This is a genomic window from Fibrobacter sp. UWB4 (assembly GCF_002210345.1).
In the GTDB taxonomy this organism is placed as follows: domain Bacteria; phylum Fibrobacterota; class Fibrobacteria; order Fibrobacterales; family Fibrobacteraceae; genus Fibrobacter.
In genome coordinates this window covers 57672-173014 of record NZ_MWQI01000005.1, presented here as the reverse complement: position 1 = coordinate 173014, position 115343 = coordinate 57672, and the positions used below count along the sequence as shown (strand labels likewise).

Here is a 115343-nt window from a genome sequence, read left to right as displayed (position 1 = left end):
GAGTGTCATAATCTACAGCACTCACCTGTTCCGTCTGAGCCGGACGAGATTCCTGCTTGAAGGAACTTGCATAGTTGCCATTGGAAAGCGGATCTGCTTCTGCAACACCCGGCATTTCTTCTGTTTCACGAACAGTCTTTGTAGCAACAGCTTCTTCTGCATAACCGGCCTTAACGTCAAAGCTCGGAGAAGCGAAAGAAGAAGCCGGAGCAAACATGGCGGCAGCCGTGTTCACCGGAGCGGCCTGGCGAGCTGCGCTAGCATAAGTGTTCTGCGGAGCCATGTAAGACGGAGCAGCAGGAGCTGTAGCCGGAACAACGCGCTGAGTGACAGCCGGAGCGGCAACCGTCGGGGCAGCAGCCATCGGAGCGGTCGGCATGGCAGCCGTAGCACGGCCTGCGAGAGCCACAAAGTTAGTGGTCGGACGCGGAGTTGCAGCCTGTACCGGAGCGGCTGCAGCCTGATAAGTCTGAGCCTGCTGATAAGCAGCAGAACCGATGCCTGCATAGTTCACAGCAGCAGCATTGTTCGTGCCACCGCAACCCGTTGCGATGATGGTGATGCAAACCTTGTCGCCAAGTTCCGGAAGAGTGATATCGCCGACGATGATATTCGGGTTGCCTTCTTCGCCCACAGCGTCGTAAATGTGTTCCATTGCTTCGTTGTGTTCGAGCAAGGAGTAGTTTTCGCCATGAGAAACATTGATGAGCACACCAGAAGCGCCCTGGATATCGATGTCTTCGAGAAGCGGAGAAGAGAGGGCTGCATCGGCAGCGGCAACACCGCGGCCTTCGCCTTCTGCAGTACCCGTACCCATGAGAGCAGAACCGCCCTTGAGCATGACCTTGCGGATATCGGCAAAGTCAACGTGAACAAGACCATGACGGAACATGATGCTGCAGATGCTCTGCACGGCATTACCGAGGATTTCGTCGGCCATCTTGAAAGCTTCATCAACAGTAGCGTTCTTGTTCGTATTCTGGATGAGGTTCAAGAGCTTCTTGTTTTCGATAACGATGATCGTATCAGCAGCTTCGCGGAGAGCGCGAACGCCATTCTGAGCCAAGGAATTACGGACATTGCCTTCGAAGCGGAACGGCTTCGTGACAACGGCAACCGTAAGGATGCCAAGTTCACGGGCAACAGTTGCAACGATCGGAGCGGCACCCGTACCGGTACCACCACCCATGCCCGCCGTAACGAACACGAGGTCAGCGCCCATCATAGACTTTTTCAAGTCATCGATGTTTTCTTCGACAGCCTTGCGGCCCATTTCCGGATCCATGCCAGCACCGAGATTTCTCGTGCTCTTTTCACCGATAAGGATCTTGTGGTCGGCGAGACTCTGATCCAAAGCCATAGCATCAGTATTGATAGCGTAGTATTCTACACCTTCAATATTCATCTGCTTCATACGGTTCACAGTATTGCCGCCGGCACCGCCGACGCCAAACACCTTGACCTTAGCATTTCTGGATGGAGCGTCATCGCCCGTGATACGAGACTTAGCCTCGAAGTTGATGTTTTCAAAGTCACTCATAGTTTATCTCCCTGATTTGAGTGGTTTAACGGTTAAAAGTAAGTCTTAAAGATGTCGCGAATACGCTGCATACCCTTCTTTACTGTAACAAGCAGCTGGGTATCTGTATCACGTTGTTTCTTTTCGCGATGCTTCTTGTTCGCGTAGTACAAGAGGCCAATGCCGGTTGCATAAGACGGATTCTGGAAAGCTTCCTGAATGCCGCTCATGCCTCTCGGCTTGCCGATATGCACAGGCTTCTTGAATACTTTAGCTGCAATTTCTTCAATGCCAGCAAGGTTGCAGCAGCCACCCGTAAGGACGATACCGCCATCAATGACGGTGTCGAGGTGGTGCTTTTCCAAGTCCTTCGCCAAAAGCTTGAAGATTTCTGCAACACGCGCAGTAATAATTTGAGCCAAAAGCTTACGGGAACAAAGAACTTCTCCACGGTCGCCCACACCTGGAACCGGGAAAGTTTCATCTTCAATCAAATTGTTGAGCGAGCAGGTGCCATACTTCTTCTTGAGTTCTTCGGCCTTCGTGAGAGAAACCGGAACCTTGAGGCACTTGCTAATATCGCTTGTAATAATGTTGCCAGCAATGTCGAGCGATGCCGTATAGCGCACGGAATCCTTGACAAAGACGGCCACGTCTGCAGAGCCGGCACCAATATCAATCAGCGCCACTCCAAGTTCACGTTCGTCATCGGACAGAACAGCGGACGCAGCAGCGAGCGGTTCGAGGACAAAGCCCGCCACGTTGAGGCCCGCACGATTCACGCACTTGGCGATATCCTGGAGAGCATTCGGGCGTGAGGTAACCACCTGAACTTCAACTCCTAAGCGACGGCCAGAATAGCCTTTCGGATTGCGGATACCCGTTCTGTCGTCCAGCGTATATTCACCCGGGAAGATATGGATGATTTCGCCAGCCTTGTCCGGAAGCGTACTTGCCTGACGCTGAACATTGATAATGTCTTCATCGCGCACTTCGTTTGTCGGAAGCGTCACCAGGCCCTTGTAGCTGAACGAGGACACATGTTTTCCTGCGATGCCCACATAGACATCGCGCACATCGACACCCGCCGATGATTCAAGCACATGGACGGCCTTTTGCAGCGTTTCCACAACGGAATCGTATTCGTCAGACGATTCCAACGGAAAGTCACCACATTCCACAACTCGGACGGATTCACCTTCCGAGATGCCAACGAACAAATTCACTTTCGAGGCGCCAATATCCAGCCCGAAAATGTAGTCCTCTTTTTTGACTATTTGCTTATCGTCATCCATTGATACACCTCTTATCAAAGTTTTTTATATACGCAAATCCATGAAATCTCATATCAACCTCGCTAGCACAAAGGAGATCTTTTCTAAAGCCCTTTCCGATAGCATCATACAACATAAACAAGTCCTTATCCCAGTTCGATTCCGGAAACATTACGCGAAATCCGGCATCCTTAAAGAACACTTCAAAAGCCTTATCCTTCTCCGACCATCCCACTTGCGACACGCGGTCATAAAGAGGCTTGTCCTCCTTACGCATGGCAAACAGGAACTGGGCCACAAGCTTTACCTTCCCTACCGATTCATTTTCAAGAATCGGCAAATGCAAAGCCGTCATCATCGACATCGGGAGCGAAAGTCCACGTTCAGAATAGACTGTTCCCTTGCCACCTTCAAGGACAGACACGATTGGCGACGCTTCCTGCAACTTGATGTAAAGCGACGAAGGAAACTTGCTTTCCACTTCGGCAGAATGGATGAGCGGGATCTGCAAGAGAGACTTCTTGACAGAGTCGGCATCCAGTTCCGACATGAGCATGCCCGTTTCAACCTGCGCACTCTGCACCACATCTTCCCAAGAGAGCATACGATTGCCCTCGATTTCGATGTACTGCAAATGCCTGAGTTCAAGCGGATTGATCTGGTGTAGATAGAAACGACTCTGCCACAGCGCGACGGTAGCCACAATAAGGAGCAAGGTCAAGATCCAGCCCTTACGCTTGTACCAACGAACGACGCCAGCCACACGCATCCGTCTCATACGGGCGCGCTTACGCTTACGCTTGCGTTCGTTGTATCCGATCCGTCGACCGAACATTGTTGTTTCTTCTAAAGTCAAATGCTTTTCTCCAAAATCGTCTGTCCAAGCTTCCAGATATTGCCGGCACCCATCAGAACGATCACGTCGTTCGGCTTGAGCAAGTCCTTGCAAACCGGAATCAAGTTGTTCAAATCTCCGATAAAGCGGGCATCGCGATGACCACGGTCAGCGGCACTGTTAGCAACCATCGCACCGGTCACGCCTTCAATCGGCTTTTCGCGAGACGGATAGATATCGGTCACCAAGAGCACATCGCAGTTTGCAAAGGCGCTACCAAAAGCTTCGTGCTGGTCGCGGGTACGCGTAAACAAGTGCGGCTGGAAAGCGACAATGATGCGCTTGTCCGGGAACGCTTCGCGGAATCCGAGGAGTGTAGCAGTCGCTTCCGTCGGATGGTGCGCATAGTCATCAAAAACCATGACACCGTTCTTTTCGCCGATAAATTCAAAGCGGCGCTTCACGCCTTCGAATGCAGCCACGGCCTTGCGAGCAACTTCAATCGAAATGCCTTCTTCGACAGCGAGAGCCACAGCGGCAGTCGCATTCAACACATTGTGGCGGCCCGGAATCTGGAGCTTGAATTCGCCAAGGCTCTTGCCGTCATTCAAGATTTCAAACTGCGGATAGCCCTTCACGAACTTGAGATTTTCAATGCGGTACTTCGCCTGGCGAGTAAAGCCATACGTAATCACCGGCTTCTTCAAGTGCGACAAAATCTGCTGCACGTTCGGATCGTCGAGGCATACAATCACCTGACCGTAGAACGGGATCTTGTTTGCAAACTGAGTGAACGCATCCTTGATGGCATCAATGTTCTCGTAAGTATCGAGATGGTCGGCATCGATGTTCGTGATGATCGCCGAAGAGGGCATCATCGAAAGGAAACTACGGTCAAATTCGTCACTTTCGGCAATGAGGTAGTCGCCGTGGCCCACTTTTGCGCCACTGCACTTGCCCTTCACAATGCCACCGACGATAATCGTCGGGTCAAGACCAGCTTCTTCCCAGATGGCGCCAACGATAGACGTCGTCGTGGTCTTGCCATGCGTACCGGCAATAGAGAGCGTGTACTTGAGGCGCATCAGTTCACCGAGCATTTCGGCACGGCGAATCACCGGAATGCGGCGATTGCGGGCTTCGACAAGTTCCGGATTGTCAAACGGAATGGCAGAAGAATAAACGACCAAGTCCGCATCTACGACATTCTTTGCTTCGTGTTTCGAGTCAATACGGATGCCAAGGCCCTTCAAATAGTCAATGACAGCGCCTTCGCCCATATCGGAACCTGTCACCACGAAACCGTTTTCGTGAAGCACCTCAGCAATACCGGACATACCGGCACCACCGATACCCACAAAATGAAGGCGACGAACACGTTTACAATCATTAATCTGCATTACGATCTCTCCATATCCAGAATAATTTTCGCAATCTGGTCAGCGGCATCAGGCATGCCAAGCGTTGCAGCGGCTTCGCCCATCTGCTTCAAGCGCTCCGGATCATAAAGGAGTGCTTCTACTTTATTCCAAAGATCATTCGGTTCATCATCAAGTTCCACGAGAGCAGCGCCAGCCTTCTCGACCACGCGGGCATTGTGTTCCTGATGGTTTGCGGTAGCATGCGGGTACGGGAGCAGAATAGAAGGCTTGCCAAACGCAAGAATTTCTGCAAGTCCCGACGCCCCTGCACGGCTGATAATCAAGTCGGCATGCTTCATGTAAGCATAAATGTTGTCCAAGAAGCCACGCACAGCGACGTTCGGCAAAATGCCAAGGCGTTCGTTGATGCTATCGACATTCTTTACACCCACCTGCCAGACCACGCTAATATCTTCGTGGGCGGCAATGCGGCCAATGCTTTCTTCAATCTTGTTGTTGATGCCCACGGCACCCTGGGAACCACCAACGATAAACACAGCCTTGCGTCCTTCACGGAATTCCACCGGACGAGTCAAGGAATCCGCAGAAGGCAAATCACGAATCGGATTGCCGAGAATACGCGTCTTTTCAATCGGGAAGCCCTTCATCGCTTCTTCGGAAGTGACAAAGACAGTCTTTGCATAACGGGCACCAACCTTATTTGCAATACCGGCAACAGCATTCTGTTCCTGCAAATAAACAGGAATTCCCATAGAACCAGCGGCAAGGACAATCGGGAGCGAGACATAACCGCCAGTTGCAATCACGACATCCGGCGCCACTTTCTTTACGACGCTCTTTGCACGAATCAAGGACTTGGTCAAGTTGAACGGCAAAGCCAAATTCTTGAGGAACGGTCCACGATGCAGCGGAACGGCCGAAATGTATTCATACGGCCAGTTCTTTGCCACAAGGCGTTCTTCCATGGAATCCTTACGGCCAGCAAACGTAATCTGAGTAACACCCATCTTCTTCAAGCTTTCGGCAATAGCCACTGCCGGGAAAATATGGCCACCAGTGCCACCGCAAACAAAGAGGAACTTTTTCATATAGAACTCCTTCTTGTCCTAAAATTCATAAACCGACCCGTATCAAAAGAAAGCGTACTACTCATATAGGGTTCACGGATGCTCTTGCCACTTGTCGGGCGAGAAATATTCAACAAAATTCCAATAAAGGCAGCCGACAAGAGCAAGTTCGTTCCGCCAAAGCTAAGGAACGGAAGCGGCTGGCCTGTTGCCGGAATAAGCCTCACGCACACGCACACATGAATGACAAAATTCATGAAAAGCGATGTCGTAAGCGCTACAGCCATATACCTGCCAAAACGCGTCGTCGAAGACCTTGCAATATTGTAGCCCTGCGAGAAAAGAATCGCGAAAGCAATCAAAACGGCAAATGTACCGATAAAGCCAAATTCTTCGCCAATCGACGCGTAGACAACATCCTTATAAGCTTCGGGCAAATAGCCGAGTTTCTGTTCACCCATGCCAACGCCTCTTCCAAAGACTCCGCCATTTCCAAGAGCCTCGAGAGCATGATCCACCTGGTACTGCGAATTTTTCATGGCGCCTTCATCAGAGAAAAAGGCAAGAATACGCATACGGGTATGGGATTTTAGAAGCATTGCGATAATTCCCAAAGGAACACTCACAAGGACACTCAAACCTACATACTTATAGTTTGCACCCGCAATAAAGAGCAAAACGAGCAACAAGGTGCAGAACATGATCAGCATCGAGTAATTCGGCTGGCAAAGAAGCAAAATCGCGGCAATTCCGAGAGGTACTGCAGGCTGGATAATCGAGCACTTGAGCGACTTGATTTCATCACCTGCATCCGACAGCTTCGCACAAACCCAAGTGATAAAGCCAAACTTCATAATCTCGGAGGGCTGTATACCAAAGATCCAGCGAGAAGCTCCTTTCACCTCGCCCCCAGAAACAATAGCTGCAAGCGTAAGAACGGCGCCGACACCAAAAATCACACGAGACATCACCTTCCATAACGCATAGTCAATCTTATAGAACACGCCAATAATGACGACAGATGCCAAGACCTTGCTTAAATGAGCCAAGAGATAATGCTCTGCGGGCAAATTTTTCGACAAAGCCACAGGTGCCGATGCCGAATAGACAACAACACAGCCAAAGCACACTAACATTAGTGTGACAAACATCAACAGTTTGTTCATTCCTGTGGACTGTGCGTTAGACATCTTAACCTGTAAACCTTATCTTAAATCTTGAACACGGGCACCATGTGGAGGAGCGCATCGACCACTTGTTCCATGTGCATGCCGCGGCTCCCCTTCACCAAGAGGATATCGCCTTCCGCAACCGTTTCGCTCAAATGGCTGATGACTTCCGGGACAGTTTCGAAGTACTGGACATTTTTCATACCGCGAGACTTCGCCCCTTCAACATATTTCTTAGCTTCCTTACCAACGGCAAGGAGCACGTCAAAATTCATTTCAGGAACCAAAGTTCCTATCTGCTTGTGCAAATTGCCACTTTCCTTGCCAAGTTCAAGCATGTCGCCAAGCACTGCAATGCGCTTGCCTTCAACACGCATGTTGCCAAGCGTCTGGAGCGCCATCTTCGTCGAAGACGGGTTTGCATTGTAGCAGTCCGAAATCACCTTGAAGCCGTTTGCGGCCTTGATTTCCATGCGCATGCTTGTGGAGGTAAAGCCAGCCAAAGCCTTTGCAATATCACTCTTCGGGATGCGGAGAGCCTCACCCACGGCAATTGCAGCAAGAGCGTCATAAAGGTTATGGTCACCCGGGACATTCAACACAAAATGCGTACGGCCGATGTAGAAATCAGCGCAGAGGTTTTCAGTCCACTTGAGCTTTTCAGGCTTGAGGATACCACGGCGAACACCGAACGTCACGACCTTGTAATTCTTGGTCGCCTTCACCTTGCAGAGGCGCTCGTCATCGGCGTTCACAATCAACGTGCCGCCCTTCTTGAGACCTGCGACAATGTTGATCTTTTCGTTGAAAACGCCGTCCAGATCGCCAAGGCGTTCGAGGTGGCTTGCGCCAATGTTCGTAATCACGGCAATATCCGGTTCCGTAGCCAGGGAAAGTGGACGAATTTCATCCGGACCGCTTGTGCCCATTTCGACAACGGCAGCTTCATGGCTATGCTTCAGCTGGAAAAGCGTCATCGGGACACCGATATGGTTATTGAAGTTCCCCTTTGTCGCATGGGTATTGAACTTCATCGAAAGCACAGCCTTCGTCATTTCCTTTGTAGTGGTCTTGCCATTACTTCCGGTAATGGCGACCTTCTTCAACTTGAAAAGTCTTTGATAGCCCTTGGCAAGCTTCAAGAGGGCTTTCGTCGTATCATCGACTGGAGCGTACATCTTGAAATTCGGATCGATAGCAGTCTGGTTTACAACGCTCATCAAAGCTCCATCCTTTTCCATTTGAGATACAAACTGGTGGGCGTCAAAGCGAGCACCCTTAATCGGCCAAAAGACAACGCCCTTAGCACTTTCACGAGAATCCATGCAAAGATTCACCTTGCGCTTCAAGGTGCGGGCCGGAACACCGACAGCCTCGGTTTCCAGAATCTTGAGCATTTCTCCAATTGTCAAATCAAGCTTCAGCATCAGTCATCGCCTTCACCGCAATTTCGCGATCGTCAAAATGATGTTTGGTCTTACCAATAATCTGGTAATCCTCATGGCCCTTGCCCGCAATCACAAGCCAGTCGCCGCTCTTGAGTTCCGCACAGGCGCGAATGATGGCTTCTTCGCGGTTTTCGACCACTTCAAACTTGTCCGTCGTCATGCCGGCGCGAACGTCAGCGATGATGTCTGCAGGCTTTTCGGTACGCGGATTGTCCGACGTGAGCCAAGCCTTGTCCGCAATGCGTTCGGCAATGCCACCCATGATCGGACGCTTCGTCTTGTCGCGGTCGCCACCGCAGCCAAACACGGTCGAAAGTTTGCCGCGGCAGAGGCTACGGGCCACATTCAGCACACGTTCAAGAGCATCCGGCGTGTGGGCGTAGTCCACAATCACATGCTTGCCGTCCTTGCTCCAGACCTTTTCAAAGCGACCCGGAACGCGCACGGTCGCAATCGCCTTGCGCATCGCATCTTCCGGTACGCAAAGGGCGTGTGCCCATGCAAGCACGAGGAGCAAGTTGTCCACGTTAAAGTCGCCGCAGAGCGGAGTTTCAAACTTTTCCGTTGCAATCATCGGGAGCGTGAATTCAAGGCCGTCTTCGGTGCTCTTGATTTCGCCAAACGGCTTCACGTCAGCCTTAGCCTTGCCGAGTCTCGAAACAGCCACCTTGCGGCAGTCGAGAGAATTAAAGAGCTGTTCGCCGTGAGCATCGTCAATGTTGATGACAGCCACGCCATTTTCTGCAAGGTACTTCGTAAAGAGCAACTTTTTCGCTTCGAAGTAGGCATCCATCGTCTTGTGGTAATCAAGGTGATCCTGCGTCAAGTTGCTAAAGAGACCGCTTCTAAACTTGATTCCAGCAACACGCCCCTGGTGGAGCGAATGCGAAGACGCTTCCATCACGAGGTCGGTACAGCCTTCAGCCACAGCACGGGATGCAAATTCATAAAGGTCCAAAAGACCCGGAGTCGTAAGCGATGCCGGCACAGACTTGTCGCCAATCTTGTTCTTGATGGTACCGAGCAATGCCGTCTTGCGGCCTTCCGCTTCGAGCATCGCATTCATGAGGAACGCGCTAGTCGTCTTGCCGTTCGTACCCGTAATGGCATGGCAAGTGAGCTTGCTGAACGGATCCTTGTAAAAAATTCTTGCGGCTTCGAGGCGGGCAGCCTTCACGTCTGGCACCTGAATCCACTTGGACGTAAGTCCTTCGGGAGCCATCGTCTCGCCCACGACAGCAACGGCACCGGCAGCAATCGCACTGCGGGCAAAAGCCTCGTAGCCTTCTGCCGGAATGGAGAAGAATAAATTTCCCGGTTTCACACGGCGGGAATCATCACAAAGCCCCGTCACGGACAACTTTTCCATAAGTCCTTCCGAAATCATCAGCTTTTCTCCTTTAAGGTAAGCTTGCAAATAGCGCCCTTCCGCAAAGCTTCTTCGGCCTTCGGCTCCTGGGCTACAACGCGTCCCTTTCCTGTATATTCAACATTCATGCGGATGTTCCCCATCACTTCGAGAGCATCCTTTAACGAAAGTCCCTGCAAGTTGGGCATCCTGTGCGCAACAGCATCGCCAAGCACAAGCGTCTTTCCATTCACCAGACCCGCATCCATACGTTCCGAAATCACGCGGAGACCCTTGCCTTCGAAACGAACCGGACACTTGTTCTTTTTAGCATAATCCTTAGCCGACGTCGCCGTCATCCCGGCAAAATCCCTGTCACAAGGAGAACCGAGTTTCACCTGTTTCAAGTTATGAGCCAGCGGGGAGAGCGACGGATGGTAATAAATTCCTTCCATGATGCGGCGGAAAATCGGACCAGCAGTGAGGCCGCCCACATGTTTTCCCTGCGGGTCATCCACAAGCACCAGGCACACATAGCGCGTATCTTCGGACGGAGCAAGACCAATAAACGAAGCCACCTGGGAATTGCGGTCGTAAGAACGAGTCTCGCGGTTGTACTTTTCAGCCGTACCCGTTTTGCCGCCAAACAGCACATCGTTAAGCTTCTGCGACGCAACTTTCTTCGCAGTACCGCTATTCACCACGCGATTGAGCATCTTGCGAATCGATGCGGCTGTCTTTTCAGAAACAGCCCTGCGGATTTCCATCGGTTCAATCTTTTTGACAACATCACCATTAGAATTGCGCCATTCCTTCACAATCTGCGGGCGCATGAGCTTACCGCCATTAGCAATAGCGGCATACGCCATGACCATCTGGATCGGCGTTACAGAAACAGCGTGGCCAAAGCCCATCGTCTTTAAAGTTCTATCATCGCGAGTCAGTTCCGCAGGCGTTAAGAGTCTTCCGTTTTCTTCGCCAATGTAATTGTCAAAAGCCTTTTCCCCGATACCAAAAGCGCGAGCCATTTTCTGCATCCGCACGGCGCCCACTTCAGAGGCGATCTTCGCAAACACGATATTCGAAGACTGCACCATAGCTTCACTCATATCCATATCGCCATAGACGTGAGTATCGCAAATCTTTTCGGATCTCGGGTTCCATTGCCAGCAGCGGCCTTCATTTGCAAAGACCTTGTTCGGACTAACGACATGATTTTCAAGAGCTGCGGCAGCCGTAATCACCTTGAACGTAGACCCAGGTTCGTACGACATCGAGACAATTTCATTTTTACCAGCGCGATCGACACCCTGATTCTTGGAATTCGGGTCAAACGTCGGATAGCTTGCCATCGCAAGGATTTCGCCGGTGTACGGATCCACGACGACAGCACTTGCGCTCGTCGCCATGAACTCGGCAACGCCATCCTTCAAAGCTTTCTCGACAATTTCCTGCATATTGCGGTCAATCGTCAACACGAGATTCAAGCCAGACTTTGCTTCAACAACATTCTTCGAACGCGAATGAACTTCACGCCTTTTCACGTCCTGGATGCTCAGGCGAATGCCATCGTCACCGCGCAAGCTGTCATTGAAAATTTTTTCCATGCCCATGCTGCCGCTGCCATCGTAGCCCACCTTCCCCACAATCTGCGAGGCAAGCGAACCCTGCAAGAACAAGCGACTGTAACCCAGGTTATCGCTCGTATCGCGCATGCTTTCGGCAAAAACAATTCCGTTGCGGTCCATGATCGTGCCACGTTCTGCATACAAATTCTTCGTATGCGTTACCATAGACCGCGTATTCACCTGATAGACATTGCGATTCAAAACCTGAATATCAAAGGTCTGCAAAATCAGTACGCCAATCGTACAAAGCACAAGGCTCTTCAATATAAACAGAGGATCAGCACCGAACTTATTCATTCGTCCCCCCTGTTATCATGACTTTAACCGGAACGGCGTTAAGGCCAAGCCCTGCGCGTTCCGCAAACTTCGAAAGGTGATTTATCGACGAAAGCTTGTTGATCTCGTAATTCTTCAAAAGAATTTCGCGGTTGAGCAAGCTCGCCTTTTCCTTGAGGCCATAGAACGTACCGTAAAGACGATTGATACGATTCTGCATGTACACAGGAATCATACTGACCATTGATCCGACAAGAACAAACAGAAGCACTATACCCATAAGACCATGCTTCCCTGATTTAACGGATTCATTCTGCACATTATCGATCATACTCTTTCATAGATCCTAAGTTTTGCAGAACGAGCCCGACTGTTCCTGTTGATTTCATCGGCCGAGGGCAAAATCGGCTTACGATTCACTTTTTTCAAACGCTGGTGGTCGCCACCGCACATGCAGACCGGCAAGTTTTCCGGGCAAATGCACGCTTTTTCAAATTCTGCCGCCGTTTCCTTGACGCAGCGGTCTTCCACGGAATGGTAGCTCATCACCACGAGGCGACCGCCCACCTTGAGGCAATCGACAGCGGCGCGAAGACTATCCTCGATCTGCTTGAGTTCGCCGTTCACTTCCATGCGGATAGCCTGGAAGACACGGGCAAGCAAACTATTGGCGTCACGGCGCTTGTCCGGGAACACAGCCTCGACAACGGACTTGATATCGCTCGGAAGCACATCGCGACCCTGAGTGGCAATTTCTCCCACTTTTTCCTTGATGCGGGTCGCAAGCTTAAATGCACGGTCCATATCGGCATTCTTGCGGAGCGCAGCGGCAAAATCATCTTCGCTTACCGTGCGGAGCCATTCCTGGGCAGAAACATTTTCGCGACGGTCCATACGCAAATCAAGCGGATTATCGCCTACAAACGTAAAACCACGGCTAGAGTCATCCACCTGATGGCTGCTGATGCCGAGATCGTAAAGGATACCGTCAATAGTATTCGGTTCAATTTCGTTTCCGAGTTCAGCAAACGGAACCGGATGGACAATAAACTTGGGGAGAACACCGGCAAGCCGCTTCGTTGCAAACTGGACCGCTTCATCGTCGCGGTCAAAAGCATGGAGCGTTCCCGCCTCGTTCAGCTTTTGGGCTATAGCATAAGAGTGGCCGCCACCGCCAAGGGTGCAGTCCACATACACTCCGTCAGCCTTGATATTCAAACCTTCAAGGCATTCCTGGAGCATTACCGGATCGTGATAGAATTCTCTCCCTTGAACTCCAGCGACCGCGGCTTCGGAAATTTCATTTACATGTACTGACTTGCGGAGATCTTTATCTGCCATTATCCCCCTCCGTCAAGCCTTCACCATAGAACGCGGCATCGAAAGCGTCGATAGCTTCATTTGTTTGTAAGCCATACTTTTCGTTGTAACGTTCAGGATTCCATAATTCGAGAGTTTTACCGCTGGCCTGGACATAAAGAACTTCGTCTTTAAGGCCGGCATACTCCAGCAAAATCTTGGGGAGTAAAATGCGATTCTGGCCATCCATCTCCACGACTGTGGGGCAGAGGCCTCTCCGAACTAAATCGGCTTGACGGCGGTCGGACCTAGCATCCAAGTCCGCCATGAATTTCTCAAACTCAGGTAGGACAAACAACCGGAGGGTGCGGTCCGGGCCACGGGTGACCACGAACTCATTCCCTTCGGACGCCGAAAGCTGACGACGGAATTCCCTAGGGAAGGAGGTTCTTCCCTTTCCATCGATCGCCGTTTGGGCTTGTCCTATGAAAGAAGTGAAATTCATATTTGACACATTTTACCACAACACTTATCACACACCACAAATATACCCACTTTCTACCACCATGGCAATAGAAAACCAGGGTCGAACTTAAAAAAAACATATTTTTCGCACTTTTTATAAAAATTTTTACACAAATTTTTGCTCATTTGAGCAAGTTTTAAATGAACAAAGATAATATTTACGTAAGTTTTTTGTTAGAACGCATCATCGTCACCCAGAGGAGCATAGCGATGGTCAGGTTTATCAAAAGCATCTCCGTCACCCTGAGGAGCATAGCAAGCCTGTCCTGAGCTTGCCGAAGGAAAGGGTCTAGTCAAGTCTCGTAAAAGTAACACAAGAAATGACTGGATCCTTCCGCTTTTAGCGTCAGGATGACGGAATGCTTTCTATCTTTATTACATGCTTCTCCGTGTTCCTGATTTTTACGATTCATTCCAGTGCATCGCCGGTAAATGCACCGACACCTGCTGCATCGGCTGGGAAATAGACATCGACGAAAAAAGCGCAAAACGCTACAACGCCATCAAAGGCGACATCGGCGACATCCTTCGCCAAAACATCGTGGACGGACATTTCAAATTATTGCCCGGCGACCGCTGCCCATTTTTAAGACGGGACGGACTCTGCGACATGATTTGTCATCTTGGCGAAGACAGTCTTTGTGACATTTGCCGCGAACACCCGCGATTTGTCGAAGTCTACGGAGACATCATGGAAAAGGGGCTCGGTCTCTGCTGTGAAGAGGCCGCGCGACTGCTGTTCGAAAGCAAAGGAACAGCCACCTCGCCCATCGCATTTGTCGAGCACGAAATCGACGACATTCCGGACGAGATTCCCGAAGACGCGATCGAAGCCCGCGACGTCATTTTCAATGAAAGAAATAATTTATTCGCAATTCTCGCCAATCACGACCGTCCGCTGAATGAACGTCTCGTCGAGCTGCTTGATTACGCTGTAGAAACTAGCGGCTTCGACATCCCGGAAGCAGAAAGCCCCGCTTTCTCGATTACAAACAAAGGAATTTCAGACAACATCCACCGGTCGTGGATTGACCTTTTGGGCAAGGGAGATAGCTTCGGGCCAGCATGGAGCACCGCATACAAGCTCGTAAAGCAAAGCAGCTGGAGCAACACAGGCGCAAGCTTATACACAGAAACCGAAAGCGAAAAGATCATCGCCTATCTACTTTTCCGATATTACGGCAAAAGCCTTTTTGACGGGAACAATCTTACCAAAGTAAAATTCACATTATACTTCTGGATAATGCTCCAAAAATTCGGCAATATACTTGCAAACGCCACCGGCGCCACACCGTCCGCTAAAATTTCAGCCATCAAGCTGCTCAGCAAGCAAACCGAATATTCCGAAGAAATTATGGACATTTTTGAACAGGAATTCATGGAAAATCCGGCTTTTTCAACACATATTTTTAAGAGGATCCTGAAGGAATAGCGGCAAAGTGCAAAAATGATGTTTTTTTACAATATTTTTCCCTATTTTTGCGCAAAATCACAATTCAGGTCTCTATTTTTTGGTATTTTACAACATGTTTAAAGTGAGGTCCGTAGAACCTCAAAAAGACTTTAGGAGTATGTATATGCTTATCCGCATTTTCAGTTTGATTGCTTTCGCTGCAGCAATGAGTTTCGCGCAGCTTGCACCAGAGCCACAGGTCGCCGACATCAAATTGATGATGGATTCTACAACAAACAAACCGATGAAGATGGACTTTTCCAAGCATCTTTCAGGTATCAGCGATCCAGGCATTCTGTTCAGCCACTTCAGCAACCGCCCATTGCTCATTTACTATTTCAGCCCGAAGTGCCCACATTGCCAAAAGCACTTCCCTGAAATCCAGAACCTTATCAGGGAATATGAATCCAAGGGACTTACGGGCATTGCCATCGGCCTGAATGGCGGTATCAAGAAGAACGATATCCGCTTGTTCATCGACCAGTACCACGCCGTCATCCCGGTGTTCCAGGATACAGACAGCAAGTTCGGGCCGGCCTACGGCACGGGCTACATCCCGGTCGTCTACCTCGTGCAAAAAGACGGCACGTTCTACCGTTACGAGACGCTCAACGAAGCGAACATGAACCACTTGCGCGCAACACTGAACACCATTTTGAAGAAGTAATTGTTCTCCATTTTTAGACAGCCCCGGCACTAGAGCCGGGGTTTGTTGTTTTTAGGCTGGCGGCGGGAAGCACAAAGCACAGCGTACTTTGCAGCCTCTGCTATGGCTCGGCAAAGCTCGAGCAAGCTCAGGCGCTGCTCTCGCCTTACGCCGTAGTCACAAAGCACTCCGTGCTTTGTAGCATTTTCTTCGGCTCGGTCATGGGCAAGCGAGCTTGCCCGCGACGCTCGCCCTGCGAAGATGTCGAACTTGGCTTCTCCTGTGGCGTCAGACGGTATGAAAAAAGCCCCACAAGGGGGCTTTTTTCATACCGTCGGCGGGAGTCGAACCCACGACCCGTTGCTTAGAAGGCAACTGCTCTATCCAACTGAGCTACGACGGCGTTTGTGAGCACACAATATAGTAAATAATTTGATTTTTCGTCAATTTACGCAACAAGCTCAGCCAATCTCTCCAAAAATTTTACGCTATTCCCATTGCCATTGTCGGGAATTTTATTTACATTTATGCATGAATTTAAATATTTGCATAAACCAAAAGCGCAACACTAGGCATTGCCCCGCAAAACAATAGCACAAAGCCGACCGTTGCACGGAGATACAATGAAGATTATCGACATCCTGAAGCAAGACAAGATGAGCCTCTCCTTCGAGGTGTTCCCGCCAAAGAAAGAAACGAGTTTTGAAAACGTTAAAGCAGCTACCGAAGCGATTGCAAAGCTTAACCCCGCATTCATGAGCGTCACATACGGCGCAGGCGGCGGCGTGAGCCAGTACACGCTCGAGATTGCGAAAAACCTCAAGTACAATTTCAACATTCCGATGCTTGCGCACCTCACTTGCATTTCGAGCACTAAGGAAACCATCCACCAGCGCATCGAAGACATGAAGGCTGCCGGCATCAAGAACGTGATGGCCCTCCGTGGCGACCTCACGCCAGAACTCATTGCAAACGGTCGTGGCGACTGCGACTACCACCACGCCGTCGAGCTTATCCGCGAACTCAAAGCCGCTGATGCCGATTTTTGCATTGGCGCCGCATGCTACCCCGAAAAGCACCCGGAAAGCGCGAACCAGGCCGATGATATCAAGCACCTCAAGGAAAAGGTCGAAGCAGGCGCAGACTTCCTCACCACACAGATGGTCTTCGACAACAACCTTTTCTTCAGCTTCCTTTACAAGCTCCGCGACGCAGGCGTGAACTGCCCGGTGCTCCCCGGCATCATGCCCATCACGAACGCAAACCAGGTCGAACGCGCCATCAAGCTTTCGGGTTCGTTCATGCCGCAGCGCTTCAAATCGCTCGTGGACAAGTTCGGTAGCGATCCGGACGCCATGAAGCAGGCCGGCATCATCTACGCCACCGACCAGATCATCGACCTCTACGCCAACGGCATCACGAACGTCCACGTCTATTCCATGAACAAGCCGGACGTCGCCGAAGGAATCCTCAAGAACGTCTCTGCCATCCTCGGCAAGAACTTTGCAGGGTAAGAATTTGTATTGAAAGCGCCCAAACCTGCACTTTCAAAGCAAATTTTTGATTTTCGGGCTTTTTTACGTAAAAAAAGCAACTAGAACTGAGTTTTTGACGTAAATTTTTAGACAAAGTATCAAATTTTGCATTAAACAGGGCTAAAAATTCGCTTTTAGCCCTGTTTTTGTATCCCCAAAGCAGCATTTTTGCAGATTTTCGCTCACAAAAAGCTAAAAAAGGCCCTTTTTATTGCAGACAACATTAAAATTTTACGTCAAAAAGAATCAAAAGAGGCTAAAAATGACGTAAAAAACAAGTTTTTTTGAATTTTTCACTTCTTAACACGAAAAAGACCTGGCTCACGGCCAGGTCTTTTCACATTTTCTAGAGGGAGATGCCCGGTCAAGCCGGGCATAACATCGCCTTACGGAGTCGGCGCAGTCTCAGCGGCAGCCGGGGCCGGCGCACTTGCCTTTGCAGGTTCGGCAGCGACGGGCTTCTCGGCGGGAGTTTCAGCAGGCTTTTCAGCAGCCGGAGCGACCTTAGCCTTGATTTCTTCAACCTTCGTTTTCACTTCGGCTTTCAGCTCTTCGACGGCCTTCGCGGCTTTCGCCTCAATTTCCTTTTTGCGCTTGGAACCGGCCTTCGATGCAGACCTCACCTTCTTTGCCGGGTCAGCCTTGAGCCTCACCTTCACTTCGGGCTTGGTTTCCGGCTTCACCTCAGACTTCGTCGGAGGCGGCACGGCAGTGCTATCATTCAAAAGCGAATCTGACGGAGCAGCCACAGTGCTATCGCCTTCGGTGTAGTAACTGAACGGGATAAGTTCCACGCGGCGGTTCTTGGCACGGCCTTCGTCCGTTACGTTATCAGCAACCGGCACACGAGTACCAAAGCCGATCGCACGGAGGCGTTCGCCAGCAATGCCCTTCGACTCGAAGTAGTCCGTCACGGAGTGGGCGCGGTCTTCAGAAAGCTTCTGGTTGTAATCTTCGGTACCCACGATGTCCGTATGGCCCTGGACTTCAAGCTTCACTTCCGGAATCTTTTCCAAAAGCGCGATAATGTCGTCCAAAGTCGGGTAACTGGACTTCAAGAGCTTTGCCGAGTCGAATTCGAACTGGATGCCCTTCTTGAGGTAATCCAGGTCTTCCTTGCGGCGCAGCGGGCAACCACGCTTGTTCACCTTGATTCCCGGGAGCGTATTCGGGCACTTGTCACGGTAATCCGGCACACCATCCTTATCGGTATCAAGCGGGCAACCGTCAGCATCCACGGCGACACCTTCCGGCGTGTCCGGGCACTTGTCCGGCCCATCGAACACTCCGTCCTTGTCCGTGTCGAGCGGGCAACCGACAGAATCCACCTTGACACCCTTCGGCGTATTCGGGCACTGGTCCTTGTAATCCAGCACCCCGTCTTCGTCCGTATCGAACGGGCAGCCGACGCTATCTACAGGCACACCCTTCGGCGTATCCGGGCACATATCCTTGTAGTCCACGACACCGTCTTCGTCCGTATCGAACGGGCAGCCGACGCTATCCACAGGCACACCCTTCGGCGTATCCGGGCACTTGTCGAGGCCGTCAAAGACCTTGTCTTCGTCCGTATCGATGCCGCAGCCGTCTTCGTCCACGACGATCGGCGGGAACGTATCCGGGCACTTGTCCTTGCGGTTCTTTACACCATCGTTGTCGTCATCGCCGTCAAAGCCAAACGTCCAGGTGAGCTTGGCGATACCAGCAATAAGCGGCTGGGCCACATAGCAGTAACTAGCCCTGTAACCCGTTTCACCCTTGTACTTGATCTGGAAATCCTTGCAGTTGTCCATCGCGTCTTTGCGATCATAGCCATCTACGAGGTTTCCGATACCGATATCGATACCTGCGGCAAAGTCAATGTTGAGGAACGGAATCTTCACATTGATACCCGGCGTAAGCACCATCGGGTCGGTGATCGGACTGAACGGATACGCATCGTTTCCAAAGCGCATTTCGCCACTGAATTCGAGGAACGGCTGGAAATAATCGTTCACGAGCCAGTTCACGCCAGTGCTATACACGAGCGTATTCGAAGCATCGCCAAAGCCAATCATGAGTCCAAGAGAAGAATTCCAGACGAGCGGAACATTCTTCTTGGTGTAATCGACAGAGACAACACCCGTGAGACCAAGCATCACGCTGTTCGCCGTATAGGCATACGTCGGGCCGCCTTCGTTATCGAGGAACCAGGCGTGACGCGGACGGATACCCACGCCCCTCCAGCCAGTCGGGACCGTCAAATCCACAACAGCGGCAGTTGTCATGTAATCCGGGCCAAACCAGTGCGGTGTGCGGTACTTGGCATAGAACTGCAAGTCGCCGAGACCACCCTTGCCCATGTGAGCGCGGATAGCTTCGCCAGAGTAATCCTTCGCGTGGTCGTAGTAAATCGGGAGGCTCACGCCGATATCCAAGTCATCACGGAGGCCAAACGCAAAGTTGAAGTTACCGGCCAAAGCGCCGTCAATGCGGCCCTTTTCCATACGGGCGTCCCACACGTCGAGTTTCTGGGTACGACCATGTTGGTCCGTAAACAAGGCGCCACGGGTGTAGCCCCAGTTATCGATCGCAATTGTACCGCCCGTCCCTAAACGGAAGTGGAAAAATCCAAGCGTATTCGCATCTTGCTGGTGGAGGCCAGTTTTACCCCCCAGGAGGCCGGTCTGAGCAAAGACCGCCGCCTGCGCAAGAGCAAGTATAAGGGTAAGTTTTTTCATATTCTAGTACAATTTCTATCAGCGGGTCGGGCACCACCCAGCCCATTTACTTAAAACTTCGCAATAAATGTAAACTGCAAAATTAAATATGCAGGTCTCATTATGTTCCGGATTAAACGCTTCGCAATATTCTTCCACAGTTTCTGCTTTCTTATAAACTTGATTTGTCTTTACGTAGTATTCCGTTTGTTCGTAATACCTAAGAGTAGACTCAGTTATATCTTCACCTACATGATTGACAAATTCACAGGCGGAACCTGTAGAATGTCTATCGCAATATACTGCCACAGATTGCCACTCGCTATCCAATTTGACGAAAGACTCGGTACCGACATGGCAGATTTTCCTGTCGGTTTCCGTTTGACATTCAATATATTCACCACAGTGAGACATACTAGAAGAACTATGCGGATTGTTATGATACCCACCATATATCAAATTTTCACCATGAGTTTCGCAGTACTCATCAGAAGTAATCCACTGATACATGGATGATTCATCCTTGTACACACAGACATAGATTACGCTTTCTTTGGTAACAGTTGTATCTTCTTTATCTCTGTTGCAAATCTTGTCGAGAGCAATGTCTGTGGAGGCGTCAACCCACTTACCATAGTCATTTACGACGTCTTTAGCTATAGAGCACTTGAAACTGTGGCTTTCACCATCCTTGAGGGTTTCGCTCTTAATGTCTGCAATGTTTTTAGTATCACCTCTATCGGTATCGCAATAACCAAACTTGGCGTTAAGGTACTCATTTTCATCAATTACTAGCCAATCTGTGGAGGAAGAACTTGCGGGGATTCCTTCTGCGTTACCATTACTAAGACATTCATAGTATGCGTCACCGACTACAGCGGCATCTTTTTTTCGATTTCTCGTGCAAATTCCAAGCGTTGCGTTTTCATCCAAATCGCTTGCTTTAACCCAAGAGTAGTATCCGCTGGAAGGACCTCCAGAAATGTAGTTACACTTGTATTTTTCCCCTCCGTAAACAGCTACTTTGGTTTGATTTTTCATCTTATCTTCATCGCACTTGCCATAGATCTCCTCAAAGGTAGGTTCGTGCCAATCATCTCTCTTGGCACTAGCGACAAACGTCTTCGGATTTTCGCCATTCTTTAACGTTACGTTGACTTCAAAGGCGATGCCGTCGGCGTAGCCACTAGCACGCTTGTAATCGCCATAGTTGCAAAGGACATTAATCCATTTCTGTTTTTCGACTTCTGGCATATTCGAGGCAATTTTACTCTGCACGGTTTCTACAGAATCAGGCTCACAGTAGATGTTGACCCAATCGTTACAAGTGTAAATTATATTATCCTTATAACCATTCAAGAGCAAGAGGGCGCTGTTTCTTGTGCTTTCGTTGGTAAAATTACCGTAGTACACCCATTTCTTGGCCCCGCTAGCAGTATTGTTTCTCGCATAGGTAGAACCGTGGTAGCTACACTTTTCGTTGAAGGTTGATTCGCCGAGGTCTTCGTCTTCAAGCTTCTGCACTGTAGCCTTGACGCGATCACCCACGCAATATTCATCAACTGTCGTTTCACGCCATTCATGGCTATGGTTACCCCAGTTGTCTGTATATTCAGAATTTTCTTCACAAACATATTCATAACCGGATCCAGTAACCATTTTTTTATTGACATAGCCATAATGGCAAGCCTTTTCATTATACACGTCTTGCCAATCAGTAGCGATCCATTCGTATTTTTCCTGTTTATCAAGGTAATCGCACTTATAATGTTCGGAACCATTTTCTTCCTTGACTTCGCCCTTTTCCATCGTAGTTTTTGAACATATTCCATATTTCTCATCATGATAATCTTTCTGTCTCCATTTGGAGCCATCGCATACAAAGGTTGTTTTGCTCGTTGCCGTGGCAAGTTCCGCATTTTTGTAGTCGAACAGCTTTTCTTTGCCTTCGTTTACGGTAGCGCTGCATTCACCGAGGTAAAGCTTAGAAGACGGATCATTTGCAAGTTCTTCTGGAGTCATGCCACTTGCAGCGCTAGAAGAGGATGCAACAGAGTTCGAAGAGTTCGGAATACCAGGCACAAGAGCATCGCAAGTAGAAGAAGCTGATAGATCACATTCGCACTCATACTCTTGAATTTCCCCGTCAAAGAACGCCGATCCCTTATCTCCTTTATTACGGCCCAAGCATACATTTTCAGTATCTTGCCAGTAGCATTTTCCATTGTCGCATACACAAACGGCATTGTCATCAAGACCTTCAAAGCTATAGAAGAAGGTCGAATTAACTGCGTCAGCATCGCAAACTTGTTCCACCGTTGCAACACCTACAGCCCAAAGTGTTATAGGATACCAAACTTGTTCGTTTTCGATATATTCAAAGTAACGGAAATATCCCCCTTCGACATCAGACTTATACACCTTGCTGCTATAGCCAGACGGATCATTGAAAACCTTTGCGTCTTCGACTTTAAGCTTATAGGCTTCCACAAATCCATTCTGCAAAATCTTGTAATAGACGGCATCCGTACCACTCCAGACATTCGTTTCAGCAGTATAGTCGTCATGCTGCATTTGGTTCCACTTGAAGAAGTTCGCGTCGATAAGCAAAGCGAGGTAATCAACAAAGAACATGCTGTGTTCCTTGCCTGCGTAAGTCGTATTGACGGCGGTGTTAAAGTTGCCGTTTTCGGCAAAGACATTGCGGAAAGCGTTATAGACCGAGTTAAAACCCGGAGTCTTGTCCTTTTGGTCAATGAGGGCCATTACCCACACGATGCTGTTGAAGTTTTCGGCCAGGCCAATCTGATCGGGGGCATAATGTTCGAAAGACGGATATTCTTCGCTGTTTTCCAAATATAGGGCGTGGGCAAGGTCCTTGTTTGCCAGCTCGTTTGCAACATCAAAACCGTTACCATCGTCAACCAATTTCTTTACGCGGGCGGCCTTGTAGTCGGTCAAGAAGTCGATGACAACCGTATCGGACGCATCGGACAAGTCTGCATAGGCGTTGTAAATGACATCCGTTGCGTTCGAGCCAAATCCGCCAAAGGCGCCGAAAGCGTTGTTACTCAAGTTCAGCTTAACGCGGAGCTTCACAACCGGGGTCGTAAGGTTCGTGATGTCGAGATCCCCTTCGAGGCGTGCAACCTTGTATTCCACCGCCTTTTCGTTAGTTTCTTCGATTGTCACAAAGGATTTATTGGCAGAGGCGAACAAGTCCTGCATAAACACCTTGCCGCTCGGGGCGAACTTTTCGTCAAGGTCCGTCACGGTAAGTTCTGCATTATCGCCACCCTTGAGGTTCTTCCAGATTTCTTCGTAGATGTCGTTGGTTTTTGTTTCCTTATTGGCCTGCACCGGGAAACGCACGACAACATGCTTCTTGTACACCTTGGCGAGATTCTCGTTCACGGGCGTGAACGGGATTTCCATCTTGGTTTCGGCTTCGCCGCAACGGATTGTCACGGTGATAATAGCCTTTTCGTTGTCACGAACCGTATCGACGATGGCGCAAGACTTGTCTTCTAGTTCTGCACTCAAGCTGCTGTAAGCATCGTTGAACTTTTCGTCAATTTCGCGGGAGGCGCTGCTTAACTTGTCGTTGAGGTCCTTTTCGTTCTTGGCAGAAGCGCTGCTCAGCTTGTCGTTAATATCCTTTTCATTCTTGGCAGAGGCGCTACTCAAGCCCTTAATTGCGTCATCGACATCTTTCTGGTTCTTAGCGGACGCACTGCTCATCTTGGAGTCGATGTCCTTCTGGATCTGAGCAGAAGCACTGCTCAGCTTGGCATCGATGTCCTTCTGGATCTTGTCCATATCGGCATCTTTACCATTGTCACCATTATCACCGTTGGTGCCATTGGAGCCATTAGTGCCGTTCTTGCCGTTGGTGCCGTCTTTACCATCCTTACCATTGTACACAACGCCGATCGTGTCAGAGCCATCGCATATAATGGCAATGCCGGACTTGTCCTTGAGTTCCTTGGATTCGCAACGGTACTGGATCGCTTCGTGGTCATTCATAGCGATCCATTCGCCTTCGGAACACACATACATTGTTGCTTTCGACTTCACAAAAGCCATGGAGCCTTCGGTCGAATCACTACAATCATCAGGATTTAACGCAGTTACCGTTGTAAACTGATTACCATCCTGTGAATAAAGCAGGTCATCACCGCAACCAGCAAAGAACAAAGTCATTGCAGATGCCGCTAAAGCAATTTTCAAGGTGTTTTTCTTCATTGTGTTTCTCACGTTTTTCTTATTTTATTATGAACTTTTTAATTTCATTTAAAACGGCGCGAAATCTAATTTTTTTTTACCCATCCGTAAAGACTATTTTTATAGCCCATTTGGGCTATGGAAACACCCATACAGGCCAAAAACAGATTTTTCAACCTAAAAAACAGACATTTAGGACTAAAATTTTTGATTTGCCCCCCTTTTTGGCGTAAAAAATGATGCTTTTTCGATTCTCTTGATAAAAAAGAGCGTTTTTTTTAGCTATGCTTTATGTATATTCAAGGCATGGGCATCAACGATGCTCGAAGTTTTTAAAAAAAGGTTAATAATGCTTTCTTATCAAGACGCCTACAAAATTGCAGAATCCGTACACAAAGGCCAGCAAGACAAGGCTGGCGGCCCATACATCGACTTCCTCCAGAACGTCGCCGACTACCTCAAAAACAAGGGCGAATCCGAAGATGTCCAAGTTCTCGCTATTTTGCAGGATTCCATTACATCAGCAACCCAAAAAACTCCGGACGACATGATTCAGATGGGCGTTCCAGCCGACATGGTTGACCTCATCCAGAAGATGACGTACCACAAGAACCAGGCCTGGATTGACGAGTACAGCTGCCATCTCATGGAAAAGGGCGTTCCGGCCGAAGACGCCACCTACGATGCCCGCGAAAAGGACTTCGTCCGCTTTGTTGAAACGCTCAAGGACAATCCGACAGCCGCAAAGGCGAAGAGCGCCATTCTGAACGTGCTCATGGACGACAAGTACATCCACCGCCAGGAACGCCGCGAACTCAAGACGAAGTTCCGTCTCAAGAAGTACAAGGCCGCCATCCAGGCTCTCGGAGTATAATTCGAATTTAGGAATTCGGAATTAGGAATAGCCCGCCATTTATGGCGGGTTTCTCCATTTTTGGAGCAATATATTCTATTGCCACTCCACCACCTATTTACTAATTTTACACCGTAATTTTTTTAGCCCTAACAGGCACCAACCCCTAAAAAGGAACACAACAATGGCAAATAAAGTCTATAACTTTAGCGCAGGACCGTCGGTCTTGCCGGAACAGGCACTCAAGGAAGCATCTGCTGCATGCATCGACTTCGAAAACAGCGGCATCAGTATCCTCTCCATGAGTCACCGTTCAAAGCCGATTGAAAATATGTTCGCCCAGACGGAACAGTACCTCCGTGAATTGATGGGCATCCCGGAAGATTACGACATCGTGTTCCTCGGTGGTGGTTGCTCACTTTTGTTCTGCATGCTCCCGATGAACTTCCTCAACCAGGACGCTACGGCCGACTACGCTTTGACCGGCGTTTGGGCAAACAAGGCTTACAAGGAAGCTAAGCAGTTCGGTAACGCACTCGCCGCTTGCGACACTAAGTCCGAAACTTACAGCCGCATCGACAAGAACTTGAAGCTCAGCGACAACGCTACTTACCTCCACGTGACCGCCAACAACACGATCTACGGTACGGAATGGCACAACTTCCCGAAGCCGAAGTCTGGCTTCCTCATGGCTGACGTGAGCTCCGACTTCCTCGCTCGCAAGATCAACGTGTCTGACTTCGGTGTCGTCTATGGCGGCGCTCAGAAGAACATCAGCTGCGCTGGCGTGACTGTCACGATCATCAAGAAGGGCCTCCTCGGCAAGGTGAACCGCACCATCCCGACCATGCTCAACTTCCAGACCCACATCGACGCTGCCAACATGTTCAACACTCCTCCGGTCTTTGCCGTGTACGTGATGAACCGCACCCTCAAGTGGCTCAAGGATTTCGGTGGCGTGGACGCTATCGAAAAGGTGAACCGCTCCAAGGCTGCTCTCCTTTACAGCGCACTCGATAACTCCAAGGTGTTCGTCGGTACAGCTGCTAAGGAAGACCGTTCCATCATGAACGTTCCGTTCGTGTTCAACAAGGACGTCGTTGCAGCTGACAAGGCTGACGATCTCGCCAAGGAATTCCTTGAATTCGCTAAGGCTCGTGGCCTCCAGCAGCTCAAGGGTCACCGTTCTGTCGGCGGCTTCCGCGCTTCTATCTACAACGCAATGCCGGTCGAAGGCGTGCAGGCTCTCGTTGACTGCCTCGGCGACTTCGAAAAGAAGGTTCTCGGTTAAGAACTGCGCCGCGCCCCGCACGGTGAAACGCATTTGAGAAAGTCTCGGCCTATGGCCGGGGCTTTTTCGCTTAAGGGAGATGCCCCGTCAAACGTAAGGGATGAAAAATAATGGATCCCCTTCGCTTCGCTCCGAGGATGACAAGACATGAAAAAGAAGAACCTCCCCATGGGGTATGGGGAGGTCCTATTTTTTGTGTTAGGAGTACGCCATTACGGCGCCTTGGAGGAGGATGTCGTGGCACGTATATCCCCGTGCCGGACGCTTTACAAGACCCAACAACCAAACACGGTCTTGTAAAACTATCGAGTTATGGGAAAGCCTTCTTTTTGTTCTCAAAAAAGCAACCCATACATACCCAAAGGCTTTCATGTTCTCGTTTTTTACGTTACAAAAGATACTCTATTAAACAGCACGTGTCAATAGGAAAAAGCGTTTTTTAATATTATTTAGCAAAATTTTAAGTTTGAGAACATTTCAAAATGTTCTCAAAAATTTTCTGGTTATTAAGAACACATCGTGCAACGACAAAAAGACCAAAAAAGTTCAAATTTCAACCATTTTGATAAATATGGCTAAAAAACGAAAGACCAAAAATTACGTGAACAGCAATAAAATCCATTATTACTTCACGTAAATTTTGGCGTTTTCTAGAAAATCGTTTTTAAAAAGAAAAAAGCGCCAACAAAGGCGCCGCTACAAGAAATTTAATTGTCCGCGTTTTTCTTGGACGTAAATTTATTCGTAATATCAGGAATAATTTCCATCACCTTTGACGCAAGCGAGCTGTCCTTGGTGATAGGCATGATGCGCACGTCATCCCCCTTGATGACAAGAAACGCGACCGGTTCGACCGAAGCACCACCGCCAGACGCAGACGTGTCCCCTTTGTTCTGGTGCCCGCCAAATCCAAAACCAACAGAGACTCGGCTTACAGGCACGACCGTCGTTTCACCCGCCTGGATGGGTTCACCGATGACAGTTTCCGCCTTCGTGATGAAGCGGAGCTTTTCTAAAAGAGTTTCAGCAAGTTTTTCAATAGCCATATCTTGAATATAGTAAAAGGAACTGCAAGCTATGAGGTATGGGGACGCACCTTCGGTGCTTTGGGGTATGGGATTTAATGTTTAATACACATTGTTCAGCTAAAGCCCGACAACCTCAAAGCGAAGCGAGCCGAGAGGGCAAAGCCCGAGCCCATAGCCCTAATACCTAGCGCTGTAGATACGGTCGCTGGCGGTAAAGAACTTGCGTTCCAGATCGGCCCAGTCGAGATAGCCCCAAACGGCCACGACACGCCCACCCGGGAGTCTTGTCGCCATTCCGTTCACGCCATCGCCAGCATTAAAGTAAAGCGTAGACGTTTCACGGTAAATGCCTTTCGGGTGAACAATGTTCAGCTGACGCCCCCAAGCGATAAAATCATTTTCATCCACCAGATCCCAGCTGCGGGCAACGTTCCACTGCAAATCGGAGTCGCGATAGCTTTGCGCAAGCACCGGGAAGTACGCCTTTACGCCAATAAAATACTTCGTCTGGATGGACGTATGTCCCGGCTCTCGATGTTCGAACGGGAGACTAAGGAACTCTTGCGGGAACCCGCCATGACGTGCGTTCGGGAATTGCCGCACGTAATTTTCAAGATCGCTGCGTTCATAGCGACGGAAGCTATCATGCTTGAAAATGAAGATTCGTGCCGCAGAACGGATGCTCTGTTCCAGGAACGAACCACGCAAAATCGGGACAATCCCCTGGAACCGCCCACTGTTCATGTAATAATCAAGCGCATACACGTCGCTCTTGAATTCCAGAATCGTCACATCCAGCGTGTCGCCCGTCATCCCCATCGGATAACGTAAATCGATGCGCCTCATAAGAGCTTTTATATCATCGTTCGGATTCTCGTCGATACGGATATCATCCATCGGCCACCTGTCGTTGTAGCACAGTTCCGTATAATCGACAGTTTCTTCTTCTTTCGGTTCGCAGGCGCACAGCACAAACGCAGTCGCACAAGCACAAGCGCAAACAAACTTAGGCAACACCGAAAAGAAACGATTCATACTCTTAAAATTTAGCATACATCAATCACGTTTACGGACTTCAGCGTAATTACAGTACTCATAAAGAGGACACTTCGAACAATGCGATGTCAGCTCGCGGCAAATGAAGCCTTCCGACCCGTTCTCCAAAAAGAACTGGAGGGAATGCGCCGCGAAATACGGGTTCTCCGGGGCAAGTGCTGCAAAATATTCATTTGCAAGTTTCTGTTTTTGAGCAGGTTCAAGTTCCGCAAAGCTAGATTCCTTTGCAGGTCCGAGCATCGCCAAAAAACGACGGGCACCCATCGTAAGCGGCAGCGGAGGCATTCTGGAATTGTCGCGGCATGCAAGCCCAAGGCCAAGAGGCTGCGGAGCAAGCAAGCGGTAAATCGCGGCACACGCTTTAGGGCGCGGATTTGCGCGACCCATGAAATAGATTTCGCCCAAGTCTTGCCACATTTCTTCGGGAGTATGTTCACGAACCCAAGCGGTCAAATCTGGATGATGCCGGACAAAAAGCCCAACACTCCAAAAAATCCCAGAGACATGTTCAAAGGCGGTCCAGTTGCGGCTATTGAACGTCTGCTCGACGACCTCTTCTATTTCGCTCCCTTTCGGCACCGGCAAAGACCAGAGTTTATCGCCCGGGAAACGCTCGTGCAGTTTCACGAGGAGCCGCAAAATATCGGGGTAAGAACGATCTTGAAACAAGACCGTACCAAGCAATGTCCACGCAATCTGTTCATTTGCCGTGGGCATTTTTTGAGCAACATAAACTACGGGATCAGCGCACTTGAAAAGAAGCGCTACAAAAGCTTTCGAAGCCTTGAATAGCGCTGGTTCATCGTGAATAAAACGCTTTACCGAGACCAACTAGAGAGCCTCGCCCACCTTCACCGCCTGTCCAAGACGAGACTTGAACAAGTCCGGATGGCGTTCGCGAATTTTCTTGTCGACCACGAGAATCACGGTGCTGCCCATTTCAAAGCGGCCAAGTTCATCACCACGGTCAAACGAATACACCTGATTGGGAATCCAGTCCACGCGTTTATCGTCACGTGGAAGTTTGCCGGCGTTCGTCAAGATGGATTCATTATACACAACGCCGATTCGACCAACGTTTGTAGCACCCACCTTGACCACAAGCACTTCGGAACCGTCTGCCAAGCGTAACACACTCGTCAAGCGTTCATTGATGCAGAAAAGACCTTCGACACGTTCGACACTGCCTGCGTTGACCGGCCAAAGCGTACCCGGGCAATAGCTCGAAAGCACGAGGTCGCCCTTGACGGGGCTGTGGATGCGGTGGTAGTTGAACGGAGCCAGGTAAATCGTCGCAAAGGCGCCGCCCTTGAAACGTTCGGCCATTTCCTCATTACGCAAAAGGCTCTTGAGCGTGTAAGTCTTGCCCTTCGCCTGGATCAAGTTCTGGTCATCGTCATCGAACGTTCCCGTCTGCGAAAGCACTCCATCGACCGGGCTTACGATTTCGGCACCGTCGGCAACCGGGCGCATACCCGGCTTGAGCTTGCGGATAAAAAGTTCACCGATGTTCTTGTAATGGCTGAGCGGGTATTCCGCTTCGGACATGTCGAGCTTGTAATAGCTAGCAAAGGCGTTGCGAGCGATTTTGCTCAGGAACGGGATGCGCAAACGCGTAAAGGCACCGAAAATGCGGCTTGCGGCATTCTTCGGCAAAAGCTTCATAAAAACGTAGAAAGGAGTGTTCATGATTGCAATAATAGTAATTAGTAGGAAGTAGGATGTAGACAGTAGGCAGCAGTACAACAGGATGAAAGCCGCGTCATCCTGAGCGAAACCCTTTAGGGTGTAGTCGAAGGATCCAGTGACTTTTTAATCTAATTTTAAAAAGGGGCTTGAAGTGTTCTAAATCAGTGGTTTTCGAAATGCGCGACGTCGGTGTTGAGCAGTTTCCAGAGTCTCGCGGCAAATGGCGTTGCCCATTCCTTCTCGGGCGCCACGCGGGTTGTCGTTGCAGCGGTGAATTTGGAGTAAGTGAGAGCGACAAGTTCACCGTAGCGGGCATCCCACATGCTCCACACAATTTGCCATGTGAATCCACCCTTCTTGCCTAAATCCGGATCCATTTCCACATTCAGCACAAGCGGAATCGTCAAATAGCGCAGTTCATAACGGCTAGCAATGCCATTCAGCAATTCTTTAAGTTTAAACGGCAACTGGCGCGCAATCGTCTGTTCCACGCCATCGCGCTCTTCCCACGGTGTCACGTCATCCAAGCGCTTGCCTTCCACGAATTTTTCGGCAAGGATCTTTGCAGACAAAGAATCGACGTAAGCGGAATCCGCATCAGGCACACACATGCCGACAATCATCAAGTCTCGTTGCATTTTCGGGAATGCTTTTGCGAACAAAGAATCTTCGACACGGGCAAGGTCAAAGTCTAGAGCATCGGCGCTAAAGCTGTGGCACATTTTGCAATCTTCAGGGCGGGTCGCCGTCACCTTGAGCGATGGGAAAACGCCCACAACTGCATTCGAATCAATACGGCTAAACGCGACCTGGTTCCATTCGCGGTAGAACTTTTCGTCCGTGATTTTCAGCACGATATCGCCTTGCGTGCCACATTCAGTGCACGGAGCGTCCGCCATGTCGCCGCCTTCGGGAGCGCTATCGCGCGACCCCGCACAAGCGATGAAAAGCGTTGAGGCGCACAATAAGATAAAATGAAAAAATTTCATAAAAAAGCTCCAAAACATTTTGCAGAACAAGACTTAACTGGATTCTTCCGCCTTCGGCGTCAGAATGACGTAGAAGGCTTTATTCTAGCATTATAGTAAATGGGCCGTCGTTGACGAGGCTCACTTGCATATCGGCACCGAATTTTCCGGTTTCGACATTGGCAACTTCTTTTTTGCACTGTTCAATGATGTACTCATAAAGCTCATTGGCGAGTGTCGGGTTACCAGCTCCATTGAACGTCGGACGATTGCCCTTATTGCAATTGGCATACAACGTAAATTGGGATACGAGCAAAAGCGAACCGCCGACATCCTTGATGGAGAGGTTCGTCTTTCCGTTTTCGTCGGCAAAAATGCGGAGCGCAAGCATTTTCTTGATGAAGCGGTCAGCGATTTCGCGGGTATCGCCCTCGCCTACGCCAATCAGTACAAGGAACCCCTTGTTATCAATTTTACCGACGGTTTGACCTTCAATATCAACTTGAGCCTTAGTGACTCGCTGTATTAAAAATTTCATTTTTAATTACTCTAAAATTAATTGTTTTTGAAACGCAAAAGTACGTCATGCGGGCGGGGCCCCAGCTCGGAGTTGCGAAGGCCGCACGGGCCCCTCCCTGCACCCTCCCCATCCTTGGCCGACGCCACCATTCTCTCGACGTTCCTTCATTATCCTTAAATTATTTAACCACTCATCTCGCTTACTATGTATACCTCTGATAGAACTTTTGAATGGCGGCAGGGGCGGTCGTGACGATTAGCGCAAGGCGCAAGAGCACAGCGGCTTTGGCTGGAGGCAAATCGTAAGCGGCAATCGTTCCTGGCACAAGGAGCTGCTCCGGGACAATGCGACCGCGATTGATTCGCGTCGAAATCACGACGGGGATTTTATTTTTAGAAACAACATCCGACAAAGCGTCTGCCCATTCGCGAGAAAATTCACCGGCGCCAGCGCCTGCAATGACAAGCCCAGCCGAGCGTTCAGCCGCAAAACGCACCAGTTCTGCATCGGCATCAGCGTTAAAGTAGAGGACAGAGACGCGAGGCAATTCGCGCATATTCGAGATGTCGAATGCTTTTTCGAGAGGGAGGTGCCCGCCTTCGCGGGCATGACAAGTTGTAGGCGGACATGACAATTCAGCAAAAGCATCCAAATCGTTCGCATGAATTTTTTGCACCGAACGGGCGTTCATCAGTTTGCCAGCAAAGGCTACGTAAACACCTGCGGTATTTTCCGCATTTACGAGAAGGTGATGCCCGCTCGGTGGCGGGCATGACACAGCGCTTTTCACGGCAAAGAGGAGGTTTGCTGGGCCGTCAGGTTCTGTGGCAGTAGCAGGTCGCATCGATCCGGTCAAAATCACGGGCTTCGCGACATTCCCGACGACTCTCGAACCAAAGCCATCCAATGTCAGACTCAGGAAGAACGCCGTTTCTTCCATCGTATCGGTCCCGTGCAAGATCACAATGCCGTCAACATCGTTTCGCTGCAAGAGTTCTTCAATCCGCTTCGCCAAAGCAATCCAGATTTCAGAAGTGACATCGTCCGAATTGATATTGCAAAATTGCTCCACGCAAATGTTTGCCACATTCTTCAATTCCGGGATGGCATCTATCAGCGTTTGCGCCTTGATCGCCCCCGACTTGTACCCAATATCCTTACCTTGCTCGCCCGCGCCTGCAATAGTGCCGCCCGTCGCTAAAATCACGATATTTTTCATCTTACAGACTCCAACAAATCCTGAGCGGTTGTTCCATAATGCTTTTTCAGGGAGCCATCCATCCCTAGCTCACGAAGGTCCTGCAAGCACTTGGCAAACTTGCGGAATGCATCCGGACCGCCGCCATCACGCCACAAAAGTTCTTCGACCATCCGTCTCGAGAACCAATAAAGTTTTTTCACCGTTGCCGAGTCCTTCTCTTTGACAAAAGATTTTCTTAACGATTCGACAGTCGGATACGCCCCCACCGGGCGTTCTTCATTGTTATGCGAGCCGTCAATCACCTGAGCAATTCCTTCGTTCATCCAGCAAGGCACATTTGCATGCGTCATCGCACGAACAAATGAATGAGTTAGTTCATGGAACAGCACCGGGCGATAAACTTCACGATAAGCCATCATGTTCACCGGGACGCGCAACTTGCCGTCAAACACGGCTGCGACCCAGTCCGGGCGCGGCCCCGTTCCCTGATATTCCTCTTCTTGATACAGCACAATGCTAATCTTGTTTTCAGGCAAGAAGTCGAACAAATTACTAATCGAATCGTAGGCAACTTCCAAAACGGCAAGCGCTTCCATCACGTCTTTTTTCGAAGGGCCGCCGTCAAATTCCAGGCGGAAATGCATGGACTTTTCAACGCCGAGATTTTTTAATTCCTGTTCCAAAGCATTTGACTTTTTAACAAGGTAATCTAAATCCTGATGTTTGAAACTCAACGTTTCAATGTAATTGATGCACTCTTTATAACGTTCCTGTTCAAAGAGAATGCCAGCCATGTGCATCTGCAAATTCGTATCGTTCGGTTCCGACTTTAAAAGTTCCCGGACATAATGCTCGGCGCACTTCCAATCGCCAATCCGAAGGCATTTATTTGTCATTGCAATCATGTCATCATATCGAATGCTTTCTTCGACTTTTTTTTCGTAATATAGATATCCCACAAGCATAGCAACATAGATTGGCAAAAGGCAAACAACGCGTTTGATCCAATTCGAATTTTTCTTCACAATACTATTTCCATCAAATAAGTCCTATATAATTCTAGCAATTAAATCTACAGGGGAGATTTAATCCTTTAAATTATTTTTATAATTCCATTAAAATTCCTACCCCACACCTCCTTATGTTTAATCTTTACCCACAGCTCCTAAAATTCGTCGCTTGGCTTTACGACGTAGTCAACTGCGGAACAGGTTTCGAAGGCACGGCCGCCGTCAGCGGGATAATCCTCGTTGCAATTATCCTTTCACTGGTCATCGTCGGACTTTTACTCAATCTTATCGAACGGCTAGAATTCACCTTTTTTTGCTACTTCTTCGGTTACAAAGCGGCGTTCTATATCGTCAATTACGCGACCCTCGCAGGCACAATCCTCCACGAACTATCTCATGCGCTATTCGCATTTATCACTGGCGCAAAAATTACAGAAATAAGTTTTTTCGACCGCGATAAGGAATCGCTCGGACATATCGCCTACCAGCCAAAAGGCCCTTTCTTTTTGCAGGCCGTGCAACACTCACTTACGGCGTGTGCACCCGTCATTGTGGGTATCGCAAGCTTCATTCTCGTTTCATACATTTTCCTTACAACAACTTATGGGGTCTGGGCGCAGACCTTGCTAATATATCTCGGCATTTCGATTATCAACCATTCCTCCATGAGCACCGCCGATTTAAAGCTTTATTTAAAAGGGATCTGGGCAATCGCCATTCCATTATACGCGATCATATTCGTTTTTTGCAAAATGACGCTTCACTAAAAAACAGACATTACGCGTGACCGATAGCACCTTCAGAAGGAATATATGTGTGCAGAGTTCAGAAAATTAAAGTATATTTCACTTAGGTTTGGTTATGGCAGAAATCTTTGATTACGATGATTACCGGGATATGATCAAGGATTACTACTTGGAGCACAAAAAGCACAACTCCTTGTATTCCTTTAGCACTCTCGGCAAGACGCTTGGCTTGGATTCAAGTCACGCTTACTATATAGTTCAAAAGAAACGCAATCTTCCCGTTCACGCAGTTCCCGCCGCAAAAAAAATGCTCGGACTCGACGGTCGCGGAGCCGCCTACTTTGACTTGCTCATCGTGGCATCGCGCACAAAGTCTGAAAAGACGAAAGCCGAGATTTTGCAAAAGGCATTCCAGCTTCGGGATGTCAAGCGTCATTTGCTCAAGGACAACGAACTAAAATATTTAAGTGCGTGGTGGACAATCGTCGTAAGAGCGCTCATCGAGGTGAATCACGGCAACGTCAACATTCCAGAAATTGCAAGCAGCGTAATTCCACCGATCACCGAAGAACAAGCGCAAGAGAGCATCGAAATTTTAAAATCGCTTGGATTCATCCAGCCCATCAACAACAACAGCAAAGTCCGGCTCGCCGACCCGCATATCACAGTTCAAGGTGCCGAAAAGGCCGAAGCCATCCGCAGCTTCCATTCCAAGGTCATGCAATTCGGGATCCGTTCGCTGAGCGAAATCCCTCCAGAGAACAGAGACATCTCTACAATCACAATGGCTGTTGACTCAAAGGGATTTGATGACATCAAGAACATGCTCAAGGAATTTCGCAAAGAAATACAGATCCGAGTCGATAAATGCATCGTCCCCGATCGCGTTATGCAGCTGAATCTCGCCCTATTTCCCGTCGCTCTCAATAAAAAGAAGGAAAAATAAAATGAACAGTTTTAACAAGCTTCTTTATTTTGTACCCTTTGTACTTCTCGCCGCCTGCGGTATAGGTAGCGATTCTGCTGGGAATACGACGGAAATCGAAAACGCCATCGCCATTCGAGTCTTTGATGACGGAGCGCCCGCAGCAAATATCCGCTATCAGGTGCTCCCCTCCTGGTATGTTGCAGATACAACCGAAACGAGTAAAGTCAAATACACCTATCAAGGCACTACGGGCACCGACGGTTGGATGCACATCGATGGCCACAAGAACGGTTCCTACACTATCATATTTACCAAGGGCGATTCTTCGATCGTCTTGCAGTACACGCTCAACAACCTTAACCACGAATACACGCTCGACAGTGCATCGCTCGAAGCCGCAGGAACAGTCATGGGGCTTGTTGACTTGCCAGACTCCGCAGATTACGCCTGGGTCGCTGTTCAAGGCATCAACACAATCGTCAAGACCGATACGCTCGGACAGTTCGTCATCCAGAAGGCTCCGTGCGGAAACATCACCGTAAGCGCCTGGGATGCAGAAGACCTTAACGCCATCGGGCAAGTCTCTACAACGGTAACCACAAGCGATACGATAAACGTAGGACTCATCGAGAACCCCAATAAGGAAATCCCGGAAAACGCCATCCGCTTTATGCCCTCCGAACTCATCTCGGACTGGATGCGCCCGCTCAGCTTCCCGACAGTCCTCGTCATGCGCTTGAACGACGAGAACTTCGACTTTAGCAAAGCCGAAAAAGATGGCAGCGATATTCGACTCTACGACGGTAGCGGAAACCTCATCCCGTTTGAAATCGACGGCTGGGACACGACCATCAACAGCGCAACGCTCAATATCCGCGTCGAAAACGCCGCAGATACAGTAAGGCCGTGGATGCTCATGTGGGGCGATAAGAAAGCCCAGAAGCTCAAGGACGTCGATGTCTGGGAAGGTCTCAGCGATTCACTCGTAAAGGCCCTCAACAGCGTTACCATTTTCGACTTCGAAGAAGGGTCCGAATACAATGCGCTCCCCTCTCCATTGCACAACTACTGGTACATCCAGCCACACGACAGCGCAACCATCAGCAAAGCTCTTGAAAAAGACCCGACTAGCGGTATCGAGAAAGCCGACAGTTCCATTTTCGGCAAGAACGTTTTGCACGTGCAGTATCAGGCCAACAAATTAGGTCGTTACGTTGTTCTTGGAACACGCATCGCAAACAAGCAACACGACTTGAGCAGATTGGATTCCGTTGAAGTCTGGTTGAAAGGCAGCGGTGATTTCGAGGTCGTTCTTGAAACCATCATCGAGTCCGATACAAACTACAAAACCACGTACAAAGGTAGCGTCAACGAAAAATGGACACGCGTCGCCATCAAGCCTTCAGACTTCACAAGTCCTGACGAGAAAAAGAGCTACCACGGATGGAATGTGACCCGTAACAAGATTACACGTTTCACAATCTTCATGTACAACGGTGAAGACCTGTGGATTGACAATGCCAAAATGTACGGAATCAATCTGGACGATTTGCTGTAATTGAAAACAGCTCTGGATCCTATTGCCAGGATGACAGAGCTGCGCATAAAATAAGGCCGTTTGGGATTGAAAGCTCTGTTCGGCCAAGGACACTTAAATTTATATCATGAAGAAAAGTGATCCGAGTCTCCATCCGATACAGAAGCGCCTATTCTCCAACACTAACAGGCACCACAAGAATCCAATCCCAAATCGGCAGTGTATTTGGATGTCCATAAATTATGTTTATTTAAGGCTTTTTTTCCAAAAAGCCATTTTTCGTTCATTGACAAAATGTCAAATAATTGGCAATAGCGCGTATAAGCGCAATTCAGAAAACAAACATTTACATTAAAATTTCAGGCGTTTCACCCGGTGAACGTATATCCCAACAAGGACCATTATGGTAACAATCCAGCTGACCGGATAAACTACCATCAGCGAAGTAAAGTTCTGGTACATCGGGAATACAAAAATCACCCAGAGGATTCGGATACCGCAGACCCCAACAACGCAAGTGAGCGCCGGAGCCAAAGACTGCCCCATGCCTCGTAATGCGCCAGAGAACACATCCAAAAAGACATTGATAAACAGCAAGCCCACAACGACATTCATGCGGATAGAACCAGTCGCGATAATCCCAGGATCGGACGTAAATACAGAAAGCAACTGATCGGCAAAGAGGCAACAGAGCAGGCTCAACGCAAGCGTCGAAGTCGATGCAAGCAAGATCGTCCATCGGACCGCACTACGGCAACGCGCTATGTTTTTCGCACCGTAGTTTTGCCCCACAAACGTCACGCATGCATGCGAGAACGAATTGAGCCAGTAATAGACAATGAACTCGTAATTGAGTGCAGCCGCAGAAGCAGCCACCGTCGCAGAACCGAGACTGTTAATCGCCGACTGGAGACACACATTGCTAAACGAAAAGACGACGCCCTGAAGCCCCGCCGGAAGCCCCACACGCATAATGCGCCCGAAAAAGACAGGCGTAATCCTCAACTTCCAGAATTCGAGTTTGAACGGCCCAACCTCATGGAGCAAAAAGTAGAACAAAGTTCCTGCACTCAACGCATTTGCAATCACGGTCGCAAAAGCCACACCTGTAACGCCCATGCCAAAGCCCGCGACAAAGAGGATGTTCAGCAACACGTTAATAGCACCCGTCGCAAGAAGCACATAAAGCGGGCGCTTGGTATCGCCCTTGCCGCGCAAAATCGCAGCAATAAAGTTATACAGCATGACAAACGGTATGCCAGCAAAATAAATCCGCAGATAGCGCACCGCCATGTCTAAGATATCCTCAGGTGTCGAAATTGCCGAAAGGATTTGCCTTGCAAAAAAGACGCCGATAAACGAAAGGAAAATTCCGCTAAAGAACGAAACCATCACCGACGTATGGACACTGCGGGTAACAGCGCGGTAACTTTGGGCGCCGATGGAATTGGCGACGACAACGTTCGCACCGACAGAGATGCCAACGAACAAGTTTATCAGCAAATTGATAACGAAAGTATTCGCACCGACAGCGGCCAGAGCCTTATCGCCCGCGAACTGCCCGACCACAGCAACGTCTGCCGCATTGAATAGCTGCTGCAAAATGCTCGTCGCCGCAAGCGGAACGGCAAACCTCAGAATCTTCCGACCGAGAGGTCCGTTCAACATATCCATATTCGTCTTTAACGCATCCGTTGCCATACAGCACCTTAAAACCGCGGCAAATTTAGATTTTTACATTTAAGCTTAAAGGTCAATTTTCTACCTTTACATCGCAAAAAACAGGTGACTAGAATCGCTATAGGATAAAGCGATTACAAGCGCCACAAATCGGAGATTATCATGGGTTTTAAATGCGGCATCGTAGGCCTCCCGAACGTAGGCAAGAGCACAATCTTCAACGCAATCACTAACGCAGGCGCAGAATCCGCCAACTATCCGTTCTGCACCATCGATCCGAACGTCGGCATGGTCAGCGTCCCGGATGCCCGCCTCGATGAACTTGTGAAGGTCTACAACCCGAAATCCATCGTCCCGGCCGTTACAGAATTCGTGGACATTGCAGGTCTTGTAAAGGGCGCTTCCAAGGGCGAAGGTCTCGGCAACCAGTTCCTCACCCACATCCGCGAATGCGAAGCCATCATGGAAGTGGTGCGCTGCTTTGACGACGAAAACATCATTCACGTGAACGGCTCCGTGGACCCGATCCGCGACGTCGAAGTGATCGAAACGGAACTCATCCTCAAGGACTTGGACACTGTCGAAAAGCGCCTCGCTACCGAAGCAAAGTCCGCACGTACCGGCAACGCCGAAGCCAAGGCTCGCCTCGCTGCTTGCGAACTCTTGAAGAAGAGCATGGAAGAAGGTCATGCCGCTCGCACCGTGATGCACGACAGCGAAGAAATGGAACTCATCGTCAAGGATCTCGGCCTCCTCACTGCAAAGCCGCTCTTCTACTGCGCAAACGTCAAGGAAGACGACATCCTCACCGGTAACGCTTATGTGGATCAGCTCAAGGAATACGCATCCAAGCACGGTCACGACGTCATCGTCATCAGCGGCAAGATCGAAGAAGAACTCTCCGCCATGGAACCGGCCGACAAGGCAGACTTCTTGAAGGAACTCGGCATGACGGAATCCGGCCTCGATTCTGTTGTCCGCAAGGGTTATGAAATTCTCGGCCTCCGCACGTTCTTTACCGCAGGCGAAAAGGAATGCCGCGCCTGGACGTTCCACGCAGGCTTCAAGGCCCCGCAGTGCGCAGGCGTCATCCACACAGACTTCGAACGCGGCTTCATCCGCGCAGAGACCTTGAGCTATGCCGACTTCCTCAAGCATGGCAGCTGGAACGCCGCCAAGGAAGCAGGGCTTGTCCGTACGGAAGGTAAAGAATACCTCGTACAGGATGGCGACATCATGTACTTCTTGTTTAACGTGTAAAACAGCATTGTCATCCTGAGCGGAGAGGCGATGCCTCGTAGTCGAAGGATCCAGTCAAGTCTAGCGTATGTAAGAGAAAAGGTCGCGAACACTCGCGACCTTTCTTTTTCGATTCTACTTTCGAGCTTTCTTCCGTTCGCGGCGGGCAATCACCGCCGGACGGATAACAGTTGCAATATTCATCGCCGTCCCGATCAAAATCAAGAAGCTCGCGGCATAAAGGCCTATGCCTGCTTCAACTTTCAGTAGCGGAATTCCAAGAGCATCACCCACCTGCGAAAGTTTCATCAACAAGGACCACAACGAGACCATGGACAAAAGTCCCATCACCGTTGAAGCTAGAGGCACTATCCAGGCAAATACAGCAGCAAGGAATACTGCGGCAAGAATACCATACAAATGATGTACCGGTTCCATTTTCGGGAAATTCGGCATCTGCATTTTGAAACGGTCAAGAACTTTCGGATTTTCCTTCACCATGCGATGCATCTGACCGAGAGCCGGTTCTTCAAGCGACTTGTCCAGATCCACACCAGATGCAATCTGGTAAATCGTCATTTCGGCAATCGGCTTGCCACCATCTTTTGCAGAGCAAGATACATTTGCCAAAGGCATCAATAAAGCAAGTAATACAAGCAAATAAGGGATTGCTGTCAGCTTTTTAAAAAGGCTTTTTTCTTTATTGGAGTTGCTACTCATTTTTTGTTATCCTGAATAATTCGTTCGAGCGGGAACACACAGCGGAAACCGATATGGTCAGACCAGTAGCGCGGATCTTCGTCATCACGAACGGTCATGTTCAAATTCTTGGCCTTGTCTTTCCAGGAACCACCTTTCAAGACCTTGTTCGTACCCCAGTAGGAACCCGTCGGATTAGAACTTTCGATAGAGAACGTGATCGCAAAATAATTATCGCGAGTCCATTCAGCGACGTTTCCTGACATATCGTAAATACCCCAGGCATTCGGAGTCTTTGTTGCAACATCGTGCGGACCATAGGCAGCGTCTTTCTTACCCCTCTTCAAGGAGTTTTCTGCAAAGATCGAATATTTGCCCACGCTCATAGCATCATCATCTGTCCAGAGGACTCCGTCATTGCTACCGGCACGACCCGCGAATTCCCACTGGGCCTCAGTCGGCAAATCACCGCCAAGAACCTTGCAAGCATACTGAGCGTTTTCCCAGGTAATTCCCTGAACAGGCTTATTTGCGCCCTTGAACGCAGACCGATCCGGAATACGCTTGGCAGAATCCAGAAGTCCCATAATCTTATGGAAAAATTCCTGAGTCACTTCTGTTGTATGAATGGCATACGGAGACATGGAAACAACTTTTCCACGGAAACGGAAAGAACCAGAATCAATCAGGGCAACAGTTCCACGAGTCGCATGTTCGATAATTTTTTTATTCGGTTCAGCAACAACCGTATCCTTCACGACCTCGGAAGATGATGAACTTGCAATGGAAGACGAAGAGGATTCCGGCGCACGGTTTTTAAGCCATTCAACAACCTCTGGTTCAACAGCGATGTGCAACGGCAAAGTAAACTCACCTTTTCCAAAAATGAGTTTATCGCCCATACGGAAGCCGAGCTTATCATAGCGATAATGGTATCGACCGACAATTTTACCTTCCTTGAACACCCACACCGGCTTATTATTCGCTAAGAACAGAGTTGTCACAAAGGATCCATCGCCGACCATCATCAATTTCAAAAGCGAATCCATCGGGATTTCATCAACGACACCATTCCATGTGGTTTCAACGCGATTACGATCAATGCCGAAGCGGAATTCCAGAGAATCGATCTTTGTCGAATCCGTCGCGCTCATAATCTTTTTCACAAAAACCGGAGTCATGTTGATTTGGGCCGGAAGAGCCTGAAGACTATCAAACTTCGCATGGAAAGCCTTGTACAGTTCACTTACGGTTCCAAGCTTTTTATTACGCCAAAGAGTTTGGGCCTCACTGCGCTTAAAATTATAGTGAGAAACATAACTGCGATAAACCTTGTTCGAATCATCCAATCCAAGAGAATCGGCAGATTTTACCGGCGGATAGAACTTTGAAAATTCCGTTGTATCTATTCGCGTGAAATTTCTATCCACTTCAGAAGAGAATACATCGTAAAGATTTTCTGCCTCTTCTACAGTCTGAAGAGCATGAACCTGCTCCAGCGAAACAGACATATTTACAGGGGCAACATCTCCAGAATCCGGAACCGGGAAATTAACATTAAAGGTAAGCACGTCACCAGGTTTAAGAACACCTGCATCTACATAGGGCAGCTTATCCGGGGCGCCAAACGAGAAAATGTAGACACCGTCGTTTACTGGATAAACAGCTTTTGAACCAGCCTTCAAAGACGAATTAAGCGCAACGATATCCAAATCCTTTTCGTCGGATTTGATTTGCACCATTCCAGGATGGGTACTTTCTTTTAAAATCTGCCACTGGCCATTCTTCATGAACAAAAGCTTAGGCACACGTGGGGAATAAACGTATTCTGCATCAAAATAAATATCGGACTCATCCTGAAACGCCTTATACTGACGAGAAGCGTACAGACGAAGTCCGATAACTTCACGTGCACTCAGATGGTTTTCCTTAAGGTTGAAAGCATGAAGCTTTTTATATTCTTCAGGCTTTGCTTCTCCAGAGAACCAGAAATACTCCTTAGCGGATTTCTTATAGCGAAGATAAAGCGTATTGGGCTGCAACGGAAATACGGGTTCCTGAGAAATAGCAATCGCACGGTCCAGCGCAATTGCTTTCTTGGATGCATTTTCCAAAAGACTACCATCTAAAAGACTACCGACTTTAAAATTTTCCGAAGTCAATTTAAAGTTACGATCCTCATCGGCCATAGTTAACGCCGGGACCAGCAACAAAAGCGGAAGCAATCGGGAAAATGTCATAAGCACTCCTGTCTTTTTAGGAACCTTCTAGCCTAGAAAAATAATTTCTTATAAGAAAAGTAGTTCCATTATTTTGACGAATTTGCGCCCATTTCGAGTAAGTAACCGCCATTTGCCCCGCCCACAGGTCCCAATTCGACCTTCCAGTCGGCCAAGCGGATAATATCGGGGTGGTGTTCAATGACAATGACCGTATCGCCACGGGCCGAGAGCCTGCGCAGGAGGTTCCAAAGAATCTGAATATCCTTCAAATGGAGGCCTGTTGTCGGCTCATCAAGCAAGTAGACCATTTCCGTCGCCGGACGGCGGCAGAGTTCTGCAGCAAGCTTCAAGCGCTGGGATTCTCCGCCCGAAAGCGTCGTGACCGGCTGACCGAGTTTCACGTACGGGAGGCCCACATCGCGGAGGCATTCGAGCTTCGGCAAAATCTTCGGCTGGTCCTTGAAAAACTCGCAGGCTTCTACGACTTGCATGTCAAGCACGTCGGCAATGTTCTTGCCCTTGAACGTGACCGTAAGCGTTTCCTGGTTGTAGCGCTTGCCACCGCAAACTTCGCAAGTTTCCCAGATGTCCGAGAGGAAGTGCATCTCGACAGCAACGGCGCCACGGCCCTCGCAAGCGGGGCATCGCCCACGCGCAAGGTTATAGCTAAAGCGGCCGTAATCGAAGCCCTTCATCTTGGACTGTTCGAGCTTTGCAAACAGCTTGCGGATATCGTCAAACACGCCCGTGAAGCTCGCCGGCGTACTGCGAGGAGTCCCGGAAATCGGGCTTTGATCGACTAGCAGCACTTCGCCGCTCTGCTTTTTGCGACCGCATGCCTGGAACTGCTTTTTGAGCGCCGGGAAAATTTCATCGACAACAAGCGAACTTTTGCCCGACCCCGAAACGCCACAGACAACGCTCACCGCCTTTTTCGGGAATTTCACAGACAAGTTTTTCAAGTTGTTTGCCTTGAGGTTCTTGAACTCGTAAAATTCCGTATCATCCGTGATGAGCACCGGTTCCAGCTGGTTTGCGACCGGAGTGGAATACGTGAGGAACTTGACCGTCTCGCTGCGCGGGAACTGCTGCAACGCATACGGTTTTGCAAGTTCTGCCGGACTTCCTTCAGCAACGACTTCGCCACCGAAATCACCCGCACCCGGTCCCATATCAATAATGTGGTCTGCGGCCTGCATCATCTTGAGATCGTGTTCCACGACTACAAGCGTATTACCGAGGTCGCGCAAGCGGTAAAGCGTGTCCAAAAGTTTTGCGGTATCGCTTTCATGGAGGCCAACCGTCGGTTCGTCAAGCACATACAAGACGCCTTCGAGACCGCTACCGATCTGGCTTGCCAAGCGGATGCGCTGAGACTCGCCACCGCTCAAAGTATCGCCCGCGCGGTCAAGGCCAATGTACCCAAGGCCCACGCTAATCAAGAAGTCCAAGCGGCCAATGATTTCGCGGAGGAGCGGAGACGCAATCGTCTTTTTGCTTTCGGCAGTCACGGAAGTCGCATTTTCTTCTTTTGTGAAATCGACTTTCGCAAACCAGTCGCGGGCTTCGGCAATGCTCATGTGATGCACATCCATGATGTTCTTGCCCAAGATGCGCACCGCAAGATATTCAGGCTTCAAGCGTTCGCCATGGCAATCCGGGCATTCTTCGCCATCCTTGAAATGACCAAGGCCGAGGCAAGTTTCGCAAGCGCCCCAATGCGTATTGAAACTGAAATGCTTTGGATTGAGCGCGGAATCCATGTACCAGCCGCAATCCGGGCAGCCCGGCTTTTCGCTTGCCGAGAGGCGTTCTTCGCCATCGCAATCCACGTACAAAATGCCGTTACCATCGCGGTAGCCACGTTCAAACGCTTCGACCAAGCGGGCACGATTTTCTTCCTTGACCACCACGGAATCCACAACGGCAAGCAACTGCTTTTCGCGAATCGGAATTTTCGGCAGCGGGAGTTCTACAAGCTTTTTGCCAAGATACGCCTTGCGGTAACCCTTTTCCGTGAGAATCTTGGACAACTTAATTTCATCCTTGATTTCGAACGGAGCAAGCACCGTCACCATCTTGTTGAGGTCGCGGTCAAACGCATGCTGCATCAAGTCGCCCGTTGCATATGAGCTGACCGGCTTTCCGCAATGGAGGCAGTGAGCCGTACCCACGCGAGCCCACAAAATGCGGAAGTAGTCGTAAATTTCAGTGAGCGTTGCCACCGTACTGCGCGGACTCTTGCTTGCGCTCTTTTGGTCAATCGCAATCGCAGGCGCCAAGCCTGAAATGGAATCAATGCTACCACGGTCAGGGCGGCCCAAGAAGCGGCGAGCATATGTGCTGAGTGTTTCCACAAAGCGGCGCTGCCCTTCGCTAAAGAGCGTATGGAACGCGAGGCTCGACTTGCCCGAGCCCGAAACGCCCGTAATCACAGTGAGCTTGTGGCGCGGAATCGTCACGTCGATGTTCTTGAGATTGTGCTTGCGAGCGCCATGCACTTCGATATCGAGCGAGTAATCTTCGCCCTTTTCATCCGTGCGTTCAAAATGCTTGTTTTCACCATGCTTTTTCGCAAGCACCGGAGCCAAGTATCGCCCTGTTTCGCTCTTTTTGCATTTGGCAATTTGTTCGGGAGTTCCCGTCGCAATAATGCGACCGCCGTTCACGCCCGCATCCGGGCCCAAATCGATAATCCAGTCTGCGCACTTGATCACATCGAGGTTGTGTTCAATCACCACGACGCTATTGCCGAGACTGCGCAAGCGATTCAGGCATTCGAGCAATCGGCGAATATCTTCAAAATGGAGACCTGTTGTCGGTTCATCAAGCAAGTAAAGCGTCTTGCCCGTACCCGGGCGGCGCAGTTCCGAAGCAATCTTCACTCGTTGCGCTTCGCCACCGCTCAAAGTCGTCGATGGCTGACCAAGCGTCAAATAGCCAAGGCCCACTTCGCAAAGGAGCTTGAGCGGTTCTGCAATTTTCGGAATGTCCTTAAAAAATTCAGCAGCTTCGCTGATGCTCATGTCAAGAACTTCAGAAATGTTCTTGCCCTTGAAATAAACTTCTCTGGTCGCTTCGTTAAAGCGCTTGCCATCGCACACATCGCAAGTGACTTGCACGCTCGGCAAAATGTGCATATCGATGACCTTCACGCCAGCACCTTCGCAAGCGTCACAGCGACCGCCCTTCACGTTAAAGCTAAAGCGACTCTTCGTGTAGCCTCGCACCTTACTTTCTTCCATACCCGCAAACAAATCGCGGATATCATCCCAGATTTTCGTGTAAGTCGCCGGGTTGCTGCGCGGGGTGCGTCCAATCGGCGTCTGGTCAATTTCAATGACCTTGTCGATGTTTTCGAGACCTTCCAAATGGTCAAACTTGCCAACCGGTTCTTCGGAATTGTAGAACACGCGAGCAAGTTCACGGCGCAAAATCTGGTTGATGAGCGTACTCTTGCCCGAGCCCGAAACGCCCGTGACCACGGTAAACGCACCTCCGAGCGGAATTTCGACATCGACATTCTTGAGGTTGTTTTCGCAGGCACCGCAAATCTTAAGCTTCGGCGTCTTTGCATCAATCTTCAAGCGCTGCGACGGAATTTCAATCGACTTGCGACCGCTCAAATACGCGCCCGTAAGCGAAGCCTTGTTCTTCTCCAGCTCTTCGACCGTGCCTGCCGCCAAAATGCGACCGCCCTCGACACCCGCGCCAGGGCCCACATCAATCACGCAGTCCGCATGACGCATCGTATCCTCATCGTGTTCTACGATGAGAAGGCTGTTGCCTTGGGCTCGCAAGCGCTCGAGCATTTCGAGCAACTTATCGTTGTCACGTGGGTGCAGTCCAATGCTCGGTTCATCAAGCACATAAAGCACGCCCTGGAGCCCCGCCCCCACGGCGCTTGCGAGCCTGATACGCTGCGCCTCACCGCCCGAAAGCGTCGAAGCCTTGCGGCTAATGTCCAAATAGCCAAGGCCCACCGCCTTCAAGAATCCAAGGCGCCCGCGGATTTCCTTGAGCACTTCGCGACCGATGCGCTGTTCCTTTGGACTGAGCTTTAACTTGTCAAAAAACTCGACAGACTTTTCGACGGACCATTCCGTCATCTCGCAAATGTTATGACCGTGGAAATCGACAGCCGCCGCAATGCGGTTGATTCGCGTGCCGTGACATTCAGGGCAAACACCAATCTGCATGTACTTTCGGAAGTGGTAAATATGCCACATGTCCCAAAGTTCCTGCATAATCGTCACCACGCCGCGTTCGCTCCCGCTCGGAGTCCCGTACAGCACGGCATCCTGTTGCGCCGTCTTGAGCTTATTCCACGGAGTATCGAGCGAAAAGTGCATTTCGTTTGCAATCGTGCGCAAATTGCGCCAACCAAAATCGCTAAAGATGATGCAGCCGTCATCCTTCTTTTGCGGGGCAAGGCAGCCCTCTTTCAACGACAAATTCGGATTCGGCACAATCAAATTGATATCGAACTTGCAACTTTCGCCAAGGCCCTTGCAGGCGGGGCATTGGCCCTTCGGATCGTTAAAGCTAAAGAATCGCGGTTCAAGTTCCGGGATAGAAATTCCGCACTTCGGGCAAGCAAGCTGCGTACCCTGCAAGCGGTATTCTTCCTTCGCAGCACCATCCGCGCCCGCCTCCTGCGATGTCAGCAAGAACGATACAAGCTTTCCGTCCGTGAGCTTGAGCGCACCTTCAATCGCCTCACGCAAACGGCTCATGTTCTTGCGTTCGAGCGTCAAGCGGTCAATCACCACTTCAATCGTGTGCTTCTCGTAACGCACCAACAGCGGCACGTCTTCGAGCCTGTAAATCGTCCCGTCCACGCGTACGCGGACAAATCCATTTTCCTTGAGTTCCGCGAGTTCCTTGCGGTATTCGCCCTTGCGCTCCTGCACAATCGGCGCCATCACCAAAATCTTTTTGTTCTCGTCGCTAGCATACAAGTTATCGACAATCTGATCCACCGACTGCGCCTGAATCACCTTGCCGCACTTGGGGCAATGCGGAACACCGAGGCGCGCAAACATCAAACGGTAATGGTCCAAAATCTCGACCACCGTACCCACCGTACTGCGCGGGTTACGGTTCACCGTCTTCTGGTCAATCGAAATCGTCGGCGAAATCCCGCGAACGCTTTCCACATCCGGATGCTTCATACGCCCGATGAACTGGCGCGCATACGCCGAAAGCGATTCCACAAAGCGGCGCTGCCCTTCCTGGAACACCGTATCAAAGGCAAGGCTCGACTTGCCCGAGCCCGAAACGCCTGTGACCACGACAATCGAGTCGCGGGGAATCGTCAAATCGACATGGCGTAAATTATGTTCATGAGCATCGCGGATTTCAATAGATTTCGTCATGACCGCAAATATAGGAAAAGACCGCCAAATTGTCTAAAAAATAGTGAACATTTGGATAGAAAACTATCCCATATTAAAAAGAAATTTCACTTTTTTTGCCCAAAGGACTTGACTGAATCAAAACAAGTTTTTAAATATGGTTCACTGATTGAGAAATCAATCAGACCACTTGGGGTGGTAGCTCAATTTTGGTTAGAGCACCGGCCTGTCACGCCGGAGGTTGCGAGTTCAAGCCTCGTCTATCCCGCGATAAAGCACTTCTCTCTGAGAAGTGCTTTTCGTTTTTCTCCTTCTCCCAAAAATGTTTATATTAAAAAACAAGAAGGAGTTTTTATGAAGAAAATTCATAAGTATATACTCATAGCTATTATTTGCGGGCTGATTTTCTTTGTACTCGGGTACCCCTGCCGAGAGCTTTTCAAGATTTCCGACACGACCGAAGTCCGCATTGTAGCTGCACTCCCCCTATTGTTCGGTATTTCTTTTGGATTTGCAGGCGTTCTCGGCTGCGCCATCGCCAACCTCGTCGCAGACATCATTTCAGGCTACGATGCGATCATCTTCATCCCAGGATTTTTCGTCCAAATTATTTACGGCTACGTTCCCGCCGTGATCTGGAACCGCCTCCGCCGCAATGACAAGAACAAATTCAAGCTTGACAAGGTTTACAAGAATGTGCAATACATGATTATTGTCATTCTCGATTCGCTTGCCGCTGCATTCATGGTCGTAAGCGTCATCAAGCTCAAGTACGACGAACAGTACCTTTCGATGCTCTCGGCAAACATTTTCTTCAACCAGTTTATTACGATGGTGATTGTGGGGTTCCCGTACCTAATTTGCGCCTCGCTCATTTGTCAGCGAAAAATGCGCAAAAAACAGAACAAGTCTACCAAGTTCATCTTTTCGTTTTCACTCAATGAAAAATTTATTCTGTTTTTCCTCGCCACAAGCATCATCATCTCGGTCGCCATCGGGACCGCAAGCTACCCGAGCATAGCTCTTAAATACGGCGAAAATAACCTTTACCTCTGGAACTACGTCTACTTTTACATCGGCGCTTTACTGAACATCGGCATCTGGGTTTCACTTGGATTCCTCTATTACATGGAGCGCACCATCACAAAGCCCATCGAAAGCATGAGCGAAATTGCAAAGACTTTCGGCCAGAATACGGATATTTACGAAAGAATCCACAACACGCTGCAAAAATGCCACCAGTACATTTATTTCACCTCTGAAGTCGGGAAACTCGCGCGTTCGTACGAAGAGATGGCAACGGAACTCGACGAATACGTGAAGCACTTGACCGAAGCCACGGCCAAGCAGCAGAAAGTCCATACAGAACTTTCCATCGCAACGACAATCCAGCGAGCATCGCTTTCAAAGCCAGTCAATGTCGAAGGATTCGACAACTACGCTATGATGCGCCCCGCACTTGAAGTTGGCGGCGACTTTTACGACAACCTCATGATCGGCGACGACCATTTGGCCCTCGTGATTGCAGACGTTTCGGGCAAAGGCGTACCTGCAGCGCTCTTTATGATGGTCTCCAAAATCGTGCTGAGGCACAACCTGCAACAAGGCCTCTCGCCCGCCGAAGCGCTCAGCCGTGCGAACGACGAACTCGCCGAGCACAATGTCCACGACATGTTTGTCACATGCCTTTGCGGCGTACTGAACATCAAGACGGGTCACCTCGTCTACGCCAATGCCGGTCACGAAAAGCCATTCATTAAGCATGCGAACGGAGATTTCGAAGTCGCGCCCCTCAAAAGCGGATTCGTCCTCGCCGGCATGGAAGGCTACAAGTACAAAGAATTCGAAGTGCAACTCCAGCCAGGCGACACGATTTTCACCTATACCGACGGCATTCCCGAAGCCACAAACGAAAAGGACGAGGAATTCGGCATGGAACGCCTCCAGAACGTCCTGAACGAATCCAAAAACGACTCCATCCGCCTCCTGTGCCGCAAAGTCCGCATGGCGGTCAAGGATTTCGCCGGGAACGCCCCGCAGTTCGACGATATCACGATGCTTGCGTTCAAGATGAAGTAATTTTCAACTTTAGAAACCGCTGTTTTCACTTACTCTGTACAAATATTCCAATTTGGAATACAAATATATTATTTATTTAGCATATTTTAAGTTATTTTCTTATTACATACAAGGAGAAAATAACTATGAATTCAATAAAACTTACCGCCATGACGCTCGGACTTATCGCCGCAGGCGCTTTCGCTCAGACTACTCCAGCGCCCCAAACTGCAACTCAGCCAGCACAGCAACCTGAAGCATTGCCGAACCCGCAACCACCAGCTCCTCCACAAGCAACAGAAGTCACCGCAGAAAAGAAGGGGCCTGAATTCAAAATTTCTGGTAAAGCCGAATTCGATGCTTACGGCGACCTCAACATGGAAGACAACAACAAGTTCATGCACAGCTACGCTTCGACAGTCGATGTTGACGTGAACGTCAAATTCAACGACAGCTGGTCTGCATTTGTCGAAATCGAAGCCGATGGAGACCTCGAAAAGCCGTCCGTGTATTACAACAAAGCTTTTGTCAAATACACTATAAATGAAAACACCTCGTTTAAGTTCGGTGACTTGACTTTCTCAGAAGGTGCATTCAAGTTCTACAAATTCGATGACCAGGGAGTCAACGCCGCCGGTATGAGGGAACACGACATCCGCGGTCTCGAATTTAACTACTTCGGACTCCAGCTCGGTTTGGGTTTTGGCCGTCACAACAACGACGCCCCATGTGGGAAATTTACGGACTGCCCCGAAGAAATCGGCAAAAGCTACGATGCACATGCCGCATACCAATTTGAAATCGACGGCCACACATTCCGTCCGTACATCCACTACAAGAGCTGGCAGAACGACAAAGCCAATGAACTCCACACAGGCTTGGATGCAAATCTCGCATTAGGACCGTTTGACATCCACACTGTTTATGGCTTGCATGTGGACCGCCTGACAAAATCCAATCCGAACGGAACGCACGCATTCTTAATTGAACCGGCATTAAATCTCGACGGGTTCCAACTCAAGACCGGCTTCTTCTTCGCCATCTTCGATGACGACCTTGCATTAGCCACAATTCACGGCGATGAAATTCCGGAATACAAGTTCGCTTACGGTGAAGCCGACTTTACCATAAACGACGCCTTAACGCTCGGTTGCGTCATAGAATGGCACACAAACACCATTGACTCCGATCGCGAACTTGGAACGTTGGAATTAGGACCACGCGCCTATTTCTCCCCGGTCAACAATCTTGACATAAAGGGTTTCGCAAAGGCAATACTCCCCTTGGGCGATGATTGGGAATCTTTAACCCACGGACAATGGGTCAGCACAAAGGACTACGGCAAAGAATTAAACCTCTCCTTCGGTGTCGAAACAGTGTTCAAATTCTAGACCTCCCAAAGGACACTTAAAAAATTCCTCGGCGATCCTGCCGGGGAATTTTTTGTTATTGACAGGCTAAATATTATTAGCTATCATTAGCTAACAATCATTAGCCATCTATAAAAGATCGCCAACTACGAAACAAGAGGCGCCATGTCCACAAAGGAAAAAATTCTAGAAACCGCATTAACGCTATTTGCCCAAAACGGTTACGACGGTACAAGCGTGGAGCAAATCGCACAGGATGTCGGCATCAAGGCGCCGTCGCTTTACAAGCATTTCAAGGGTAAAGAAGACATTCTGAATTCGCTGATCGACATCGCTGAAGCGCGTTACGAGGAATCGTTCGGCTCCGCGAAAAAGGTCGGTACAATCCCCGAAAATATCGACGGATTCATCCATGAGACGATGAAGAAAGTGCGTTTCACGATGACCGACCCGATTATCAAGAAAATGCGCATTTTTTTAGTGCAGGAACAGTTCCGCAGCGAGCGCCTCGCCGAAATCACGACAAGGCATCAGGTGGACGGGCTTCTGCAAATGTACAAGAAGATTCTCGAGACGTTGATGGCCGCAGGCGTAATCGTCAAGGACGACCCAGAAATGCTCGCAACAGAGATTACTGCGCCCGTCGCACTCTGGATTTCTAAAGTCGATCGCCAGCCGAAATGCGAAAAAGAAGCACTCAAATTCATCGAGAAGCACTTACAACATTTTTTCAAGACATACGCAAATGGAAACAGATAGATTTTTACTGCGCCCGTGGCGCGAAAGCGATGCCGAAGCTTTGTTCAAATACGCAAGTGACCCAGATGTCGGACCTCGCGCCGGCTGGGAACCGCACAAAAACGTAGAAGAAAGCCTACAAATCATCCGCACCATTTTCGGCGGTGATCACATGTGGGCTATCGAACTGAAAGAAACGGGAGAACCCATCGGCTGTATCGGTTACCTGCTCAAAGGCGAAAGCAACATCGACATCGGCGAGAACGAAGCTGAAGCCGGTTACTGGATTGCAAAGCCTTACTGGAACAAAGGAATTTGTACTGAAGCGTTAAAGCAGATGATAGACTATTGCTTCAATGAAAAGCACATTGACATTCTCTGGAGCGACTTTTTCATCGACAACCCCGCCTCTGGCCGCGTGATGGAAAAATGCGGGTTCCGTGAAACCGGCGAAATGCGCTACTGCGAAAATCTTTATGGCGGCAGCAAGCGCCCCGTGAAAGTGATGAAACTGAACCGCGCCGAACAAAAGACATAACGCAGCAAACAAAATACATCAAAAAAAAAATTTTCAACAACAATTCATTATGGCAAAAGAAATCAATCCGAAAAGCACAACGAGAGCGAAGGCGTTTGAGTTTTGGATGCAAGCTCCAAATCCGATGGTGACATTTTTCAAAACGCTGAACGTCACAAGACTCGTGAAGGTGAGCAAGAAGCGCGGCTTGAAATTTAATATGCTTATGGATTACTGCATCGGCAAGGCGGCATCAAGCGTCAAGGAGTTCTACATGCTCCCGGTAAACGGCAAGCTCATGCAATACGATTCGATTGCGGTAAATACAATCGTGAAAAACGATGAAGGCGAAGTCAGCTCTTGTGACATCCCGTATTCTGAAGATTTAGCGACTTTCAACCGCAATTACCTCAAGTACACAAAAATCGTGGCGGAAAGTTGTGGGGATTGGGACTTGTCCGAAAACAGCATGGTCATCGGAACATCGGCTATTATCGATACGGAAATCGACGGCGCGGTCGGCATGAATTCCGGCATTTTTAACAACCCCTTTATGATTTGGGGACGTTACAGGAAACGTCTTTTCCGCTATGAATTGCCGGTTTCGTTCCAATTCCACCATACGCAAATGGACGGGGCTCATGCCGGGAAGTTCCTCGCGAACTTGCAAAAAGCAATCGACGAATTGCGATAAAATTTAGTGACACTTTTCAAGACCTTAAGTGTTATATATAAAAAGGAGATTCTCGCCGTCGCGAGAACAACATTAAAATGACTTTAGTTTTGAATACATTGGAATCAGGCAATATCTCGGAACAGATTAAAGCACTTTTTGCGGACAAAAACGAAAAAATAGAAATCATCAACACCTCAGATTTAAAAATCATGCATTGCATGGGCTGCAACAACTGCTGGCTGAAAACTCCGGGTGTTTGTGCCATCAAGGACGACTACGAAATCATTCTCAAAAAGTTGGTCGCAGCCGAAAATCTTTGGGTTGTAGCAGACACGAAATTTGGTTTTATCGACTACCGTGGCAAGCGAGTCTTGGACCGAGTCGTCCCAATGCTAAATATGTACATCGAATTCCGCGACGGCTGGGAACGCCACCAGTTGCGATATCACCCGCTAAATTTCGGAGTCATTTACAAAGGCAACGGCAACCGAGAACTGCTCGAAGAGTGGAGTATGCGAGTCGCCAGAAATATGGCAGGGCATTCGCTCGGCGTAATCTCGCTAGACAAGGATGAGGCTTGCGAAAACGCCGCAGTTTCTTCTGCAAAATGCGTCGCGCCCACTTCTGCCGAACACGTCATCATAATTAACGGAAGCCCGCGCGTCAAAAAGAACAGCAACACGAATAAGATTATCCAAGCTTTTGCCGAAGGGCTCGAACAAGCGGGATTCACGCACAAGCTTTATTCACTCTCGAACCATGCCGAATGGGACGAAGCCCGCGAAGCGTTCATGACGAACGACAACATCATCATTGCTGTGCCGCTCTTTGTAGAATGTCTGCCGAGCCTGTTGCTTGAATTTTTAAGCACACTTCCCACGGAACGCAAGCAACCGGCAAAGCTCTCGTTCATTCTTCACGGTGGATTTGACGAAGGACATCAGCTGCGCTTGGGCGAAAAGTTTTTGCAGTCGCTCCCAGTGCAACTCGGCTGCACATGCGGCGGCGTACTCGTGAAAGGCGGCAGCTTCTTGCTCCGCAACCGCGAAAACAGCTACATCAAAAAGATGACCGACAAGATGCTCGCCTCTTACACAGCCATGGGACGCTCATTTGCCCGCAACGGCAATTTCATGACATCCGAAGCGAAGAAATTCACAGGCCCCGAAAAGAACCCAAAGATAGGAGTCCTGCTCTTCAACCTCATTTTCAAGCGCATTGTCAAGAAGAACTTCGAGCGAATGGCACAAGAATGGGGTTGCACAGAACCGCTAAACAGTAAGCCGTATTAAACAAAGGATCAACTTAATGAAACTAAAGAAATTGGAACATAAACTAACCGTCTGTAAAGTAGCGGACATTAAAGATGTTGATACGGACAAGGATTTCTATTTCATTGGCAAGACCGATGAAGAAATATCCCTCGTATGCAAAACAGATGATGTACCCCAAAATACTATTGAACGAGATGATGGATGGCGAGGATTCCGTATTCAGGGTGTACTAGATTTTTCTCTTATAGGTATCCTTTCGAAACTCTCGGCTATTCTTGCTGAAAATGGTATCGGAATTTTTGCGATATCCACTTTCAATACGGATTATATCCTTGTGAAAGCCGAAAATTTCGAGAAAGCGCTGAAAGTCTTGTCTGATGCGGGATATGACGTGGTGTGATTACCAGAATCTTCCTTGTGGCGCATAACAGAAGCACGAAAGGAATATGGAGATCGATACTAACAAATTCTGAAAAAAAAGAGCGAATAGGACTTGACGAGAATTACTAAATAGTATACATTTGTACACGTATTGTAAGAAGGGAATTTCATGCCTTTTGACTTTAAAAAAGAATATAAAGAATTCTACATGCCGAAAGGCAAACCCGAGATCGTCACAGTTCCGAAGATGAACTACATCGCAGTACGTGGCAAGGGCAACCCGAATGAAGAAGAGGGCGAATACAAAAAATCCATTGAACTTCTGTACGGCATAGCCTACACCATCAAGATGAGCAAGAAAGGCGACCATAAAATCGAAGGTTACTTTGATTACGTGGTTCCGCCACTTGAAGGTTTCTGGTGGCAAGAAAATGTTGACGGAATCGATTACAGCCACAAGGAAAACTTCCAGTGGATTTCCGTCATTAGACTCCCTGACTTCGTCACCAAAGCCGATTTCGAATGGGCAACTGAAGAAGCGACCCGCAAAAAGAAAATGGACTTTTCGAAAGTGGAATTTTTAACACTTGAAGAAGGGCTTTGCGTGCAATGCATGCATTCCGGCTCATACGACGATGAGCCTGCAACTGTCGCTGCAATGGACAAATTTATCGCCGACAACGGTTACGAAAACGACATTTCGGACACAAGGCGCCACCACGAGATTTACCTTTCTGACGCACGTAAAGCCGCCCCAGAAAAGTTAAAGACCGTTATCCGCCACCCAATTAAAAAGATCTAATACAAATTCGATATCCGTCCGACGGGCACAACAATCTAAAAGGAGAACTTATGGAAATGAAATTTTGTCAGAGCTGCGGAATGCCGCTCACGCCAGAAATCCTCGGCACCAACGCCGACGGTAGCAAGAACGAGGAATACTGCATCTACTGCTACAAGGACGGCGCTTTCACCGGTGACTTCAACATGGAACAGATGGTCGAATTCTGCTCGCAGTTCGTCGATGAATTCAACAAGAACACAGGCAAGCGCCTTACCCGCGAAGAGTACAAGGCAGAACTCCGCAAATATTTCCCGACGCTCAAGCGCTGGCGCCTCCCCGCGGACCAGCTTCCGCACGCCACCTCGCCCATGAAGCAGAAGTTCATTGAAGAAGTCAACGCGCTCGGCATTAAAGACATGCCGACCATAGACAACCTCTTTGTACTGCAAGGTTCGTTCATCAATCAGGAATACAAAATCAACGGCAACAGCATCAAGTTCCTGGACGATAACGCCTGCTACTGGGGCAACCAGGTCGAAAAGAAAGGTGCCGAAGGCCGCTGCTACGGAATCGCCTGCGACGAACGCTATATTCTCGTGAGCGAATACGGCAAGAACGGTGCTGATGCCGAAATCGTCGTATTCAAGAAACGATAACGGCAACCCACCTCCAGTAGAAGTCCGCCCATCCCAAGCCCATTCACTTGCCAAACCGCTTTACTTTAGCTATATTCAGCCCACCATCCAATTATGGGGATATAGCTCAGTTGGTAGAGCGACAGGTTCGCAATCTGTAGGTCATGGGTTCGACTCCCACTATCTCCACGTAAAAGAGGCAAGCTTCCGCTTGCCTCTTTTTTACTCCATATTACCAAATTCTCTAAATATCCCATTTCACGCCAAACTTGAGCTGCGTGAGAACCGTACTTTCGCGGTACAAGCCCTTGTAGAAATTGGGTAAATCCATGTGTTTATAATTACGGTCTAGTCCTAAATAAAAATTCATCATCTTGTATTTCCAAGAGACCATGCCACCCCAAGTGCCATTGAACTTCTTGATTTTCTTGAATTCATCATCTGGACCGCCAATTGCAAAACCGTAGAACAAATTCATTTTCGCTTCAACGGAAATACGGTTCTTAAACTTATACGAAATTCTAGAACGGAAAACCGGACCAAACCACTTGCCCATCGTCTGGCGATAAACAACGCTTTCCACTGACGGTTCAACAGGAGAATTCGACACATACGCTTCATATTCAGCATCACCCATCTCAGCGCCATGGTCACTCAAATACTGCCAATAGTCATTATAGGTGCTAGCAGCCTGCTTGTACTCGGCATAAGATTCCATAAACGACTTATAGTCAAAGGCGGAATCCGCTTCAAATTTCGCCCCCACATAGACCGTTCCGTTCAAGCCCTCCGAAACAGTCCTGTGCCATGATGCATACGCCGCAAACGACATCGGACCAGAAGTCTGATAATACGCCCACGCGACTACACCAACGCGCTGTTTTTCAAACTTGTACAGATCTTTCTCAAACCAGAGATAAAAATCCGAATAAAGTTGATCGCCCTCGATATTGAAATCATAACCCAAGTCCAGGAGCATGCCTCGCCCCATCAACGTGTATTCCAAGCCCAGCACGAGATTCCAGTCGTTCGTATCGAGAACCGACATTTCGTCGTTATTCAAGAAATAATCGCCCTGCACAGAAGCAGCAAACGTGTGCGACCAAATTCCAGAAACATAGTCAAAATACGGGTTCACATTTATGAATAGGTCTCCGCCTTTTTCCGCAGTATCCAAACCCGTTTCCTTGTAATGCATGCCATAAAGCCCAAGCTCACCCGCCACATGAAATTCCCACGGGTTCGCTTTATTTGCAGCACCAGAAGAATCATCATCCGCTAAGCCAAGAGCCGATTTATACTCTCGAATAATCCCCTGAATTTCCTCAGTGTACTCGCCCGGCAAGGCCGCGGCTTCCTCAAAAGCCTGAAGCGCCGCCGTTATATCGCCCGCCTCTTCAAACTTCATCGCACGATAATATGCGTCCTCCTGTGTCTCAGCATAAAGCAGAGCCACAAGCGCAAGCATCATAAAGCCAAACCAACGAATCATCTACTTTCTCGGAGAATTTTCTTTACCCCATTTATGAGGATTCGTCTTTTCTCCCCACGGACTCTTTTCTATCGGACGCGGATTAAACGGGCGCATCGGTTCCATGCGGCCGGGGCCAAACGGAACAAAACCACCACGTGGATTATTGAGAGGCTCTTTTTCGTCCATTTTCTTTTCACGGACGAGTTCGTCCTTCGGCTTTTCCACATTTTTTTCAAGTGGCTTTTCTGCAACAGGCGGTATTTCCGAAACCGCAGGCTTTGCGATCGCTTCGCGAAGCTCTTTCTTTTCCGCTGCCGAATTGTTCCTCAAGTCCTTGAGAATCTGCTCACGGGCAATGCGGCGTTCTTCACGCATTTTCTGCCAGTCCACGTTTTCCTTTTCGGACATTTTCGGGACTTTATCTAAAGATTCGGAGCGTTCGACAGGCGTCGGGACGCTTGCTTCGGGGCGCGATTCAAAATCGCCCGCCATGGCGGTCGCCGCCATCACAGCGGATGCCATTACAATCTTTTTCATGGTGAGTCTCCTTAGATTGAGCTTCAGCATTTTACAAAACATCCCTATACCTTAAAGTCTTCTTTTTTCAAGCCAAGGCGTTCCATGATTTCACGCAGCACCTTGCGGTCAATGCCAAGGATTGTCGATGCAAGCGTGAGGTTCGCATTCGTGTCCTTGAGGGTGCGCGAAATGACTTCGCGTTCGACCGCTTCGCGGGCTTCCTTGAGTGTGCGCGGCGATTCCTTCGCCTGTTCCTGCATGTCGTCGAGTCCTAAATCCTTGGGCTGGATGACACCATGCACCGCCTGCACCAGGCCTTTCTGCACACGGTTTTCGAGTTCACGCACGTTACCCGGCCAGTGGTAACCGAGCAGCGCCTTTTCGGCGTTACGGCTCAGGTGGAATTTTCCACGGCCATATTCAGCGCCATAGCGCTGGATAAAATTCTCCGCCAAGAGCACCACATCCTGACCGCGATCGCGCAGCGGCGGAAGTTCAAGCGGCAACACCTGAATGCGGAAATACAAGTCTTCGCGGAATCGCTTTTCGCGCACGGCCTCTTCCAAATCCACATGCGTCGCACTGATCACGCGCACGTTCACCGGAATTTCACGGTTGTCGCCCACACGCGTAATGTGCTTCTCTTGCAACACGCGCAAAAGCTTTACCTGCATGTTGAGCGGGAGTTCGCCGATTTCATCGAGGAAAATCGTACCGCCATCAGCTTCTTCGAAAAAGCCCTTCTTGTTTTCAATCGCACCCGTGAACGAACCCTTGGCATGCCCGAACATGAGCGATTCCATCAAATGCTCCGGAATGGCGCCGCAGTTCACCGCAATAAACGGCTTATCGGCACGCGGACTGTGCTTGTGGATGTAACGCGCCATCACTTCCTTGCCCGTACCCGTTTCACCACGGATAATCACAGGGAGCGGGAGCGGTGAAAGCTTATCGGCCATCGCAATCACATCGACCATCGCCTTAGAAGAATAGACAATCCCATCCTTGCGGACAACATTCTTGAGCGTATCGAGCGATTCCTTGTCGCGCAAGCGATCGTAAGCAGCAAACGCAAACTTTTCACAGACCGCCACAAACGAATCAAACAGGGCGCTATCTTCATCGGTGAACGGTTCCTTGCGGGCAGCGCGTTGCAAATAGAGATAACCCGCCTCGGAATCCGGCGTTCTAAACGGCGAGACCATAATGCTTGTGAGCTGGTTCTGCACAATCGACTTAGACAAATCCGCCGACTCGTCATCGAGCTGGTTCCACACCACGGCCCGCTTTTCATTTTTCGCAAGTCGAACCGCCGAAATCGAAATAGAAACCTTCACCGGATTCGAAAAGTGGAGAGGTTCTTCGCCACCAATATCTAGCACGGCGGCATCGGCATGCAAAACGCCTTTGGCCACTTCGAGAATTTTCGGGAAAAGAGCCTCCGGCCGTTCCTCATCTAAAAGAGTCTTGACCACATCAAGCATCTTTTCTGTGGCGAGCATGGATTCCGATTTCATAAAAAGCCCTTTTGCGTTTATGCAGCTATTCGGCAGAGGGCACCGGGAGTTCCATGAGCAAGCTATCCACCTTCAGATCAGGGGCCCTCTCGCTTTCTACAGATGACTCAAGGTTCCTCGACCGCTTTAACAGCCGGTCCCCTGTTGCATCGATACCGAAACGCATTGTTCCACTCGTAAGCAACAGAACTATCAGAACTAATATAAGTCCCGAAACGCCTAAAACGGCCCATTTTAGCCAGTTATTTTTCTTGCAAACGACAAACGGAAGCCCCTTTTCGAGGGTGTCTGGAACCTTTTGTACCGCATTCTTTTTGCCATCTGGGCAATTAATGGACTTGGCATATTGGGTAACGCAAGCCGAAAGCGCAATCTCCCCATGCGACACTTTATCAAGTGCAATTTCCAGGATTTCATCAAGTTCGTCAAAGTCTTCGACGCGGTCCGAGATGTCCGCACAGAGAAGCCCCGACCAAAGCGGCTCCAGTGCCGAAAACTGTTGCGCGCCTTCGGGCGAATCAAAGGCGCCCGTCGCATAAAGCTTTTCCGAGATGTTCAGGTCCTGCACACTTGCCATCTGCTCTGCAAACCGCTCATAGCCATCCGCAGTAATCAAGTCCTCGCCCGCAATCCAGCGATACAGCAAAAGCCCAAGGCTGAACAAGTCGCTTTTTTCATCGGCAGGCTTGCCCTGAAAGCGCTCCGGAGCCGCATACGCAAGCGCGCCCGGCCCGACAATGCCGCAGTCAATCAAGACCGTATGCAGTCCAAGTCCAGTGTTTTCCGCACGTTCACCGGCAGCATGCGCACTTTCATCTACCGCAAAAATCACATTCGCAGGGCTCAAATCTCCATGCGACACATTCTGTTTGCGCAAAGCAGCAAGCGTAGCCGCCACCTGCCTAAGCGCCACAAGCGCGACCGCCACCGGCATCCGACCAAGCGATTCCGAAGATTCGCCATTTATATAATCATAAATCAGGTAAGGCGTCCCATCGCGATTGCCCCATTCTTCAATGCGGTACAACCCCGGCTCACGCACTTTATGCGAGCGTTCAACAACGCTTTCGTCAAACGAGAATCCGTCGTTATACCACTTGAGCACAAAAGGCTTGCCGCCCACATTCAACAGGTAAATCGAGGCTTCACCGCCCTGGTGCAGCAAGGAGCCTCCTTTCACGGAGTCCAAGAGCGTCTTTTCGAATTTTCTCATGGCTTACCCGCTCACAGTTTGCCCGAATAAACCATCGCCTTGAGCGAGTCTTCGGCTATGCGTGTCCACTTGGCAAGCACAGCATCTTGAGGCAACGCCTCACGCCCCATCGACCAGATATCCCACGCAGATTCATAGTCGTGCGCATTCCAGTAAAGGTTTCCGAGATTCACATACGCCGATGCAAATTTCGGTTCCTTCGTCACGATGTACGCATAAATTTTCTTGGCGCCATCGGTGTCGCCTTGTCCGGCAAGAATCAACGCCTTCAGATTATAGCTAAAGTAATTTTCCGGGTCCAGCTGAATGGACTGGTCCAAAAGCGACATCACCTTCGCCTGCGCATTTTCGGCAAGCATCGCACGGGCTAGGTAAAATAGCGATGTCGAATACATAGGCTTCGACTTCTCGCTAGAATCGACTACAGACAAAATCTTGAATTCGCGAACTGTACGTTCCCAGAGCGCAAGAGTGCGTTCCTTCAAGCGTTCCTTGTCCTCGGCAATGGCGTAATACGCAATCGCAAGCCCATAGCGGGCATCGCGGTTTGCAGGTTCAGCATCAAGCACTTTCGAGAAGTTCGCGACAGCGCGGTCGTAATCGCCAATGCGGAGCGCCTCATCGCCACGAGCGAGATCGCTCCCGTTGCATGCGCAAAGAACCGTCGCGACAAGCATCGCGAACAGCAACTCCAACGCGCCTAACAACCGGCAATAGACAACCCGACCTAACATGGTAGTAAGTATATATAAAATTTTAGTTATTAGTTACTAGTTATTAGTTAGTAGCATTGTTTATCAGTAGGAAGTAGACAGTAGGCGGTAGGAAGTAAAATGCTCGCTATGGGGTATGAGCACGGCACTTCGTGCCTTTGGGCTATGGGGATTAAGGGGAGACAAAAAAACGCCCTCCGGAATTTCCAGAGAGCGTCCAAAGACTAGATCGATAAATTGATTACTTTTCGATTTCGTACTGAGCAACGAGGTCGCCATTGGCATCGAGAGCACGGACGACGTTTTCATCGCGCTGGAGAGTGAGATTCGTGGTTTCACCCTTGGATGTCGTGTACTGCACAGAGAGGGAGCCGTCTTCGTTCTTCACAGCAGCAACGGAGTTGCCCTGAGCATCCTTTTCGAAGTAAGAGTCTCCAGAAGCCATCGGATTAGAACCCGACCAGAATTCAATGGAGTTAAAAAGGAGGGCGTCGCCAAGCAAGCTAAGTTCGTAGACCGGCAAGATCCAGAGCAACACGTGCATGCAGAAATTTGCCCACTTATTGCCGAAGGTTCCATTCCACTTATGGACCTTGTTGAATACGGCGTAGCTACCATAGCAGCCGGTCAGCGCAATTGCACCAGCACAGAGAAGGGCCAGGATTCCTTTTTTCATGTTTACATACTCCTTATAATTAAGTGTTTTTTTGTTTCGTTAAAAATATAAGAAAGAATATTTGGATTTGCTAGTAGTGTTCAATTATTATCCAATTATTTTTCCGAACCGTTTTGTTCCGTGAGTATCGTCACATGTGGTTTTAACATTCTAAAGCGTTTCAAGTCTTGCAATTTCACCCAGCGAAAGTCGTCATATCCATATATATGGATAAAATTACGTTGTAATTCGACTTCACAAGCAAAGAGCCGACCTCCTTCGCCATAAGCAAAATCTACAGCTCCCAAATGATGGATTTTTTGCGGAATTGACGTTAATCGCTCAAAAATCGCCTTTTCCAAGGAATCTTCGAGAGTTTCACCTTCGTCTATCACTTCTGTTGGAGGTTCCCAAAAACCTGGAAAATTCATGCCAACAGGTCTTTTGCACAACAAGACTCGCCCCTTTTTCAGAACAATTCCACAAACAGCCAGCATTTTACCCCTCCTCAGATTTTCATCATAGATTTTCAACAGATTTTGTTTTATCTTATTTAGCAAATTTACAAAAAACATATATATTAGTTATAGTTTTTAAAGGTTTGGAAAAAGGAGAAGGTTCTATGAAAGGTTTTCTTCAACTCATATGCATCATCTCGTCAATCGCAGTATCCGCCACCTTTGCAGCAAAGGCGCCAGCAAAGCCCGCACCTACGCAAGATGCACTCACCGTCTGGATCATGCCTAACGGGGCATCTCCCCAAGAAAAACTTGAACAGAGACTGAACCTTTTCACTAAAAAAACAGGCATCAAGACTAGAGTCGCCGTCTTGGACTGGGGTGAAGCCTGGAACCGCATTTCGACAACGCTGGCCACAGGCAACGGCGCCCCGGACATTCTCCAGCTCGGCACGACATGGATTCCGTATTTTGCCTCCCGCGGCGAAATCAAGGCTTTAAACCCCTGGCTTTCATCAATCGACTCCAGCAGGTTCGTCCCTGTAAGCTGGAAAACGACCCGCATCGATTCCGACACGATCATTTACTCCGTGCCATGGTTCATCGACATCCGCCCAATTCTTGCGAACAAGCGCATTCTCAAGAAGCACAACATCCAGCCTGAAGATGTCGCCACATTCGACGGATTCGTGAATGCAGTCCGCAAAGTGAACAACGCCCACGAAGTGCTCGATGACGGCACCAAGGTCCGTGCATTCGCATTCCCGGGCAAAAGCGACTGGAATATTCCGCACAACTTCGCCCCCTGGATTTGGAGCAACGGCGGCAACTTCATCGAAAAAGACAACAACGGCAAATGGAAAGCCGCAATCCTTACCCCCAAGACCATTTACGGTATCGCCAAGTATCTGAGCTTTGTACTTGATACGCTTGTGAGCACGGACGCCTTGCAAATGAACACGGCCCAAATCGTGCAGCACTTTAACGCAGGCGAACTCGCCTTTATCGTGAACACGTCCGAAGTCATCATGCAGACCCGTTTCGAAGGGGCAAAGGGCGGCCTTATCAATACGAGAATCGGCAAGGATAGCGTAATGGCACTCCCCATCCCGACAGGCACAGATGGATCCATAAGCTTTATCGGAGGCAGCAATCTCGCCATCCCGGTAGGCAACAACAGGCCCGAAGCTCTTGAGCTTTTGCTGTTCCTTACGAATGACGAGAACCTGAATTCCTACACAAAGCAGATAGGTATGCTTCCCGCCTCGAAGAAGGTGCTCAAAAGCTGGTCCAAGGACGATGACTACAAGACGCTCGTGACCATGCTCGAATCCGGGAAAACGTATACAGCCATCCCGGAATGGGGCGATATCGAACAAATTCTTGTTTCCATGTTCAGCGCCATCTGGGATCACCTTGAAATTCCAGCACTTTATTCTGAAGAAAAAATTTACGAAATTCTTACAAACTACTCAAACGAAATTAACAGACGGTTGAATTACAGAAGCGCAAATAACCTCACATTTGCCGAATTCCGCTCCACATGGCATAAGGCCCTAGGCATCAAGGACAGCAACGGCAATTCGCGCCACATCACCGAACAACCTAAGCCAAACCCAGAAATGGATTCCGGATTTAGCCGTACCCCCTGGATTTTTGCCATTGCGGTTCTCATAGGCTTCATTTTCGCCTTCACTCGCAGAAAGAAGCGCTAACGGAATGTTAATCCATTAGTTATATTTCTTATAAAAGATACGTATGAGTTTAAAGATTTCCAGTCTCACGAATAGCATCATTATCAAGAGCCTGTTGCTCCTGATAGTTTCAATGCTTGTCATCGTGATGATAGGAACATACATCTTTACTCAGAGGCAAATGAAGACGACCTTGAAACTGAGCTACGACACAAACGAAACTCAGCTTCAGCAACTAGCAAACACCGCAAACAACGAAATGGAACAGTTTGCAAGCCGCCTTTCACTTTTAGCCAAGACATCCGAAATACAGAGTATGGACAAGCTCACAGCGGCAGGGTACCTCAAGAGCTACAATATCTCATCGCTGTTCATCTCTGGCGAAACCATCTCCCTTTTCGACAGAAATTACAATCTCATCTGCAACAACTCCATGATGGGTTCTGCAAAGATCAGCTACCCCATCGAGTTCAACCGAATTTCACCCCACCGGCCGACCATTTCACCATGGTACCGCGATGCAGACGGCACACCCAAGCGCGCGTTTGGCGTTGTCGTATCGGACCGAGCCATAGGAGACGGTCGACTGATTTCGAGCTTTTCAATCCGTCGCCTCTGGAAATACTTCACAGACTATAAAGTCGGGCAGAACGGCATCCTCATCGCCTGCAACAGTCAAGGCGAAATTCTATACCACCCAGACATGAGAACGTGGCTCGACGGAGTCCACAAGATTTCGGAGCTTGGACTTGGGGACATGAACCTCAAGCAGGACGACGATGGAAACATTCGATTCCTTACTCTTGATAACGGGACATCCTACCTCATCAACAGGACATTCAATCCGACTTACGACCTTGGTCTTATCGCACTGCAACCCAAGAAAGAAATCGACACGATGGTATCGTCGGTTCAGCACGTCAGCCGAATCATTCTATACAGCTCCATCATCGCCATTTTGCTTGTGTCCCTCTGGCAGATCCTGATTGTCTGCAAGCCGCTAAACAACTTGATTGACCACATTTCGCAAATTACAGAAGGAAACCTCAACATCGAGGAATTCAAGGCGAAGAGCAGTCAGGACGAAATTGGCAGACTGGCTAAAGTATTTAACCAGATGCATGCGACCATCAAACGACAGATTCAGGAACTGAACGCCCACAGGGAATTGCTCGAAAAAGAAGTCAAGGAACGGACCTACGAGCTTGAACAAGCTAACAAGAAACTGGACTTGATTTCGAGAACCGATGAACTCACGCAACTGCCGAACCGTCGCGATATGCACAGGACGATCGAAAAGGAAGTTGACCGTGCAAACCGCTTTAGGAAGGCTTTCAGCATCATCTTTATCGACATCGACCATTTCAAGGATGTGAACGACACTTATGGACACGCCGCAGGCGATGCCGTGCTCAAGTCAGTCGCAAGCACTATCCGCAGTCTACTCCGCAAGTACGATGTGCTCGCCCGCTACGGCGGTGAGGAATTCTTGACGCTCCTGCCAGAAACAGAACTGAAGGATGCTGCGCACGTTGCTGAACGATTCCGCAAGCAAATCGAAAATCAAACCATATTCTTTGGCGGATACGAAATCAAGGTCACCATTACGCTTGGCGTAGCCCAGTTCGATAGCAGTCAAGGCGCCGAAAAGTGCATTCAGCTCGCTGACAAGGCACTTTACGAAGGCAAGGAACACGGCCGAAACAAGGTCATCCTCTGGACAGACGACAAGGCTGTTGAAAGCACCGACAAGCCTATTGCATAAATAAGATTCGCAAAATTTCTATTTTTGCGTTCATGAACATCGACTTCAACCGTAGACTTTCCATCGCGCCGATGCTTGACTGCACGGACCGCCACGAACGTTATTTTTTGCGTTTGCTTTCCAAGCATATTCTGCTATACAGCGAGATGGTCGTTTCTACGGGGCTTCTGCATTGCGAGAACAAGAACTTGTTTCTCGGGCACGAGCCGTTTGAACACCCGGCTGTATTGCAGCTTGGCGGTAGCAATCCGGCGGATCTCGCCGCCGCATCAAAGCTCGTGGAAGCGGCAGGCTTTAGCGAAGTCAACCTGAATTGCGGTTGCCCTTCGGACCGTGTGCAGAACGGGAACTTCGGCGCATGCCTCATGAAAGAGAAGAACGTCGTCGCCGATTGCTTCAAGGCGATGCAGGACGCTGTTTCGATTCCAGTTTCTATCAAGTGCCGCATTGGTGTCGATGACCTGGACAGCTGGGAATTTTTCACGGACTTTATCCAGACCGTGCATGACGCGGGCTGCAAAATTTTCATCGTGCATGCGCGCAAGGCTTGGCTCAAGGGGCTCTCGCCCAAAGAGAACCGCGAAGTGCCGCCGCTCCATTACGAGTTCGTCCACCGCCTCAAGGCAGAAATGCCGGAGCTGAACCTGAGCATCAACGGCGGCATCAAGACACTCGACCAGGTCGAAGAACAGCTGAAGGATTTGGACGGCGTGATGGTCGGTCGTGAAGCGTACGAGAATCCGTGGTTTCTGCACGATGCCGACGAAAGAATCTTCGGGGATATCCGCGCCGAAAGCAATGACCCGGCAGAAATCATCGCCGGGAACGCCCGCCCCGCCACTCGAAAGGCGCTCCTCGAAGCCTACCTCCCCTACGTCGAGAAGCAGACTGCCGAAGGTTGCCCCGCAACGATTCTCGTGAAGCACCTCTACGGGCTTTTTGCAGGACTCCCGGGCGCCCGCAAATTCCGCGCCACGCTCAGCAACGAGAGTCCGCGCGCCCACCTTTACGGAGGCGCCGCCGCCCTCATCAGGAAGGCGATGGAACTCGTCGGTGAGACAAGAGACTAGAGAAAATAAATATCGTTAATAGTGAGACTAATGACTTAACTTTAGTCTTATAAAAAACGTTGAGAGAATAAAGCGTCGGCCACAACCTTAAAAGGCGAGTGCCGCGACCATACTTGTATGGTCATGGTCGAGCCGTAAGGTTGGCGCTTGCGCCAGGATGGGTTTAAGTTTTTTCGAGCTGGGGCCCCGCCCGCATGACGTACATTATTACATTTTCAATGCATTTTAAAGTCTTAAGTTTAGTGTTAAAACTTAAGACTCACCCCTTGACAACCAAATAAAATTTTTCTCTATTTGGTGGCGTATTTTTAAGTTTAACCTTTAACGGAGATACAACATGCCTTGCGGAAAGAAAAGAAAGCGCAGGAAGATTGCGACTCACAAGCGTAAGAAGCGCCGTCGTCGTGACCGTCACAAAAAGAAACTTCGCTAATATCCGTTAGCATTTTCTTGTGATTTCCTGTAAAAGACGGAGTGTAAAAGCTCCGTTTTTTCGTTTTTCATTTAGAAAAGTGACCAATTTTAGCGACAAAAAGACATCTGTTGATTCATAAATCAAACGATAAATAGGGATAACCCCAAAGGAAACCAAATGATAGATCGCAACAAACACTTCCTCCGCTTGACCGACTGGAGTGAAGAAAAAGTTCTCGAAACCATTGAGATTGCCTCGCGTCTCAAGGCTGAAGTTCACGCTGGTAAGGTCTCTGACCGACTCCACGGCCAGAACATCGCCATGTTCTTCGAAAAACCGTCGCTGCGAACTATTACGACTTTCCAGGTGGGCATGAACCAGCTCGGCGGCCACGCCGTGCTCCTCTCCCCGGATTCTATCGGTCTTGGCAAGCGCGAAAGCGTCAAGGACGTTGCCCGCTGCCTCAGCCGCTGGGTGAACGCCATTGTGGTCCGTTGCTTCAAGCAGCAGCTCGTCGAAGAACTCGCTGAATACGGTTCCATCCCGGTCGTGAACGCATTGACCGACGATTACCACCCGTGCCAGGCTATCGCATTTGCACAGATGATCAAAGAAAATCTCGGCGGATTCAAGAACGGCAACAAGCCGAAAACGGTCGCTTTCATCGGTGACGGCAACAATGTCGCGAACTCCTTCCTTGCCCTTTGCTCTAAAGTCGGTATGAACTTCACGCTCGCCTGCCCGAAGGGTTTTGAACAGCCCTCTAAGGTTGTCGAAGAAGCGGAGGCCGGCTTGAAGAAGCACGGTTGCCAGTATCGCGTATTCCACGATCCGAAGGAAGCTGTCAAAGACGCCGACATTCTCTATAGCGACGTTTGGGTTTCTATGGGTCAGGAAGGCGAAAAGGCTACAAAGCAGAGCCACTTCTTGCCGTTCCAGATCAACGACGAACTCTTGAAGCTCGCTCCGTCTCACTGCAAGGTCAGCCACTGCTTGCCGGCTCACCGCGGCGAAGAAATCACGGACTCTGTGATGGACAATCTCGACGTGAACATGAGCTTCGAAGAAGCAGAGAATAGGCTTCATGCACACAAAGCAGTTTTGTGGCAGGTCATGACGCCGTTTGCATAATCTTTTGCCTTATAGGCTTCGTTATACGGCGTTGCTCACCTCCTCACGTACGATTTGTACGCTACAGAGGATTCGCGCCTGGTCTAACTCGCCTCTAAGACAAAATCGAATTTTGAGAAATTCTATCGCTATTTGAAATTCGCCCGGCCTCACCGCCGGGCTTTTTCATTGTCACCCCTTCCCTAAATAGCTATATTTGGCACCGAAAAAAAAATTCAAAAACAGAGAGTGAGAAATGTCTTTCGTTCAAGAACTCAAAAATAAAGTTTTAAATGATGGTTACGAAATTACTCGCGAGGACGCCATCAAGCTTTTAAGCGAAGACCTCGACGAACTCACGAAAGCCGCAGACGAAATCCGCAAAAAGTTCCACGGTGACGACTTTGATTTTTGTTCCATCGTGAACGCCCGCAGCGGTCGCTGCTCTGAAAACTGCAAATACTGCGCCCAAAGCAGCTACTACCACACCGGCGCTCCTGAATACAAGTTGCTCAGTGCCGACGAGATTGTCGCCGACGCAAAGAAGAAAGAAGCGGCAGGCATCCCGCGTTACTCCATCGTGACTTCGGGCCGTACGCTTTCGAACCGCGACGTGGAACAGATTAGCGAAGCGCTCCGTCGCCTGAAAAAAGAGACGAAGCTTTCGATTTGCCTTTCGGCAGGCCTCTTGAACAGGGAACAGTTCGACAAGCTCAAGGAAGCAGGCCTCACCCGCTTCCACAACAATCTGGAAACGTACCGCCGCCACTTCCCGGATGTTTGCACAACACACACCTACGACGATAAAATCGGCGCACTCCAGAACGCCCTTGCCGCAGGTCTTGAAATTTGCAGCGGAGGCATCATGGGCCTTGGCGAAACGATGGAAGACCGAATCGACATGTGCCTGGATTTGCGCAAACTCGGCGTGAAGTCCACTCCGGTAAATGTGCTGAACGCGATTCCCGGAACACCGTACGAGAATCTCCCGAAGCTCACGAACGACGAGTTCTGCCGCATCGTGGCAATCTACCGATTCATCAACCCGAAGGCATTCATCCGTCTTGCAGGCGGTCGCGGCGTTTTGGGCGACGACGGCAAGCGAGCATTCAAGAGCGGTGCAAATGCAGCGATTACGGACGACATGCTCACCACCGCAGGCATAAACAGTTGCAAAGATTTTGAGCTTGTGAAAGGTCTCGGATTCAAGCCACACGGATTTATCGGCTAAAAATAATTCACGAGACTAAGATGGAGATGCCTGCTCAGAGGCAGGCATGACAGCAAATAAAGCTTTTCTTGAGAGCCGTAATTATTTAAATTTAATTTGATGGCTTTCAAAAGTCGCGTCATTACGGGAATTGTTATTGTATGCTGTTTGGGAATGCTCTCAAGCTGCGCTTTTCCCGTACGCCCAGGATACGACAGAAAGAGCGGGTCTTACAAGCGGTACAGAGTTCCAAAGCAAGAAACTGTAGAAATCGACTCGACCACCGTAAACCAGCAAGAAGAACTAGTACAAGAAGAAAGGCTTGCTGCATCCCCAAATACAAGCGCAGACTCGCTTGCAACCGTTGAAAAAGATGCAAGCCCCAAAGATTCTACAGCGCATTTGTCTACAACACAAAGCAAGCGTGATTCGGCGACTGTACAGAAAGGCTCCATAAAAGCCGATTCCGCAAAAAAGGAAGCAAACAAAAAAGAACTCGCTACAAAAGCTGTAGCAGCAAAAACCGAAGCCGCTTCTAAAGCAAAGAAACAAGCAAAGCGCACAGCCAGGCCAACAAACCTTGAAAAATACGCCAAGGAATGGCTCGGGGCAAAGTATGTTTACGGAGCGGCCGGCAAAAAGAAGACGGACTGCTCCGGTTACGTGATGCAAGTCTACAAAGGGTTTTACGGGATTCCACTCGACCACAGCGCACAACATATTTATGACGATGGTCGCGGCTATTCCATCAGGCGTACGAAACTGCAAGAAGGCGACCTTGTATTTTTCGGAAACTTCTGGAAAATCAGCCACGTCGGCATTTACTTAAAGGGGAACCGATTCATTCATGCCAGTACAAGTAAAGGCGTGGTGATCACCTCCATGGACGATAACTATTGGTCGTCAAAATACAAAGGCGCAAGACGGTTTAAGTAACAGCTAGTTTTTAGTCGTTAGCTCTTAGTCATTAGTTTTTAATTAAACATCGACGACGCTGTTACAACAACTAAAGACCATTGACTATCGACCAATAACCAAATTCCATACTAATTTTTCCTTCCTACATTCTACATCCGACTCCCTACTTTTTATATTTCATCTCATGAAGAAAATAGCATTCCAGGGCCGTCGCGGGGCCTATAGCGAAAGTGCCGCCTACCACCTGTTCGGAAACGATATCGAAGTCGTGCCGATGGACACGTTCGAACAAATTTTCCAGGGCATTGAAACAGGAGTCGTTGACGGAGGCGCCATCCCTATAGAAAACTCGACCGCAGGTTCCATTTACGACAACTACGACTTGCTTTACAAGTGGCGCCATCCGATTGTCGCCGAAGTCAAGTTGCAAATTGAACATACGCTCTGTGCATTGCCGGGCACAAAGCTCGAAGACCTTACCGAAGTGCTGAGCCACCCGCAGGGACTCGCCCAGTGCAGTCGCTTTTTCGGGCAGCACCCAAACATCAAGAGTACCGCTTTTTACGATACCGCAGGCAGCGCCGAAGAAATCGCGAAGCGCGGCGACAAGCACATCGGTGCGATTGCAAGCGCATACGCCGCCAAGTTCTACGGTCTTGACATTTTGAAGCAGGGTCTCGAAAATTTGCCGGGCGTGAACTTCACGCGCTTTTACGCGATTCAAAAAACGGCCATTGAATTGCCGGACTTTGAAGCAGGCAAGAAGCCGACTCCGCCTATCAAGACGACGCTTTTGTTCATGTTGAGCGATTCAAGCAAGTCCGGCGCTTTGTACGAAGCGCTCGGTTGCTTTGCCAAGCGCAAGCTGAACCTCACGCGCATCGAGAGCCGCCCGCATCCGGACCGTCCGTGGGAATACATTTTCCACCTTTCGTTCGAAGGCAATCCGAAGGACCCGAACGTCGTTGAAGCGCTCAAGGAACTACAGCAGTACACCGATTTTATTTACCGCCTCGGAAGCTTCCGCGAAGGAACAACGGAGAAACTGAGTTATTAAGCTATGGGCACACGCTAAAGCGCTTTCAGTACGCTACGCTTTGAGTTATGAGCTAAAGCACAATGTCATTGCTCAGAGCAAAGCGACCCCATACCCCACCACCCCAAAGGAATTATTATGTCCTACACACGCACAGATCGCAAACCTGAAGAATTTCGCAATCTCAAGATGACCACAGGCTTTATCTCGAGCGCCGACGGTTCCGTCCTTATTGAAATGGGACGCACACGCGTCATCTGCAACGCAACGCTCCTCCCGAAAGTTCCGGACTGGCTTGCCGGTCGCGGCACGGGCTGGATCACGGCTGAATACAGCTTGCTCCCGCAAAGCACGGGCAAGCGCGTGGAACGCGAGCGCAAGGGCGCGAGCGGCCGTACGCAGGAAATCCAGCGTCTGGTGGGCCGTTCGCTGCGCGGCGCAGCCGATCTCGCCGCACTCGGCGAGAACGCCATCGTCGTGGACTGCGATGTAATTGAAGCCGATGGCGGTACGCGAACAGCCAGCATTATCGGAGGCTTTGTCGCCCTCGCGATTGCCGTAAAGAAAATCAAGGAACGCCTCGGCATCACGCAGCAGATTCTGAAGCACGGTATCACCGCCATTTCTGTGGGCGTCGTGAGCGGCAAGCCGCTTTGCGACCTTTGCTATGTCGAAGATTCTGCCGCCGACGTCGATATGAACGTCGTGATGCAAGACGCGAAGAATTTCATCGAAGTGCAAGGCACGGGCGAACACGCCAGCTTTGACCGCGCCATGCTCAATACGCTCCTCGACCTCGGCGAGAACGCCTGCAAGGAAATTTACAAGAAGCAGATGGAACTCATCGGCGGCGAACTTCCGTAATTTAGAGAGGAGATTCCCGCCTTCGCGGGAATGACATTTCTACGGCAATAGATGAGAGGAGATGGCGGATCTTGCTTCGACATTGCTCACTTCGGCGTTGCTCAGTGCAAGCAGCACAGGAGTCCGCCATGACGTAACCAGGATGGTGAGCCTGCCGAACCACACGGCAACAGACGAGATATGAGAACACCCGTCGCGATTGCGACGGGTTTCATGTTATTTGATAACGAGGCCCATTTTCCCGGATACAAACGGATCATCGTCGTACTCGCAGAAGTTTGTTTTTTCAGAATATTTGCCAAGGCCCCTTATATTGAATCGGCTCTTAGTATTTGCATCACCTTGCACGGCAAAGAGAATCGACGTCATAAATGTTGTACTGACTTCACTAAACACCGTCATAAATTTATTCCAATCGGCACATACCGTCTTTAGCTTAACGGACTTGGGCAATGTCATCTTAGGCATTCTAGAGAATTTTCCAAATCCACTCTCTTGAGCATATGCCAAAACAACTTCCAAGTCAGCGTCCGAAGCATACGTTACACACAAGCCTCCCCACTCCGAAATATTCGCCTTAGCCACCGGTGAATCACCTTCAGACGGATCAACTACGCCAGCGACATGAAAACCTATACCCAAATAACCTTCTTTTGCAAATTCTAATTCTCCACAAACGCCCATACAGTAATCATAAATTTCATCGCCCGTCGTATATTCAATCCCAAGCGATTGCGGCCATTTTACAGAACCAACACCGGACATATCGTCGCCAAAGCTGAACCAATACCCCGAAGTTTCGGTACCATTATCTAATCCCGTCATCACACGGTCATTCGATCCAGGATTCGACAACCGATTCCAAAGCCCGCTAACCGTCTGCGGAACTTCGCAATCTCCGCTAGCGCTACTACTGCTACTTACAATAGTTTGCCCAGAACTGGAACTGCGCAAAACAAAGAGTCCTTCCAAGTTACCATTACCCTTTGTTAAAACTTCAGCATAGCCATCAACTTCACAAGTTCCATTCGCATCGTATTTACCAATAGCGGCGATAGAAAGGTGTCCATTAGTATTATCTGAGCCCGGCATAACGAAACGAATACTAGACGCATGTTTTGAAGCCTCTGTAGCATTCAAAGCATCCCAAGTAATGCATTTTTCTACAAATTCATTTGATTTAACAAGATCAGTCTTATAAAAAGTAACGCTATCAGTATAAAGTTTCAGAAGCACATCCCTATCCGCAGCATAAGTCACACAGATGCCTCCCCAGTCACTGATATCGCCATACAATCGGATGGGGTTCGAGACATAGGGATTATCAAAACCAGCAACTTCGAATCCCATTCCCGCAAAAATTTCATTTGATAATCCTTTTCTAAAACGAAATTCAGCGCAATAACTTCCACAGAATTCTAAAAGAGCCACGATACAATCATATTCAGGCCCTTCATAAACGCACACATCCGGCATATGAATTTCAGTAACACCGCCAGCAGGGTCATCGCTAAAATTATACCAAAGCCCAGCATAACGTAAGCTATCAGGATCAAATCCTGTATTCACCAGATAGTCGCCCTTGCTGGCATTCCACAAACAAGCTGCCGTATTTTTCGGCACTTTTGCACTACTTGAGGAATTTGCAGTCTCGCTACTCGACGAGATATTTGCGGCACTCCCGCCAACATCGTCGCTACTCGTTCCCGTAACAGACGAACTGCTTTCGTCAGTCACTGGCGGCACAGAACCACCCGATGGATTATCATCGGAACAGGCGACAAGGCTAAACAACAGAGCCGATGTCGCAATAACCAGTATTTTATTAAACATAATATCCTCCCGTTATATTAATTTCGCTGTAGAAGCTATCTGCATCCTAGCTTCTACCAAGCAAACGTTCATCGTAGGTACCAAGGGATTTGATATTGAAATTTTTCTGTTCTCCCGAAGAACCTTCAAACTTAATGAGAATTACTTTAGCCTTTTTCGCATCCTCGTCGCCATAACGTTCAATATCACTAGAACCATTTTTTAGGACAGTGAAATCATGCCATTGGACACATTTTGTCATAGGCGACTCCGGATCAAGTAGAGCTGCAAACCAAGCATGAGGTTTCGTATTGTGGTCCGACTCATCGCCAAGTTCCGATACCAGGTAGACTCGGAAAGATGCGTCCGATGTATAGGTTAAACAAATGCCGCCCCAAGACGAAATATCCGCAGTTTTATTTTCATCAGCAACCATGAAACCAATAACCCGCTGTTTCACCTTCGATATTTACTTTAGGCTCTCCGGTCGCGCCATCCCAAAGGTCATTTTTGAACGACATAGGCGTTTGGCTCGATGGCGATTCTACAGAGACACCTCTCGTTTTGTCATCAGAACAGGCCTAGGCGCCAAACAAAGCTGGCAACACAGCAATACTCCATAACTTTCTGAACACGAAAGTAACCTCCTACACTCCATATCCAATATAAATTATAGATTGCAGAAAGTCAACAATTTATTAAAAAGCTTTCACTTTGGATTCGTCGATAATGCAAGCACCACCAGCTATGTATTTTCCAACAGCAACAATGTTGAACCGGATTTGGTTAAACACATTTTCACTCGAACGGACTTCGAACTTGATATCACTAGCAGATTTTTCTAAACCAGCAGTAGACATTTCATCCCAAGAGACGCACTTCTGAGTCAAAACAGTAGAGGCGGCCAAATTATATTCTTTTTCAATAGAATCTGAGGCAAGCACCATGCGTATGTTCTTTTCGGCCATGTAGTACACACAAATTCCACCCCAATTGCTAATGTCCACCGCTTTCGAAGAATAAGCCGAATCCGCAGATTCACGAATGACCATATTAAAGCCAACGCCAGCATAAGCCTGGGATGCATTTCCTTTGTCCAAAGAAACGCTAGCCGAAAGACCGCCCACAAACAGACTTTCATCAGTCAACCATTCAATAGCGTTCTTATAGTTCGGGGCCTCCGCAGACCAATACAACAGAGAAGCACCACCATCGCTGCGATCATTATAAGAAAACCATCGTCCTCTGCTCATTTCATCCATGTCATTTTTTACAAAAGAGCTGGGCTTGTCAGAAGTTCCGTTCCACATGCAAGAAACCGTATCTGCCTTCGTGGGTTCTACATATTCAATAGAATCCAAATTCTCGACACCATGCTTATAAGAGCTCACGCCCTTGATATTGAAGAATCCTGATTCCTTCGCCTTACCGACAAATTTAAAGATAATCGATGAGGCTTTTTTAGAAGCTTCAATACCAGAATTGTTGTTCGGAGAATTTTGTTTAAAATCAGTCCACTTTGCGCAGCGAGCAACTGCGTTTCCACTGACCGTCTTGTCAAAATTAACCGTAGGCATGTCATCAGAAGCGCCATTTTCATAACTAAGTACGCCTTCCATAGAAAGCTCAGATTCATACGAGACGCAAATGCCATCCCATCCAGAAATGTCTATGGAAGAATCGTTTTCTGCAAGCGCTATACCCACGCCAGCACTGGGATCAGACGCTTGTCCGAGTTCTACGGTTCCACAAACACCACCACAATACGCGACAATAGACTTTATGTTGTCAGAATTAAGATTTTCTTTTTCAATGGTCGGGAACTTAATCAAGGACGAGCCATTTCCACTTCCGTCATTCACGCTAAACCAATGTCCCGACACGCCATTGCCCATATTTACTTGCAAATCGCCATTCGATCCATCCCACAGATCGAACTCGGCAATGGAATTACCTTCTTCGGTAATCCCTCTGGAGCAAGCAACCACCCCAAGAAAAGCAAATATAGCAGATAAGTTAAGAATCAGTTTTTGCATTAGACTTATCCTCTTTCCATGTCAATGGAAATAGCTGTAAATTCAACCTATAAACGCGTTCTGTACCACGGCTGTTCAAGGCAATTTGAGCAATTCTCTTTCGGCAGACATCGAGTTCCTGCAAGATTTTTTCATAGTCTTCTGCAGAAATGCCCATAGTGAGTCCCGTAAAATTTCTTTCCGATGGTGCATACCGGATGATCGCTTCTTCTGCAAAGTGCGCCATTTCGCGATGCATATAACGCAAGGCAACAGACACTGCCGACGTCACGCCTTTTAGATGCTTATCCACCTGTTCATAAGCATCGCCGTTCTTTTTCAAAAGCCCGGCACGAACCATAAATTCTAGCGAATTGCGGACTTCTCCAGCAGAAACGACTTGACAAAAGCGCTTTGCGATTTCTCCCGGAGTCGCTCCTGGCATTACCGGAGCAAGTTCCCTAACAACGGGATTTATCCATGACTGGAAATACTTAAACGCATCGCCATCAATAATTTTGACTTTGTTTTTTGATGCAAGCCGCAACATGGATTCATAGGCATTTTTACGCTCCTGATCGGTCTTCGCATGACAATAGGAGACCATCGTCTTGAAATACTCAAATTCAAAACCCGCAAGCCCCATCGCAAGGCCAACCTTTTCGGCCCCTTGAGGAGAAAGACGCGTTTTCCCTTCACAAACCAATTTAAGATAAGTCGGAGACGTAAAACCTGAAGCACGAGTAAACTCTCGCCACGAAAACGAAGTTGTCCGCTTCCGTTCATTGTAGTAGTCTTGCATGTATATGCGATAGTCTTCGTATTCCGTTACCGGCGCCATAACCGTAAATATACAATACAACAAGAAGCAAAGCAACATTTCATGATACTATTCATTCAATTTTACATCAAAATACGCAAACTTTGCATTTCTTAATTAAAATCAATTAAATTCATGATACTAGAATGTTACAAAAAAAAGCGGGACAAGCCCGCTCCGTTAAATCTTCCAGTCGCAGAAATTTTTCAACATGGCAAGGCCAACTTCACCACTCTTTTCCTGATGGAACTGGCTTGCAATTAAGTTATCCTTACCTAGGAGTCCCGTAAAGGTCTGTGTGCCGTAAGTCGTCTCGGCAAAGGAATATTCAGCCGGAACCTGCGGGTAGTAGGAGTGCACGTAGTAGAAGTCGCAACCGCTGCGAATGCCCTTCATGATCGGGTGTTCGCGAGTGAAGTTCACCTGGTTCCAGCCCATGTGCGGAATCTTGAGGCCCGGTTCATCCTTGAAACGCACTGCGCGTCCCGGAATAAGCCCAAGCGTTTTCACGCCGCCGTCTTCTTCGCTTTCTTCAAGAATGATCTGGCAACCGATGCAGATGCCAAGCACCGGGTTACCAGCTTTTACGACAGCCTTGATAGCTTCGCCGATTCCCGTCTTGGTCAAGGTTTCCATAGCAGAGGCTGCGGCACCGACACCTGGGAAAATCAAGCGCGTCGCTTTCGCAATTTCATCCGGATCGCGACTCACTTTAGCATCAGCGCCAATGTACTTGAGAGCATTCATCACCGATGTCAAATTGCCCGCATTATAATCCACAACAGTAATCGCCATAATGACCTCTTTAATTTTACAGGAACAAAGATAGAAAAAGAACCGCCGAAGCGGTTCCCGTAAATAATTTGGATTTGATTCTAAATTAGAACCAGCGCCAGGTCACACCGATGAGGATCGTGTTTTTGTGCTGAGAATCTTCGTCCAAGTCCTTATCGTAAGCGACATCGTAGCCGACCTGGAGTTCAAAGAGCGGAGAAAGCGTCACAGCGAGGAGGTTTTCCCACTTGCCGTCAATTTCATCGAAGCCCTTGAAGTTCACGAAAGCCCACAAGCGGCTCTTGAAGCTGACAAGGTCAGAGAAAGAATACTTGAATTCAGTAATGCTTTCGAGGCCCGGTTCATCCTTGAACTTTTCAACTTTCTTCGTGTCCGGATCATCAGCATAGAGGTACTTGTTCGAAATGGTCATGCGGTTGGCAAAGCCAAGGCGCGTAGAGAACATGTCATTCGGGAAGTAGCCGATACCAGCCATCTGCGTGACATAGCCCGGATCCATGAACTTGGAAATCGTCGTCTTGATTTCGTTTCCTTCTTCATCTTCGCTATATTCATAGCCTTTCATGAACTGAGATTCGAAACGGGCGCCAACATAGGGCTTAAACTTTTCAAGGGCGTTGAAGTCAGCCATTGTTTCATAGAAAATCTTATCCGCAGATTTGCGCTTGCCAAGCCCATCGGTCCATGTTTGACCAAGAGCAAGATTCAGCTTGTTGCGCCAGTCAGCGACACTCCAGTGAGCCTTAAGATCTGCATCATAAGTCACCAGCCATGTCGAAGACGATGTTCCGCTTTCCTGATGCCAGTTGTAAAAATTCATACGGGTGAACTTTACTGCAGCGACCACATCAGCAGTCCAGTTTTCAGGGAGATAGCCTTCAAACATTCCCCCTTCAGCGAAAGCCGTCGATGCAGAAATGAGTGCTGCACAACCGATTGCGAATAGTGATTTTTTCATGTTTCTTCCTTGTTTATGGTCCTTCTTTCCCATAGACCTTTTGTGTTCGTACTTAAAGATAACATTTTTTTAATAGAAAAACGGATTCAACATCATTTTCGATTACTATTATTACAAACATGTTATTCAAGCGCCTTGTTACAGCCGTATTTCTCGTTTTTTTTGTCCAAAGCTCTTTTGCATCAGAAGGCTCCAGCGACTCCGCTGTCACCCCGCAAAGAGGAAAAAAAACTTGGCAATTCGAAGCGGGAATGTCTGTAGGGAGACCAACCCCAATCATGATAAACGGCGGCGTTGGTTATAAGAATGTCTTTTTCAGGGCAATGGGAGGCGGGTTCCGCTTCGGCCCCGATGATTTCTGGACAGGTTTTCGCGGGAGCGTCGCCTGGAAGTTCTTCAGAGAATTACCTTTTTCGCTAGACCTCGGACTTGGCGGCGGATACGCCTTCGCCAAAGCCCCAAACGAAATCCACAAGGCATTGAACAGGGCTAACGGCAAGCGTTATGTGCGTTCGTACAACTACAAGGAATCACTAGATATTTCCGCAGAAGTACGTGCAAATATTTATGGCGTGTTTACGCAAATCGGGATTCCCGTCCATTACTTCATGAAGCACGACGAACCGACTGTGCTCTGGCAAGTCGGGTATGCGTACAAGTTCTAAATAAAAAAATCCCGGCTCGGATGAGTCAGGATTTTTGAAAGCTTTGAGAAGTACTAATTACTTCTTGAGGCTCGGAACGCCACCGAAGTCAACGTTCGTCTTCTTGCCGAGCAAGAGAGCGCGAGTCTTGAGCGGGAGGCCGTAGCAGCGGATGAAGCCAGTAGCGTCCTTCTGGTCGTACATGTCAACGTCCGTGAAGCCACCGAGGCCCATGTCGTACAAGCTGTACGGGCTCTTGATGCCAGCCGGAATGATGTTGCCCTTGTAGAGCTTGAGGGTCACGTCACCAGTCACAACCTTGTTCACTTCATTGAAGAAGGCGTCCATAGCCTGGCGGAGCGGAGTAAACCACTGGCCATTGTAGACAAGGTTTGCATAGGTCATAGACATCTTCTGGGCTTCGAACAAAGTTTCCTTGTCGAGCACGAGCTGCTGCAAGCATTCGTGAGCCTTGTAAAGGAGCGTACCACCCGGAGTTTCATAAACACCGCGGCTCTTGAGGCCGACGAGGCGGTTTTCGACGATGTCCAAAAGACCGCAAGCGTTCTTGCCACCGATTTCGTTCAAGAATTCGAGAAGTTCAACAGCGCCCATCTTCTTGCCGTTGATAGCAACCGGATTGCCCTTTTCGAAGGAGATCGTCACGTGATCAGCCTTGTTCGGAGCCTTTTCATACGTGTTGGTGTGCTTGAGGAATTCGTACTTGTGTTCCTGTTCCGGGAATTCCAAGACGCCACCTTCGTGAGAAAGGTGCCAGAGGTTGCCGTCTTCGGAGTAGATCTTCTTCTTGCTGATGCCGTTGAGCGGAATCTTGTGTGCAGCGGCGTAGTCGATAGCGTCTTCGCGGCTGTGGAATGTCCAACGCGGGTCCTTCCACGGAGCGATGACTTCGAGCTTCGGGTTGAGTGCTGCGTAGGTGAGTTCGAAACGGACCTGGTCGTTACCCTTACCGGTAGCACCGTGAGCAACAGCGTAAGCGCCTTCCTTTTCGGCGATCTTGACCTGGTACTTAGCGATGAGCGGACGAGCGAAAGACGTACCGAGGAGGTAAGTGCCTTCGTACTTTGCACCGGCGCGAACGGTCGGCCAAACGTATTCTTCAAGGAATTCCTTCTTAAGGTCGAGAACGTAGCACTTGGAAGCACCGGTCTTGAGAGCCTTTTCTTCGAGAGCCTTTGCGTTCGGGAAGTCATTCTGGCCGAGGTCGGCTGCGAATGCAATCACTTCGACGTCGTAGGTTTCCTTGAGCCAAGGAATGATGATGGAGGTGTCAAGTCCACCGCTGTAAGCGAGGACGACTTTCTTCTTGGATTCTGTTTTAGCCATTTTGAATGTCCTTTGAGATAAAACTTTTGACGTGATAAATGTAGTAAAAAAAGTTATTAGTTGTTAGTTAATAGTTATTAGTCATTAGTTACTAGTTAATAGTTACCAGTTGATAGCAATTAAATGATTGTTGGTAGTTAATCGTCAATATAGTTGGCAGAATTTTCTATTTTCAAAATATGAAACTTTCGGACAGAGCGCTTGGTTACATTTCTTTCATTGTATTTGCCTGCATTTTCGGCGGTATCTCATTTGGCATGTGGGCGGCCCACCAGAACGTGCGCCAAACGGCGATTGTCGATTTTAACGAACTTGGTTCTTTGCAACCCGAAGATCCCGTGGTTTTGCGCGGCTACCGCGTCGGCACAATCGGAAGCGTCACCTGGTTGAAAGACAGATCCCGCGTAAAGATCAATTTTACGGAACCTCTAACGCTCCGCGCGGGCACTCAATTCAACAACATAAACTACGCCCTCATGGGACAGCGCCGTCTCGAAATCATTCCTTCGAAAACAGGCGAAATCATGCCAGAGAACCACGTGTTCCAAGGGCATTTTGAACCGGGCATTGCAGAAACACTGCGCCTCATCGAGAATGTGAACGAACAGCTCGAAGCCGTGCAGAAGACAATTCTTTTGCTCGCCCAGGGAGATTCCTCGCACAAGTCCGCCCCAGAAATCTACGAAGAGGCAATGCACTCCATCGAAGATATCTTTGCGCACACAGAAAAGACAGTCGGCTCTCTCGGCACGAAAATGAACAAGCTCTTTAAGCAAGTGAACTCGTCGAGCAACGCGCTGACCAAGACCGCACTCCAGGCCGACACGGCCATCAAGACGGTTACCGCAACAGCAAACGAAAAGATTTCACTCGTGGATTCCGTCGTTCTTTCGCTTACCGAAAACGCAAAGAAGACAAACGAAGTCATCACAAGCATCGAGAAGGGAATCGATTCCGAAACGCTTTTGCAATCCAAGGAGCTTGTTGAAAATATAAACGATATTATCGCCAACCTCAACAAGGCGGTTCAGGCCATTGATACAAAAAATCTCGGGTTCAAGGATAAAGACGGCAAACCGATTAAGCTGATTACATGGAAGAACATGAACATTATCGGTGACAACGCCCGCGACAAGGCCCGCAAGCGCTTAGAAGAAGCCAAGGCTAAACAAGAACAGAACAAAGCGGGCAAGTAAATGGATTTATCAAACCTGCCCGGACTTGGCCCTAAAAGGGTTGAAAAGCTCAGCAAATCTGGTTTAAATACCGTCGCCGATCTTTTATACAACATTCCGCGCACTTACCTCGACCAGACAAAGGTTACAAAGATTGCAGACCTGCACGATGGCGAGCGAGCTGTCGTGATAGGAATCATCACGCGCGCAGGGATTGTCAAAGGGCGCATGTCGCGCTTTATGGCCGTCCTTACCGATGGCACTTCCGAGATTTCACTTTTATTTTTCCGTGGCACACGATTCATTGCAAGCCGCGTGAAACCAGGCACTCGCTGGCTTGTATCAGGTACGGTCGGATTATATCGCGGACTGCAACTAGTGCACCCGGACATGCAGCCGTTCGACGAAGGCGAAGCGTTTAACGGACAAATTCTCCCCGTTTACCCGATTAGTGAAATCTGCCGCGAAGCGAAGATGGAACAGCGGTTCTTCCGCAATTTGTACAAGACGATTTTCAACTTTCCGGGACTCACGCTCCCGAACGCTTGCCCGCGCGAGCTCACGGACTATTTGCACTTTGCGCCGGTGATGGACAATCTCCGAGCGCTCCACATGCCCAAGGATTTTGATTCCATTTACAGAGCGAAGCGCGAGCTTAAGATTCTGGAGCTTTTGCCATTTTGCCTGCGCATGGTGAAGCGCCGCGAAAATCAAAAGATTCGCGGGCATGAACGCCAGATTGATTTGGGGAACGTGATGGCGGCGAAAGCGCGCCTCCCGTTCCAGCTGACCGCAGGTCAGGACGCGGCGCTGAATACAATCATTGACGGTCTCAATGGAAAAAAGCAATTCCACGCACTGTTGCAGGGCGACGTGGGCTGTGGAAAGACCGTCGTCGCCATGCTCGCCATCATGGCGGTCTGCGGAGCAGGCGAACAGTGCGCCCTGATGGTCCCGACGGACATTCTCGCCCGCCAGCATTTCAAGTCGCTCAAGCCATTCTTTGATGCAGCTGGCATTCGTGTTCATCTGCTTGTCGGGGCGACTCCCGCTGCCGAGAAGAAAGTGATTCTCGGAGAACTGCAAATGGGCCTCTGCAATGTCGTCATCGGGACGCATGCGCTCTTTAGCAAGGACGTTTTCTTTGCAAAGCTCGGACTCGTGATTATCGATGAACAGCACCGTTTCGGCGTGAGCCAGCGCGAAGCGCTGCTCGCCAAAGGCGACTACCCCGACATGCTCGTGATGAGCGCGACGCCAATTCCGCGAAGCCTCGCGATGACGCTATATGGCGATTTGAAAGTCATCAGCATCAAGGAAAAGCCCGCAGGCCGCAAGCCCATCAAGACGCGTCTCGTGAACGCCGCGAAACGCGAATCCATGAAGCAGTTTATTTGCAAGGAAGCCGCCGGCGGAAATCTCTGTTACTGGATTGCAAGCCGAGTGAACGCCGATAGTTCGGACTATTCTGCGGGCAGTTCCGAGAATTCATCCGCAAGCGATTCAAGCGCCCGCAGCGTCGATGACATCGTGAACGAGATGCGATCCTTCATCGCCGCCATCGGCCACACCGATGCAAATATTGCAAAGCTCAAAGTTGCAGGTGTCCACGGTCAAATGGACGACTCGCAAAGAGACGAAATCATCAAGCAGTTTGCCGCAGGCGAAATCCAGATTCTCGTCGCCACAACGGTTATCGAAGTCGGCGTGAACGTTCCTGCCGCAAACCTCATGGTCATCGACCAGCCAGACCGATTCGGTCTGGCGCAGCTCCACCAGCTGCGCGGACGCGTGGGTCGCGGCAATCAAGAAGCCTGGTGCTTTTTGATGACGCCCGAAGGCGAAGCCGCCGAAACGAGCATGGAACGCCTCTCACAATTTGCCGCCACCGAGGACGGCTTTGAAATCGCAGAACTTGACTTGAAAACCCGTGGCGCCGGAAACCTCGAAGGCAACGAACAAAGCGGCAACTGGGTTTTCCGCTGGTTCGACTGGATTCACGACCAGGAACTCATTTCGCAAACGCTTGAACGCGCGGAGCACATATTAAAAGACGGTTCCGCATTCAACGAAACCGCCAAAGAAAAAATACAGACTTGGTATAACGAGAAGCCCTCGGCAAACGAGGACGGCGTCCATTAAAATCTAAAGCAAGCGCGTCATTGTACCGACGACAAGCGCAATCAGGACAACATTCAAGAAGAACATCGCACGGCGTACGATCAAAAAGAAAATCGCCTGCCAGTGGAAAATATGGTCGGTCGGATTGACGAGTTCCTTCGCTGCAAGGAACACATTGATACCACCCGTCATCACAAGCATCAAGGCACCCGCAAAATACCCTTCATTCCAAACGAGAATTGTAAGCCACGCACCTGCGATCATGGCAATAATGCCGATGATAATTTCAACACGCATAAAAACGCGCTTGACTTCTCGAGCTCTTTTTCGACGATTCTCGCGAGCAGCCTCGTCTTGATTTTTTTCTTCATCCGTCGCCATGTTCAAGCTCCCTTAAAAGTTTATAAAGAATAAGATGTCGTTACCGAGAAATGAGCTTTACCTTTGCGAGCGCCATTCAGCGGGAAACTTATATCGATTTTGTTTATCAATCGTGTGATAGACTTTGTCTGTGCCAGTCGCACACCGCAACCCAATACATAAATCAAATCCTTACGATTGATATCCATCACACGAGCAGCCGTTTCGCCAACACTGCCAAAAGCGACAACAACAGGCGCAAGCGTCAATATTTCAATATCCGGGAACCAGCGCTGTTCCAAATTTGCATAAACACGAGCTTGCCCTGCGTAAAAACCAGTCGGGAAGCCAACAAAGCCATCAGCTTTTCCAAGAGTCAACTGATAGCCATATCTAGCATTATCGTAAACATCCAATAAGCCAGACAATGCAGTTGCAAAGCGATCGCTCGGATGGAAAATATATTCACCATTCACGCGACCAAAAAAGTCATGACGCTTGCCATGGTCCAGATAAAAGTTCATATAAGACTTTAACGTCAGGTGGTGAAATTCCCGTCCAAGATACAGATTCGTCCAGAAATCTAAACGAATATCATTGTTCGCAGCTCCAATTTGTTCGTAATTTTTAGAAATCTGAGCTTTAACGGAAAAGCCCTTGTCAACATCTTCGGTCCATTTGACATTATGGAAATTTTTAATTTTTTCATAACGTAAATTAGAATACATCACATAAAAGCCCAAGCGAGAATCCTTTCGTTCCGGCACCCATTCGTTAACAGCGCTTGCAGAATCAATCGCGTAAGCTTTCTTTCCATCCGTAAACTGGTAACGCAAAATTTCACCCTTATCTGCGGTTTCGCGCAAATAATCATACGTTGCCCCTAAATACAGTTTACGCTGTTTTCCGCCGAAAGACCGGCTAAAACGGAAACTGAGTGAATCGTTTATATAATCTTCGATTTGCATCAGTTCAACAGTTTTCTCACCATTGAAAAGCGGGAGCGAATCCAAAGCGCGCTTAGGCTTTACTTCAACTGTTCCATGCGGAAGATCGCCACTTCCATAGACATATGCATTCCGTTTGTTTTTCAAGCCCTCAAGAGTATAGGCCCACTGGTTCGTACTGCGGCTAAGAAACGGCACATACATTTTCCAGCTAGCCAAATAGCCATCAGTATTGTAACTGTACAACAAATCCAAATGGTTATAGCGGAAAAGGAAATGCGGATCGCCATATTCCACCTGCAACATGTTGCGAAATTCGTCATGACCGTAGTAAAATCCGAGCTTTTGCCCAAGCCCAAGGAAATTGCTTTCCTGAATACCGAGGCCCCAGACCAAGTTGTCGTAAGACCATTCGCTTCCCGAAAAGCCAAACGTCACAGGGATCGTAAGCGTCCAGTTATCACTCGTCTGGACGGTCACGACATTCTTGCCATTTTCGCCGGCAACGGAAATATTAGCATCGGATAGGAATTTCTGGTCTCGCAAAAAACGTTCCGATTCCAGAAGAAAATGCAGGTTGACCAAGTCGCCTTTATCGAATAGCAAAAGCTTACGGACTGTAGCTTCACGTGTTTCGATATGCACCCAATTCAAGATATCGTACGCCCACTTATCGTATTTCGTATGCACACGAGAATCATCAAATGCATCGCCAATTTCATATCGAATTTCATCGACTCGGAAAACGGCATTAGAATCCAGCGCGCCTGCAACAGACGCCGAAACAAAGCACAACAAATAAAATATCAAATTTTTCACAAGGAGAATATACAATTTTAGACGAGTGACGAGAGACAAGAGACGAGAGATTTCGCCGATTTCTATACTTGCACGTTCCCGTTGCTTTTTCTACATTTGAAGGCGGGTAGCGGATGGCCGCCGGCTTCACAGCTGGAGGAAAGTCCGGGCACCGCAGGGCAAGATGCTGGATAACGTCCAGGCGCGGAAACGCGACAGAAAGTGCAGCAGAGAATAGACCGCCCGCAGCAATGCGAGTAAGGGTGAAACGGCGAGGTAAGAGCTCACCGCACGACTGGTGACAGGAGTGGCATGGTAAACCTCATCCGGTGCAAGACCAAGCAGGATTCCGCTCGAAAGAGCCTGGTGCGGCCCGCGCCAGCTGGATATCCGGGTAGGTCGCTTGAGGCGGTCGGTAACGATTCGTCCAGAGAGATGGTCATCGCTCCGCAAGGAGTACAGAACCCGGCTTATAGTTACCCTATTTGAATGCCTCCGCTAAGAGCGGAGGCATTCTCCTTATAGATTATCTCCAAGTCCTTTTTTCTATGAATTCGTCGTAATCGCCGTCTTTCCACTTCTTTTCGTAATCTTTGCAATCATCTTCGTAATCGTCCACCTGCGAATGAAGCGTTTCCAAGTGTAAGTTCTGGAAGCTAATAACAAAATAATAGAATCCGTTTCCACAATAAGTTTCGGTATAATTTCTCTTGTGTGAGTTTTCTTTTAACCCGTCTTCATACTCCAAGCACATGGCCGTTTTTTCATAAGACGTTGTATAAAAAAAGGAGTCTTCGTAATACTGAGTCCCAGTGCCGTTTTGGTCAAACGTAAATTTTTCCACATGGCCTTTGTATTTCGGAATATTCACCTTAATCTGTTTCCAGTACGAGCCATCTGCATTTGTGCCATCCGTAACATCGCAATAGAAGCCTTCGTCCCCATTCGGCGGGAAACTTCCTGTCGTTTTGCTCGTTGTATTTGAACCGGAACCATTACTATCGCCACTCGATGCGGAATCATCGCAAGCCGTCAACGCAAGAGCAAACGCAATCGTGCCCAAAGCCAATAATAATTTATTCATTTCATTTCTCCTTTTTTATTTATATCGTAATTTATAAACTTACAAATTTTCGCATTCCCACAACAGTCACAGCAACGCTAACTACAGTAGACAAAAACAAAATTACAACTGGTATAAGCAAGCCCTGCAAAAATACTTCGTGCCCCATTTGCACTAACAAAAGAAGAGGAACTATAAAGAACAACGTCATATGAGTTGCCGCACGGACAGTTTTTACACGAAGCGACACCATCAACGAAAATGCGGTCGTGAGGAGCACCGCCGAGAGCGCACCAAGCATAGATGCACCAGCCTCCAGCGTTGTAATCTCGGAATGCGAAAACCAATAGCCCAACTGCGCCAAAAGTGCAAACACTAGCGGAAACGGAAGAACGGCAAGGAGCTTGCCCCAGAAAAGTTTCGCAGGCGCAATCGGCGAAAGTTGCAAAAGTTCCAGCGAATTGCGTTCGCGCTCGCCCGCAAAACTGTCACCCGCCAAAGGAGCGCCCATCGGAGCCATCAAGCAACCGAGCAGAAGCATCATGTAGCTTTCCATGCCCTGCATAATCTCGCCACCGTAACGCGACACGGCAATCGCCTGGCTCGCCGCGAGGATTACCGGCGGGATGATGAACGGGATCCAGAAACGCGGATCCCTGAAAATCAAACGAAGTTCGTGTTTAAAAACATGGAGCATATTAGTAGGCAGTAGGTAGTCAGAAGTTGGCGGTCGGGAATTGAAAAAATATAAGGACTTTGCAAAAGATAATTTAATCATCATGAAAGCAGAGATTAACGATGTAAAAGGCGCGTCAAAAAGCTTGATTTTGAAAAAACGTCGTTTTTTACGTCAAAACAAGAAAAAAAATCTCTTTTTTACGTAAATTTTCAACGTTGTCTGTAATTTAACGTTCTTTTTTGAGGCAAAATGTACTTTTCAGCACACAAATTTCTCATCAAAAACATTTTTTCACCCATAAATGTCGCTGTGAAGAATAAAATTTTGTTTTTAAAGCGCAAAATTCATTACTTTGTTTAAAAGTTTACGTCAAAACGCGTATTTTTCCCCGAAATTGACGTAAAAATTCTCAAAAAACATGAAATCAATCCCGAAAGGCATATTTTTTGTATAATATCATTACCGATTTAATAATAAAGAAATTTTTGTCAAAGGAAAATTTTAATGAAAATCTCGTCCTTCCTTTACTTCGCAAACTTCTGGCTAAAGACAGTCCTTTTCAAAAAGAAAGATCCGATTTTAGGCACCGTCATCGTAACCGACCGCTGCAACCTGAAATGCAAGCACTGTTCCGTCAACAACATCACTTCAATCATGCATCCCTACACCCAGATCAAAAAGGAGATGCAGACATTGTACGACATGGGCGCGCGGATTCTATTCTTCTGCGGCGGCGAAACGTTCTTGTGGAGAGACGGCGATTTGACAGTCAGGGATCTGGTCATCGAAGCCAAGAGAATGGGCTTCATGATTGTCAACGTGGTCACGAACGGAACACAACCCATCGACTTGCCCGAAGCGGACCTGCTTCTGCTAAGCCTTGACGGCGACAGGGAACGCCATAACGCCATCAGAGGCAACACATTCGATACCATCATGGAGAATGTCAAGAACGCCACCGCAGACAACATCTGCTTCTACATGGCTATCAACCAGATTAACAAGGATGCCGTGCGGGATGTTTGCCAGATCGCGAAGGACACGAAAAACGTGCGGGCGGTTTCGTTCAATTTCCACACGCCTTATCCCGACACGAGAAACCTTTTCCTGTCCAAAGACGAAAAGCAGAAAATTGCAGATACCATCTTGCAGATGATGGACAAAGGCTACCCGATATTCAATCTCAAGGCTTCCCTCCCGTACCTCGTCAACAACAGCTTCCCCACCCCGTGCTACCAGTGCCTGGTCATCGAAGACGGCAAAATTTCGGTATGCGGAAGGTGCATCGACGTTCCGGGACTTTGCGAAGAATGCGGTTACTTCTTCGTTGCGGAATACACCCTGCTTTTCAGGGGCAATTTGAAAATCGCCTTCGAAGCGGTAAGGACATACCTCAAGTACGTATAAGCTAACGAGAGTTTTTTGAATGAGTTTGAGAACGACTTTAACTAGAGCGTGGCTGACCCGGTCCATTAAGCCTTTTTTATTCAAAAACGAATACGACGAGATTCTCCCCTTCGAGGAATGTGAGAATCTCGGCCTCTACGTGCATATCCCTTTCTGCAAAAGCATCTGCACATTCTGCCCCTATTGCAAGACCGTCTATAACAAGGCTCTGTGCGACCGCTACATTGACGCGCTGATAAGGGAAATCCATAAAGTCGGCGGTCAATACAAAAACAAGAAAGAAACGACCAGCCTGTATTTTGGCGGCGGCACACCCGCCCTAATCGCAGATAGAATCGGAGAAATCATAGAAGCGATCCAGGAACATTTCATCGTAACCGAAGGCGTCGGCGTCGAGCTGCACCCCGACAACGTGAATGTCGAAACACTCCAAAGGCTGAAAAATGCGGGCGTTACAAAACTCAGCATAGGCATCCAATCGTTCCAGGAAAAATACCAAAACATTCTCGGGCGAAAGAAAGTTGACGCAAACAAATTAAAAGAAGCCCTAAGCGCCGTGGAATTCGAAACAGTTTCCATGGACTTCATCTTCGCGCTCCCCGACCAGACTTACGAAGACATCAAAGCGGACGTGGATACCGCATTCGAAAGCGGCGCAAACCATGTAGCAATTTACCCGTTCATCGATTTTTCCTTTACCAAAAGCAAAGTGAAAACGATGCCGAAAAAGCAGAAAAAGGAGCTGCTAGACCGAATCACCGCCTACTTCAACGAGAAGGGATACCACCGCAGTTCCATCTGGACTTTCTCGAACAAGAAAGAAGCCAAATATTCATCCATGACCCGCGACAGCTTCCTCGGATTCGGATGTTCCGCCACAACACTCCTTCAAAAACAGTTCAAGATAAATACCTTCTCCGTAGAGGAATACTGCAAGAGGATTGACAGCGATAAGTTGCCGACCTCATTGACCATCCGCTTCACACCAAGGCAGAGGATGGTGTATTACCTGTTCTGGACGCTTTACAGCATGCAACTGGACGAAAAGAAATTCGAGCATTTCTTTGGCGTCCCGCTCCAGAAAATGTACGGCTTTGATTTCTGGCTAGCGCAAAAAATCGGATTCCTGACAAAAGAGAACGGAGTCTATTCCATGACCATGAAGGGAGCCTTTTACTATCATTACTACGAGCAGTTCTACACGCTCTCTTACATTGACAAGATGTGGGGAATAATGAGGAAAGAAGCGTTCCCGGAGAAGATTGAATTTTAGGGAATTGTTTTCGCTTGCAGAACAAGGATTACGTAGCACAGCTACGCAAACACGGATACGAAGTTCCCGCAAATTACAAATGATTATAAAAGTATATTAAAGAAGTAACTTTATATCGGATAAAACTGTGGAAGTTCAATTCATCAACAAAGTCGTTTTTATCGCAACCGCCATTATCATATCCATCATCAGCATAGGTCTTTTACAAGTTTCAGACAGTCATCGATGCAAACAAGGCAAACGTCAAGCTCGACTTCAAGGAAGCCGCAGCACTAGACCTTGCCGGAGACAAAATGCTTGAGGTAGCAAAGAACATCGCAAAAAGACAAGTCCTTGAACGGCATCATTTAAACCAAAAATAATTTCTAGCCGCAGCAGCAAATAATTAAAAAGGGACTCTTTCGAGTCCCGTTTTTTAGTCACGCTTGAGTGTCTTGTACTTGATCGGCTTCGGATTGTCAGCGTCTTCGCCGAGGCGCTTGCGACGATCAGCTTCGTATTCGCTCCAGTTGCCTTCGAACCACACGACCTTCGAATCACCTTCGTAAGCGAGGATGTGCGTGGCGATACGGTCGAGGAACCAGCGGTCATGCGAGATGATCACGGCGCAGCCTGCGAACTTGAGGATAGCCTGTTCCAAAGCCTGCAATGTTTCGATATCCAAGTCGTTCGTCGGTTCGTCTAGGAACAAGAGGTTGCCCGGCTTCTGCAAGTTCTTTGCCATAAGCACACGGTTACGTTCACCACCGGAGAGCTGCGAGAGCTTTTTCTGCTGGGCGGCACCCGTGAAGTTGAAGAGACCGCAGTAAGCGCGTCCGTTCATCTTGCGGTCGCCCACCAAGATTTCATCATTGCCACCCGTGATGGATTCACAAACCGTCTTGGAATCGTCCAAACTTTCGCGGCCCTGTTCCATGCTGATGATTTCGACAGTTTCGCCAATCTTGAGCGTACCGCCATCGGGCTTTTCCTGGCCCATAATCATCTTGAACAAAGTTGTCTTACCAGCACCGTTCGGACCGATAATGCCCACGATGCCCGAACGCGGCAAGCTGAAGTTCAAATCGTCGAACAGCACCTTTTCGCCAAAGGCCTTCTGCAAATGTTCCGCCTGAATGACGACATCGCCCAAGCGCTTGCCGTTTGCAATGTGGATTTGAGCCACCTTGATCTGTTCCTTGGAATCTTCGGCCAAGAGTTCTTCGTAAGCCTTGAGACGAGCCTTGCTCTTTGCCTGGCGAGCCTTCGGACTCTGCTTGACCCATTCCTGTTCACGAGCGAGGCGCTTCTGACGGTCAGATTCACCCTTTTCTTCGTTCTTCATGCGTTCAAGCTTCTGGTCCAGCCACTGGGCGTAATTGCCTTCCCAAGGAATGCCGCGACCGCGGTCAATTTCCAAAATCCAGTTCGTTACGTTGTCAAGGAAGTAACGGTCATGCGTCACGAGAATCACGGAACCCTTGTATTCGCGGAGGTGGCGTTCGAGCCATGCAACCGTTTCGGCATCCAAGTGGTTCGTCGGTTCGTCAAGGAGCAACAAATCCGGTTCTTCGAGGAGCAAGCGGCAGAGAGCCACGCGGCGCTTTTCACCACCGGAAAGGTTCGTCACCGGCCAATCACCCGGCGGGCAACGGAGAGCATCCATTGCAATTTCAATATTGCGATCGAGGCTCCACAAATCCTGAGCGTCGATAATGTCCTGAAGCTTAGCCTGTTCGTCGAGGAGCTTGTTCATCTCGTCGTCTTCCATCGGTTCAGCAAACTTCATGGAAATTTCGTTGAAGCGGTCGAGCACGGCCTGCTTTTTAGCAACAGCCTGCATCACGTTTTCCTTGACGGTCAAGTTCGGGTCAAGCTGCGGTTCCTGCGGCAAGTAACCTGCGGTGCGGCCCGGTTCAATCCAAGCTTCGCCTTGGAATTCCTTGTCGATACCCGCCATGATGCGGAGAAGCGTTGACTTACCGGCACCGTTCTGGCCGATAATACCAATCTTTGCGCCATAGTAGAAGCTCAAAGAAATGTCCTTCAGCACCTCTTTGTTAGGTGGATAGGACTTGGTCATTTTGTACATGTAGAAAACGAATTTTTCTGCTTTGTTTTGTTCGGCCATATTTTACTCTTTTCGCTTCGAAGATGCGCGGACCTTCGGTCCATTGAGGTATAAGGTTAAAAGTTTTTTCAGGACGAAGTCATCCTGAACGAATGTGAAGGATCCAGTTATTTTTCCTTTTTTTCGTTGTATTCAATATAGAAATATTTTTAGCCTTTCTTTGGGGGCCAGCGCTTTTCAAACGCAATTCGGAAAGATGTCAAGAACCCAGCAATCGTAAGGATACTACAGAAGCATTTTTCAAACAAAGTTCCCAAAAACTGCTGAACAATCCCCACAAAAGCAAGCGGCAGCATCGCCACCAAAAACACCGTAAAGGCAATTCCCCAAAAGCGATTGAATTTCACAGGAATAATTTTCGCCCCCACAAGCGTTATAATCATGCCAATTAGGGTCACCACAATACTTGAAGTAGAAATAGAACAAGCCATTTCATAACTTTCAGTCCGGCCGCCATTCACCCACATATAAGGCAACAAGCCCGCGATTACAGAAATATGGATGAGCACATTTATCCCGCCAACAGCGAGATTTATTAAGCCTGCTTTTTTCAAATCAAATACACTTACTTTATCAAAAATATTCATTTTCAAGACACCCTTTCATAAATCACAACAACACACGCTCTACAACGCCACTCAAGCATTCGCAAGGTATTCCTCGATTTTCGCCTTGACAAAAGCCAAGTCCGGATTCGAGAGAATCGGAATCAGCGCATTGATCTCTTCGACAGGCTTATCCCACCATTTCCACTCGAGCATAAGCGCCGTCAATTCCTCATCGAAACGATTTCGTATAAACTGCGCCGGATTCCCCACCACAATCGTGTAAGGATCCACATCGCTCCCCACAACCGCATTCGCGCCGATGATTGCCCCATCGCCAATATGCACACCCGGCAAAATCACAGCGTTCTGCCCAATCCACACATCGTTTCCAATCACCGTATCGCCCTTGAGCGGCAAATTTTCTTTGGCAGGAGGCTCCATATTCCAGCCTTGCAATGTGTAGAACGGAAAAGTCGAAACCGCGTTCATCTGATGGTTCGCGCCATTCATCACGAACTCCACGCCTGCAGCAATCTGGCTGAACTTTCCGATAATCAACTTATCACCATTCCACGGATACAGATGCGTCACATGACTTTCGAAATCGCTATCGGCAATGTAAGTGAAATCACCCACGACAATCTGCGGATTTTTGAGCGTCGGCTTCACGTAAATTTCCTTGTCGTAGCCCGCAATCGGGTGGACCGTCATCGGATCAGGGAGTATGTTTGACATAGGGACCTCTATTAACAAATATAAGCAAAAATTTAAAACTGATTTTGAGGATCAAGAAACTACCCAATCCTACCCAATCACTACCCAATATAGCGAAAAAGAGCTTTTGATTCTCCATGCCCCCCCCAAAAAACGTCCCCTCTAAGTATCGAATATTGAGAAGTCTTAGTAGACATTGCAGATTTCAATGTATTTCGTATTGAATTAATGGTTGATATTGGAGCTATTATTATGGAAAAACTCGGAAAACAGATTTCGAAAAGGAGAAAGGTACTGGGGCTGTAAAGATTTTTTGATTTTTGAAATTTTATGACAGCAACATGATGTATATTTGAAAAAAAATATCAAGCAGAGAAAAATATGCCATTACTTTCCTTCAAATCTGCAGCACTCAAGATTCTCCAAGAAACAAGACATCCAATGTCTGTCTCTGAAATTTACAAGGCGGCAACAGAACAAAACCTCATTAAGACATCTGGTGAAACACCAGAAGCAACAATGGGAGCCCAAATCTATACAGATATAAAGAAAAATGGAGACAAATCTCCTTTCGTTAAAGTAGGCAAAGGCATTTTCACTGCGGCTACATCATCAAATAAAGAAAAAGCCCCAGAGCAAATTATTCAAGAGTATAACAGAGCTCAAATTGGCGCACTACAAGAGCGCCTACTTAATATAGATCCGTTCATTTTTGAACATCTGATTGGTGATTTACTTGAAAAACTCGGCTACGAAAATGTCGAAGTCACAAAACGCTCCGGAGACGGGGGCATTGATGTCAAAGCGGTTCTAACAGTCTACGGTTTTACAAATGTAAAAACAGCGGTTCAAGTAAAACGTTACGCCAACAATGTTAGTGATAGCGTAGTAAGAGAATTACGTGGAGCAGCAGAAACAGACCAACGAGGATTAATCATTACAACAGCAGATTTCACAAAGGCCGCAAAAGAAGAAGCCGCAGCAAAAAACAAAGTACCTATATCTCTTGTTAATGGAGAAATGCTTCTAGATCTTTTAATCAAATACCATATCGGCATAAAAACAAAAACAACGGAATTGATTTCTATCGATGAAGACTATTTTGATAATCTCGAAAGCGGCGACACACAAATAGAAACGGCCAAAAAGAAAGCTATTTGGCCTCTGCCTGGTGGAATAGACCATTATTACGAATCATTATTAGACATCCTAAACGCATTAAAGGACAAACCTTTATCAAAGGAAGCTCTAATAAAATGGTTTAAAAACCATTTTGAAAATGTAAACAGTGATAAAACCATAACGAGCTACATGAGAAATATTTTTGCCAACCTTGGATTAGCTCAGCTAGTAAACAAATCATTCAAATTAACAAGTACCGCAGAAGAATTACTCAAAGCACCATCTAAGGCAAAAGTTTTTGAAATTATGAAAGACCGAATTTTCGGTATTGAAGAAGCCATGTCCTTAATAGAAAACTCTAGCGAACCGATTTCAGACAAAGACTTATCTAACTATTTCGTTGACAACTACAATGTCGGCTGGACAACAAACGCACAAGCCTCTTTCCGCCTGCTTTGGCTATGGAATCTTGAAAAAATTCAAAGAACCGAAGACGGTAAATACACGAAAAACTGATTTTTATACAGGCGCCCGATGAGTGAAACTATTTTAAAACCAGAAATTATTTCAGTCAAGCAATTACTAGCCATTCCAAATTTGCGGATTCCTGAATACCAGCGTCCGTACAAATGGACGGAAAAAAATGTCAATCAGCTTATTGACGACATTCGCGATAACCTTGACAAATCCGCCTACCGCATCGGAACACTCGTCATCCACAATAACAAGGAAGAAGGAAAACTTGATATTGTCGATGGACAGCAAAGAACAATAACATTATTTCTTCTCGCTATCAAAATATTACCTCTTATCGAAGAAAACAACGACCTGCAAAGACATGTATTCTTACGAGGCGATTCCATCAATAGTTTCAAGCCCCAATCAACGCTTAAGTTTTCCAATGTTATTACTAAGCAAAATATCCAGAAGAATTTCAAGGCTATGGAACGTAGAAAATCTGATTTAGAAAAAGCAGATTTCTTAAAATTCTTCTTTAATCAATGCCAATTCGTGAAAATTGTAATTGACGACGTTTCAGAAGCATTCCAGTTTTTCGATTCTCAAAATGCTCGCGGCAAGGATTTGGAACCGCACGATTTGTTGAAAGCCTATCACTTACGCGAAATGAACAATTCCTCTACGGAACAAGAGCGATTAAATGCCGTAAAGAAATGGGAAAACATGGAACCCAGCGAGTTGTCCAGTTTATTCTCACAATACCTTTATCGCATCAAAAACTGGGGTCGCGATCTATCAGCGCGGTACTTTACGAAAGACGATGTAGACACATTCAAAGGCATCAGCCCAAATCTTGAAGAAGACTTCCCATACACAAAACTTTATCGAATCGCCCATTATTACGTTGACGAATTCAATTCATCTTGCCATTCCAAAATTTTGCATGAATCATTCGATTTTCCATTTCAGATTGATCAGGTAATCATCAATGGGAAACGTTTCTTCGAATATGTATCCCATTACGCCCAAATGCGTGAAGAAATAGAAAGCAACAGATCACATGAAATTCTAAACATTATACATAATTATGATGGATATAACAGGACTGGAGACCGTTATGTACGCAATCTATTCTATTGCGCCCTAATTGACTATATCGATAAATTCGGTCAAAAAAACATCGATCGCATTGTAGAGAAACTGTTTATTTGGGCTTATACACTACGATTAAAGTTGCATAGTGTCGACATTGAATCAATGGACAACTACGCATTAAATTTGGGACATTCACAGATTGCGATGTTTAAAATAATCCGAGACGCAAACAATCCACAGGATATTTTAAATGTAGAATTGGGCACTCTTTCTGATACCAAAGCAACCAAAGAAGAAAAAATTATTGCGAAATTTAAAACATTAGGTTATTATAATGGCTAACAATCTCACACCATTGTCAATCAAGACCCTTTTTGAAGAAGAAAAAATCCGTTACGAGATTCCAATTTATCAACGAGACTATGCTTGGACAGAGCCTCAAATCCGTCAGCTAATTTTAGACATTGCGGACTATGCAAAAGATAAAAGTAATTGCAATTATTACATCGGAACACTAATTGTTTACGAACGTAAGGACGATTACGAAACCATTTATGAAACAATAGACGGCCAGCAAAGACTAACCACATTAAGCATCATTCTAAATCTCTTATACAATAAAAATAAAGATTTAGATTGGTTCCATAATGAATTAGGTTGGTTCCGCGGGAATATATTGTCTTTTGCAAGTCGCCCAAGATCCACAGAATCGCTAAAGCTTCTTTCTAATTTGGATAAGCAATCATACGATAACCCAAACATGAACATCATACAAGGTTATCGTGATGCAGAAAAAGCCTTATCGCAAATTCTAAAAGAAAAGAATCTTAAAGAAAAGGACTTTGTTAAATACTTAGCAAATCAAGTCTACATTTTACGAGTTCCAGTTCCACGCGATACTGACTTGAACCATTATTTTGAAATCATGAACAGCCGTGGAGAACAGCTTGAAAAGCACGAAGTTCTCAAGGCTCAATGTTTAAAAAGCCTCAATGTGAAAGACCGCGTAGCCTTCAATAAAATTTGGGAAGCAGCGGCCAATATGGAACGCTATATTCAATATGGCTTTTCTAAAAACGAGCGCAACGCTATTTTCGGAGGCAATGAAAAAGACGGAAACCTATGGGATGTTCTAGACAACAACCCTGAGCATGTTTACGAGAATCTTCACAACTCAAATGAAGAAAGTGAAAGCGAAGAAAGTCTCGAAGCCATTGCAAAAAATGACGCCAATATCAGCGTAAAAGAAGAAGATAACGAAGATACAAACGTCCGTTTTAACACCGTTATCAATTTCTCAAATTTTCTGCTTCATGTTTTACGCATTCAAACAAAAACAGACATTCCTCTAGACGACAAGCGTTTGCTCGATTTGTTCAAGCCTTACGTAAAATCAGACAACCCTGAGGCAAATCAACAGTTTGTCAAAGAGTTCGGCTATAACCTTCTGAAAATGAAATACCTTTACGACAAGTACATTATCAAACGTGAATTTGTCGGTGGAAGCGATCGATGGAGCTTAAAGCGCGTTCGTATTTACGAAAGCAAAAAAAGAGCTCATTCCGAAGACAAAAAACGTTCTTATTCATATGTCGGAACATTTAGCGATACATCAAATCCCGATATTGAAAGCGAAGAAAATCGCGAAATCATAATGTTACTTTCGATGTTCCACGTTTCCACGCCAACTCTTGTGTATAAGCACTGGCTAAACGGCGCTTTAAAATGGTGTTTTGAACAGTCAGAACCGATTACAGCACAAGCCTACAAAGAATATTTGGAAAAGATGGCTGAAGCGTTCTTACGAGATCGTTTCCTGTCAAAATCACCACTAGATTACTTTGAAATTATTTATAAAAATTCCTGCAATGTTCAAAACATTGACAATAATCAATTATACATAGATGCATTAAACGCAGGAACAGCTGTAGAAAACTTCATTTTCAACTATCTGGATTATTTGCTTTGGCAAAATTTCAGGACCACAAAATCAGCATTTGATGTTATCGGTGACAATGAAAAATTAAGAAATGATTCAAGAATAGCCTCATTTGAATTCACATTCAGAAGTTCTGTGGAACACTATTATCCGCAAAACCCCATTGAAGGTAACGATTACAAAATCAGTAAAGACAATCTTGATTGCTTTGGCAACCTTTGCCTAATCAGCAATTCAAAGAATTCTCGATTGAGCAATTATATGCCTCTCGCCAAAAAAGAACATTATGAGCAAAGCGAAAATCTTGACAGTATCAAGCAACGAATCATGATGGCTTATACCGAATGGGACGAAGGCAAACTGTTAATGGACAAGAATGGAGTAAACGAAATTCAGGACCATTATAAAAAAATGAAAAATGTATTACGTGTAGAAAACAATTCTTAGACCCATTTCAAAATAATGCCCACCGCTCACGAAATTTTAAAATCAGTTTTTGGCTACGATGCATTCCGCCCCATGCAACAGGAAATCATCGAGCATGTCGTATCGCGGAAAGATGCGCTCGTGCTGATGCCGACTGGCGGCGGAAAGTCCATTTGCTACCAGATTCCAGCCTTGCTGTTCAAAGGCATCACGGTCGTTATTTCGCCGTTGATTTCACTGATGAAAGACCAGGTGGATGCGCTGAATGCAAATGGCATTGGTGCAGATGCACTGAACAGCAACAACGAAGAAGGTGAAAACGCGGCCATCCGGCAGCGTTGTAAAGCGGGCCAAACCAAGATTCTATACATCTCGCCGGAGCGTTTGCAGCGAGAAATTCCGTGGATGCAACAGCACTTGAGCGTTTCGCTGTTCGCTATTGACGAGGCGCACTGCATTTCGCAATGGGGACACGACTTCCGTCCAGAATACACGCAGCTCGGCATGCTACACCAAGCGTTCCCGAGCGCAACAATTATGGCGCTGACGGCAACGGCAGACAAGCTCACAAAAGAAGATATTGTCCGGCAGCTGAACCTGCGCGACTTTAGACTTTTCGTGAGTTCGTTCGACCGTCCGAATCTGAGTCTCGATGTGCGGCGCGGTTATTCCGCTTCCGAAAAGCTGAAAGCCATTTTGTCCATCATTTCAAAGCACAAGCACGAATCGGGAATCATCTATTGCCTTTCGCGCAAGAGCACCGAGAAAGTCGCCGAAGATCTCATCAACGCTGGCGTTTACGCGAAAGCTTACCATGCGGGGCTAACCGCCGAAGAACGCAACAATGTGCAAGAGGATTTCATCAACGACAATGTCGATGTCGTGTGCGCGACAATCGCTTTTGGCATGGGCATCGACAAAAGCAACGTCCGTTACGTTATCCATTACAATCTCCCCAAGAGCATCGAGAGTTTTTATCAAGAGATTGGGCGCGCGGGCCGCGACGGCCTCCCCTCCGAAACGGTGCTGTTCTACAATTTCCAGGATATCATCACGCTCCGCAAATTTGTAAACGAAAGCGGCCAACGTGACATCAACTCCGAGAAGCTCGACCGCATGCAGGAATACGCCGAATCGCAGGTTTGCCGTCGTCGCATTTTGCTCAACTACTTCGGCGAAAACAACAATAGCAACTGCGGGAATTGCGACATTTGCAAGCACCCGCCACAGCGTTTCAACGGCACGATTCTCGTGCAAAAGGCGCTCTCGGCCATAAAACGTACCGGCGAGCATATCGGCTTTTCAATGACCGCCGACATCCTCAAGGGAACGCTCAGCGACGAGATTGTCCAGAAGGGTTACGACAAGCTCAAGACTTTCGGTGTCGGCAGCAAGACAACGCTAAAGCATTGGCACGATTACCTTTTGCAAATGCTGCAACTCGGCTACATCGAAATCGCGTACAACGAGAACAACCACCTTAAAATCACCGAGAGCGGTAACGAAGTCCTCTTCGGGAAGAAAACGGCAGAATTAGCCATCGCCGCAAAAATAGAAGCCAAAGAAGACGCAAAGCCGAGAAGCAGCCGCACATCATTCAGTCGCGCGGCATTTTCGCGCACTTCTGCCGGCAGTACACGCACAACCTACGCGCGCTCTTCAGACTCCGACGAAGACAATTCCCTATTCGAAGCTCTGCGAAAAGTCCGCAGGCAAATCGCCGATGAAAACAACTGGCCCGCCTACGTCGTACTTTCTGACCGTACGTTAAAAGACCTCGCCTACAAGGCGCCCATTTCCATAAACGAGCTGCAAGACGTATTCGGCTTTGGCGAAATGAAAATCCGAAAATTCGGGCAGCAATTCGTAGACGCCATCTGCGATTACATGAGGCAATAAAAAATCCCGCAGCATTCTAAACTGCGGGACATTCACTATTAAATTTAACTAGATCCTTCGTCCTTACAGTCCTCAGGATGACGGAGCATCATGCATTCGCTCAGGATGACGCTTCCAGCAACTATCTATTGTTCAGGTAGTTCAGAACCTTGTTCGTCAGGTCGTTTTCCTTTTTCCAGAAGAGGACGGCGCCGGTGGCACGGTCAATGACCATGTCATAGCCTTCCTGGAGCGCGATTTCGTTCACAGCCTTGCGGATGAGCTGGATAATCGGGGCACTCACCTTTTCGTTTTCAGTAATGAGTTCTCCGTTACGGCCATAGACGCGGTCGATGAACGACTTGAGTTCCGTGTCCTTCTTGTTGTATTCGGCTTCAAGTTCGCGTTTCTTTTCGTCCGAAAGCATCAGGACCTGCTTATCGAGCTTTTCCTTGATGGCAGCGAGTTCCTTCTGCAAGAGGTTCGCTTGCTGTTCCCACTTAGCCACCTGACGGTCATATTCTTCCTGAGCCTTCCTGGTGCCCTTGTATCCGTCAAAGATAATCTTTGAATCCACATGGGCAATGCGAAGACCATCCTCGGCAAAGCTTGCACATGCAAAGACTACCGAAAACAAAACGATCAACTTGCGAATCATAGAGCACCTCCAATCAGGTTAGAAAGCCTGACCAATGACAAAGTTGAATTCCATATCGCCGACCTTGGAGTACTGCGTACCATCGTAAGCTTCACCCGGATCGAGCGGCCATGCAAAATCGAAGCCGATAATGCCAAGCATCGGGACTACGACACGGAAACCAAAGCCAATGTCCTTCTTGAGTTTCGTCGGATCCCATTCACTAAACGGATTTTTCTTTGGCTTATCAATTCGGTTATTCGTATCGATACGTTCACCGAACACGTTACCCGCATCAAAGAAGAACGGCAAGAGGTAGAATGTCTGCGGGACAAGGCCAAGCTGGAGTTCAGCACCAACGTACTGGTAGCTGCGTCCCAGGCGGCTGTTACCGATAGAGCCTGCACCATAGCCACGGAGCATGCCATCATAGCCAAGCACACCACCCATTCTATACAGAGTGCGGTGCTGCAACTTGTCGCCAAAGATTACACCGTATTCGTTTGTAAGGGCAATCGTCAAGCGGTCGCGGAAGAGCGGGAACCACCACTTGATGGAGAGATCGGCCTTCACGAATTCAAAGTCACTGCCAAAGGCGGCATTTGCCCACTGCACGTCGAGCACATAGCGGGAACCATCCGTCGGGAACTGCGGCAGGTTCTTGTCGTCACGCTGGATGCGGAAGTTGAACGCAGATTCCTTACCCGTATAGACCACATAGCTATCCTTGATGTTCGGTCCCTGATCGTTCATGAGCCAGCTATACCCTACTTGTCCATAGAAGTAGTCATCCGGCCACTTGAGACGCTTACCAGCAAAGATGCTACCACCGTAACGGGTAATATCCGGATCATCATACTTTTCCATGTTCCACCAAGTGTAGCTGAGGCTTGCACCAAGCGTAATCGGCTTGTCGAGGAACCACGGTTCAGTAAAGCTGATTGTTGCACTCTTCTTGTCAGCACCGTATTCGAGATTCAAAGCAGCCTGCTGGCCATCACCCATGCAGCAGTTCGGGATAGACACGCTTGCCGTACCCACAAAGCCGTCGCTTTCGCTATAAGAAACGCCCAAGCTGAACTGACCAGTACCCGCCTGCTTTTCCTGCACGGCGAATTCGAGGTCCACTTCCTGTTCGCCAACGACCTTGATATCAGGCACGACCATGTCGAAGTAGTTGAGCTGCATGATATCGCGGAAGCTGCGTTCCAATGCAGACTGGCGGTACGTATCGCCCGGATACAGGCGCACTTCGCGGCGGATCACCTTTTCGTTTGTCTTGGTATTGCCACGCACATGCACCTTGTGGATCTGGGCCGGCAATCCCTCATTCATCTTGTAGGTGAGGTTTACGATGGAATCGTTTTCAAAAGTTCTTTCTTCATCGAACTGTGCAAAGAGGTAGCCATCTTCACGGTAAGAATCGAGCAAAGCCTTGCGGGATGCTTCGTAAAGATACTGGTCGAACACTGCTCCGCTATCTAGGCGGAAGACGTAATTGAGCATCATATCGCTCTGGACTTCGTTACCTGTAAAGTGGAGTCCACCCATGTAGTAGCGACGGCCTTCAGTAACGTCGATGTGAACGATAATATCGCTAGAAGTCTTGATGTTATCATACTTATAAAGCGCAGGGATCATGTCCTCGATCATGTAGCGCACGAGGAGCTTGCTTTCGTAAGCGGAGCGCTTCTTGATTTTGAGGAGGGAGTCAATCTTTGGGTTATTCCACTTGCGGTCCGACACCAAGTCGATCCATTCCTTGCGGGCACTCTCGTAACGGATAATGTCATTCAGGAGCTTCCAGGCGTCTTCCTCGTCCTTGACTTGAGGCAAGCGTCTTGCAAGCGGATACTTGTCAGATGCCTTGCGCATGTTTCTGTAATAGTGCGTCACTTCCATCGTCGGCTTGCCCGCCATCTTGTAAAGCGGGTTCGTCGAATCGGACATAGCCTCGTTCAACTGCGTGTAAAGCGGAGCCAACTTTTCTCCAACTGGCACCATGCGTCCAAGGTAGAACAGGCACGTTGAATCCGGCAAGTATTCGGCACGGTAATCATTGAGTTCTGCATCCAAGAAACCGAAATGACGGAATACATTAAGCACGGTATCGCGGTCGGCTTCAAAGACGTTTTCCTTGAATTCGCCGCCGCCCCACCACTGGTTTTCCTTCGAAAGCATGTGGTCCGTGATTTCTTCGACCGGCACGTGATCATTGCCCTTCACTTCAACACCGCGGATACGCACCTTGTTGCCTTCGCGAATCACAAAGGTCACCTTGTTCTGATATTCGTCTACCGGTTCTTCGCGGTAGCCAACTTCGGCAAGGAGGAACCCTTCGGAGCGGTAATGGTCGAGCATGGCCTGACGCGTACGTTCCAACTGCGCCTTGCTATAGACCTGACCTGTAACCATGTGGATTTTCAGGCGGAGATCGTCTTCGGAAACTTCATCGCAACCATCCAAAATGGCAGTGTCAAGAGCCGGGAGTTCCTTGACCTTGAACACCAAGTCCACGTAAGATCCATCGTCACCAACGTAATCCACCCAGGCGGTCACATCATCAAAAAGCCCAGAAGCGTAAAGCGTACTCACCGAATTCTGAACTTTCTCAGAAAGCGACGTCGGAGAATAGCTCTGCCCAGTGCGGATACCGATACGCCCGAGAACCGAACGATCGTCCATGTGATGAGTTCCTTCGACACGAATCTTGTTGATCTTATTCTCAACCATATACTTGTCGGAAATCTGCGACATGTCCAACAGCTGGGCATTCGACATACCAACCAAAGCAAGAACAAATAAAAGCGAACGAGAACGCAGAATAGACCTACCTATATAAGCAGTTTATTTAAATTTTCTGCCCAAAAATACAAAAATTACATTCCCCCGCCCACACGAGTTTTTTAAAAACAGGCTTACAGCCGACGAATAAACGGCAATAAAGGAATAAGGGTTATATAGTCCCGATTTTTACACTTTCTGAAAGTGTTACGCCATGCGCAAAGGGGACCCCATATATATGGGCTAGGGATTGCGCCGCTTTTCGCAAAGAAAAAGAAACGCTCCTAAATTAAACGCAACGCAAGTGCATTATATATATTTAAGGCGAAAAATTTTAACCTACACCCTCTATTGAAGGATACTATGCGATCTACAGCCTGGAACGACGAAGAAAACAAAATCTTGCCCGAAATGGCGCTTGATTTTATGCCCGAAGAAAAATTACGCGAATTGCAGTTGCAGCGTTTGCGTGCAACCGTGAAGCTCGCCTACGAGAAGGTCCCGCTGTTCCACGAACGCATGGTCGAAAAGGGCGTCAAGCCCGAAGACATCAAGACTTTAAAGGATATCGTAAAGATTCCGTTCTCCATGAAGAAGGACTTGCGCGATACCTATCCATACGGTCTCTTTGCCGTGGACATGAGCGAAGTCGTGCGCCTGCACGCAAGCTCCGGCACCACCGGTAAGCCGATCGTTGTCGGTTACACCAAGGAAGACATGGAAGTCTGGGCACAGGTCGTGAAGCGTGGCCTCCTCGCCTGCGGTTTCCGCAGCACGGACATTGTGCAGAACTTCTACGGCTACGGCCTCTTCACTGGCGGCCTTGGCATTCACGGCGGTTTCGAAGCCCTCGGCGCAACAGTCGTGCCGATTAGCGGCGGCAATACCGAACGCCAGGTGATGCTCATGAAGGACTTCGGCGTGACCGCAGTCGGTGGCACCCCGAGCTACTTTGTCCGCATCATTGACGTTGCCGAAAAGATGGGCGTCGATATTTCCAAGTTGAACGTGAAGCGCGGCATCTTCGGTGCAGAACCGTGGAGCGACGGCATGCGCGACTACATCGAAGAAAAGACGGGCATCAAGGCTTACGACATTTACGGTCTTTCTGAAATTGTCGGCCCGGGCGTGGGTTGCGAATGCGAATGCCGCGACGGCATCCACATTTTCGAAGACCACTTCTACCCCGAAATCGTGGACCCGGAAACGCTCGAACCGCTTCCGGACGGCGAAGAAGGCGAACTCGTCATCAGTACGCTCAGCAAGCGCGCTATGCCGATCCTCCGCTACCGTACCCGCGACATCACCGCTATCGAAAAGACCAAGTGCAAGTGCGGCCGTACTATCCGCCGTATCCGCCGCATTGGCCGCCGCAGCGACGACATGATCATCATGCGTGGCGTGAACGTGTTCCCGAGCCAGATCGAAACGGCTCTCCTCCGCGCCGAAAAGGCTTTGCCGCACTACCAGATTGTACTCGATACCAAGAACAACATGGACACGCTCGAAGTCAAGGTTGAAGTTTCTCGCGACATGGTGAGCGACTCCATGAGCGATATGGAACAGCTCTCCAAGAAGTTCAAGCACTCCATCGAACAGATTCTCGGCATCTCCGTGATTGTCACGCTCTGCGAACCGGATTCTCTGCCGCGTAGCGAAGGCAAGGCCAAGCGCGTCATCGACAACAGAAAGAAGATTTAAGAAGGAGAAAAAAAATGAAAATTCCACAGGTTTCAGTTTTCGTGTCGAACCGCCCGGGTCGCCTCCAGGCTGTTTGCCGCTCGCTCGCTGATGCAGGCATCAACCTCCTCTCGCTCACGCTCGCCGATTCCGGCGAATTCGGCCTTATCCGCCTGATTGTGAACGATTCCGAAAAGGCTGTCAATGTGCTTGCCAAGGCTGGCCTCAGCGCAACCGTCACTGACGTTGTCGCATGCCCTGTTGCAGATAAGGTCGGCGGTCTTGCAGACCTTCTCGACGTTCTCGGCGACTTGCAGATTGACTACATGTACGCCTACCCGTCCGAATGCTCGACAGCAACAAACGTCATGATTCTTCGCTTCAGCGATACGGATAAGGCGCTCAAGGTCTTGGAAGAAAAGAACTTCAAGACTCTCAGCACCACAGAAATGCTGGGCTAAAACGCAAACGCGCGGAATGCGCGAATCGCGCGGATTAAACAGCGCGCAACTTTACAAACAAAAACAGCTAAACGGTTTCCCGTTTAGCTGTTTTGTTTTTGGATTTCAGTTGAGTAAAACTACCTGAACACGGCAGTAACAGACGTGACTTCACCCGGGTTCACCTTGCGGGTTGCATCCGTAACGCCATCGCTCCAGCCCGTGAACGTACTTCCAGAATTCGCCTGAGCCGTAAGCGTGACAGGAACATCCCTGTAGAACGAGACTGTCATTGAAGACTTGTCCAGCTGGAGGCCATCCACGAGAATCGTTCCTGATCCCTGCGAGCTAAGCGTCATTTCCGCCGGAGACGAAAGCGTAAAATACGATTCCATCTGTTCACGAATTGTCGCCTGACGAGACTGAGCAAAGCTCTTCACGGTCGCCAAGTTGTTGCTCATGCTAGAAGCATTATAGCCCCAGAATTCCTGGTCGCGGGCCATTTCAGATTCCACCTGAGACTGCAAATCGTTGATGCGCTTGAGAAGCCTGTCCGCCGAGAAGTTCATGGACAACAGTACGCAGAATCGGTTGATAAACGCATTCTTGAACGATTCATTTTCGAGCAAGCGAATCATGAGAATCGTGTGTTCGGAAATAGCGCCGCCAGTCTGCTGACCACCGCCCATACCGCCACCGAAGCCAATACCCATGCCCATGCCACTCGTTCCACTGCGGTTTGTCACATAACTGAACACGTTTCCAGTCTGAGTATTGTAAGACACGCCAAAACCAAAGTCCGTATCGTACAAGAACCATTTCCATTTCGTCTTCTGGCTTGCAACACGCCACTTTTTCATGTTGTTGTGCGGCCAGTCGCTATTGTTCAAGAACATTTCAGCTTGCATGTAATTCATGTAGTTGTCAACATCAACCTGGTCTGCAATTTTCTTGTAGTTCGCATCCGATTTCAAGTCGTTGCTCTGCAGCCATTCCAGCATAGACTTATAATCGGCAGAAGAACCTACACTCGCTTCATCCGTACCGCTTGATGTTGTTGCGAGAAGGTCGATATCGTTCGGGTCGTATCCATACTTGGTTTCATAATAATATTCATTATTGCGTTCGCGCAAATCGTGGATGCCATAATACTTGCCATTGTAATACACAATAACATAACGGCCACGCTGGTAATCCACGCCAAGTCCTTCCGTCATTGACGTTCCCAAGCGATCACGTACGTAATCGTCACCGGAATTGTTACCAAAGTTTCTGAGCGAGAACGCCTTGAACTTCTTAAGTTCCGGATGATCCGGGAAGAGCGTGTATTTGAGGCGCTTTTCACCATATTCTTCGCGCAAAGTCACGGCAAACGATTTCTTCTCTTTAGCACGGCTGTACTGTCCAGAAATCTTGTAGTCGCCCATCACGCCAAACGCGGGTGCCTGCGGTTTGCCAGGTTCAAACATTTCCACATAGACCGGGAGTTCACGGTTACTCCAGAAGTTCGCCCCCTTCTTCGGATCCATCATGGCAGCGCCATTACCCGTCATATAAAGGCCGGAATCCGGACTGAACATGGAGAGCGGATCTGTCGTCACAAAAATCGATGCAAGTGAAGGCTGCTTTTCGAAAACATAAGTACGAATAATTTCTTCACTCGGGTAGGAGCCGCCGGCATAAGCTCGGCAACGCAAGACCGTCGTAGCACTAATCGTCACCGTAGTCTGCACCACCGGAGAGTTTGTTGTCGGTTCAGTACCGCCCTGTTCGCAACGTGTGCCCGCCGGGAATGTAGCCGTCACCGCAGACGTGTAGAATCCAGAAGGCGGAATGTTCACTTCAGCAACTTGAACCTGTTCGGCAAAGACCTCACCGATCGTATTACCGTAAGGCGACGGCGTTGCAAGCCCCCACTTGCCAGCTCCATCACGTGACCAGGAAGCGGTCGTCGGAACAGCGCCAAAACGAACGGAGTCAAGCATAGCGCCTTCGGCATTTATAAAGTACAGAGCACCGCCGTCCTTGTCCACCTTGAACGATGCATGCGGTTCATGTCCGCGATTGCGGGCAATATACGATGTAATCTGGATGGTCGTCGATTCACTGCCCTGAGTTTCAGTAGCAAATGTTGTCGCCGTTACGTTGTTCCGTTTGAGATCCTTTGCATTATCGTCTAGACGAACATAGAACACCGATGACAAATCGCCCGTACCGCGAAGATTCTTGCCGCTCCAATTGCTAAGCGATTCACCTTCCTTAAAGTTCACACGGATTTTATGATTTTTGGTGATAAAGCCACGCACAACAAGCTGGTTGACCTTGCTAAGGCTAGATGCATTATTGGTTTTGACAACCACACGCGAATAATCCCCGCCCTGAGCCACTTTCATTACAGCACCAATCTGAATAGCGCCATTTTCGTTAAAGCAGAGCGTTGACTTGCCTTGCAAATTATCGACATTGCTACCAGAAGACCCGCCACCAGGATAGCCACCCATGCCGCCGCCCCAATCACCGCCCATGCCACCACCCATGCCGGGGAAATTGAATCCGCCCATGCCACCCGCAGCAGATTCAGAACTGCAATCCGAGCTCATCATATTAAGCGAATCAGAAGGCAAGACATAGTCAGGATAATTCTTGCCCGAAAGGAAAACGATCATGTAGCTCTTGGCTGGAATTGTTGCGTTACCAAAAAACCAACGACTAGGATTAGACAAATCATCCGTAAGCGAATAGCCCTTCAAACTCACCGGAGCATCGGACGAGTTGTAAAATTCGACCCATCCCGGATCGTTACCGTCATTGTCCTTGAGATTTGCATTTGTCGGAGAAACTTCCGAGAAGAACACCGGGCTATTCCCTTCGAAATGCGGAATAACAGTAGCAGCGCTCGAAGCCGGCGGATCCTGAGCACTAGAAGAGGGAACTAAAGCCGAGGAAGATGACTGCGCAACAGGAGACGACATTCCCGGAACACCCGCGGAGGAACCTCCCGGAATGCCAGCTGAAGAAAGTCCCGGGACGCCAGCCGAACTGGACCAACCGCCCAATTGACCGTCATTGGAATCGGAGCTAATTTCACCAATTCCCGGAGCTGCAGGACTAAACGAAGAATCGTTAGAATCACCGCAAGCGGATAAAACCAAACCAAAACTAATCCCAAATAACGCTACACCAGAAAAGATTTTTTTCATGTCTGATCCCTTAGAATTGAGCGATTCATTTTGAGCGCCACACCAATCCAATCCTTGAGTTAAGTATATATTTAGGCACGTTGCAAAAGCCTCTTTTTTTAATTTCACGTTGTAAAAGGATTGAGCATTTGACAACACGCAAAAAAGCGGAACAAGGCGTTCCGTTTTACTATTTTTTGTGAAAAATTTTAGTTGCATAAAAAGGATTTTACATGAATTTCAGCGACTTCAGCAAGGCGAGCCAACAGTTCAATCAGTTCAGCCCCGAGATGAAAGAACAAATGATGAAGATGGCAAAGGCTCGCGTTAAGGAAAAGTTACTCAAGTGGTTTGCAACACCGACATTCGTGCTGCTCGGGATTGTACTCGGCGCAGTCATTGGCGCACTCACCGCATGCTTCGGCGATATCAGCGACAAGCTTTCTGCAATCCGCGACGCAAACCCGCTGTACTTCATCCCCGCCCTCGCCATCGGCGGTGCTGCCATCGTATTCGCTTATAAGAAATGGGGACGCTGGACGGAACGCGGCATGGACCAGGTTTTCGCCGTAGGACTCAACAAGGAATCCGATTTCCCGCTCGTTTCTATCCCGATGGCAGCAGTGAGCACTTGGCTGACACAGCTCTTCGGCGGAAGCGCAGGCCGCGAAGGTGCCGCCATGCAAATCGGCTCCGCACTCTCGTATAACATAAGTAAGAAGTTGCCGTTCGAAAACGCAACACACATTATGCTCGTGACAGGGCTTGCCGCAGGCTTTGCAGGAATTTTCCAGGCCCCGATGGCAGCTACAGCATTCGCATTGGAAGTTCTGCTCGTCGGACACTTGGAACTTGGCGCATTGTTGCCCGCTGCCGCTGCCGCATTCACGGCCTGCAAAGTTTCAAGCATGCTCGGATTCCACAAGTTCAGCGTGGACTTGAATTCGCTTCTTGATGCAAGCGGATTCTCGGCAAACGTGTTCACAAACGAAGGCGCGCTCGACGGCAAGTTCCTCGTGAAGCTTGCGCTGATGGGAGTGCTCTTCGGAATTGTCGGTGGCGGTTTTGCAAAGTTGCTTGGACTTTCGCAAAACTTTTTCGCAAAGAAATTCCCAAACAGCATTAAGCGAATCGCCATTATGGGTGTGGGTCTAAGTGCACTTTTACTCGTGTTCTTCCAGGGACGCTACGCAGGACTTGGAACAAACTTGTTGGAAATGTGCTTTGGAATCGCCGGGAATGCAGACTTGATTGGGAACGTCGCCGGGTACGACTGGATTCTGAAATTCGCTCTCACAATTCTTACACTCTCCGCAGGATTCATTGGCGGTGTCGTCACCCCGCTTTTCGCCATCGGCGCTACGTTTGGCGTATTCGTTGCAGGGATGTTCGGGATGCCCGTTGCCCTCGCCGCAGCACTCGGCTTTGCCGCCGTGTTCGCAAGCGCAAGCAATACACTCTGGGCCCCCATCCTCATCGCAGGCGAAATTTTCGGATTCAATTGCCTCCCCGCATTCTTCATCGTCTGCACGGTCGCCTATATCTGCAACGGCGGACAATCGATTTACAAGCAAAAGAAGATTAGGATCAAGATTTAAAACAAGATTATTGGAAGAATATCTGTTCTTCACGTTAATAATCTTCTTTGACGATTTCCCAATGGCCAGTCTTTTTACTACCAACTCGCTTTAATATGCCTAAAGCCTGTAATTTTGACATACTTTCGCTAACCGACGAACGCTGATATTTAAGTATAGAAGCCAATTCTGCTTGCGTAACATTTGGATTTTTAGATATTTCCTCGAGAAATAAAAGACTACGTCTCTATTTTTTATCCTCGTATAAACTCACGAGCGATGTCATTAAGGCAAGCCTTGATCTGAGTAAAATCTACATTCAAGTCCAGGCTCTTCACGCTTATTTTATTCCCGCTCATCATGTAATCATGGTTTGGTTGAATTTGTTCGTCTGTTTTCGCATACAGAAGCATTCCCGAAACCTTATGCGGCTTGCCTTGAAGTTCGGTTTCTTTATTCTTCACATACGTAAAAATCTGGTACATATTCGCAGAATGCCACGTATGCGAATCAAATTTCGACTGTGTGACGGAACTATACCATTTAGTATCAATAATCAGCACGGATTCATCTAGTTGCAGCATGATGTCCGTTTTCATGGTCGGGAGCCGATCGTCAAAATCGTCGTCCAAAGCCCACTGAATTTCGGAGGCGGAAACTTTCAATCCAGGATATTCCCTTCTGTAAAACTCAAGCACGAATTTTTCATACAATCGGCTCATGCGTTGTTCATCCAGGTAATCCCGCAATTTCATACAGCCATCCGATTGAGTCTGAAGCAACCCCTTCACCACTAACTGACAAATTCCGAGAAGCATCCTGTAATGGAGATTATTCCGATTGAACTTAAGATCCCAGTTAATCTTATAAACATCGATTTCGTCTATCTCCCGGAAGAAGCATAGCAGTTTTCTCAGCTTTTTCTTTCGCTCCAAAGACACATCTGCTTTCAGCAAAAGAATCATCGTGGATTTCAGGATTTTATTCTGATACTCATTCGGGGAAAATTCATCATATTCACAGACAACTTCCCTTTTTATCAGGGCATTTTCCTTGATAGTTGCCGAGAGGTTTATTTTCCCCTTCACGCTCAAAATAGAATCCTGTACACCTATGTAACTTCGACTCAAGCCACGGCTCAAAAGGCTGGAAACGCCCTTAATCAAAATAGCCGCAAATAAATCCGATGCGTTTTCAAAAGATTCCGTTGACACGCTTTTGTAACAGCCTTCATTCAATATCTTGAAGGCATACGAAAGCATGTAATATATGTTTTTTACAGGAATCATCTTATTGAATTTCTCAGTTGATCACTCCAATTATTCACATTATCGGGTTCATCAAACCAGTATTCTTCTAACAATGGGATAATCTCATATTCAATAATGGCATCCAAACTTGTTTCGCTGATTCCTTCTGGGGTCAAACCGCAAAAATAGCTATGCCCTATACAAAAACCTTTTCCTAATGAGGAATCCATTTTTATCACAGTATTCAGACGCTTAACACAAGAAATAAGCTTATTGAACAAGGGGTTGTCCAATCTCGCCTGATATTCTTTGAAACCTCTAGATTCAAAGGCGGGCTTGATTTCGTAAAACGCAAAACGGCGACGCAAGGCATAGTCCAAAATCGCCAAACTTCTATCGGCCGTATTCATCATGCCGATGATAAACACATTCTTTGGAATTGTGAACTTGGATATAAAAACAGTGAAGCTTACGATAAATTTGTTTGATACTTTTCATGCCATTCTGAAATTATATCTAAATATTTTACTTGCTTCTTTTCTATAACAAAAAGATGCACAAATTCATATAAAGCATTCAAAAAAACTTGCATATTCCCATTGAAGGGATTTATATCATCTTCCTCATCAACACAATCTATTTCGATACAATCAAAATCAGCAATAAGCCAATCCGTTAGTTTACTCCTAGTTTTCTTATCAACTCCAAAAAAGAGAGCATCTTCACACAAACCCAAACTTTTTTTACTAAGCAAACGAACCTGATTCTCTGAACAATTCAAAAAATCATTGAAGTTGACTATTTCATTAACTTTACTGTTGGATAAATATGTTTCGATCTTTGATGGGACATAATCATTTTTTTTGTGAAGTAAAGCAATCAAACGCGTGTCCGGTTTATTTCGTAGCGTATTTGGAGATACGAAAAGAACATCTTCTCGATTGGCGAGATTTTCAGCAATTAAGCAATTTTCATTTTCAAAACAACCCTTCTCCACAAATTCTAAAGTGGGCACATTACTTTTCTTTAGAGACTGGTAAATGTTTAGATTTCGATCAATATCTTCTTGAAAATGTTTAATAGAGAATTTACAAGCTACATTATTATACAGTTTACCATTGACTGATATTGGATTGTCAAGTTGAACTTCTTTAACAATCCAAAAGTTGCCTTTGCCTAAAATTTCTTTTATTTGACCCGTTATATTTAGCATATATTTTTACTCTTCATTAATCCATTCATAAGGTATCAAAGCATTATTTTCCCCATCCCAACGTTCAATCGTCGCGTTTTTAAAATCAAAGTCTTCTGGAAAATCTGCGTGATCCAAAACAATAATCTGTAATTTTCCATTCATTTCTTTTACACGATTTTCTATAAATGCATAAATTTTCTTCACGGCCTCCCAATCAGTTTTATCTTTTTGGTTAGGAAAATAAATCTGCGAAGGTTGGTCAAGAAGAATAAAACTAGGAACGGGCCTGTTCTTTTCAATAAGATATTTCTGGAACGCAAAATAAGCGAGCAAGTGCACTCCAACCCAATTAGAGCCGCTACCTAAGTTTTTTAAAGGAATTGCTCCCTCTTTTATGGTATCGACAAAAACAGTTGCGCTATAAGGACTAAATCGATATATACTGTCTTTGTATTCGAGATCGATTTCGTCAACCCATTGTGTCATATAGCCAGAAACTATGTTGAATATAGAATCCATCCTCTCACGAATAGTTTCGTCGGACAAAAGATCTTCCTTCTCTTTTATCTGTCTCAGCAAATCATCCTTATCATTAGCAACAACAGGTTCTTCCTTGTAACTTTCTAGCCATAAGCTAATTCTTCCAATGATTTTTCCTCTTCTGACAGATAAATCTTTATA

The 115343-nt window shown here is 48.2% G+C and carries 92 protein-coding genes, 3 tRNA genes, 1 other RNA gene and 2 pseudogenes (2 of these 98 cut by a window edge); 42 read left to right on the top strand and 56 right to left on the bottom strand.

The window, feature by feature from the left end:
- The 12 genes in view from ftsZ to B7990_RS09695 are tightly spaced (at most 32 nt apart) and all read right to left on the bottom strand, a layout consistent with a single transcriptional unit that may run on beyond the window.
- A protein-coding gene (gene ftsZ / locus B7990_RS09750; RefSeq protein WP_088640779.1) for a cell division protein FtsZ crosses the window boundary here: on the bottom strand, positions 1–1540 show its 5' portion. 104 nt of this gene lie to the left of the window's left edge; only the first 1540 of its 1644 coding nucleotides appear in the window; its start codon is at positions 1538–1540; its stop codon lies off the left edge, out of view.
- Between the two features lie 32 nt (positions 1541–1572).
- On the bottom strand, positions 1573–2814 hold the full coding sequence (gene ftsA / locus B7990_RS09745; protein ID WP_088640778.1) for a cell division protein FtsA: 1242 nt from the start codon (positions 2812–2814) through the stop codon (positions 1573–1575).
- Positions 2807–3628 (bottom strand): cell division protein FtsQ/DivIB, encoded by an 822-nt coding sequence (locus B7990_RS09740; protein ID WP_088640777.1) that lies wholly within the window; start codon positions 3626–3628, stop codon positions 2807–2809. The genes ftsA and B7990_RS09740 overlap by 8 nt, the downstream gene beginning before the upstream one ends.
- 17 nt (positions 3629–3645) lie before the next feature.
- Positions 3646–5028, bottom strand: coding sequence for a UDP-N-acetylmuramate--L-alanine ligase (gene murC / locus B7990_RS09735; RefSeq protein ID WP_088640776.1), 1383 nt, complete (start codon positions 5026–5028; stop codon positions 3646–3648).
- Positions 5028–6098 (bottom strand): undecaprenyldiphospho-muramoylpentapeptide beta-N-acetylglucosaminyltransferase, encoded by a 1071-nt coding sequence (murG, locus tag B7990_RS09730; RefSeq protein ID WP_088640775.1) that lies wholly within the window; start codon positions 6096–6098, stop codon positions 5028–5030. Before murG ends, murC begins: the two co-directional genes overlap by 1 nt.
- Positions 6095–7267, bottom strand: coding sequence for a putative peptidoglycan glycosyltransferase FtsW (locus tag B7990_RS09725; protein WP_088640774.1), 1173 nt, complete (start codon positions 7265–7267; stop codon positions 6095–6097). The genes murG and B7990_RS09725 overlap by 4 nt, the downstream gene beginning before the upstream one ends.
- Positions 7268–7287: 20 nt before the next feature.
- Positions 7288–8673 carry a UDP-N-acetylmuramoyl-tripeptide--D-alanyl-D-alanine ligase gene (murF, locus tag B7990_RS09720; protein ID WP_088640773.1) on the bottom strand — a complete coding sequence of 462 codons (1386 nt, stop codon included), beginning with the start codon at positions 8671–8673 and terminating at the stop codon, positions 7288–7290.
- Positions 8660–10063 carry a UDP-N-acetylmuramoyl-L-alanyl-D-glutamate--2,6-diaminopimelate ligase gene (locus B7990_RS09715; RefSeq protein ID WP_254917451.1) on the bottom strand — a complete coding sequence of 468 codons (1404 nt, stop codon included), beginning with the start codon at positions 10061–10063 and terminating at the stop codon, positions 8660–8662. Before B7990_RS09715 ends, murF begins: the two co-directional genes overlap by 14 nt.
- A 17-nt stretch (positions 10064–10080) precedes the next feature.
- Positions 10081–11967, bottom strand: coding sequence for a penicillin-binding protein (locus B7990_RS09710; RefSeq protein ID WP_088640771.1), 1887 nt, complete (start codon positions 11965–11967; stop codon positions 10081–10083).
- Positions 11960–12277, bottom strand: coding sequence for a hypothetical protein (locus tag B7990_RS09705; protein ID WP_088640770.1), 318 nt, complete (start codon positions 12275–12277; stop codon positions 11960–11962). Before B7990_RS09705 ends, B7990_RS09710 begins: the two co-directional genes overlap by 8 nt.
- A complete protein-coding gene (gene rsmH, locus B7990_RS09700) occupies positions 12274–13287 on the bottom strand; it encodes a 16S rRNA (cytosine(1402)-N(4))-methyltransferase RsmH (RefSeq protein WP_088640769.1) in 1014 nt (337 codons plus the stop codon). Before rsmH ends, B7990_RS09705 begins: the two co-directional genes overlap by 4 nt.
- Positions 13277–13750 (bottom strand): division/cell wall cluster transcriptional repressor MraZ, encoded by a 474-nt coding sequence (locus tag B7990_RS09695; RefSeq protein WP_088640768.1) that lies wholly within the window; start codon positions 13748–13750, stop codon positions 13277–13279. The genes rsmH and B7990_RS09695 overlap by 11 nt, the downstream gene beginning before the upstream one ends.
- A 399-nt stretch (positions 13751–14149) precedes the next feature.
- On the opposite strand from B7990_RS09695, the gene fliB reads away from it, so the two are divergent.
- Positions 14150–15202 (top strand): flagellin lysine-N-methylase, encoded by a 1053-nt coding sequence (fliB, locus tag B7990_RS09690; protein ID WP_088640767.1) that lies wholly within the window; start codon positions 14150–14152, stop codon positions 15200–15202.
- 139 nt (positions 15203–15341) lie between these two features.
- Positions 15342–15890, top strand: coding sequence for a TlpA disulfide reductase family protein (locus B7990_RS09685; RefSeq protein WP_254917450.1), 549 nt, complete (start codon positions 15342–15344; stop codon positions 15888–15890).
- Positions 15891–16198: 308 nt separating this feature from the next.
- On the opposite strand, the gene B7990_RS09680 is transcribed toward B7990_RS09685, so the two are convergent.
- Positions 16199–16272 (bottom strand) — tRNA-Arg (locus tag B7990_RS09680).
- A 220-nt stretch (positions 16273–16492) separates the two neighbouring features.
- Between B7990_RS09680 and metF the strand changes: the two genes are divergently transcribed.
- Entirely contained in the window at positions 16493–17383 is an 891-nt protein-coding gene (gene metF / locus B7990_RS09675; protein WP_088640765.1) for a methylenetetrahydrofolate reductase [NAD(P)H], read from the top strand.
- Between the two features lie 407 nt (positions 17384–17790).
- On the opposite strand, the gene B7990_RS09670 is transcribed toward metF, so the two are convergent.
- Both B7990_RS09670 and B7990_RS09660 read right to left on the bottom strand, forming a co-directional pair.
- The gene (locus B7990_RS09670) at positions 17791–20124 is read right to left on the bottom strand and encodes an OmpA family protein (protein WP_254917449.1); all 2334 of its coding nucleotides are present in this window, start codon (positions 20122–20124) and stop codon (positions 17791–17793) included.
- An 18-nt stretch (positions 20125–20142) separates the two neighbouring features.
- Positions 20143–24348: a hypothetical protein gene (locus B7990_RS09660; RefSeq protein ID WP_254917448.1), complete on the bottom strand. Its 4206-nt coding sequence runs from the start codon at positions 24346–24348 to the stop codon at positions 20143–20145.
- Between the two features lie 328 nt (positions 24349–24676).
- Here B7990_RS09660 and B7990_RS09655 point away from each other — a divergent pair, with 328 nt between their 5' ends.
- Together B7990_RS09655 and serC are read left to right on the top strand one after the other, a co-directional pair.
- Positions 24677–25201 carry a hypothetical protein gene (locus tag B7990_RS09655; protein WP_254917447.1) on the top strand — a complete coding sequence of 175 codons (525 nt, stop codon included), beginning with the start codon at positions 24677–24679 and terminating at the stop codon, positions 25199–25201.
- Between the two features lie 163 nt (positions 25202–25364).
- Positions 25365–26471, top strand: coding sequence for a 3-phosphoserine/phosphohydroxythreonine transaminase (gene serC, locus B7990_RS09650; protein ID WP_088640762.1), 1107 nt, complete (start codon positions 25365–25367; stop codon positions 26469–26471).
- Positions 26472–27178: 707 nt separating this feature from the next.
- Here serC and B7990_RS09645 read toward each other — a convergent pair.
- The 8 genes from B7990_RS09645 to B7990_RS09610 all read right to left on the bottom strand — a co-directional run bounded on the left by B7990_RS09645 (position 27179) and on the right by B7990_RS09610 (position 33958).
- On the bottom strand, positions 27179–27517 hold the full coding sequence (locus tag B7990_RS09645) for a GerW family sporulation protein (RefSeq protein WP_088640761.1): 339 nt from the start codon (positions 27515–27517) through the stop codon (positions 27179–27181).
- Positions 27518–27676: 159 nt separating this feature from the next.
- Complete coding sequence (locus B7990_RS09640) at positions 27677–28534, bottom strand: hypothetical protein (RefSeq protein ID WP_254917446.1); 858 nt, start codon at positions 28532–28534, stop codon at positions 27677–27679.
- 21 nt (positions 28535–28555) lie between these two features.
- Positions 28556–29272: a hypothetical protein gene (locus tag B7990_RS09635; RefSeq protein WP_254917444.1), complete on the bottom strand. Its 717-nt coding sequence runs from the start codon at positions 29270–29272 to the stop codon at positions 28556–28558.
- A 114-nt stretch (positions 29273–29386) separates the two neighbouring features.
- Complete coding sequence (gene asd, locus B7990_RS09630; RefSeq protein ID WP_088640758.1) at positions 29387–30244, bottom strand: archaetidylserine decarboxylase; 858 nt, start codon at positions 30242–30244, stop codon at positions 29387–29389.
- Between the two features lie 161 nt (positions 30245–30405).
- Positions 30406–31233, bottom strand: a complete 828-nt coding sequence (locus tag B7990_RS09625; protein ID WP_088640757.1) for a hypothetical protein — start codon at positions 31231–31233, stop codon at positions 30406–30408.
- A 79-nt stretch (positions 31234–31312) separates the two neighbouring features.
- Complete coding sequence (gene dtd / locus B7990_RS09620; RefSeq protein ID WP_088640756.1) at positions 31313–31750, bottom strand: D-aminoacyl-tRNA deacylase; 438 nt, start codon at positions 31748–31750, stop codon at positions 31313–31315.
- A 184-nt stretch (positions 31751–31934) separates the two neighbouring features.
- On the bottom strand, positions 31935–32951 hold the full coding sequence (locus B7990_RS09615; protein ID WP_088640755.1) for an asparaginase: 1017 nt from the start codon (positions 32949–32951) through the stop codon (positions 31935–31937).
- Complete coding sequence (locus tag B7990_RS09610) at positions 32948–33958, bottom strand: type IV pilus biogenesis/stability protein PilW (RefSeq protein WP_088640754.1); 1011 nt, start codon at positions 33956–33958, stop codon at positions 32948–32950. The genes B7990_RS09615 and B7990_RS09610 overlap by 4 nt, the downstream gene beginning before the upstream one ends.
- 116 nt (positions 33959–34074) lie before the next feature.
- On the opposite strand from B7990_RS09610, the gene B7990_RS09605 reads away from it, so the two are divergent.
- The 3 genes from B7990_RS09605 to B7990_RS09595 all read left to right on the top strand — a co-directional run bounded on the left by B7990_RS09605 (position 34075) and on the right by B7990_RS09595 (position 37175).
- Complete coding sequence (locus B7990_RS09605) at positions 34075–34710, top strand: M50 family metallopeptidase (RefSeq protein ID WP_088640753.1); 636 nt, start codon at positions 34075–34077, stop codon at positions 34708–34710.
- Positions 34711–34804: 94 nt separating this feature from the next.
- Positions 34805–35635, top strand: coding sequence for a DUF4423 domain-containing protein (locus tag B7990_RS09600; RefSeq protein WP_088640752.1), 831 nt, complete (start codon positions 34805–34807; stop codon positions 35633–35635).
- Position 35636: 1 nt separating this feature from the next.
- Complete coding sequence (locus B7990_RS09595; RefSeq protein ID WP_088640751.1) at positions 35637–37175, top strand: hypothetical protein; 1539 nt, start codon at positions 35637–35639, stop codon at positions 37173–37175.
- A 330-nt stretch (positions 37176–37505) separates the two neighbouring features.
- Here B7990_RS09595 and B7990_RS09590 read toward each other — a convergent pair whose 3' ends face one another.
- A complete protein-coding gene (locus B7990_RS09590; protein ID WP_088640750.1) occupies positions 37506–38855 on the bottom strand; it encodes an MATE family efflux transporter in 1350 nt (449 codons plus the stop codon).
- Positions 38856–38996: 141 nt separating this feature from the next.
- Between B7990_RS09590 and ychF the strand changes: the two genes are divergently transcribed.
- On the top strand, positions 38997–40094 hold the full coding sequence (gene ychF, locus B7990_RS09585; RefSeq protein ID WP_088640749.1) for a redox-regulated ATPase YchF: 1098 nt from the start codon (positions 38997–38999) through the stop codon (positions 40092–40094).
- Positions 40095–40208: 114 nt separating this feature from the next.
- Here the strand turns inward: ychF and B7990_RS09580 are convergent, their stop codons facing one another.
- The 3 genes from B7990_RS09580 to uvrA all read right to left on the bottom strand — a co-directional run bounded on the left by B7990_RS09580 (position 40209) and on the right by uvrA (position 48372).
- Entirely contained in the window at positions 40209–40709 is a 501-nt protein-coding gene (locus B7990_RS09580) for a hypothetical protein (protein WP_254917464.1), read from the bottom strand.
- Between the two features lie 80 nt (positions 40710–40789).
- Positions 40790–43012, bottom strand: a complete 2223-nt coding sequence (locus B7990_RS09575) for an SUMF1/EgtB/PvdO family nonheme iron enzyme (protein WP_088640747.1) — start codon at positions 43010–43012, stop codon at positions 40790–40792.
- Positions 43013–43080: 68 nt separating this feature from the next.
- Entirely contained in the window at positions 43081–48372 is a 5292-nt protein-coding gene (gene uvrA, locus B7990_RS09570; RefSeq protein WP_088640746.1) for an excinuclease ABC subunit UvrA, read from the bottom strand.
- Between the two features lie 171 nt (positions 48373–48543).
- On the opposite strand from uvrA, the gene B7990_RS09565 reads away from it, so the two are divergent.
- The 11 genes from B7990_RS09565 to B7990_RS09515 all read left to right on the top strand — a co-directional run bounded on the left by B7990_RS09565 (position 48544) and on the right by B7990_RS09515 (position 56973).
- Positions 48544–48619, top strand: a tRNA-Asp gene (locus B7990_RS09565).
- A gap of 86 nt (positions 48620–48705) precedes the next feature.
- Complete coding sequence (locus tag B7990_RS09560; protein ID WP_088640745.1) at positions 48706–50430, top strand: SpoIIE family protein phosphatase; 1725 nt, start codon at positions 48706–48708, stop codon at positions 50428–50430.
- A 125-nt stretch (positions 50431–50555) separates the two neighbouring features.
- The gene (locus B7990_RS09555) at positions 50556–51800 is read left to right on the top strand and encodes a hypothetical protein (RefSeq protein WP_088640744.1); all 1245 of its coding nucleotides are present in this window, start codon (positions 50556–50558) and stop codon (positions 51798–51800) included.
- 144 nt (positions 51801–51944) lie between these two features.
- The gene (locus B7990_RS09550; RefSeq protein WP_088640743.1) at positions 51945–52538 is read left to right on the top strand and encodes a TetR/AcrR family transcriptional regulator; all 594 of its coding nucleotides are present in this window, start codon (positions 51945–51947) and stop codon (positions 52536–52538) included.
- On the top strand, positions 52525–53055 hold the full coding sequence (locus B7990_RS09545; RefSeq protein ID WP_088640742.1) for a GNAT family N-acetyltransferase: 531 nt from the start codon (positions 52525–52527) through the stop codon (positions 53053–53055). Before B7990_RS09550 ends, B7990_RS09545 begins: the two co-directional genes overlap by 14 nt.
- Before the next feature lie 49 nt (positions 53056–53104).
- Complete coding sequence (locus B7990_RS09540) at positions 53105–53728, top strand: CatA-like O-acetyltransferase, family 2 (RefSeq protein ID WP_088640741.1); 624 nt, start codon at positions 53105–53107, stop codon at positions 53726–53728.
- An 89-nt stretch (positions 53729–53817) separates the two neighbouring features.
- Entirely contained in the window at positions 53818–55002 is a 1185-nt protein-coding gene (locus B7990_RS09535; RefSeq protein WP_254917443.1) for an NAD(P)H-dependent oxidoreductase, read from the top strand.
- Between the two features lie 16 nt (positions 55003–55018).
- A complete protein-coding gene (locus B7990_RS09530) occupies positions 55019–55384 on the top strand; it encodes an ACT domain-containing protein (protein ID WP_088640739.1) in 366 nt (121 codons plus the stop codon).
- A gap of 150 nt (positions 55385–55534) precedes the next feature.
- The gene (locus B7990_RS09525; RefSeq protein ID WP_088640738.1) at positions 55535–56167 is read left to right on the top strand and encodes a GyrI-like domain-containing protein; all 633 of its coding nucleotides are present in this window, start codon (positions 55535–55537) and stop codon (positions 56165–56167) included.
- 50 nt (positions 56168–56217) lie between these two features.
- Positions 56218–56805 carry a zinc ribbon domain-containing protein gene (locus tag B7990_RS09520; protein WP_088640737.1) on the top strand — a complete coding sequence of 196 codons (588 nt, stop codon included), beginning with the start codon at positions 56218–56220 and terminating at the stop codon, positions 56803–56805.
- A 95-nt stretch (positions 56806–56900) separates the two neighbouring features.
- Positions 56901–56973 (top strand) — tRNA-Ala (locus B7990_RS09515).
- A gap of 55 nt (positions 56974–57028) precedes the next feature.
- Here B7990_RS09515 and B7990_RS09510 read toward each other — a convergent pair.
- The 7 genes from B7990_RS09510 to B7990_RS09480 all read right to left on the bottom strand — a co-directional run bounded on the left by B7990_RS09510 (position 57029) and on the right by B7990_RS09480 (position 63372).
- Positions 57029–58276 carry a hypothetical protein gene (locus tag B7990_RS09510; protein ID WP_254917440.1) on the bottom strand — a complete coding sequence of 416 codons (1248 nt, stop codon included), beginning with the start codon at positions 58274–58276 and terminating at the stop codon, positions 57029–57031.
- Positions 58277–58795 (bottom strand): hypothetical protein, encoded by a 519-nt coding sequence (locus B7990_RS09505; protein WP_254917439.1) that lies wholly within the window; start codon positions 58793–58795, stop codon positions 58277–58279.
- 44 nt (positions 58796–58839) lie between these two features.
- Positions 58840–60294 carry a sigma-54-dependent Fis family transcriptional regulator gene (locus B7990_RS09500; RefSeq protein ID WP_088640735.1) on the bottom strand — a complete coding sequence of 485 codons (1455 nt, stop codon included), beginning with the start codon at positions 60292–60294 and terminating at the stop codon, positions 58840–58842.
- Between the two features lie 25 nt (positions 60295–60319).
- Positions 60320–61507 carry a serine/threonine protein kinase gene (locus B7990_RS09495; RefSeq protein ID WP_088640734.1) on the bottom strand — a complete coding sequence of 396 codons (1188 nt, stop codon included), beginning with the start codon at positions 61505–61507 and terminating at the stop codon, positions 60320–60322.
- A gap of 11 nt (positions 61508–61518) precedes the next feature.
- Positions 61519–62202, bottom strand: a complete 684-nt coding sequence (locus B7990_RS09490; RefSeq protein ID WP_254917438.1) for a lipopolysaccharide assembly protein LapB — start codon at positions 62200–62202, stop codon at positions 61519–61521.
- 259 nt (positions 62203–62461) lie between these two features.
- Positions 62462–62896 carry a DUF3332 family protein gene (locus B7990_RS09485; protein WP_088640732.1) on the bottom strand — a complete coding sequence of 145 codons (435 nt, stop codon included), beginning with the start codon at positions 62894–62896 and terminating at the stop codon, positions 62462–62464.
- Between the two features lie 95 nt (positions 62897–62991).
- On the bottom strand, positions 62992–63372 hold the full coding sequence (locus B7990_RS09480; protein WP_088640814.1) for an NUDIX domain-containing protein: 381 nt from the start codon (positions 63370–63372) through the stop codon (positions 62992–62994).
- A 125-nt stretch (positions 63373–63497) separates the two neighbouring features.
- Between B7990_RS09480 and B7990_RS09475 the strand changes: the two genes are divergently transcribed.
- The 8 genes from B7990_RS09475 (at position 63498) to rph (ending at position 73415) form a co-directional block, all read left to right on the top strand.
- Positions 63498–65048, top strand: coding sequence for a sugar ABC transporter substrate-binding protein (locus B7990_RS09475; protein WP_088640731.1), 1551 nt, complete (start codon positions 63498–63500; stop codon positions 65046–65048).
- A 43-nt stretch (positions 65049–65091) separates the two neighbouring features.
- Entirely contained in the window at positions 65092–66792 is a 1701-nt protein-coding gene (locus tag B7990_RS09470; protein WP_088640730.1) for a sensor domain-containing diguanylate cyclase, read from the top strand.
- Positions 66793–66824: 32 nt separating this feature from the next.
- Positions 66825–67862 (top strand): tRNA dihydrouridine(20/20a) synthase DusA, encoded by a 1038-nt coding sequence (dusA, locus tag B7990_RS09465; protein ID WP_088640729.1) that lies wholly within the window; start codon positions 66825–66827, stop codon positions 67860–67862.
- Positions 67863–68454: 592 nt separating this feature from the next.
- A complete protein-coding gene (argF, locus tag B7990_RS09460; protein WP_088640728.1) occupies positions 68455–69408 on the top strand; it encodes an ornithine carbamoyltransferase in 954 nt (317 codons plus the stop codon).
- Positions 69409–69643: 235 nt separating this feature from the next.
- Positions 69644–70618 (top strand): biotin synthase BioB, encoded by a 975-nt coding sequence (bioB, locus tag B7990_RS09455; RefSeq protein ID WP_088640727.1) that lies wholly within the window; start codon positions 69644–69646, stop codon positions 70616–70618.
- 153 nt (positions 70619–70771) lie between these two features.
- Positions 70772–71533, top strand: coding sequence for a C40 family peptidase (locus B7990_RS09450; RefSeq protein ID WP_254917437.1), 762 nt, complete (start codon positions 70772–70774; stop codon positions 71531–71533).
- Positions 71534–71699: 166 nt separating this feature from the next.
- Positions 71700–72572 carry a prephenate dehydratase gene (locus B7990_RS09445; RefSeq protein WP_088640725.1) on the top strand — a complete coding sequence of 291 codons (873 nt, stop codon included), beginning with the start codon at positions 71700–71702 and terminating at the stop codon, positions 72570–72572.
- A 117-nt stretch (positions 72573–72689) separates the two neighbouring features.
- Positions 72690–73415 carry a ribonuclease PH gene (gene rph, locus B7990_RS09440; RefSeq protein WP_088640724.1) on the top strand — a complete coding sequence of 242 codons (726 nt, stop codon included), beginning with the start codon at positions 72690–72692 and terminating at the stop codon, positions 73413–73415.
- 216 nt (positions 73416–73631) lie between these two features.
- Here the strand turns inward: rph and B7990_RS09435 are convergent, their stop codons facing one another.
- From B7990_RS09435 to B7990_RS09410, 6 genes are all read right to left on the bottom strand, one after another.
- Positions 73632–75248: a hypothetical protein gene (locus B7990_RS09435; protein ID WP_088640723.1), complete on the bottom strand. Its 1617-nt coding sequence runs from the start codon at positions 75246–75248 to the stop codon at positions 73632–73634.
- A gap of 46 nt (positions 75249–75294) precedes the next feature.
- Positions 75295–75687, bottom strand: coding sequence for a hypothetical protein (locus B7990_RS09430; RefSeq protein ID WP_088640722.1), 393 nt, complete (start codon positions 75685–75687; stop codon positions 75295–75297).
- Between the two features lie 238 nt (positions 75688–75925).
- Positions 75926–77263 carry a hypothetical protein gene (locus B7990_RS09425; RefSeq protein ID WP_088640721.1) on the bottom strand — a complete coding sequence of 446 codons (1338 nt, stop codon included), beginning with the start codon at positions 77261–77263 and terminating at the stop codon, positions 75926–75928.
- On the bottom strand, positions 77244–78083 hold the full coding sequence (locus B7990_RS09420) for a TIGR02147 family protein (protein WP_088640720.1): 840 nt from the start codon (positions 78081–78083) through the stop codon (positions 77244–77246). Before B7990_RS09420 ends, B7990_RS09425 begins: the two co-directional genes overlap by 20 nt.
- Before the next feature lie 159 nt (positions 78084–78242).
- Complete coding sequence (gene hisH, locus B7990_RS09415; protein WP_088640719.1) at positions 78243–78857, bottom strand: imidazole glycerol phosphate synthase subunit HisH; 615 nt, start codon at positions 78855–78857, stop codon at positions 78243–78245.
- Positions 78858–78942: 85 nt separating this feature from the next.
- The gene (locus B7990_RS09410) at positions 78943–79815 is read right to left on the bottom strand and encodes a DUF3078 domain-containing protein (protein WP_088640718.1); all 873 of its coding nucleotides are present in this window, start codon (positions 79813–79815) and stop codon (positions 78943–78945) included.
- A gap of 278 nt (positions 79816–80093) precedes the next feature.
- Here B7990_RS09410 and B7990_RS09405 point away from each other — a divergent pair, with 278 nt between their 5' ends.
- The gene (locus tag B7990_RS09405; RefSeq protein WP_254917436.1) at positions 80094–80480 is read left to right on the top strand and encodes a hypothetical protein; all 387 of its coding nucleotides are present in this window, start codon (positions 80094–80096) and stop codon (positions 80478–80480) included.
- A gap of 57 nt (positions 80481–80537) precedes the next feature.
- On the opposite strand, the gene B7990_RS09400 is transcribed toward B7990_RS09405, so the two are convergent.
- Entirely contained in the window at positions 80538–81806 is a 1269-nt protein-coding gene (locus B7990_RS09400; protein WP_072827569.1) for an argininosuccinate synthase, read from the bottom strand.
- Positions 81807–81985: 179 nt separating this feature from the next.
- On the opposite strand from B7990_RS09400, the gene B7990_RS09395 reads away from it, so the two are divergent.
- Both B7990_RS09395 and B7990_RS09390 read left to right on the top strand, forming a co-directional pair.
- Positions 81986–83002 (top strand): MlaD family protein, encoded by a 1017-nt coding sequence (locus B7990_RS09395; RefSeq protein WP_088640716.1) that lies wholly within the window; start codon positions 81986–81988, stop codon positions 83000–83002.
- The gene (locus B7990_RS09390) at positions 83003–85123 is read left to right on the top strand and encodes an ATP-dependent DNA helicase RecG (RefSeq protein ID WP_088640715.1); all 2121 of its coding nucleotides are present in this window, start codon (positions 83003–83005) and stop codon (positions 85121–85123) included.
- Between the two features lie 3 nt (positions 85124–85126).
- Here B7990_RS09390 and B7990_RS09385 read toward each other — a convergent pair whose 3' ends face one another.
- Both B7990_RS09385 and B7990_RS09380 read right to left on the bottom strand, forming a co-directional pair.
- Positions 85127–85483 (bottom strand): hypothetical protein, encoded by a 357-nt coding sequence (locus B7990_RS09385; RefSeq protein WP_088640714.1) that lies wholly within the window; start codon positions 85481–85483, stop codon positions 85127–85129.
- Between the two features lie 20 nt (positions 85484–85503).
- Positions 85504–87207, bottom strand: coding sequence for a hypothetical protein (locus tag B7990_RS09380; RefSeq protein ID WP_254917435.1), 1704 nt, complete (start codon positions 87205–87207; stop codon positions 85504–85506).
- Positions 87208–87331: 124 nt separating this feature from the next.
- Here B7990_RS09380 and rnpB point away from each other — a divergent pair.
- Positions 87332–87694, top strand: an RNA gene (gene rnpB / locus B7990_RS09375) — RNase P RNA component class A.
- Positions 87695–87733: 39 nt separating this feature from the next.
- Here rnpB and B7990_RS09370 read toward each other — a convergent pair.
- Both B7990_RS09370 and B7990_RS09365 read right to left on the bottom strand, forming a co-directional pair.
- A complete protein-coding gene (locus B7990_RS09370) occupies positions 87734–88291 on the bottom strand; it encodes a hypothetical protein (RefSeq protein ID WP_088640713.1) in 558 nt (185 codons plus the stop codon).
- 31 nt (positions 88292–88322) lie between these two features.
- A complete protein-coding gene (locus tag B7990_RS09365; protein ID WP_088640712.1) occupies positions 88323–88967 on the bottom strand; it encodes an ABC transporter permease in 645 nt (214 codons plus the stop codon).
- 40 nt (positions 88968–89007) lie between these two features.
- Here B7990_RS09365 and B7990_RS14950 point away from each other — a divergent pair, with 40 nt between their 5' ends.
- The 3 genes from B7990_RS14950 (at position 89008) to B7990_RS09355 (ending at position 91629) form a co-directional block, all read left to right on the top strand.
- Positions 89008–89154 carry a hypothetical protein gene (locus B7990_RS14950; protein ID WP_173354766.1) on the top strand — a complete coding sequence of 49 codons (147 nt, stop codon included), beginning with the start codon at positions 89008–89010 and terminating at the stop codon, positions 89152–89154.
- 299 nt (positions 89155–89453) lie between these two features.
- The gene (locus B7990_RS09360) at positions 89454–90356 is read left to right on the top strand and encodes a radical SAM protein (RefSeq protein ID WP_088640711.1); all 903 of its coding nucleotides are present in this window, start codon (positions 89454–89456) and stop codon (positions 90354–90356) included.
- Between the two features lie 19 nt (positions 90357–90375).
- On the top strand, positions 90376–91629 hold the full coding sequence (locus B7990_RS09355; protein ID WP_088640710.1) for a coproporphyrinogen-III oxidase family protein: 1254 nt from the start codon (positions 90376–90378) through the stop codon (positions 91627–91629).
- A gap of 415 nt (positions 91630–92044) precedes the next feature.
- Here the strand turns inward: B7990_RS09355 and ettA are convergent, their stop codons facing one another.
- The 3 genes from ettA to B7990_RS09340 all read right to left on the bottom strand — a co-directional run bounded on the left by ettA (position 92045) and on the right by B7990_RS09340 (position 95022).
- Entirely contained in the window at positions 92045–93739 is a 1695-nt protein-coding gene (ettA, locus tag B7990_RS09350) for an energy-dependent translational throttle protein EttA (protein ID WP_088640709.1), read from the bottom strand.
- Between the two features lie 149 nt (positions 93740–93888).
- Entirely contained in the window at positions 93889–94326 is a 438-nt protein-coding gene (locus B7990_RS09345) for a hypothetical protein (RefSeq protein WP_088640708.1), read from the bottom strand.
- A gap of 51 nt (positions 94327–94377) precedes the next feature.
- The gene (locus B7990_RS09340) at positions 94378–95022 is read right to left on the bottom strand and encodes a CatB-related O-acetyltransferase (RefSeq protein ID WP_088640707.1); all 645 of its coding nucleotides are present in this window, start codon (positions 95020–95022) and stop codon (positions 94378–94380) included.
- Positions 95023–95382: 360 nt separating this feature from the next.
- On the opposite strand from B7990_RS09340, the gene B7990_RS09335 reads away from it, so the two are divergent.
- The 4 genes from B7990_RS09335 to recQ are packed head-to-tail and all read left to right on the top strand — an operon-like array spanning position 95383 to position 101941.
- Positions 95383–96639 (top strand): restriction endonuclease, encoded by a 1257-nt coding sequence (locus B7990_RS09335; RefSeq protein WP_088640706.1) that lies wholly within the window; start codon positions 95383–95385, stop codon positions 96637–96639.
- Between the two features lie 18 nt (positions 96640–96657).
- Positions 96658–98019: a DUF262 domain-containing protein gene (locus B7990_RS09330; protein WP_088640705.1), complete on the top strand. Its 1362-nt coding sequence runs from the start codon at positions 96658–96660 to the stop codon at positions 98017–98019.
- Positions 98012–100063 (top strand): DUF262 domain-containing protein, encoded by a 2052-nt coding sequence (locus B7990_RS09325; RefSeq protein WP_088640704.1) that lies wholly within the window; start codon positions 98012–98014, stop codon positions 100061–100063. Before B7990_RS09330 ends, B7990_RS09325 begins: the two co-directional genes overlap by 8 nt.
- A 15-nt stretch (positions 100064–100078) precedes the next feature.
- Positions 100079–101941, top strand: coding sequence for a DNA helicase RecQ (recQ, locus tag B7990_RS09320; protein ID WP_088640703.1), 1863 nt, complete (start codon positions 100079–100081; stop codon positions 101939–101941).
- Positions 101942–102062: 121 nt separating this feature from the next.
- Here recQ and B7990_RS09315 read toward each other — a convergent pair whose 3' ends face one another.
- A complete protein-coding gene (locus tag B7990_RS09315; protein ID WP_088640702.1) occupies positions 102063–102578 on the bottom strand; it encodes an OmpH family outer membrane protein in 516 nt (171 codons plus the stop codon).
- A gap of 18 nt (positions 102579–102596) precedes the next feature.
- A complete protein-coding gene (locus tag B7990_RS09310; RefSeq protein WP_088640701.1) occupies positions 102597–105338 on the bottom strand; it encodes an outer membrane protein assembly factor in 2742 nt (913 codons plus the stop codon).
- Positions 105339–105704: 366 nt separating this feature from the next.
- Between B7990_RS09310 and B7990_RS09305 the strand changes: the two genes are divergently transcribed.
- Positions 105705–107042 (top strand): phenylacetate--CoA ligase family protein, encoded by a 1338-nt coding sequence (locus tag B7990_RS09305; protein ID WP_085491988.1) that lies wholly within the window; start codon positions 105705–105707, stop codon positions 107040–107042.
- A gap of 14 nt (positions 107043–107056) precedes the next feature.
- Complete coding sequence (locus B7990_RS09300; RefSeq protein WP_088640700.1) at positions 107057–107482, top strand: ACT domain-containing protein; 426 nt, start codon at positions 107057–107059, stop codon at positions 107480–107482.
- Positions 107483–107601: 119 nt separating this feature from the next.
- On the opposite strand, the gene B7990_RS09295 is transcribed toward B7990_RS09300, so the two are convergent.
- Positions 107602–110661: a CotH kinase family protein gene (locus B7990_RS09295; RefSeq protein WP_254917434.1), complete on the bottom strand. Its 3060-nt coding sequence runs from the start codon at positions 110659–110661 to the stop codon at positions 107602–107604.
- A gap of 212 nt (positions 110662–110873) precedes the next feature.
- Between B7990_RS09295 and B7990_RS09290 the strand changes: the two genes are divergently transcribed.
- Entirely contained in the window at positions 110874–112238 is a 1365-nt protein-coding gene (locus B7990_RS09290; protein ID WP_217897544.1) for a chloride channel protein, read from the top strand.
- A gap of 34 nt (positions 112239–112272) precedes the next feature.
- Here the strand turns inward: B7990_RS09290 and B7990_RS15245 are convergent.
- The 5 genes and pseudogenes from B7990_RS15245 to B7990_RS09265 all read right to left on the bottom strand — a co-directional run.
- A pseudogene (locus tag B7990_RS15245) lies at positions 112273–112443 on the bottom strand (MarR family transcriptional regulator); the annotation flags it as partial.
- A 28-nt stretch (positions 112444–112471) separates the two neighbouring features.
- Complete coding sequence (gene mcrC, locus B7990_RS09280; RefSeq protein ID WP_088640698.1) at positions 112472–113506, bottom strand: 5-methylcytosine-specific restriction endonuclease system specificity protein McrC; 1035 nt, start codon at positions 113504–113506, stop codon at positions 112472–112474.
- Positions 113503–113916 (bottom strand): annotated as a pseudogene (locus B7990_RS09275) (ATPase); the annotation flags it as partial. The pseudogene B7990_RS09275 and the gene mcrC, both read right to left, overlap by 4 nt.
- Before the next feature lie 20 nt (positions 113917–113936).
- Positions 113937–114680 (bottom strand): hypothetical protein, encoded by a 744-nt coding sequence (locus tag B7990_RS09270; protein ID WP_088640696.1) that lies wholly within the window; start codon positions 114678–114680, stop codon positions 113937–113939.
- 6 nt (positions 114681–114686) lie between these two features.
- A protein-coding gene (locus tag B7990_RS09265) for a DUF3732 domain-containing protein (protein ID WP_088640695.1) crosses the window boundary here: on the bottom strand, positions 114687–115343 show its 3' portion. It continues 1260 nt past the right edge of the window; only the last 657 of its 1917 coding nucleotides appear in the window; its start codon lies off the right edge, out of view; the stop codon is at positions 114687–114689.

Excerpts from the sequence above, each read along its gene's own strand:
- ftsA (WP_088640778.1), bottom strand. The coding sequence starts at position 2,814 with ATGGATGACGATAAGCAAATAGTCAAAAAAGAGGACTACATTTTCGGG.
- B7990_RS09740 (WP_088640777.1), bottom strand. The coding sequence starts at position 3,628 with ATGTTCGGTCGACGGATCGGATACAACGAACGCAAGCGTAAGCGTAAG.
- murC (WP_088640776.1), bottom strand. The coding sequence starts at position 5,028 with ATGCAGATTAATGATTGTAAACGTGTTCGTCGCCTTCATTTTGTGGGT.
- murG (WP_088640775.1), bottom strand. The coding sequence starts at position 6,098 with ATGAAAAAGTTCCTCTTTGTTTGCGGTGGCACTGGTGGCCATATTTTC.
- B7990_RS09725 (WP_088640774.1), bottom strand. The coding sequence starts at position 7,267 with ATGTCTAACGCACAGTCCACAGGAATGAACAAACTGTTGATGTTTGTC.
- murF (WP_088640773.1), bottom strand. The coding sequence starts at position 8,673 with ATGCTGAAGCTTGATTTGACAATTGGAGAAATGCTCAAGATTCTGGAA.
- B7990_RS09715 (WP_254917451.1), bottom strand. The coding sequence starts at position 10,063 with ATGGAAAAGTTGTCCGTGACGGGGCTTTGTGATGATTCCCGCCGTGTG.
- B7990_RS09710 (WP_088640771.1), bottom strand. The coding sequence starts at position 11,967 with ATGAATAAGTTCGGTGCTGATCCTCTGTTTATATTGAAGAGCCTTGTG.
- B7990_RS09705 (WP_088640770.1), bottom strand. The coding sequence starts at position 12,277 with ATGATCGATAATGTGCAGAATGAATCCGTTAAATCAGGGAAGCATGGT.
- rsmH (WP_088640769.1), bottom strand. The coding sequence starts at position 13,287 with ATGGCAGATAAAGATCTCCGCAAGTCAGTACATGTAAATGAAATTTCC.
- B7990_RS09695 (WP_088640768.1), bottom strand. The coding sequence starts at position 13,750 with ATGAATTTCACTTCTTTCATAGGACAAGCCCAAACGGCGATCGATGGA.
- fliB (WP_088640767.1), top strand. The coding sequence starts at position 14,150 with ATGCTTCTCCGTGTTCCTGATTTTTACGATTCATTCCAGTGCATCGCC.
- B7990_RS09685 (WP_254917450.1), top strand. The coding sequence starts at position 15,342 with ATGTATATGCTTATCCGCATTTTCAGTTTGATTGCTTTCGCTGCAGCA.
- metF (WP_088640765.1), top strand. The coding sequence starts at position 16,493 with ATGAAGATTATCGACATCCTGAAGCAAGACAAGATGAGCCTCTCCTTC.
- B7990_RS09670 (WP_254917449.1), bottom strand. The coding sequence starts at position 20,124 with ATGAAAAAACTTACCCTTATACTTGCTCTTGCGCAGGCGGCGGTCTTT.
- B7990_RS09660 (WP_254917448.1), bottom strand. The coding sequence starts at position 24,348 with ATGAAGAAAAACACCTTGAAAATTGCTTTAGCGGCATCTGCAATGACT.
- B7990_RS09655 (WP_254917447.1), top strand. The coding sequence starts at position 24,677 with ATGCTTTCTTATCAAGACGCCTACAAAATTGCAGAATCCGTACACAAA.
- serC (WP_088640762.1), top strand. The coding sequence starts at position 25,365 with ATGGCAAATAAAGTCTATAACTTTAGCGCAGGACCGTCGGTCTTGCCG.
- B7990_RS09645 (WP_088640761.1), bottom strand. The coding sequence starts at position 27,517 with ATGGCTATTGAAAAACTTGCTGAAACTCTTTTAGAAAAGCTCCGCTTC.
- B7990_RS09640 (WP_254917446.1), bottom strand. The coding sequence starts at position 28,534 with ATGAATCGTTTCTTTTCGGTGTTGCCTAAGTTTGTTTGCGCTTGTGCT.
- B7990_RS09635 (WP_254917444.1), bottom strand. The coding sequence starts at position 29,272 with ATGCCCACGGCAAATGAACAGATTGCGTGGACATTGCTTGGTACGGTC.
- asd (WP_088640758.1), bottom strand. The coding sequence starts at position 30,244 with ATGAACACTCCTTTCTACGTTTTTATGAAGCTTTTGCCGAAGAATGCC.
- B7990_RS09625 (WP_088640757.1), bottom strand. The coding sequence starts at position 31,233 with ATGAAATTTTTTCATTTTATCTTATTGTGCGCCTCAACGCTTTTCATC.
- dtd (WP_088640756.1), bottom strand. The coding sequence starts at position 31,750 with ATGAAATTTTTAATACAGCGAGTCACTAAGGCTCAAGTTGATATTGAA.
- B7990_RS09615 (WP_088640755.1), bottom strand. The coding sequence starts at position 32,951 with ATGAAAAATATCGTGATTTTAGCGACGGGCGGCACTATTGCAGGCGCG.
- B7990_RS09605 (WP_088640753.1), top strand. The coding sequence starts at position 34,075 with ATGTTTAATCTTTACCCACAGCTCCTAAAATTCGTCGCTTGGCTTTAC.
- B7990_RS09600 (WP_088640752.1), top strand. The coding sequence starts at position 34,805 with ATGGCAGAAATCTTTGATTACGATGATTACCGGGATATGATCAAGGAT.
- B7990_RS09595 (WP_088640751.1), top strand. The coding sequence starts at position 35,637 with ATGAACAGTTTTAACAAGCTTCTTTATTTTGTACCCTTTGTACTTCTC.
- B7990_RS09590 (WP_088640750.1), bottom strand. The coding sequence starts at position 38,855 with ATGGCAACGGATGCGTTAAAGACGAATATGGATATGTTGAACGGACCT.
- ychF (WP_088640749.1), top strand. The coding sequence starts at position 38,997 with ATGGGTTTTAAATGCGGCATCGTAGGCCTCCCGAACGTAGGCAAGAGC.
- B7990_RS09580 (WP_254917464.1), bottom strand. The coding sequence starts at position 40,709 with ATGCCTTTGGCAAATGTATCTTGCTCTGCAAAAGATGGTGGCAAGCCG.
- B7990_RS09575 (WP_088640747.1), bottom strand. The coding sequence starts at position 43,012 with ATGACATTTTCCCGATTGCTTCCGCTTTTGTTGCTGGTCCCGGCGTTA.
- uvrA (WP_088640746.1), bottom strand. The coding sequence starts at position 48,372 with ATGACGAAATCTATTGAAATCCGCGATGCTCATGAACATAATTTACGC.
- B7990_RS09560 (WP_088640745.1), top strand. The coding sequence starts at position 48,706 with ATGAAGAAAATTCATAAGTATATACTCATAGCTATTATTTGCGGGCTG.
- B7990_RS09555 (WP_088640744.1), top strand. The coding sequence starts at position 50,556 with ATGAATTCAATAAAACTTACCGCCATGACGCTCGGACTTATCGCCGCA.
- B7990_RS09550 (WP_088640743.1), top strand. The coding sequence starts at position 51,945 with ATGTCCACAAAGGAAAAAATTCTAGAAACCGCATTAACGCTATTTGCC.
- B7990_RS09545 (WP_088640742.1), top strand. The coding sequence starts at position 52,525 with ATGGAAACAGATAGATTTTTACTGCGCCCGTGGCGCGAAAGCGATGCC.
- B7990_RS09540 (WP_088640741.1), top strand. The coding sequence starts at position 53,105 with ATGGCAAAAGAAATCAATCCGAAAAGCACAACGAGAGCGAAGGCGTTT.
- B7990_RS09530 (WP_088640739.1), top strand. The coding sequence starts at position 55,019 with ATGAAACTAAAGAAATTGGAACATAAACTAACCGTCTGTAAAGTAGCG.
- B7990_RS09525 (WP_088640738.1), top strand. The coding sequence starts at position 55,535 with ATGCCTTTTGACTTTAAAAAAGAATATAAAGAATTCTACATGCCGAAA.
- B7990_RS09520 (WP_088640737.1), top strand. The coding sequence starts at position 56,218 with ATGGAAATGAAATTTTGTCAGAGCTGCGGAATGCCGCTCACGCCAGAA.
- B7990_RS09510 (WP_254917440.1), bottom strand. The coding sequence starts at position 58,276 with ATGATTCGTTGGTTTGGCTTTATGATGCTTGCGCTTGTGGCTCTGCTT.
- B7990_RS09505 (WP_254917439.1), bottom strand. The coding sequence starts at position 58,795 with ATGAAAAAGATTGTAATGGCATCCGCTGTGATGGCGGCGACCGCCATG.
- B7990_RS09500 (WP_088640735.1), bottom strand. The coding sequence starts at position 60,294 with ATGAAATCGGAATCCATGCTCGCCACAGAAAAGATGCTTGATGTGGTC.
- B7990_RS09495 (WP_088640734.1), bottom strand. The coding sequence starts at position 61,507 with ATGAGAAAATTCGAAAAGACGCTCTTGGACTCCGTGAAAGGAGGCTCC.
- B7990_RS09485 (WP_088640732.1), bottom strand. The coding sequence starts at position 62,896 with ATGAAAAAAGGAATCCTGGCCCTTCTCTGTGCTGGTGCAATTGCGCTG.
- B7990_RS09480 (WP_088640814.1), bottom strand. The coding sequence starts at position 63,372 with ATGCTGGCTGTTTGTGGAATTGTTCTGAAAAAGGGGCGAGTCTTGTTG.
- B7990_RS09475 (WP_088640731.1), top strand. The coding sequence starts at position 63,498 with ATGAAAGGTTTTCTTCAACTCATATGCATCATCTCGTCAATCGCAGTA.
- B7990_RS09470 (WP_088640730.1), top strand. The coding sequence starts at position 65,092 with ATGAGTTTAAAGATTTCCAGTCTCACGAATAGCATCATTATCAAGAGC.
- dusA (WP_088640729.1), top strand. The coding sequence starts at position 66,825 with ATGAACATCGACTTCAACCGTAGACTTTCCATCGCGCCGATGCTTGAC.
- argF (WP_088640728.1), top strand. The coding sequence starts at position 68,455 with ATGATAGATCGCAACAAACACTTCCTCCGCTTGACCGACTGGAGTGAA.
- bioB (WP_088640727.1), top strand. The coding sequence starts at position 69,644 with ATGTCTTTCGTTCAAGAACTCAAAAATAAAGTTTTAAATGATGGTTAC.
- B7990_RS09450 (WP_254917437.1), top strand. The coding sequence starts at position 70,772 with ATGCTCTCAAGCTGCGCTTTTCCCGTACGCCCAGGATACGACAGAAAG.
- B7990_RS09445 (WP_088640725.1), top strand. The coding sequence starts at position 71,700 with ATGAAGAAAATAGCATTCCAGGGCCGTCGCGGGGCCTATAGCGAAAGT.
- rph (WP_088640724.1), top strand. The coding sequence starts at position 72,690 with ATGTCCTACACACGCACAGATCGCAAACCTGAAGAATTTCGCAATCTC.
- B7990_RS09435 (WP_088640723.1), bottom strand. The coding sequence starts at position 75,248 with ATGTTTAATAAAATACTGGTTATTGCGACATCGGCTCTGTTGTTTAGC.
- B7990_RS09425 (WP_088640721.1), bottom strand. The coding sequence starts at position 77,263 with ATGCAAAAACTGATTCTTAACTTATCTGCTATATTTGCTTTTCTTGGG.
- B7990_RS09420 (WP_088640720.1), bottom strand. The coding sequence starts at position 78,083 with ATGGCGCCGGTAACGGAATACGAAGACTATCGCATATACATGCAAGAC.
- hisH (WP_088640719.1), bottom strand. The coding sequence starts at position 78,857 with ATGGCGATTACTGTTGTGGATTATAATGCGGGCAATTTGACATCGGTG.
- B7990_RS09410 (WP_088640718.1), bottom strand. The coding sequence starts at position 79,815 with ATGAAAAAATCACTATTCGCAATCGGTTGTGCAGCACTCATTTCTGCA.
- B7990_RS09405 (WP_254917436.1), top strand. The coding sequence starts at position 80,094 with ATGATAAACGGCGGCGTTGGTTATAAGAATGTCTTTTTCAGGGCAATG.
- B7990_RS09400 (WP_072827569.1), bottom strand. The coding sequence starts at position 81,806 with ATGGCTAAAACAGAATCCAAGAAGAAAGTCGTCCTCGCTTACAGCGGT.
- B7990_RS09395 (WP_088640716.1), top strand. The coding sequence starts at position 81,986 with ATGAAACTTTCGGACAGAGCGCTTGGTTACATTTCTTTCATTGTATTT.
- B7990_RS09390 (WP_088640715.1), top strand. The coding sequence starts at position 83,003 with ATGGATTTATCAAACCTGCCCGGACTTGGCCCTAAAAGGGTTGAAAAG.
- B7990_RS09385 (WP_088640714.1), bottom strand. The coding sequence starts at position 85,483 with ATGGCGACGGATGAAGAAAAAAATCAAGACGAGGCTGCTCGCGAGAAT.
- B7990_RS09370 (WP_088640713.1), bottom strand. The coding sequence starts at position 88,291 with ATGAATAAATTATTATTGGCTTTGGGCACGATTGCGTTTGCTCTTGCG.
- B7990_RS09365 (WP_088640712.1), bottom strand. The coding sequence starts at position 88,967 with ATGCTCCATGTTTTTAAACACGAACTTCGTTTGATTTTCAGGGATCCG.
- B7990_RS09360 (WP_088640711.1), top strand. The coding sequence starts at position 89,454 with ATGAAAATCTCGTCCTTCCTTTACTTCGCAAACTTCTGGCTAAAGACA.
- B7990_RS09355 (WP_088640710.1), top strand. The coding sequence starts at position 90,376 with ATGAGTTTGAGAACGACTTTAACTAGAGCGTGGCTGACCCGGTCCATT.
- ettA (WP_088640709.1), bottom strand. The coding sequence starts at position 93,739 with ATGGCCGAACAAAACAAAGCAGAAAAATTCGTTTTCTACATGTACAAA.
- B7990_RS09345 (WP_088640708.1), bottom strand. The coding sequence starts at position 94,326 with ATGAATATTTTTGATAAAGTAAGTGTATTTGATTTGAAAAAAGCAGGC.
- B7990_RS09340 (WP_088640707.1), bottom strand. The coding sequence starts at position 95,022 with ATGTCAAACATACTCCCTGATCCGATGACGGTCCACCCGATTGCGGGC.
- B7990_RS09335 (WP_088640706.1), top strand. The coding sequence starts at position 95,383 with ATGCCATTACTTTCCTTCAAATCTGCAGCACTCAAGATTCTCCAAGAA.
- B7990_RS09330 (WP_088640705.1), top strand. The coding sequence starts at position 96,658 with ATGAGTGAAACTATTTTAAAACCAGAAATTATTTCAGTCAAGCAATTA.
- B7990_RS09325 (WP_088640704.1), top strand. The coding sequence starts at position 98,012 with ATGGCTAACAATCTCACACCATTGTCAATCAAGACCCTTTTTGAAGAA.
- recQ (WP_088640703.1), top strand. The coding sequence starts at position 100,079 with ATGCCCACCGCTCACGAAATTTTAAAATCAGTTTTTGGCTACGATGCA.
- B7990_RS09315 (WP_088640702.1), bottom strand. The coding sequence starts at position 102,578 with ATGATTCGCAAGTTGATCGTTTTGTTTTCGGTAGTCTTTGCATGTGCA.
- B7990_RS09310 (WP_088640701.1), bottom strand. The coding sequence starts at position 105,338 with ATGTCGAATGCCCAGCTGTTGGACATGTCGCAGATTTCCGACAAGTAT.
- B7990_RS09305 (WP_085491988.1), top strand. The coding sequence starts at position 105,705 with ATGCGATCTACAGCCTGGAACGACGAAGAAAACAAAATCTTGCCCGAA.
- B7990_RS09300 (WP_088640700.1), top strand. The coding sequence starts at position 107,057 with ATGAAAATTCCACAGGTTTCAGTTTTCGTGTCGAACCGCCCGGGTCGC.
- B7990_RS09295 (WP_254917434.1), bottom strand. The coding sequence starts at position 110,661 with ATGAAAAAAATCTTTTCTGGTGTAGCGTTATTTGGGATTAGTTTTGGT.
- B7990_RS09290 (WP_217897544.1), top strand. The coding sequence starts at position 110,874 with ATGAATTTCAGCGACTTCAGCAAGGCGAGCCAACAGTTCAATCAGTTC.
- mcrC (WP_088640698.1), bottom strand. The coding sequence starts at position 113,506 with ATGATTCCTGTAAAAAACATATATTACATGCTTTCGTATGCCTTCAAG.
- B7990_RS09270 (WP_088640696.1), bottom strand. The coding sequence starts at position 114,680 with ATGCTAAATATAACGGGTCAAATAAAAGAAATTTTAGGCAAAGGCAAC.